Source organism: Streptomyces sp. NPDC004126, from assembly GCF_050275515.1.
In the GTDB taxonomy this organism is placed as follows: domain Bacteria; phylum Actinomycetota; class Actinomycetes; order Streptomycetales; family Streptomycetaceae; genus Streptomyces.
Genome location: NZ_JBNNPF010000006.1, coordinates 138875 through 230961 on the forward strand (window position 1 = coordinate 138875; position 92087 = coordinate 230961).

The 92087-nt window shown below is 72.3% G+C and carries 80 protein-coding genes and 1 pseudogene (1 of these 81 cut by a window edge); 47 read left to right on the forward strand and 34 right to left on the reverse strand.

Annotation, left to right across the window (positions count from 1 at the left end):
• From glmS to ACQKM2_RS08395, 3 genes are all read right to left on the reverse strand, one after another.
• A protein-coding gene (glmS, locus tag ACQKM2_RS08385; protein ID WP_427707615.1) for a glutamine--fructose-6-phosphate transaminase (isomerizing) crosses the window boundary here: on the reverse strand, positions 1–1071 show its 5' portion. 747 nt of this gene lie to the left of the window's left edge; only the first 1071 of its 1818 coding nucleotides appear in the window; its start codon is at positions 1069–1071; its stop codon lies beyond the left edge, outside the window.
• Positions 1072–1149: 78 nt separating this feature from the next.
• Positions 1150–1425: a hypothetical protein gene (locus ACQKM2_RS08390; RefSeq protein ID WP_427707617.1), complete on the reverse strand. Its 276-nt coding sequence runs from the start codon at positions 1423–1425 to the stop codon at positions 1150–1152.
• 106 nt (positions 1426–1531) lie between these two features.
• Positions 1532–2416 (reverse strand): DUF4429 domain-containing protein, encoded by an 885-nt coding sequence (locus tag ACQKM2_RS08395; protein ID WP_427707618.1) that lies wholly within the window; start codon positions 2414–2416, stop codon positions 1532–1534.
• A 63-nt stretch (positions 2417–2479) separates the two neighbouring features.
• On the opposite strand from ACQKM2_RS08395, the gene ACQKM2_RS08400 reads away from it, so the two are divergent.
• A complete protein-coding gene (locus tag ACQKM2_RS08400; protein WP_427707620.1) occupies positions 2480–4060 on the forward strand; it encodes a beta-N-acetylhexosaminidase in 1581 nt (526 codons plus the stop codon).
• A gap of 88 nt (positions 4061–4148) precedes the next feature.
• Positions 4149–5771 (forward strand): YrhB domain-containing protein, encoded by a 1623-nt coding sequence (locus ACQKM2_RS08405; RefSeq protein ID WP_427707623.1) that lies wholly within the window; start codon positions 4149–4151, stop codon positions 5769–5771.
• A gap of 127 nt (positions 5772–5898) precedes the next feature.
• Here ACQKM2_RS08405 and ACQKM2_RS08410 read toward each other — a convergent pair whose 3' ends face one another.
• The 10 genes from ACQKM2_RS08410 to ACQKM2_RS08455 form a co-directional block, all read right to left on the reverse strand.
• Complete coding sequence (locus tag ACQKM2_RS08410; RefSeq protein WP_427707625.1) at positions 5899–7680, reverse strand: IucA/IucC family protein; 1782 nt, start codon at positions 7678–7680, stop codon at positions 5899–5901.
• Entirely contained in the window at positions 7677–8267 is a 591-nt protein-coding gene (locus tag ACQKM2_RS08415) for a GNAT family N-acetyltransferase (protein WP_427707628.1), read from the reverse strand. Before ACQKM2_RS08415 ends, ACQKM2_RS08410 begins: the two co-directional genes overlap by 4 nt.
• Positions 8264–9565: a lysine N(6)-hydroxylase/L-ornithine N(5)-oxygenase family protein gene (locus tag ACQKM2_RS08420; protein WP_427707630.1), complete on the reverse strand. Its 1302-nt coding sequence runs from the start codon at positions 9563–9565 to the stop codon at positions 8264–8266. The genes ACQKM2_RS08415 and ACQKM2_RS08420 overlap by 4 nt, the downstream gene beginning before the upstream one ends.
• On the reverse strand, positions 9549–11039 hold the full coding sequence (locus tag ACQKM2_RS08425) for a pyridoxal phosphate-dependent decarboxylase family protein (protein ID WP_427707632.1): 1491 nt from the start codon (positions 11037–11039) through the stop codon (positions 9549–9551). Before ACQKM2_RS08425 ends, ACQKM2_RS08420 begins: the two co-directional genes overlap by 17 nt.
• 155 nt (positions 11040–11194) lie before the next feature.
• Entirely contained in the window at positions 11195–12103 is a 909-nt protein-coding gene (locus tag ACQKM2_RS08430) for a siderophore-interacting protein (protein WP_427707634.1), read from the reverse strand.
• 123 nt (positions 12104–12226) lie between these two features.
• On the reverse strand, positions 12227–13273 hold the full coding sequence (locus tag ACQKM2_RS08435; protein WP_427707636.1) for an ABC transporter substrate-binding protein: 1047 nt from the start codon (positions 13271–13273) through the stop codon (positions 12227–12229).
• A 151-nt stretch (positions 13274–13424) separates the two neighbouring features.
• Positions 13425–14585, reverse strand: coding sequence for an acyl-CoA dehydrogenase family protein (locus ACQKM2_RS08440; protein ID WP_385761566.1), 1161 nt, complete (start codon positions 14583–14585; stop codon positions 13425–13427).
• 7 nt (positions 14586–14592) lie between these two features.
• Complete coding sequence (locus tag ACQKM2_RS08445) at positions 14593–15513, reverse strand: hydroxymethylglutaryl-CoA lyase (RefSeq protein ID WP_427707783.1); 921 nt, start codon at positions 15511–15513, stop codon at positions 14593–14595.
• Between the two features lie 11 nt (positions 15514–15524).
• A complete protein-coding gene (locus ACQKM2_RS08450) occupies positions 15525–17654 on the reverse strand; it encodes an acetyl-CoA carboxylase biotin carboxylase subunit (protein ID WP_427707638.1) in 2130 nt (709 codons plus the stop codon).
• 25 nt (positions 17655–17679) lie between these two features.
• Positions 17680–19296, reverse strand: a complete 1617-nt coding sequence (locus ACQKM2_RS08455) for a carboxyl transferase domain-containing protein (RefSeq protein WP_427707640.1) — start codon at positions 19294–19296, stop codon at positions 17680–17682.
• A 100-nt stretch (positions 19297–19396) separates the two neighbouring features.
• On the opposite strand from ACQKM2_RS08455, the gene ACQKM2_RS08460 reads away from it, so the two are divergent.
• Together ACQKM2_RS08460 and ACQKM2_RS08465 are read left to right on the forward strand one after the other, a co-directional pair.
• Positions 19397–19975 (forward strand): SACE_7040 family transcriptional regulator, encoded by a 579-nt coding sequence (locus ACQKM2_RS08460; RefSeq protein ID WP_007264172.1) that lies wholly within the window; start codon positions 19397–19399, stop codon positions 19973–19975.
• Between the two features lie 56 nt (positions 19976–20031).
• On the forward strand, positions 20032–20838 hold the full coding sequence (locus tag ACQKM2_RS08465) for a phosphatase (protein WP_427707642.1): 807 nt from the start codon (positions 20032–20034) through the stop codon (positions 20836–20838).
• 372 nt (positions 20839–21210) lie between these two features.
• On the opposite strand, the gene ACQKM2_RS08470 is transcribed toward ACQKM2_RS08465, so the two are convergent.
• Positions 21211–22338, reverse strand: coding sequence for a pyridoxal-phosphate dependent enzyme (locus tag ACQKM2_RS08470; RefSeq protein WP_427707644.1), 1128 nt, complete (start codon positions 22336–22338; stop codon positions 21211–21213).
• 231 nt (positions 22339–22569) lie between these two features.
• Here ACQKM2_RS08470 and ACQKM2_RS08475 point away from each other — a divergent pair, with 231 nt between their 5' ends.
• The 7 genes from ACQKM2_RS08475 (at position 22570) to ACQKM2_RS08505 (ending at position 30741) form a co-directional block, all read left to right on the forward strand.
• Positions 22570–24144, forward strand: coding sequence for a S8 family peptidase (locus ACQKM2_RS08475; protein ID WP_427707646.1), 1575 nt, complete (start codon positions 22570–22572; stop codon positions 24142–24144).
• A 160-nt stretch (positions 24145–24304) separates the two neighbouring features.
• A complete protein-coding gene (locus ACQKM2_RS08480; RefSeq protein ID WP_427707648.1) occupies positions 24305–25462 on the forward strand; it encodes a DUF4190 domain-containing protein in 1158 nt (385 codons plus the stop codon).
• Between the two features lie 137 nt (positions 25463–25599).
• Positions 25600–26352 (forward strand): GntR family transcriptional regulator, encoded by a 753-nt coding sequence (locus tag ACQKM2_RS08485; protein WP_427707650.1) that lies wholly within the window; start codon positions 25600–25602, stop codon positions 26350–26352.
• Between the two features lie 298 nt (positions 26353–26650).
• Positions 26651–26845 (forward strand): SPOR domain-containing protein, encoded by a 195-nt coding sequence (locus tag ACQKM2_RS08490; RefSeq protein WP_125598320.1) that lies wholly within the window; start codon positions 26651–26653, stop codon positions 26843–26845.
• A gap of 32 nt (positions 26846–26877) precedes the next feature.
• A complete protein-coding gene (locus ACQKM2_RS08495; protein ID WP_427707652.1) occupies positions 26878–27306 on the forward strand; it encodes a (deoxy)nucleoside triphosphate pyrophosphohydrolase in 429 nt (142 codons plus the stop codon).
• Positions 27307–27511: 205 nt separating this feature from the next.
• The gene (locus ACQKM2_RS08500) at positions 27512–27940 is read left to right on the forward strand and encodes an ATP-binding protein (protein ID WP_362468526.1); all 429 of its coding nucleotides are present in this window, start codon (positions 27512–27514) and stop codon (positions 27938–27940) included.
• Positions 27941–28122: 182 nt separating this feature from the next.
• A complete protein-coding gene (locus ACQKM2_RS08505) occupies positions 28123–30741 on the forward strand; it encodes a SpoIIE family protein phosphatase (protein ID WP_427707785.1) in 2619 nt (872 codons plus the stop codon).
• A 21-nt stretch (positions 30742–30762) separates the two neighbouring features.
• On the opposite strand, the gene ACQKM2_RS08510 is transcribed toward ACQKM2_RS08505, so the two are convergent.
• From ACQKM2_RS08510 to ACQKM2_RS08540, 7 genes are all read right to left on the reverse strand, one after another.
• Positions 30763–31479 (reverse strand): PspA/IM30 family protein, encoded by a 717-nt coding sequence (locus tag ACQKM2_RS08510; protein WP_427707654.1) that lies wholly within the window; start codon positions 31477–31479, stop codon positions 30763–30765.
• A 40-nt stretch (positions 31480–31519) separates the two neighbouring features.
• Positions 31520–33607, reverse strand: a complete 2088-nt coding sequence (locus ACQKM2_RS08515; protein WP_427707656.1) for a TPM domain-containing protein — start codon at positions 33605–33607, stop codon at positions 31520–31522.
• 333 nt (positions 33608–33940) lie between these two features.
• On the reverse strand, positions 33941–36973 hold the full coding sequence (locus ACQKM2_RS08520) for a protein kinase domain-containing protein (protein WP_427707658.1): 3033 nt from the start codon (positions 36971–36973) through the stop codon (positions 33941–33943).
• 45 nt (positions 36974–37018) lie between these two features.
• Complete coding sequence (locus ACQKM2_RS08525; RefSeq protein WP_427707661.1) at positions 37019–37801, reverse strand: succinate dehydrogenase/fumarate reductase iron-sulfur subunit; 783 nt, start codon at positions 37799–37801, stop codon at positions 37019–37021.
• Entirely contained in the window at positions 37798–39729 is a 1932-nt protein-coding gene (locus ACQKM2_RS08530) for a fumarate reductase/succinate dehydrogenase flavoprotein subunit (protein ID WP_427707663.1), read from the reverse strand. Before ACQKM2_RS08530 ends, ACQKM2_RS08525 begins: the two co-directional genes overlap by 4 nt.
• Before the next feature lies 1 nt (position 39730).
• Complete coding sequence (locus ACQKM2_RS08535; RefSeq protein WP_427707665.1) at positions 39731–40555, reverse strand: hypothetical protein; 825 nt, start codon at positions 40553–40555, stop codon at positions 39731–39733.
• 100 nt (positions 40556–40655) lie between these two features.
• Positions 40656–40880, reverse strand: coding sequence for a hypothetical protein (locus tag ACQKM2_RS08540; protein ID WP_362469696.1), 225 nt, complete (start codon positions 40878–40880; stop codon positions 40656–40658).
• A 400-nt stretch (positions 40881–41280) separates the two neighbouring features.
• Between ACQKM2_RS08540 and ACQKM2_RS08545 the strand changes: the two genes are divergently transcribed.
• The 8 genes from ACQKM2_RS08545 to ACQKM2_RS08580 all read left to right on the forward strand — a co-directional run bounded on the left by ACQKM2_RS08545 (position 41281) and on the right by ACQKM2_RS08580 (position 53221).
• Positions 41281–43755: an ABC transporter family substrate-binding protein gene (locus ACQKM2_RS08545; RefSeq protein ID WP_427707667.1), complete on the forward strand. Its 2475-nt coding sequence runs from the start codon at positions 41281–41283 to the stop codon at positions 43753–43755.
• A 331-nt stretch (positions 43756–44086) separates the two neighbouring features.
• On the forward strand, positions 44087–45991 hold the full coding sequence (gene typA / locus ACQKM2_RS08550; RefSeq protein ID WP_427707669.1) for a translational GTPase TypA: 1905 nt from the start codon (positions 44087–44089) through the stop codon (positions 45989–45991).
• A gap of 427 nt (positions 45992–46418) precedes the next feature.
• Positions 46419–48041, forward strand: coding sequence for a peptide ABC transporter substrate-binding protein (locus ACQKM2_RS08555; RefSeq protein ID WP_427707671.1), 1623 nt, complete (start codon positions 46419–46421; stop codon positions 48039–48041).
• A gap of 95 nt (positions 48042–48136) precedes the next feature.
• The gene (locus tag ACQKM2_RS08560) at positions 48137–49084 is read left to right on the forward strand and encodes an ABC transporter permease (RefSeq protein ID WP_125814605.1); all 948 of its coding nucleotides are present in this window, start codon (positions 48137–48139) and stop codon (positions 49082–49084) included.
• A complete protein-coding gene (locus ACQKM2_RS08565) occupies positions 49077–50036 on the forward strand; it encodes an ABC transporter permease (RefSeq protein ID WP_427707675.1) in 960 nt (319 codons plus the stop codon). The genes ACQKM2_RS08560 and ACQKM2_RS08565 overlap by 8 nt, the downstream gene beginning before the upstream one ends.
• A 13-nt stretch (positions 50037–50049) precedes the next feature.
• A complete protein-coding gene (locus ACQKM2_RS08570) occupies positions 50050–51105 on the forward strand; it encodes an ABC transporter ATP-binding protein (RefSeq protein WP_427707677.1) in 1056 nt (351 codons plus the stop codon).
• Positions 51098–52144, forward strand: coding sequence for an ABC transporter ATP-binding protein (locus ACQKM2_RS08575; RefSeq protein WP_427707679.1), 1047 nt, complete (start codon positions 51098–51100; stop codon positions 52142–52144). Before ACQKM2_RS08570 ends, ACQKM2_RS08575 begins: the two co-directional genes overlap by 8 nt.
• A 135-nt stretch (positions 52145–52279) precedes the next feature.
• Complete coding sequence (locus ACQKM2_RS08580; protein ID WP_427707681.1) at positions 52280–53221, forward strand: GNAT family N-acetyltransferase; 942 nt, start codon at positions 52280–52282, stop codon at positions 53219–53221.
• Here the strand turns inward: ACQKM2_RS08580 and ACQKM2_RS08585 are convergent.
• Entirely contained in the window at positions 53179–54426 is a 1248-nt protein-coding gene (locus ACQKM2_RS08585; protein WP_427707787.1) for a transposase, read from the reverse strand. The genes ACQKM2_RS08580 and ACQKM2_RS08585 overlap by 43 nt on opposite strands.
• A gap of 291 nt (positions 54427–54717) precedes the next feature.
• Here ACQKM2_RS08585 and ACQKM2_RS08590 point away from each other — a divergent pair, with 291 nt between their 5' ends.
• The 13 genes from ACQKM2_RS08590 (at position 54718) to ACQKM2_RS08650 (ending at position 68160) form a co-directional block, all read left to right on the forward strand.
• Positions 54718–56349 (forward strand): peptide ABC transporter substrate-binding protein, encoded by a 1632-nt coding sequence (locus ACQKM2_RS08590; protein ID WP_427707683.1) that lies wholly within the window; start codon positions 54718–54720, stop codon positions 56347–56349.
• A 31-nt stretch (positions 56350–56380) separates the two neighbouring features.
• Complete coding sequence (locus ACQKM2_RS08595; RefSeq protein ID WP_427707685.1) at positions 56381–57304, forward strand: ABC transporter permease; 924 nt, start codon at positions 56381–56383, stop codon at positions 57302–57304.
• Positions 57297–58364, forward strand: coding sequence for an ABC transporter permease (locus tag ACQKM2_RS08600; protein WP_427707688.1), 1068 nt, complete (start codon positions 57297–57299; stop codon positions 58362–58364). Before ACQKM2_RS08595 ends, ACQKM2_RS08600 begins: the two co-directional genes overlap by 8 nt.
• A 17-nt stretch (positions 58365–58381) precedes the next feature.
• Complete coding sequence (locus tag ACQKM2_RS08605) at positions 58382–59356, forward strand: ABC transporter ATP-binding protein (protein ID WP_427707790.1); 975 nt, start codon at positions 58382–58384, stop codon at positions 59354–59356.
• Positions 59349–60410: an ABC transporter ATP-binding protein gene (locus tag ACQKM2_RS08610; RefSeq protein ID WP_427707691.1), complete on the forward strand. Its 1062-nt coding sequence runs from the start codon at positions 59349–59351 to the stop codon at positions 60408–60410. The genes ACQKM2_RS08605 and ACQKM2_RS08610 overlap by 8 nt, the downstream gene beginning before the upstream one ends.
• A gap of 367 nt (positions 60411–60777) precedes the next feature.
• A complete protein-coding gene (locus tag ACQKM2_RS08615) occupies positions 60778–60972 on the forward strand; it encodes a hypothetical protein (RefSeq protein WP_045952243.1) in 195 nt (64 codons plus the stop codon).
• Positions 60973–60994: 22 nt separating this feature from the next.
• Positions 60995–61894: an N-acetyl-1-D-myo-inositol-2-amino-2-deoxy-alpha-D-glucopyranoside deacetylase gene (mshB, locus tag ACQKM2_RS08620; RefSeq protein WP_427707694.1), complete on the forward strand. Its 900-nt coding sequence runs from the start codon at positions 60995–60997 to the stop codon at positions 61892–61894.
• A complete protein-coding gene (locus ACQKM2_RS08625; protein ID WP_427707697.1) occupies positions 61891–62274 on the forward strand; it encodes a DUF6113 family protein in 384 nt (127 codons plus the stop codon). Before mshB ends, ACQKM2_RS08625 begins: the two co-directional genes overlap by 4 nt.
• 205 nt (positions 62275–62479) lie before the next feature.
• The gene (locus tag ACQKM2_RS08630; RefSeq protein WP_427707699.1) at positions 62480–64477 is read left to right on the forward strand and encodes a hypothetical protein; all 1998 of its coding nucleotides are present in this window, start codon (positions 62480–62482) and stop codon (positions 64475–64477) included.
• A 171-nt stretch (positions 64478–64648) separates the two neighbouring features.
• Positions 64649–65608 carry an ABC transporter ATP-binding protein gene (locus ACQKM2_RS08635; RefSeq protein WP_427707701.1) on the forward strand — a complete coding sequence of 320 codons (960 nt, stop codon included), beginning with the start codon at positions 64649–64651 and terminating at the stop codon, positions 65606–65608.
• On the forward strand, positions 65605–66369 hold the full coding sequence (locus ACQKM2_RS08640) for an ABC transporter permease (RefSeq protein ID WP_427707703.1): 765 nt from the start codon (positions 65605–65607) through the stop codon (positions 66367–66369). The genes ACQKM2_RS08635 and ACQKM2_RS08640 overlap by 4 nt, the downstream gene beginning before the upstream one ends.
• Before the next feature lie 4 nt (positions 66370–66373).
• Positions 66374–67537 (forward strand): sensor histidine kinase, encoded by a 1164-nt coding sequence (locus tag ACQKM2_RS08645; RefSeq protein WP_427707705.1) that lies wholly within the window; start codon positions 66374–66376, stop codon positions 67535–67537.
• Positions 67534–68160: a response regulator gene (locus tag ACQKM2_RS08650; RefSeq protein ID WP_427707707.1), complete on the forward strand. Its 627-nt coding sequence runs from the start codon at positions 67534–67536 to the stop codon at positions 68158–68160. Before ACQKM2_RS08645 ends, ACQKM2_RS08650 begins: the two co-directional genes overlap by 4 nt.
• A gap of 64 nt (positions 68161–68224) precedes the next feature.
• Here ACQKM2_RS08650 and ACQKM2_RS08655 read toward each other — a convergent pair whose 3' ends face one another.
• Both ACQKM2_RS08655 and ACQKM2_RS08660 read right to left on the reverse strand, forming a co-directional pair.
• A complete protein-coding gene (locus ACQKM2_RS08655; protein WP_427707709.1) occupies positions 68225–69010 on the reverse strand; it encodes a transglutaminase-like domain-containing protein in 786 nt (261 codons plus the stop codon).
• On the reverse strand, positions 69007–69990 hold the full coding sequence (locus ACQKM2_RS08660) for a GNAT family N-acetyltransferase (RefSeq protein WP_427707711.1): 984 nt from the start codon (positions 69988–69990) through the stop codon (positions 69007–69009). Before ACQKM2_RS08660 ends, ACQKM2_RS08655 begins: the two co-directional genes overlap by 4 nt.
• A 116-nt stretch (positions 69991–70106) precedes the next feature.
• Between ACQKM2_RS08660 and fdxA the strand changes: the two genes are divergently transcribed.
• Together fdxA and dapC are read left to right on the forward strand one after the other, a co-directional pair.
• Complete coding sequence (gene fdxA, locus ACQKM2_RS08665) at positions 70107–70439, forward strand: ferredoxin (protein WP_007266339.1); 333 nt, start codon at positions 70107–70109, stop codon at positions 70437–70439.
• A 107-nt stretch (positions 70440–70546) separates the two neighbouring features.
• Positions 70547–71641 (forward strand): succinyldiaminopimelate transaminase, encoded by a 1095-nt coding sequence (gene dapC / locus ACQKM2_RS08670; protein ID WP_427707713.1) that lies wholly within the window; start codon positions 70547–70549, stop codon positions 71639–71641.
• 85 nt (positions 71642–71726) lie between these two features.
• On the opposite strand, the gene ACQKM2_RS08675 is transcribed toward dapC, so the two are convergent.
• Positions 71727–72074 carry an ATP-binding protein gene (locus ACQKM2_RS08675; RefSeq protein WP_427707715.1) on the reverse strand — a complete coding sequence of 116 codons (348 nt, stop codon included), beginning with the start codon at positions 72072–72074 and terminating at the stop codon, positions 71727–71729.
• A 343-nt stretch (positions 72075–72417) separates the two neighbouring features.
• Positions 72418–73425: a hypothetical protein gene (locus ACQKM2_RS08680; RefSeq protein WP_427707717.1), complete on the reverse strand. Its 1008-nt coding sequence runs from the start codon at positions 73423–73425 to the stop codon at positions 72418–72420.
• An 87-nt stretch (positions 73426–73512) separates the two neighbouring features.
• Between ACQKM2_RS08680 and dapE the strand changes: the two genes are divergently transcribed.
• Both dapE and ACQKM2_RS08690 read left to right on the forward strand, forming a co-directional pair.
• A complete protein-coding gene (gene dapE / locus ACQKM2_RS08685) occupies positions 73513–74592 on the forward strand; it encodes a succinyl-diaminopimelate desuccinylase (protein ID WP_427707720.1) in 1080 nt (359 codons plus the stop codon).
• A gap of 64 nt (positions 74593–74656) precedes the next feature.
• Positions 74657–75421 carry a TIGR00730 family Rossman fold protein gene (locus ACQKM2_RS08690; protein ID WP_125599835.1) on the forward strand — a complete coding sequence of 255 codons (765 nt, stop codon included), beginning with the start codon at positions 74657–74659 and terminating at the stop codon, positions 75419–75421.
• 43 nt (positions 75422–75464) lie between these two features.
• Here ACQKM2_RS08690 and folP read toward each other — a convergent pair whose 3' ends face one another.
• Complete coding sequence (gene folP / locus ACQKM2_RS08695; protein ID WP_427707723.1) at positions 75465–76325, reverse strand: dihydropteroate synthase; 861 nt, start codon at positions 76323–76325, stop codon at positions 75465–75467.
• An 83-nt stretch (positions 76326–76408) separates the two neighbouring features.
• Between folP and ACQKM2_RS08700 the strand changes: the two are divergent.
• Positions 76409–76729 (forward strand): annotated as a pseudogene (locus ACQKM2_RS08700) (DivIVA domain-containing protein); the annotation flags it as partial.
• A 5-nt stretch (positions 76730–76734) separates the two neighbouring features.
• Entirely contained in the window at positions 76735–77316 is a 582-nt protein-coding gene (locus ACQKM2_RS08705; protein WP_427707725.1) for a DNA-3-methyladenine glycosylase I, read from the forward strand.
• Positions 77317–77320: 4 nt separating this feature from the next.
• On the opposite strand, the gene ACQKM2_RS08710 is transcribed toward ACQKM2_RS08705, so the two are convergent.
• Positions 77321–78124: an enoyl-CoA hydratase/isomerase family protein gene (locus ACQKM2_RS08710; protein ID WP_427707727.1), complete on the reverse strand. Its 804-nt coding sequence runs from the start codon at positions 78122–78124 to the stop codon at positions 77321–77323.
• 331 nt (positions 78125–78455) lie between these two features.
• Here ACQKM2_RS08710 and ACQKM2_RS08715 point away from each other — a divergent pair, with 331 nt between their 5' ends.
• A complete protein-coding gene (locus ACQKM2_RS08715) occupies positions 78456–78623 on the forward strand; it encodes a DUF3117 domain-containing protein (RefSeq protein ID WP_003966491.1) in 168 nt (55 codons plus the stop codon).
• 212 nt (positions 78624–78835) lie between these two features.
• Here the strand turns inward: ACQKM2_RS08715 and ACQKM2_RS08720 are convergent, their stop codons facing one another.
• Complete coding sequence (locus ACQKM2_RS08720) at positions 78836–79498, reverse strand: O-methyltransferase (RefSeq protein WP_125605621.1); 663 nt, start codon at positions 79496–79498, stop codon at positions 78836–78838.
• 167 nt (positions 79499–79665) lie between these two features.
• Between ACQKM2_RS08720 and sigE the strand changes: the two genes are divergently transcribed.
• The 5 genes from sigE (at position 79666) to ACQKM2_RS08745 (ending at position 83979) form a co-directional block, all read left to right on the forward strand.
• The gene (sigE, locus tag ACQKM2_RS08725; RefSeq protein WP_427707732.1) at positions 79666–80445 is read left to right on the forward strand and encodes an RNA polymerase sigma factor SigE; all 780 of its coding nucleotides are present in this window, start codon (positions 79666–79668) and stop codon (positions 80443–80445) included.
• Positions 80442–81104, forward strand: coding sequence for a zf-HC2 domain-containing protein (locus tag ACQKM2_RS08730; protein WP_427707734.1), 663 nt, complete (start codon positions 80442–80444; stop codon positions 81102–81104). The genes sigE and ACQKM2_RS08730 overlap by 4 nt, the downstream gene beginning before the upstream one ends.
• A gap of 87 nt (positions 81105–81191) precedes the next feature.
• Entirely contained in the window at positions 81192–82508 is a 1317-nt protein-coding gene (locus ACQKM2_RS08735) for a trypsin-like peptidase domain-containing protein (RefSeq protein ID WP_427707736.1), read from the forward strand.
• A 147-nt stretch (positions 82509–82655) separates the two neighbouring features.
• Complete coding sequence (locus tag ACQKM2_RS08740) at positions 82656–83105, forward strand: sec-independent translocase (RefSeq protein WP_427707739.1); 450 nt, start codon at positions 82656–82658, stop codon at positions 83103–83105.
• Between the two features lie 136 nt (positions 83106–83241).
• Positions 83242–83979: a hypothetical protein gene (locus tag ACQKM2_RS08745; protein ID WP_427707741.1), complete on the forward strand. Its 738-nt coding sequence runs from the start codon at positions 83242–83244 to the stop codon at positions 83977–83979.
• Between the two features lie 148 nt (positions 83980–84127).
• On the opposite strand, the gene ACQKM2_RS08750 is transcribed toward ACQKM2_RS08745, so the two are convergent.
• From ACQKM2_RS08750 to ACQKM2_RS08760, 3 genes are all read right to left on the reverse strand, one after another.
• Complete coding sequence (locus ACQKM2_RS08750; RefSeq protein ID WP_385769420.1) at positions 84128–85243, reverse strand: Mrp/NBP35 family ATP-binding protein; 1116 nt, start codon at positions 85241–85243, stop codon at positions 84128–84130.
• Between the two features lie 88 nt (positions 85244–85331).
• The gene (locus ACQKM2_RS08755) at positions 85332–85838 is read right to left on the reverse strand and encodes a DUF1003 domain-containing protein (RefSeq protein ID WP_362467405.1); all 507 of its coding nucleotides are present in this window, start codon (positions 85836–85838) and stop codon (positions 85332–85334) included.
• A gap of 166 nt (positions 85839–86004) precedes the next feature.
• A complete protein-coding gene (locus tag ACQKM2_RS08760; protein ID WP_405978736.1) occupies positions 86005–87276 on the reverse strand; it encodes a magnesium transporter MgtE N-terminal domain-containing protein in 1272 nt (423 codons plus the stop codon).
• Between the two features lie 177 nt (positions 87277–87453).
• Between ACQKM2_RS08760 and ACQKM2_RS08765 the strand changes: the two genes are divergently transcribed.
• Entirely contained in the window at positions 87454–88311 is an 858-nt protein-coding gene (locus tag ACQKM2_RS08765) for a hypothetical protein (protein ID WP_427707743.1), read from the forward strand.
• A 13-nt stretch (positions 88312–88324) separates the two neighbouring features.
• On the opposite strand, the gene ACQKM2_RS08770 is transcribed toward ACQKM2_RS08765, so the two are convergent.
• On the reverse strand, positions 88325–88837 hold the full coding sequence (locus tag ACQKM2_RS08770) for a hypothetical protein (protein ID WP_427707746.1): 513 nt from the start codon (positions 88835–88837) through the stop codon (positions 88325–88327).
• Between the two features lie 31 nt (positions 88838–88868).
• Positions 88869–89981 (reverse strand): magnesium and cobalt transport protein CorA, encoded by a 1113-nt coding sequence (locus tag ACQKM2_RS08775; protein WP_125818126.1) that lies wholly within the window; start codon positions 89979–89981, stop codon positions 88869–88871.
• A gap of 379 nt (positions 89982–90360) precedes the next feature.
• On the opposite strand from ACQKM2_RS08775, the gene ACQKM2_RS08780 reads away from it, so the two are divergent.
• Both ACQKM2_RS08780 and ACQKM2_RS08785 read left to right on the forward strand, forming a co-directional pair.
• On the forward strand, positions 90361–90945 hold the full coding sequence (locus ACQKM2_RS08780; RefSeq protein ID WP_427707749.1) for a suppressor of fused domain protein: 585 nt from the start codon (positions 90361–90363) through the stop codon (positions 90943–90945).
• 68 nt (positions 90946–91013) lie between these two features.
• The gene (locus ACQKM2_RS08785; RefSeq protein WP_427707751.1) at positions 91014–91652 is read left to right on the forward strand and encodes a DUF6758 family protein; all 639 of its coding nucleotides are present in this window, start codon (positions 91014–91016) and stop codon (positions 91650–91652) included.
• Positions 91653–92087 lie beyond the last annotated feature (435 nt).

Below are 92087 nucleotides of genomic sequence, written 5' to 3' on the forward strand. Positions count from 1 at the left end.
CACGTCGTACGTCTCGCCCGACTGGGAGACGGCGATGTACAGGGTGTCGGGGTCCACGACCGGGTTGCGGTAGCGGAACTCGGAGGCCGGCTCGGCGTCGGCGGGGATGCGGGCCATGCTCTCGATGAGGCCGGCGCCGATCAGACCGGCGTGGTACGAGGTGCCGCAGCCCAGGATCTTGACCCGGCGGATGCCGCGCGCCTCGCGCGGGTCCAGGTTCAGGCCGCCCAGGTGGACGGTGTTGAAGCGGTCGTCGATCCGGCCGCGCAGCACGCGGTCGACCGCGTCGGGCTGCTCGGAGATCTCCTTGTGCATGTAGGTGTCGTGGCCGCCCATGTCGTAGGAGGCGGCCTCCCACTCCACGGTCTCCGGGGTGGCGGTGGTCGTCGTACCGCTGGTGGTGTAGGTGCGGAAGTCGTCGGCCTTGAGGGTGGCCATCTCGCCGTCGTTGAGGGTCACGACCTGGCGGGTGTGCGCGATCAGGGCGGCCACGTCGGAGGCGACGAGCATCTCCTTCTCGCCGATGCCGAGGATGACCGGGGAGCCGTTGCGGGCGACGACGATGCGGTCGGCGAAGTCGGCGTGCATGACGGCGATGCCGTAGGTGCCCTCGATGACCTTGAGCGCCTCGCGGACCTTCTCCTCCAGGCTGTCGGCCTGGGAGCGGGCGATCAGGTGGGTGATCACCTCGGTGTCGGTCTCGGACGCGAAGACGACGCCCTCGGCCTCCAGCTTGGTGCGCAGCTCGGCGGCGTTGTCGACGATGCCGTTGTGGACGACGGCGACCTTGTTCTCGGGGTCCAGGTGCGGGTGCGAGTTGGTGTCGCTCGGGGCGCCGTGGGTGGCCCAGCGGGTGTGGGCGATGCCGGTGGTGCCGGCGAAGCGCTTGGGGACGCGGGCCTCCAGGTCGCGGACGCGGCCCTTCGCCTTGACCATCTTCAGCGCGGCGGCCTTCGGGCTGTTGACGACGATGCCGGCGGAGTCGTATCCGCGGTACTCCAGTCGTGCCAGGCCTTCGAGCAGCAGCGGCGCCACGTCGCGCTTGCCGATGTAACCGACGATTCCGCACATACGGTGTTGCCCCTCCTGAGGTTCGGTGGTCGTGCTCTTCCCCGCGCGGCCCGTCCGGGCGCGCCGTCCCGGCCCCTGTCAGCCGTAGACGATGCGGCGCAGCTGCCGGAGCGAGAGCTCCGGTGGCGCCACGGCGCGGTGCGGCAGTTCGGCCGCGATCCGCTCGAAGATCTCGGCGTTGACCGCGCCTCCCGACTGCAGCTCGCGGTGGCGGCGGCGGACGAACTCCTCCGTCGTCTCGTTGAAGTAGGCGAGCACGTCCAGTACCACCCGGGCGGCTTCTCCGCGCTGCAGCGCGGTGCTGCGCACCAGGTGGTCGACGAGGTCGTCATGCGACGAGCGGCGATCGAGCACCAGTAGATATTGACTGTCCAAGGAGTGAAACGCAAAGATCCTGCCCGATATCGGGCAGGATCTAGCTGGTCTGGACCAGGGAAGGGGATATTCCGGTACTCCGTGGTCAGAAACGACCCAAAATCGCCGCCTTCGCCGCCGAGAACTCGTCGGCGGTGAGGATCCCCGACTGGTGCAGCTCGCCCACCTCGCGCAGCCGCCGCAGCAGGGTGTCGTGGTCCGCGGGCTCGCCCGCCAGCGCCGGGGCCGCGTCCGCGAGAGGCAGCGGCCGCGCCGGCTCGGGAGCGGGAGCCGCCGGATGGGGCATCCGTACCGCCACGGCCGCCGCGACCAGCGCCATCAGCGGGTCCTTCTTGAAGCCGAAGAGCTCCACCGTGCAGCGGTCGTACTTGGGCGCGGACGCGGGAGGGGCGCCCTCCAGGGTGAACCGCAGCCACCCGTTGTCCAGGCCCTTCGAGGGGGACCAGTCCACCGTGCGCACGTCCGCGACCCGGAACTCGCACGGGCCGCCCGAGCGCTTGGCCTCCTCCGTGGTCCAGTTCCAGTCCAGCACCACCCGGTCGCCGTCGAAGGAGGCCGTGGCGTCACCCGCGCCGAACGACAGCGGCACCGGCGGCCCCGGCATCAGGTACGCGTCGCACGGCCCCGGATCCACCTGGTCCAGCAGCAGGGCGTTGCGGACCTCGTCCACGAAGTACTCCGCGACGCCGCTGCGGTCCGACTCCACCGACAGCCGGTACGGGTCCGAGGCCTCCGGCAGCCGCCCGCCCGTCACCTGTACCAGCGGGTCCGCCCCGTCCCGCAGCCGCAGCCGCAGCCGGCCCGCCTTGCGCCCCGGCTCGTAGCTGATCCCCCCGATCGCGCGCAGCGGCACGACCACCTCGCCCAGGTGCTGCCGGAGCAGCCCCACCCCCTTGTCGCGGCCCGGCACGATGCGCACCGTGTCCCCGTCGAAGGTCCAAGTACCGTCCTTCTGGATGATTTCCGCCATCCGGTGATTCTCCCACCGCCATGTGCGGCCCGAGTGGGGGCCGTTTGGCCTATACCTGGGCGGATGAGAGCCCTGCGCCGCACGCTCGCCGCCCTCCTCGTCCTGGGTACCGCCGTCTCCTGCACGCCGGCCCGCGGCGACGACGCCAAGCCCCCGCACGCTTCCGCCGTCCTCACCCCCTACGAACGGCTCCTGCCGGCGCCGGTCTCCGCGCGGGCCTCGGGCGGTGCCGGGTACGCCTTCGGGCCGGGCACGGTCATCCGTACCGGGCCGGGCTCCCCGGAGGAGGTGCGGCAGGTCGGCGAGCTCCTCGCGGAGCAGCTGCGCGCGGCAGGCGGGCTGCCGCTGCCGGTGGTCGACGGGGAGGAGGGGGACGGGATCCGGCTGCGGCTGGACACCCGGGCCCGGGAGCTGGGCGCGGAGGGCTACCGGCTGCGGACCACCCCCTCCGGGGTCACCCTGACCGCGTACGCCCCGGCGGGCCTCTTCCGCGGCGGGCAGACGCTGCGGCAGCTGCTGCCGGTGCGGGGCGCGGGCGAGGTCCCGGGGGGCGACGTCACGGACGCGCCGCGCTTCGCGTACCGGGGCGCGATGGTCGACATCGCCCGCCACCACTTCCCCCTCGAACAGGTCAAGCGGTACGTCGACCAGCTCGCCCAGTACAAGATCAACACCCTGCACGTGCACCTCACCGACGACCAGGGCTGGCGCATCGCCGTCGACTCCTGGCCGCGCCTGGCGGCGTACGGCGGCGGCAGCGAGGTCGGCGGCGGCCCGGGCGGCCACTGGACCAAGGACGAGTACCGGGACCTCGTCGCCTACGCGGCCCGCCGCTACGTCGACGTGGTCCCGGAGATCGACATGCCCGGCCACGTCAACGCCGCCCTGGCCTCCTACGCGGAGCTGAACTGCGACGGCAGGGCCCCCGAGCGCTACACCGGGATCAAGGTCGGCTTCAGCTCGCTGTGCGTCGGCAAGGAGCGCACGTACGAGTTCATCGACGACGTCCTCGGCGAACTGGCCGCCCTCACCCCCGGCCGCTACCTCCACATCGGCGGCGACGAGGCCCACTCCACCCCGGCGGCGGACTACACGGCCTTCATGGACCGCGCCCAGGCGGTGGTGGCCAGGCACGGCAAGACGGTGGTGGCCTGGCACCAGCTCGCGAACGCCCGCCCGGCACCGGGCGCGGTCCTCCAGTACTGGGGGACCGACAAGACGGCGGCGGCGGAGAAGTCGGCGGTCGCGGCGGCCGCCCGCGCGGGCCACCCGCTGATCCTCTCCCCGGCGGACCGCGCCTACCTGGACATGAAGTACGACAAGGAGACGAAGCCGGGCCTGGCCTGGGCCGGCTACGTCCCGGTGCAGCGCTCCTACTCCTGGAACCCGGGCACCCACCTCCCGGACGTCCCCGAGTCCGCGGTCCTGGGTGTGGAGGCCCCCCTGTGGACGGAGACCATCGCCACCCGAGCCGACTGGGAACTGATGGCCTTCCCCCGCCTCCTCGGCATCGCGGAACTCGGCTGGTCCCCGGCCGCGTCCCTGGACTGGCCCGCGTACCGCTCCCGCCTGGCAGCCCAGTCCCCCCGCCTGGCCGCCCAGGACACGGCGTACTACCGGGCACCGGAGGTGCCCTGGGAGTAGCCGCCGCCGACGGGGCTGTCGCCGGCCCGTGCAACGATCTGCGGAAGCGGTCGAGGCCGGCCGGCGGGAGCCAAGGGGGTAGTTGCGGGTGGGATCTGACGAGGAGTGGGCTCAACTGCGGGCGGCGCCGGCCGCGCGGCCGCTCACGTTGAACGAGGCCGTCGAGGCGGCCAGGCCCCTTGCCGAGCACGCGTTCTCCGACGGGCCGTGGACGCTCGTCATGCAGCCGGAGCTCAGCGAAGAGCATGAGCTGGCCTGGATCATCAGGGTCGATTCACAGGAGAGCATCGACACGGGGGACCCGTGGGCGGGGCCCATGACGAAGGTGGTGCTCGTACCCAAGGACGGGGCGCCGGTCCACTTCCCGCCGAGCCACATGCCGATCGACGATTACCTCGCCTTCGCGCGCCACGGAGGCTGGGAGACCGCGGGCAAGGGGAGGACCGTCAGGGCCGAGCCGTGGCAGCAGGCGCTCGAGTGGCTTCTGGACACCTATCGCGGGCTCGTCGAGCTGGTGGGGATCGAGCCGGTGGCCGAGGACGCGGGCACCTGGCTGTTCGCCTGCAGGACGATCGAGCAGCCGGGCTACCCGCGGACACCCATGCTGACCGCCTCCGTCGTGGTGCCCAAGGATGACGGAGAGCCCTTCCACCCGGCCTCGGACGACCCGTGGGGGGACGCGGCGGCCTACACCCGGACCGGAGTCGAGCCGGACCGCGAGACCCAGGCCCGGCGGCTGAACTCGCGGGGCTGTGTCGTCGCCGTGGCCGCCGCCATCGCCGGGGCGCCGTCGAGTCCGCTGCCCTGGAGTCCCTCGCACGAGGCGCCCGGGTGGTGGGAGCTGCTGCTCAAGCGGTACTTCCCGACCGCCGAGCAGCTGCGGTGCGGGAGCTGGGACGAGGTGATCCGGCGGGCCCAGGAGACCGGGTCGGACACCCAGGGCGTGGTGTGGGTGCGCCGGGCGATCGGCGGCACCGAGGTCAGCGGGCACCTGCTGTACGTGCACAACAACGACGGCAGTGTGGTGTTTCTCGACGGCATGACCGGCGGGCTCGCCCGGCTCGACACCGCGAGCGTGCTGGAGCTGGTGTTCGCGCGGTTCCGGCCCGGGGCGCCGCAGTCCGCCGAGGACTTCGGGGCGGCGCGGGCGAAGGCCGAGGCGTGGTTGGGGCAGGTGTACGAGGTGCCCGTCGAGCTGGTGGCGCCTGATCCGGCGGACGAGACGGTCCGGGGCTGGCTGTTCGCCTGCCAGACCACCGCCGCGCTGCGGACGGGGGACTGGCGGCACTCGATGCTCGACGCCGCGCTGGTGGTGCCGAAGGGGCCGGGGGCGCCGTTCCTGCTGCCCAACTCCGACCCGTGGGGGTTCTTCGCCCGCTGGGACCGGGGCGAGGCGGCCGGGCCCACGCCCGAGCCGGGGAAGGCCGACTGGTTCGCCTCGACGATGGGGCAGCTGGGGCCGGTCATGCAGGTGTCCGAGTTCCCGACGGTCGCCGCCTCCGTCCAGGCGCTCGCGGCCCTGCCTGCCGGGGGCCGCGCCCTGGTGTGGGTGCGCCGGCTGGACGGGCGGGGGCGGGAGTCCACCGGTCTGCTGCTCACCGGTCTGCGTTCCGAGGCCGGCTTCGTGGGGCTCGTGGACGGTTCGGCGGAGGAGTTCAGGAGCCTCGACGGGCTCCGGGAGTCCGGGGTCCGGGTCGTCCGCTACCGCTGAAGGAGGCCCGGGACGGCCTGACGCCGGGGCCGCGAAGAGGGCCTTGGGCTTCGCGGCCCCGGCGTCGGGGCTGGGGGGCGGGTGCGGCTTCGAGGGACCGTATCGAAGCCGCACCCGCCTCCTTTGATCACCGCCGCGCGAAGGGCGCGACGGGGTTCTTGAGGGTGCCGATCAGCTGGAGGGCCGCCGCCGGGTCGGCGAGGTCGACCATCTGCTTGTTGTTGCGCAGCTGGAGGCGGTTCAGGCAGGACAGCTGGAACTCCTCCGCGAACAGGTCGTACTGCGCGAAGCGGTCCGCCAGGGCGGGCGCCGAGTCCTGGTAGTCGTGGGCGCAGTCCGCCACCGCCTTCCAGAACACCTCCTCCGTGCAGATGCCCTCGGACACGAGGATCGAGCCGAGGAAGCGGAAGAAGCAGTCGAAGACGTCCGTGAAGACCGACAGCAGCTTCATGTCCTCCGGGATGTCCGCGCGGACGCGCTCCACCGCCGGCGGGAGGACCGCGTCCGGGTCCATGACCACGATCTCCTCGGCGATGTCCTTGAAGATCGCCCGCTGGACGACGCCGTCCTTGATCACCAGGATCGTGTTCTCGCCGTGCGGCATGTACGCGAGGTCGTACTGGTAGAAGCAGTGCAGCAGGGGGAGCAGGTAGGCGCGGAGGTAGGGCTTCAGCCATTCCGCCGGGGTGAGGCCCGATTCGGCGATCAGGGCGCCGACGAAGGACTTGCCGTCCGCGTCGACGTGGAGGAGCGAGGCCATCGTGGCCAGGCGCTCGCCGTCGCGCAGGGAGTTCACCGGGGACTCGCGCCACAGGGCGGCCAGCATCTTGCGGTACGGCGAGTAGCGGTTCGTCGCGCGCTCGTACTGGCGGTGGTGGTAGCCGATAGCCGCGCGCTCGCGGATGATCGAGAAGTCGACCGACTGCAGGACCTCGTCCGACTCGATCAGCTGGTGCAGCCAGTCGTTGATGGCCGGCGTGGCCTCCATGTAGGCGGCGGACAGGCCGCGCATGAAGCCCATGTTGAGGACGGAGATGGCCGTCTTGACGTAGTGCTTCGTCGGGGTGGTGGTGTTGAAGAAGGTGCGGATCGACTGCTGCGCGAGGTAGGCGTCGGAGCCTTCGCCCAGCAGGACCAGGCGGCGGTTGGCGATCTCGGCCGCGAAGGTGACCGTGGTCTTGTTCCACCACTGCCAGGGGTGGACGGGCAGGAGGTGGTAGTCCGCCAGGTCCAGGCCCAGGGAGGCCATCTTCGCCGCGAAGAGGGTGAGGGCGTCCTCGCCCAGCTCCTCGCGCATGAAGGCGTCGTGGTCCAGGCCGGCGCCCGCCGTGAAGGTGGAGACGTCCTTGCGGGCGGCGACCCACACCAGGTGGACCGGGCTCGCCGTCTCCGGGGCGTACGCGAGGTACTCGTGCACGCCGAAGCCCAGCCGGCCGTTGTTGGCGACGAAGCAGGGGTGGCCCTCCGTCATGCCCGTCTCGATGTCCTGGAAGGTGGACTTCGCGAGGGTGGCGGAGGAGAGCTGGGGCTTGGTGTATTTGAAGCCCGTGCCGGCCAGGGTGGAGGAGATCTCCTCCAGGTAGACCGGCAGGACCTCCGCGCTCAGGCCCAGGGTCTGCTGGAGTTCGATGTGGAAGTCCAGGGCGTCGAGCGGGAGCTCGGTGCCGTTGCCGTGGCGGGTGACGGACTCCTCGTCCACCGCCCAGTGGTCCAGGGCGTGCAGGGCCGAGCGGAAGCGGTACTCGACCGTGCCGTCGTCGCTGCGGACGCGGTAGAGGTCCCCGCCCAGCGGCTCGGGCGTCAGCAGGCGCTCGTGGGAGAACTCGGCGAGGGCCTTGCGGACCAGGGCGCGGTTGGCGCGGGCCCACAGCTCGGGGGAGAGGTGGGAGACGGCGTCGGCGAGGCTCATGCCGGGACTCCCGTCGTGAGGGCGGTGGCCGCCTCGAACTGGGCGCGGGTGCAGAAGCTGAGCAGGGCTTCCTTCTCCGGCTTCTGGACCGGGCCTTCGGGGACGAAGCCGACGGCCTCGTTGAGGGCGTGGACGGCCTTGTTGCGGACGTCCGGCTCGACGACGACGCGCTCCGTCGCCGGGTCGGCGAAGAGGGAGGCCATGACGGTGGTGATCACCGCGCGGGTGAAGCCGGATATGGGGGTGTCCGAGGGGGCCACCAGGAAGTGCATGCCGACGTCGCCGGGCTGCGCGTCGTACAGGCCGACCAGCTCCAGCTTCGAGGGGTCGTAGCTCTCCATCAGGAAGGCCGGGCGGCCCTCGTGGAGGCCGATGAAGGCGTGGTGGTCCTCGTGCGCGGTGATGCGCACGTACTCGCGCTCGACCTCGGTGAGGGAGGCTTCCTGCATCATCCAGAACGAGGCTTTCGGGTGGGTCACCCAGCCGTGCAGGAGTTCCGCGTCCCCGAAGGGGTCCAGGGGACGGATGGAGAAGGTCCCGAGGGCCGCGTCGGTGCGGGCGAAGAGGAGTTCAGGGGTGGTGCTCATGCGTGCATGCCTTCCGGGGCCGCGAACTGCTGGAACGCGATGGACTTCTCGACCTTGTAGTACTCGCGGCCGAGGAGCTCACCGACGATGTACGCGTTGCGGTACGCGGCCATGCCCAGGTCGGGCGAGGTGAGGGAGTGGTTGTGGGTGGTGCCGTTCTGGAGGTACACCCCGCGGCCGGTGACGTCGACGGCGTAGTTCCGGCCGGCGTCGAGGCGCCCGTGGCCGTCGAAGTTCAGCCGGTCGTGGACGGGGGCGAGGAACTCCGGCGCCACGTACTTGTAGCCCGTGGCCAGGACCAGGCCTTCGGTGGTGAGGGCGAAGTCCCGCTCCTGCTCCTCCTGGCGCAGGCCCAGCGTGTACGTGCCCGTGGTGGTGTCGTACGCCGTGCTGTTCAGGGAGGTGTTGGTGAGCAGGGTCGTGGGGACCGTGCCCGGCATGGTGACCTTCTTCTGGTAGAGCAGGTCGAAGATGGCGTTGATGAGGTCGCCGTCGATGCCCTTGAAGAGGTTCTTCTGCTGGCTCTCCAGCCGGTAGCGGGTCTCCTCGGGGAGGGCGTGGAAGTAGTCCACGTACTCCGGGGAGGTCATCTCCAGCGTGAGCTTGGTGTACTCCAGCGGGAAGAAGCGCGGGGAGCGGGTGACCCAGTTGAGCTGGTAGCCGTGTACGTCGATCTCGGCGAGGAGGTCGTAGTAGATCTCGGCGGCGCTCTGGCCCGAGCCGATCAGGGTGATCGACTTCTTCTTCTGGAGGGACTCCTTGTGCTGCATGTACGAGGAGTTGTGCAGGAAGTCCCCGCCGAGGTTCTCGCAGGACGCCGGGACGTGCGGCGGGGTGCCGGTGCCCAGGACCAGGCGGCGGGCCCGGTGGGTCTCGCCGCGGTCCGTGCGGACCTCGTACACGCCGGCGGCCTCGTCGTAGGTCACCTCGGTGACGGAGGTGGAGTACAGGACGTTGTCGAGCCGGTCGGCGGCCCAGCGGCAGTAGTCGTTGTACTCGGCGCGCAGCGGGTAGAAGTTCTCCCGGATGTAGAAGGAGTACAGCCGGTCCTTGTCCTTCAGGTAGTTCAGGAAGGAGAAGGGCGAGGTCGGGTCGGCGAGGGTGACCAGGTCCGACATGAACGGCGTCTGCAGGTGTGCGCCGTCCAGGAACATCCCGGCGTGCCACTCGAAGTGCGGCTTCGACTCGATGAACAGCCCGTCGAGCTCGTCGATCGGCGCGGTCAGGCAGGCGAGTCCCAGGTTGAAGGGACCCAGGCCGATGCCGATGAAGTCGTGGGGCTTAGCGGTGGACGGCAAGGGATTCTCCCAGGAACTGCTCGGCGTGTGCGGCGAGGAGGTCGAGGACGGCCGCGATGTCGGCCGTCGTGGTCTGCGGGTTGAGGAGGGTGAACTTCAGGTACTGCTTCCCGTCCACCTTGGTGCCGGCGACGACGGCCTCACCGGAGGCGAACAGGGCCTTGCGGGCGTGCAGCTGGGCCTCGTCGACGAGGTCGGCGCGCGTCTCGCCGGCGGGCAGGTAGCGGAAGACGAGCGTGGAGATCTGGGGCTCGACGACGACCTCGAAGCGCGGGTCGGCCGCGATGACGTCGTAGCCGGCGGCGGCGAGGTCGACGACCTGGTCGAAGAGGGAGCCGACACCGTCGGCGCCCATGATCCGCAGGGTCATCCAGAGCTTGAGGGCGTCGAACCGGCGCGTGGTCTGGATGGACTTGTCGACCTGGTTCGGGATCCGCTCCTCGGCCATCCGGCGCGGGTTGAGGTAGTCCGCGTGGTACGTGGCGTGCTTGAGGGTGTCGCGGTCGCGGACCAGCATCGCGCTGGAGCTCACGGGCTGGAAGAACGACTTGTGGTAGTCGACGGTGACCGAGTCGGCCTTCTCGATGCCGTCGAGGAGGTGCCGGCGGGTGGGGGAGACCAGCAGTCCGCAGCCGTAGGCGGCGTCCACGTGCATCCACGCGGAGTGCTCGTCGGCCAGGCGGGCGATCTCGGGGAGCGGGTCGATGGACCCGAAGTCGGTGGTGCCGGCGGTGGCGACGACGGCCATCGGGAAGAGGCCCTCGGCGGCGCAGCTCTCCAGCTCCAGGGCCAGGACCGAGGTGTCCATGCGGCGGTTGCGGTCGACGGGCACGGAGATGACGGCCTCGTAGCCGAGGCCCAGCATGGCGGCGGACTTCTGGACGCTGAAGTGGCTGGCCTCGGAGGTGAGGATGCGCAGCTTCGGCAGCAGTTCGGCCTTGGTGAGCTCGGTGCCGGCGTCGAGGGCGCGCTTCATCACGGTCCGGCAGGCCTCGTCGCGGGCCAGGAGCAGGGCGTGGAAGTTCGACTGGCTGCCGCCGGAGGTGAAGATGCCGTCCGCGCCCTCGCCGAGGCCGATGCGGCGGGCGGTCCACTCGATCAGGCGGCGCTCGATGAGCGTGCCGCCGATGGACTGGTCCCAGGTGTCGAGGGAGGAGTTGACGGCCGACAGGACCGCTTCGCCGACCACCGCGGGGATGACCACCGGGCAGTTGAGGTGGCCCAGGTAGCGCGGGTGGTGGAAGTAGACGGCGTCGCGGAGGTAGACGTCCTCCAGCTCGTCCAGGGCGGCGGTGGCGTCGCCGAGCGGCTTGTCGAGGTCGATCCCGTTGATGACCGGGGCGAGTTCGTCGACGGATATGCCGGTGTGGGGCCGCTCGGTCGTGGCGAGTTTGGCGGCGACGCGGTCGACGCCCTCGGTGACGGAGCGCCGGTAGAGGTCCGCGGTCGTCTCGTTGAGCAGATGCGAGCGCATCAACTTTCCTCCGGGCAGGGGAAGCGGGGGGACGGGTGAGGCTTGGGGTGCGAGAGTTAGGTTAGCCTAACCTTAATTCGATCACAAATGCGGGAGGCCCCGGCGAATGCCGGGGCCTCCCGTGTGAAATTCCGTGCACGGCACGGGCGTTGTGCCTAGAGCTCGGACGCCGGGTCCTCGCTCGGGGCCTTGCCCGCGTACGCCTCGGCGAGCAGCTGCTCCTCGCTCGCGCCGAGTCGCCAGTAACCGGTGAAGCGCACCGCGCGCCGGTCGAGGGAACGTTCCTGCACCAGGTGGCGGCGTACGACTCGGATCGTGCCGGCCTCGCCCGCCAGCCAGGCGTACGGGGCCTCGGCCGCGGGCAGTCCGGCCTCCCGCATCTCCTCCACCACGCGGCCCGCCCGGCCGGGGCCGGACGCGCCCTTCTCGCGCACGATCCAGGTGATGTCCGCGTCGGCGGCGGTGCGCAGGGCCAGCCGGTCGTCCGCGTGCGGGACCTCGAACCAGGCCCTGACCTTCGCGCCGGCCGGGAGCCGGTCCAGGATCGAGGCGGCGGCGGGCAGGGCCGTCTCGTCCGCGTACATCAGGAAGGCGTCGGTGGCGGCCGGGGGCTGGAAGCGCACGGACTTGTTCTCCGCGACGGCCGGCCCGATCGCCATGATCCGGCGGCCGGTGACGGCCCTGCCCGCCCAGCGGGAGGCGGGCGAGGCGTCCCCGTGCAGGACGAAGTCGATGTCGACCTCGTCCACGCCCTCGTCCGTACGCCGCTGCTCGCGCACGGTGTACGAGCGCATCACCGGGCGGTCCTCGTCCGGCATCGCGCGCCAGGCCCCGAACCAGGTGTCCTCGTCGGTGGACGGCAGTTCGGTGTGCTCGGCGTTCCCGACCGGCAGGAAGAGCGAGAGGCTCTGGTCGTACCCGCCGGATCTGAAGTCCGCCAGGGATTCACCGCCGAAGGTGACGCGCAGGAACGAGTGGCCGAGGCGGCGCGTGCGCAGCACTTCCATCGTGAAGAAGCGGAAGTGCGCCACGGCCTGTTCGGCCTCGGATGCGGTGGCGGTCATGCGCGAGTCCCCCCTGGGATTCGAATGGGCGCCGGCGGCGGGTGTGGTGCCGGGCGGTCAGTGCCGGAGGCCGGGCCGCGGGCGGTGGCCCGCGGCCCGGCCTTCAGGACCGGCGGAAGAGGGTCAGGAGACCTTCTTGGCGTTCTGGATGGTCTTGGCGAGGTCCTCGAGGAGCTGCGCGCACTTCTCGTACGAGTAGATCGGCTCGGTCACGCGCGGGGCGACCTGGCCGGCCTTGACGGCGGGCAGCTCGTTCCAGGTCGGCTTGGCCTTCAGGGCCTCGGGCTGCAGGGCCTGGGTGCGGTTGTCGAGGAGGACGACGTCGGCCTTGTACTTGCCGGCGTTCTCCCAGCTCAGGCTCTCGTAGAAGCCCTGCGGGTCCAGCTTGTCCTGCTCGGGGGAGACGAACTCGACGCCCAGGGACTCGAAGTACTTCAGGTCGGCCGAGGTCTTCGGGGTGGAGACGTAGAAGAGCTGGTCGGCGCCGGAGCCGACGAGCACCTTGATGCCCGGGTTGGCCTTGACGGCCTCGCGGACCTTGGCGGAGGCGGCGTCGAAGCGGGCCTTGGCGTCGGCGGCCTTCTTCGAGTTCAGGTCGGCGCCGAGGGACTTGGCGAGGTCCGCGGTGCGCTCCAGGGCCTTGTCCATGGAGGCCTTGTCGCCCACGCCGATCGCGGCGGCCGGGGCCAGCTTCAGGATCTTGTCCTTGGAGGCCTCGGGGACGTACCAGTACGTGCCGTCCCAGGTGTTGGTGGCGAGCAGCTCGGGCTTGAGGGCCGCGTACTTCTCGACGTTGAACTCGTCGTAGACGTTGCCGAGGATCTCGACCTTGGAGATGTCCATCGAGCCGGCCATCGGGTCGGGCTTGCCGTCGGCCAGCTTGGTCGGGCCGAAGACGCCCTTGACCTGCACGCCGTAGTCGTACAGCGCGGCGGCGGTGCCGGTGTAGGCCACGATGTTCTTCGGCGTGGACTTGGCGGAGGCGGTCTTGTCCAGGTCGTCCTTGAAGCTCCATGCGCCCGAGGCGGCGGCCGTGCCGCCCTTGCCGCCCTCAGCGTCCTTCGCCTTGTCGTTGCCGCCGCACGCGGTGAGTGCCGCGACGAGGCCGAGGGCGCCGCCGGCGGCGACGAGACCGCGGCGGGAGAGGAACGTGGAGCTGGGCTTGGGCATGGGGAAGTCCGCTTTCGTACGTGCAGGGGCGGCCGGGGGACCCGAGGCCGTTCGGTGGGAAGGTTAGCCTAACCTTGGCCGAAAACGGTAAGGGGACCCTAATTTTTTTCGGGTCCCCTCGTCGTTCCCCGCACGCGGGGCGGGTGTTGCGTCAGCCGGCGAAGCCCAGTTCGCGGGCGATCAGCATGCGCTGCACCTCGCTCGTGCCCTCGCCGATCTCCAGGATCTTGGAGTCGCGCCACATGCGGGCCACCGGGTACTCGTTCATGAAGCCGTAGCCGCCGTGGATCTGCGTGGCGTCCCGGGCGTTGTCGACGGCGACCGTCGAGGAGTACAGCTTGGCGATCGCCGCCTCCTTCTTGAACGGCTCCCCGTGCACCAGTCGGGAGGCCGCGTCGCGCCAGCCGATACGGGCCATGTGGGCGCGCGTCTCCATGTCGGCCAGCTTGAACTGGATGGCCTGGTTGTCGCCGATCGGCCTGCCGAAGGCCTGCCGCTCCTTGGCGTACTTCACCGACTCGTCGACGCAGCCCTGCGCGAGGCCCGTGGCCAGGGCCGCGATGGCGATCCGGCCCTCGTCGAGGATCCGCAGGAACTGGGCGTAGCCGCGGCCCTCCTGGCCCACCAGGTTGGCGAGCGGCACCCGTACGTCGTCGAAGGACAGCTCGCGGGTGTCGGAGGAGTTCCAGCCGACCTTGGAGTAGGGCGCGGCCACCGTGAAGCCCGGGGTGCCGGACGGGACGATGATCGAGGAGATCTCCGGGCGGCCGTCCGCCTTGCGGCCCGTCACGGCCGTGACGGTGACCAGGCCGGTGATGTCCGTGCCGGAGTTGGTGATGAAGCACTTCGAGCCGTTGATCACCCACTCGTCGCCGTCGCGCACGGCCGTGGTGCGGGTGCCGCCCGCGTCACTGCCCGCGCCGGGCTCGGTCAGGCCGAACGCGCCGAGCACCTCGCCCGAGCAGAGCTTCGGCAGCCACTGCTGCTTCTGCTCCTCCGTGCCGAACAGGTACAGGGGCATGGCGCCCAGGGAGACGCCCGCCTCCAGGGTGATCGCGACCGAGGAGTCGACGCGGGCCAGCTCCTCCAGGGCGATGCCGAGGGCGAGGTAGTCGCCGCCCATGCCGCCGTACTCCTCCGGGAACGGCAGGCCGAACAGGCCCATGCGGCCCATCTCGCGGACGATCTCGTAGGGGAACTCGTGCCGCTCGTACAGGTCGCCGATCTTCGGCGCGACCACGTCGTGCGCGAACGCCTCGACGGTGCGGCGGAGTTCCTCGTGCTCGGGGGTGAGCCGGTGGTCGAGGGACATGGTGTGACTACTCCTTGTGGGAGAGGGCGCGGACGGTGCGGGAGGGGCTGGGACGACCCAGCTGTTCGGCCATCCACACGCTCGTGGCGGTGAGGGCGGCCAGGTCGACCCCGGTCTCGATGCCGAGGCCGTCGAGCATCCACACCAGGTCCTCGGTGGCGAGGTTGCCGGTGGCGCTCTTGGCGTACGGGCAGCCGCCGAGGCCGCCGGCGGACGCGTCGACCGTGGTCACGCCGTGCTGGAGCGCGGCGAGGGTGTTGGAGAGCGCCTGGCCGTAGGTGTCGTGGAAGTGCACGCCGATCCGGTCGGTCCCCACGCCCGCGGCGTTCAGCTCGGACAGCAGGGCCTGCACGTGGCCGGGCGTGGCGACGCCGATGGTGTCGCCGAGGCTCAGCTCGTCACAGCCGAGGTCGAGCAGGGCCTTCGCGACGCGGACCACCTGGTGGACCGGGACGGCCCCCTCCCACGGGTCCCCGAAGCACATCGAGAGGTAGCCCCGCACGTGCGCCTTCCCGGCCTTGGCGCGGGCCACCACGGGCTCGAACATGGCGAGGGACTCGGCGACCGTCCGGTTCAGGTTGCGGGCGGCGAAGGTCTCCGTGGCCGAACCGAACACGGCGATGCGGGTCGCCCCCAGGGCGAGCGCCCGGTCCAGGCCGCGTTCGTTGGGGACCAGGACCGGGAGTGCCGCGTCCACGTCGGAGAGGAGGGGGAAGAGCTGCTCGGCGTCGGCGAGTTGGGGGACCCACTTGGGGTGGACGAAGCTGGTGGCCTCGATGGTGGTCAGGCCGGCGGCGGCGAGCCGGTGGACGAACTCGGCCTTCACCCCGGTCGGCACGGCCGTCTTCTCGTTCTGCAGCCCGTCGCGCGCGCCGACCTCGTGGATGCGGACGCGGGGCGGGAGCCCGGCGGGGGCCGGGACGGTCATGGGCAGCCCGTTCACGAGGCCTCCTCCTCTTCGTCGGCGGTCACCACGGCCAGGACCTGGTCCATGGCGACGGTGGTGCCCGGGGTGACGTCGAGTTCGGTGACGGTGCCGGCGTGCGGGGCGGAGATGACGTGCTCCATCTTCATCGCCTCGACGACCAGCAGGCTCTGCCCGGCCGTGACCTTGTCGCCGACGGCCACCTTGACGACGGTGACGGTGCCGGGCATGGGGGCGGCCAATGTGTCCGCGCCGGAGTGTCCACTCCCGCTCAGGGCGGCTGCCACCGGGTCGTGGTGCTGGACGTGCCAGCTGTCGCCGTCGCGTCCGAGCCAGGTCCCCTCCGGGGAGGTGGCGTGGGCGAACCGGTGGGTGATGCCGTCCAGTTCGATGGTGAGGGTGTCGGGGGTCAGGGCCACGATCCGGCCCAGGGCCGGGCCGCTGGGGCTCTGCCCCAGACCCCGCGCCTCAAGCGCCGGCGGGGCTTGATCTGCTGCGGCGCCGCCGTCGGGTGCGGGCAGCAGGAGCTCCTGCGCCCTGCCCCGCTGCCGGGTGCGGATCGCGACCGGGTCCTGCCCGGGCAGGCGGAAGTGGTGCACTGCCCAGGCGGGGGTGCCGCCCAGGCGCCAGCCGTTGCCGGAGGAGAAGGGGTCGACCCAACCGCCGCCATCCAGCCCCGCGGGCGTTTGAGGCGCGGGTCCGGGCAGAGCCCGGTTTCGGGAAGGGGCGGGGTGGGGGGAAGAAGCCAGCAGGGCGGCCGCCGCGTACACCTCGGCCGGCACCCCTTCGGGCAGGAGCCCGCCGAGGTCCCGCTCCACCAGGCCGGTGTCCATGTCGCCCGACACCACGTCGGGGTGCGCGAGCAGGCGCCGAAGGAACCCGGCGTTGGTCTGGACGCCCAGGATCACGGTGTCGGCCAAGGCACCCCGCAGCACCCGCAGGGCACTGGCCCGGTCCGGCCCGTACGCGATGACCTTCGACAGCATCGGGTCGTACGTGGAGCCGACCGGCACCCCAGCCGTCAGGCCTGAGTCCGTCCGCACCGCCCCGCCGTCCGGCTCCGACAGCGCCAGCACCGTGCCGCCGGACGGCAGGAACCCGCGTGCCGGGTCCTCCGCGCAGACGCGGGCCTCGATCGCGTGCCCGGTCAGCCGGATCCCGTCCTGGGTGACGGGCAGCGGCTCGCCGGAGGCGACCCGCAGCTGCTGCTCCACCAGGTCCAGGCCGGTGACCAGCTCGGTCACCGGGTGCTCCACCTGGAGGCGGGTGTTCATCTCCATGAAGTAGTACGAGGACGGGTCCCCGCCCGGGACGATGAACTCCACCGTGCCCGCGCCGACGTACCCGCAGGAGCGCGCCGCCTCCACGGCCGCCGCGCCCATCGCCGCGCGCGTCTTCTCGTCCAGCAGGACCGAGGGGGCCTCCTCGATGACCTTCTGGTGGCGCCGCTGCAGGGAGCACTCGCGCTCGCCCAGGTGCACCACGTTCCCGTGCGCGTCGGCCAGCACCTGGATCTCGATGTGCCGGGGCCGGTCGATCCACCGCTCCACGAGCAGGGTGTCGTCGCCGAAGGAGGACTTCGCCTCGCGGCGGGCGGCCGCGATCTCCTCGGCGAGCACCGCCTCGTCGCGCACCAGGCGCATGCCCTTGCCGCCGCCGCCCGCGGAGGGCTTGAGCAGGACCGGCATGCCGATCTCCGCGGCGGCCGCGGCCAGTTCGGCGTCCGTCAGGCCGCTGCCGGAGGAGCCCGGGACCACCGGGACGCCGGCCGCGCGGACCGTCTCCTTGGCCGTGATCTTGTCTCCCATGAGGGAGATGGCGGAGGCGGGCGGCCCGATGAAGGCCAGCCCGGCCTCCGTGCAGGCCGCCGCGAAGGCCGCGTTCTCGGCGAGGAAGCCGTAGCCGGGGTGGACGGCCTCGGCGCCGGTGCGCTTCGCGGCGTCGAGGAGCCGCTCCACCGACAGGTAGCTCTCGGCGGCGGCCGCCGGGCCGATCCGGACGGCCGTGTCGGCCTCCCGTACGTGGCGGGCGTCGGCGTCGGCGTCGCTGAAGACGGCGACGGAGCGGATGCCGAGCTGCCGCAGGGTGCGGATGACGCGTACCGCGATCTCGCCGCGGTTGGCGACCAGAACAGTGCTGAACATCGAAGGGGTCCTCACGTCACTCACGTCACATACGGAAGATGCCGAAGCCGGAGTCGCCCAGGGGGGCGTTCGCGCACGCGGTCAGGGCCAGCCCCAGCACCTGCCGGGTCTCCAGCGGGTCGATGACCCCGTCGTCCCACAGCCGCGCCGTCGCGTAGTAGGCGTTGCCCTGCTCCTCGTACTGCGCGCGGACCGGGGCCTTGAAGGCCTCCTCGTCCTCGGCGGGCCACTCCTGGCCGGCGCCCTCGATCTGGTCCCGCTTGACGGTGGCCAGCACCGAGGCGGCCTGCTCGCCGCCCATCACCGAGATCTTGGCGTTGGGCCACATCCACAGGAAGCGCGGCGAGTACGCCCGGCCGCACATCGAGTAGTTGCCCGCGCCGTAGCTGCCGCCGACGACCACGGTCAGCTTCGGGACCCGGGCGCAGGCCACCGCGGTGACCATCTTCGCGCCGTGCTTGGCGATGCCGCCCGCCTCGTAGTCGCGGCCGACCATGAAGCCGGAGATGTTCTGGAGGAAGAGCAGCGGGATGCCGCGCTGGTCGCACAGCTCGATGAAGTGGGCGCCCTTCTGGGCGGACTCGGCGAACAGGATGCCGTTGTTCGCGATGATGCCGACCGGGTGGCCGTGGATCCGGGCGAAGCCGGTGACCAGGGTCTGCCCGAACTCCGACTTGAACTCCTGGAAGCGGGAGCCGTCCACGACGCGGGCGATGATCTCGCGGGCGTCGTAGGGGGTGCGGGAGTCGACGGGGACCGCGCCGTAGAGGCCGTTCGGGTCCACCTTGGGCTCCTCGGGAGCCTCGACCGACCAGGGCAGGGCCCCGCGCGCGGGCAGGGTCGCCACGATGTTCCGGACGATCCGCAGTGCGTGCGCGTCGTCCTCCGCGAGGTGGTCGGTGACGCCGGAGACCCGGGAGTGGACCTCGCCGCCGCCGAGCTCCTCGGCCGTGACCACCTCGCCGGTGGCGGCCTTCACCAGCGGCGGGCCGCCGAGGAAGATCGTGCCCTGGTTGCGGACGATGACGGCCTCGTCGCTCATCGCCGGCACGTACGCTCCGCCGGCCGTGCAGGAGCCGAGGACGGCGGCGATCTGCGGGATGCCGGCCCCGGACATGCGGGCCTGGTTGTAGAAGATCCGGCCGAAGTGCTCCCGGTCGGGGAAGACCTCGTCCTGCATGGGGAGGAAGGCGCCGCCGGAGTCGACCAGGTAGAGGCAGGGGAGACGGTTCTCCAGGGCCACTTCCTGGGCGCGCAGGTGCTTCTTGACGGTCATCGGGTAGTACGTGCCGCCCTTGACGGTGGCGTCGTTCGCGACGATCACGCACTCGCGCCCGCTGACCCGGCCGATGCCCGCGATCACCCCGGCGGCGGGGGCGGCGCCCCCGTACATGCCCTCGGCGGCCAGCGGGGCCAGCTCCAGGAAGGGGGAACCGGGGTCGAGGAGGGTGTCCACGCGGTCGCGGGGGAGCAGCTTCCCGCGCGCGGTGTGGCGGGCGCGGGCCTTCTCGCCGCCGCCGAGGCGGGCCGCGTCGAGCCGGGCGCGCAGGCCTTCGGCCAGTTCGCGGTGGGCGGCCTCATTGGTCCGCCAGGCCTCGGACGCCGGGTCCGCGGCGCTCGTCAGCACTGGTGCCTGCTGCATCGGTCGAGCTCCCTTGCTCGTGCACGCTTTGTTAATGACCGTTAACGCGTTTGGGTTTCAGGTTAACGAGCGCTAACCGCCCTGTCTAGAATGGATTTCCATGAGCACCAGAGCGGCCACCCCGACCCGTCGCGAGCAGATCCTCAGTGAGGCCGCTCGTCTCTTCGCGGAGCGCGGCTTCCACGGCGTCGGCGTGGACGAGATAGGGGCGGCGGTCGGCATCAGCGGCCCCGGCCTCTACCGGCACTTCGCCGGCAAGGACGCCATGCTCGCCGAGCTGCTCGTCGGGATCAGCGAGCGGCTGCTGACCGGCGGCCGGCGGCGCGTCGAGGAGGCCGCCGGGGACCCGGAGGCGATCCTCGCCTCCCTCGTCGAGGGGCACATCGACTTCGCCCTGGACGACCGGGCGCTGATCACCCTGCACGACCGCGAGCTCGACCGGCTGCGCGAGGCCGACCGCAAGCTCGTGCGCCAGCTCCAGCGGCAGTACGTCGAGCTGTGGGTGGAGGTCGTACGGGAACTGCACCCCGAGGTCGGCGAGGCGGAGGTGCGGGTGGCCGTGCACGCCGTCTTCGGCCTGCTGAACTCCACCCCCCACCTGGCCGCGCCGGGCCGCGAGGCCACCGAGTCCCTGCTGCGCAGGCTGGCCAACGGGGCCTTCGGGGCGCTGTCGGGGTGAGGCCCGGCTCAAGGGGTGCTTGGCGGAACGGACGCCTCCGGGTCGGCGGCGGCAGAATGGGCCGCATGCCGAAGCCGATAGAGACGCCCGTACCCAGCCGCGCCGAACTCATCGACCACCTGGTCCGCACGCGGATCGCGGGGCAGGTCGCCACCCCGCGCGAGAACAACCTCTCCCACTACCGCAAACTCGCCAACGGCGACCGGCACTACTGGCTCGGCCTGGAGCTCGGCGACCGCTGGGCCGACGAGCAGGACGTACTGGCCGTGATGGCCGAGCGCGTCGGCGTCGTCGACGACCCGGCCCACCGGGCCGGCCAGGACACCATCGACCCGGAACTGACCGTCGCCGGCCTGGACCGGATGGCGGCCCGGCTGCACAAGGCCGCCCTCGACCGGCACAGCGTGCTGCTGGCCACCGGCCACCCCGGCGGCCTGCTCGACGTCCACCGCGCCACCGCCGACGCGCTGCGCGCCGCGGGCTGCGAGATCGTCCGGATCCCGGCCGGCCTGGTCGCCGACGAGGGCTCGGTGTGGCAGTTCGCCGACGTGGCCGTGCTGGAGCGGGGCGCGACCCTGTGGCACACCCACTCCCCGGCCCCGATGGCCGCGATCCTGGACGGCCTCGCGGCGGAGGGCCGCCCGCAGCCGGACCTGGTCGTCGCCGACCACGGCTGGGCGGGCTGCGCGGCGCAGCGCGGGCTGGACGCGGTGGGGTACGCGGACTGCAACGACCCGGCGCTGTTCCTCGGCGAGGCGGAGGGCACCCTCCAGGTCGCGGTCCCCCTGGACGACCACGTCCGCGACCCGCGCTTCTACGACCCGATGGTGGCCTACCTCCTCTCGGCGGCGGGCCTGCGGTAGCCCTGGCCGGGCGGGGGCCTCGGCCCTGCGGGGCTGTCCCCTACCCGCCCTTCGCCCGTTCCCCGGAGGCTCCGCCCCCGGACCCCCGCGCCTCAAACGCCGGCGAGGCTATAAATAGCCCCGCCGGCGTTTGAGGCGACGGGCGCGGAGCGCCCGTAAGGGTCCGGGCAGCGCCCGGGGAACGGTGGAAGGGCGGGTAGGGGACCAGCCCCGCGCAGCGGGCAACCACCCGCACCCGACCCACCGGCATCAGCCACCCGAACCGGCCCCGCCCCGCACCCGACGGGCGGAGTCCGGCGCAGCGGCGCGAAGCCGGGGAGGCCGCCCGCGGCCGAGCCGCGCGAGCGGCGCGTCGAGAAGGAGTGCGGCCCGTCAGGAAGGGGCTCCCCCGGCCAGGCCGGTCTTGGCGCCCGCCCCGCACAGCGGGACGACCGCCCGGCGTCCGCGGAGCGGGTCGCCGGGGGCGCCGGGGGCGACCGCCGCCCAGCAGGCGGCCGCCGTGGGTTCCACGAAGAGGCCGCGCCGCGCCAGGTCCCGCTGCGCCTCGCGGAGCCGGTCGTCCGGGACCGTCACGAAGGTGCCGCCGGACTTGCGGACCGCCGCCAGGATCTGCCGGGCCCGCGGCGGGGCCGGGATCGCGATGCCTTCCGCCGCCGTCGGCAGCTGCGGCACCGGGGCGGCGTCCTCCGCGCCCGCCGCGAAGGCGGCCGCCAGCGGGGACACGGCCTCCGCCTGGACCCCGATCAGCGCGGGCGGCCGTACGCCGTGCCGGGCGGCCAGCTCCTCCACCGCCAGGGCCGCGCCGAGCAGCAGGGTGCCGTTGCCCACCGGCACGACCAGCGCCTCCGGGAGCCGGCCGCCGAGGGCCTCCCAGATCTCGTAGACGTACGTCTTGGTGCCGTGCAGGAAGTACGGGTTGAAGACGTGGCTGGCGTAGAACACCCCCGGCTCGTCCGCCTCCGCCCGCGCGGCCCGCGCCGTGGCCTCGCGGCCGCCCGCGACGACGCGTACGGCGGCCCCGTGGGCCCGCATCTGCTCCGTCTTCTTCTCCGAAGTGCCCTCCGGCACGAAAACTTCACAACTCAGCCCGGCCCGCGCGCAGTACGCCGCCACGGACGTGCCCGCGTTGCCGCTGCTGTCGGCGACGACCCGCTCGGGGGCCAGCCGGCGCGCCAGTTCGGCGAGCATGACGGCGCCCCGGTCCTTGAAGGACAGCGTCGGCATGAGGAAGTCGAGCTTGGCGTGAATCCGCTCCGACAGCGGCACCAGCGGGGTGTGCCCCTCCGACAGCGAGACCGAGAACGCCCCCGGCAGGGGCAGTGCGGGCGCGTACCGCCACAGCGAGTGGGGTCCGGCCGCCGGTTCGAGGGGGGTGGCCGGATCGGGTGTGAAGTCGAGGTCCCAGGGGCCGCCGCACAGGGGGCAGCACCACGGCGCGGTCCGCACGTCCGCGTGCGTGCCGTCCTCGGGGCAGACGTAACCAGGAAGTGCGTGCGTCATGTGCGGAGCACCTTTGCTCGTTCATGGCCGTTGTATGGCACGGATGTTACGCGTCCGTGGTGCGTCCGTTGTGCTCTTGTGGGATGGCGGCGGGGTGGGTCAACCTTTCGGGGACGACGGCCCGTTGGGGCGGATTCGTTGTCATGGACATGCCTGAAAAGAGTTCTTCCGCGTGTCCTCGCACCGCCGCCCGGCACCCGCAGACCACCCCCTACGAGGAGGACCCCCCACATGTCCGTGATGCGTCACACCCGCCGGAGGATCGCCGGCGTCAGCGCGACCGCCGTCGTGGCCCTCGCGCTCGGCGCGGCCGCCGCCTTACCCGCCGCCGCGGCCGACGGCGCCCCGCAGGGCGTCATCGAGAACGCAGGCGCCGCCGGGGCCGTCCCCGGCAGCTACATCGTGACCCTGAAGGACTCCGCCGCCCGCTCCACCGCGGACAGCGGCAAGGCCGTCGCGAAGCGGTACGGCGCGAAGATCGACCGGACCTACAGCGCGGCCCTCAACGGCTACTCCGTCGAGGTCTCCGAGGCGCAGGCCAGAAAGCTCGCGGCCGACCCGGCGGTGCAGTCGGTCGTGCAGAACCGCACCTTCACGGTCGACGCCACCCAGCCCAACCCGCCGTCCTGGGGCCTGGACCGCATCGACCAGCGGGCCCTCCCGCTCGACCAGAGCTACACCTACCCCGACAAGGCCGGCGAGGGCGTCACCGCGTACATCATCGACACCGGCGTCCGCATCACCCACCAGGACTTCGGCGGCCGCGCCTCCTACGGCTACGACGCCGTCGACAACGACAACACCGCCCAGGACGGCCACGGCCACGGCACGCACGTCGCCGGCACCGTCGCCGGAGGCGCGTACGGCGTGGCCAAGAAGGCGAAGATCGTCGGCGTCCGCGTCCTCGACAACAACGGCTCCGGCACGACGGCCCAGGTGGTCGCCGGCATCGACTGGGTCACCCGCAACGCCGTCAAGCCGGCCGTGGCGAACATGTCGCTCGGCGGCGGCGCGGACTCCGCGCTCGACACCGCCGTGCGCAACTCCATAGCCGCCGGCATCACCTACGGCGTCGCGGCCGGCAACGAGTCCACCGACGCCTCCACCAAGTCCCCGGCGCGCGTGGCCGAGGCCATCACCGTCGGTTCGACCACCAACACCGACGCGAAGTCCAGCTTCTCCAACTACGGCTCCATCCTGGACATCTTCGCGCCGGGCTCCTCCATCACCTCCGCCTGGGGCACCAGGGACACCGCGACGAACACCATCTCGGGCACCTCGATGGCCACCCCGCACGTCGTCGGCGCGGCGGCCCTCTACCTCTCGCAGAACCCGGCGAGCACCCCCGCCCAGGTCCGCGACGGCCTCGTCGCGGCGGCCACCCCGAACGTGGTGACCGGCCCCGGCACCGGGTCCCCCAACCGCCTGCTGAACGTGGGCGCGAGCACCACCCCGCCGAACCCGGGCACCAAGTTCGAGAACACCGCCGACTACGCGGTCAACGACAACGCCACCGTCGAGTCGCCGGTCACCGTCAGCGGCATCTCCGGCAACGCCCCGGCCGCGCTGAGCGTCTCGGTCGACATCAAGCACACCTACATCGGTGACCTGAAGGTCGACCTCGTCGCCCCCGACGGCTCGGTCTACAACCTGCACAACCGCAGCGGCGGCAGCGCCGACAACATCATCCGCTCCTACACGGTCAACGCCTCGTCCGAGGTGGCCAACGGGGTGTGGAAGCTGCGGGTGAACGACAACGCCAACGTCGACACCGGCAAGATCGACTCCTGGGCGCTGCAGTTCTGACCGGGGCACTGAACTCCTCCGCCCGGGCGACCGGGTGGCGAGGGGCGCGATAACAGGCTGGATCGCGCGATGAACGCGGGGGCGACCGAGTAGTCGGTCGCCCCCGCTGCGTACTATTTCGCGCATTCGTTCGCGCCGCCCCTGATGGAGCACTCGCCCGGTGACCACCCCGCCCCCGCAACATCCCCCCGCCGGCCCGGGCCACTCCTGGCCACCGCCGCCGCCGGTGTGGGGGCCGCCGCCCGCGTACGGGCACCCGCCCGCGCTCAACGGGTTCGCCCTGGCCTCCCTGCTGGTCGGGCTGCTGTGCTTCCCGCCGCTCGGGATCGTCTTCGCCGTCGTGGCGCTGGTGCAGATCGCGCGCAAGGGGGAGCGGGGCCGGGCCCTGGCCGTCGCGGGCCTGGTGGTCTCGCTGCTGATGACGGCCGTCCTGGTCACCGGCGTGACCCGGTACGCGGAGCACTTCGCCGGCGCGCTGGGCGGCGGGCGGTACGCGGAGCAGGTCGAGGGCCAGCTGACGGGGATGGACGAGCTGCGCGCGGGCGACTGCTTCAACGTCCCCGGTGGCGACCTCCTGGACGAGGCCCGCTTCACCTACCGGATCGGCTGCGACCGGGTGCACGACGCCGAGGTGACGGCCGCGACGGTGATCGGGCAGAGCTCCTACCCCAGCAAGGGGTGGCTGAAGGAGAACGCCACGGACGCCTGCTGGAAGGCGCAGGACGCGTACGCGATGGACTCGTGGGCGCTGCCCGGGTACGCGGAGATGTTCTACTTCACCCCCTCGCCGGACAGCTGGCAGAACGGCGACCGGCGGCTCCTGTGCCTCATCGGCACGTCGACGCAGGAGCACAAGGGCAGTCTGCGCAAGGATGCGGGCATGCTGACGCCGGACCAGGTGACCCTGCTGGGCGCGCTGAACACCGTGGACCAGGCGCTGGGACGCGTCCCCGACCGGGAGCTCGACGAGGCGCTGCCCGAGCACCAGAAGTGGGCGCGGGGCGTGGACGAGGCGCTGGCGGCACAGGAGCGGATGCTCCAGGGCGTCACCTCGCGCCAGGGCACGGGCCCGGCGGCGGGGGCGCGGCTCCGGGAGGTCGCCGCGGCGCGCAAGGAGTGGCAGCGGGCGGCGCGGGCGGCCCGGCCGGGCGACTTCCAGCGGGCCTGGGACGCGGCGCTCGCGGCGCTGTCCGTGGACACGGAGAAGGCGCTGCGAGGGTCGTACGGGCTCTCGACGCAGGTTCCGGAGTGGCTGCTGCCGGGTCCGGACAGTTCGGGGGCGGGGTCCGGGCGGGGGCCCTCGTCGGAATCCGTCTGAGGTCCTGTGGGTAACGCGCGGTAACGGGTTTGAGTGACCTGGGTTCATCACATCGGGTGAAACTCTGGCCCGTGCTTGCGCTGCTCAACCGTCGGTTGCCAGGGTGTAGCTGTCTGTCAACCTGATGGGAGTGGCTCGTGACTTTCGGTGAGCAGCCGGCCTATCTCCGCGTCGCCGGGGATCTGCGACGGAAGATCGTCGACGGCTCCCTGCCCCCGCACGCCCGGCTCCCTTCCCAGGCCCGGATCCGCGAGGAGTACGGGGTCTCCGACACCGTGGCGCTGGAGGCGCGCAAGGTCCTCATGGCCGAGGGGCTGGTGGAGGGCCGCTCCGGGTCCGGTACGTACGTGCGCGAGCAGCCCGTGCCCCGCAGGGTCGCCCGCTCCGGCTACCGCTCGGCCGGTGCGTCGACGCCGTTCCGCCAGGAGCAGGCCGAGGCGGGCGCGCGCGGCACGTGGGAGTCCAGCAGCGAGCAGACGGCCGCGCCGGACCGGATCGCGGAGCGCCTCGGCATCGAGCCGGGGGACCGGGTCATGCGCACCCGGTACGTCTTCCGCGACGCGGGGGAGGCCATGATGCTCTCCACCTCCTGGGAGCCCCTGGCGGTGACCGGCCGGACCCCGGTGATGCTGCCGGAGGAGGGGCCGCTGGGCGGCTCGGGGGTGGTGGACCGGATGGCCGCGATCGACGTGGTCGTGGACAACGTGGTCGAGGAGGTCGGGGCCCGGCCGGGCCTGGCCGAGGAGATCATGACGCTGGGCGGGGTCCCCGGGCACGTGGTGCTGGTGGTGAGCCGTACGTACTTCGCGTCGGGCCGCGCCGTGGAGACGGCGGACGTCGTCGTTCCGGCGGACCGCTACCGCCTCTCGTACCACCTGCCTGTCCGGTAACAGCGCCCGTGCGGGGTTTTCGGTCGTTTCACCAGGGTCCGGGGTGCGCCCCGGACCCTTGTTCGAGTTCGGCCCGCGCGCAGCGGCGGGCCCTCCCACGTCGCCCACCCGCCGGTGCGCTCCCTGCGCCGGGTCCGGACCGGCGCGCACGCCCCGCTCGTACCCCTGGCCGGATGCGTACGCCCCCTGGGTACCTCTTCGTGAAAAACCGTATCCGCTCAGTAAAGGTCGGGCGTAAGCTCGGGCATATGCGCAATGCGGTTTCCTGGGCAGGTACAGCGGCGGAGGGTGAAGCGCGATGACCGACAGCGGTGCCCTGCTTCCATGGCTGGTCATACGTCAGGACGACAACGGCAACCGCTACCGGGTGGGTCGCTATCCCACCCGGGCCGAGGCCCAGAAGGTCGTCGACAGCCTCGACGACCGGGGACACAAGCAGCTCTACTGGGTCGAGCGGATCGGACAGGAAAGCCAGACCGCCACCACCAACTGAATCGGCTGAAGGCGCTGGCATAGGCTCCGCCCATGACTGTACGAGTGGTCGTGGGCGGAGCCCTTTGTCATGACGGGCGCCTGCTGGCCGCCCGGCGCAGCGCGCCGCCCGAGCTGGCCGGCCGGTGGGAGCTCCCCGGCGGCAAGGCCGAGCCGGGCGAGACCGTGCCCGAGGCGCTGGTGCGCGAACTGCGCGAGGAGCTCGGCGTGGAGACCGAGGCGCTGGAGCGGATCCCGGGGGAGTGGCAGCTGCGGCCCGACCTGGTCCTGCACGTGTGGACCGCCCGGCTGGTCTCGGGCGAGCCCGAGCCCCTGGAGGACCACGACGAGCTGCGCTGGCTGTCCCCGCACGAGCTGGACTCGGTGGACTGGCTCGACCAGGACCGGCCCTTCGTCGAGGAGGCCGGCCGCCGGCTGCGCGCCGGAGCGGGCGCGGGCCGGGCGGCGGAGCGGGACCGGTGAGGGGGCGGGGCGGGCGCCGCGTCGCACGGCGGGGCGCACCGGGGCGCGTGACGCTCCCGTTCTAGGCCGTCTGCGCCACAGTGCGCCGGTGCGTGGGGGATCGGGTGGTACGGCGCCCCGAATATCGGGTATGTCGCTATTAGTCCCTATCTCGCCCCCCTTTCGTCACCGACGAACCGGACAGGGGTCGCTGGTGGCCCGGGAAGTGATCGGCGTGATCGACACAGACGGTGAGTGCGCCGAGTGGGCCTTCCCCGCCGAGCCCGGTGCCGTCCGCACCGCACGCCACGCCGTGCGCGGCACCCTCCGCTCCTGGGGCCTCGACTCCGTCGGCGACGTGACCGTCCTGCTGGTCAGCGAGCTGGTCACCAACTCCCTGCGGTACGCCTCCGGCCCCATCGGAGTCCGCCTGGTACGGCGCAATCCGGCCGCGCCGGACCTGGCCGGCGGCCCGGCCCTGCTCGTGGAGGTCTCCGATCCGCTTCCGGATCCGCCCCGCGAGCGGGTCGCCAAGCCGGACGACGAGGGCGGCCGCGGCCTGCACCTCGTCGCCGTCTCCGCGCGCCGCTGGGGGACCAGGCACGGGAAGACGGGGAAAACCGTGTGGTTCGAGTTGGCTCTTCCTGGTGAGTAACAAGGAGAAGGGCGGCAGTGGGTCTCCCGGACGGCGTCTGGGGAGACCACCGGACATGGCCGGAAAACAACGGGACCCTTTTGTGATCGTGAACGCCGTGCCGTACGGGGCCGTGGTGCTGAATACTTCGGTCATGGCCGGTCCGGTTGCGGTGAGCTGGAGGGGACGGTCGCGTGAGCGAGATACCTGCGCAGACACATCAGGCCCATGTGCCCGGGGAGCCTTTGCACGACTCCCTGTGGCACAGCAGTCCGCCTGGCTCGATATACGACTACATAAAGGTCGCCTCCTTCTCGATCGGCCCTGACGGGCTCATCGACCAGTGGAGCCTGCGCGCCGAGGAACTCTTCGGGCTCAGCGCGGCCCAGGCGGTCGGCCGCGACCCCGTCGAGGCCTTCATGCCCCCCGAGCTGCGCGAGGGCGGCCACCGCAAGGTCGGCGAGATCCTCGACGGCAAGGAGTGGACCGGCCTGATCCCCTTCCGGATCCCCGGCGGCAGGGGCGCCCACGGCGTGGCCGAGATCTATGTGATGCCCACCCGGACCGAGAGCGCCGAGCGGGCCGCACTCTGCGTCGTCGTCGACGTGCGCGCGCTGCGCCGCATCGAATCCGACCTCGCCGCATCACAGGCCATATTCGGCCAATCCCCCTTCGGTTTCCTGCTCTTCGGCACCGACCTCACCGTGCAGCGCGCCAACCGGCGCTTCGCGACCGTCTTCGGCGGCACCGCCGCGGAGCACCGCGGCCGCACCGTCCACGACTACCTGCCGCCCCACGAGGCCGACCGGATGGCCGAAGCCCTGCGCCGGGTCCTGGAGACCGGCGAATCCGTCACCGACCTGCGGATCACCGGCGCCACCCCCCGCAGCCGCGACGACCGCCACTGGTCGATCAACCTCTACCGGGTGCACGACGGCACCGGCCGCCCCATCGGCGTCGCCGGCCTCGGCACCGACGTCACCCGCCGCCACCTCGCCGCCCGCGAGGCCGCCGGAGTCCGGCGCAACCTCGCCCTCCTCAACGAGGCCGGACACCGCATCGGCAACTCCCTCGACCTGGAGACCACCGCCCGCGAACTCCTCGACGTCACCGTCCCCGGCTTCTGCGACCTGGCCGCCGTCGACCTCTACCAGGGCCTGCTCCTCGGCGACGACGACCGCCCCGCCCGCCCCCAGGGACCCGGCGTGCCCTCCCTGCCCGACCAGGGCGCCCGCCGCGCCCCCTCCGCGAAACTGCGCCGGGTCGCCTTCGCCTCCGCCGTATCCGACGCCCCCCTGTCGGGGCCCGGCGCACTGGTCGCCGTGGGCGAGACCCACCGCTACCCCGCCGCCTCCCCCGGAGCGCGGGTCCTGCGCACCGCACGCCCCCGGCTGGTCGACGCCGCGGGCCCCGACGACCTCGTCCAGTCCACGCTGATCGTCCCGATGGTCGCCCACGACACCGTGGTCGGCCTCGCCCAGTTCTCCCGTACGAAGGGCAGCGAACCCTTCGGCGAACGCGACCGGGCCGTCGCCGTGGAACTCGCCGCACGGGCCGCCGTCTGCATCGACAACGCCCGCCTCTACCGGCGCGAGCACGAACGCGCCCTGATCCTCCAGCGCAGCCTCCTCCCGCCCGGCGACCCCGAGGCCGCCGGCCTCGACATCGCCTGCCGCTACCTGCCGGGCAACGCCGCCACCGAGGTCGGCGGCGACTGGTTCGACGTCATCGAACTGCCCGGGCACCGCACCGCCCTCGTCGTCGGCGACGTCATGGGCCGCGGCCTGCGCGCCGCCGTCGCCATGGGCGAACTCCGCACCGCCGTACGCACCCTCGCCCTGCTGGACCTGGAACCGGCCGAGGTGCTCACCGCCCTCGACGAGGTCGCCCGCGGCCTCGGCGCCCCCGGCGGCGCCCAGCAGGCCTCGCGCGCCGCCCTGCACTCCCGCGACGCGGACCGCTCCGAGGTCTACCTCGCCACCTGCGTCTACGCCGTCTACGACCCCGTCACCCGGCGCTGCACCATCGCCAACGCCGGCCACATGCCGCCCGTACTCGTCGAACCCGCCGAGGACGGCGCCGAACCGCCCCCCGGGCTGCTGCTGGAGATCCCCACCGGAATGCCGCTCGGCGTGGGCGGCGAACCCTTCGAGGAGGTCGAGGTCGAACTCCCCGAGGGCGCCCTGCTCGCCCTCTACACCGACGGGCTGGTCGAATCCCGCGACCACCCCCTGGAGGAGGGCCTGCGCGGGCTGCGCGGGGCGGTCGCCGATCCGTCCCGCCCCCTGGAGGAGGTCTGCGACCACGTCCTGAACACCCTCCACACCCGGCACGGCGAGGACGACATCGCCCTGCTCATGGCGCGGGTCCAGGGACTGCCCGTCGGCGCCGTCGGCGACTGGCAGCTGCCCCGCGAGGCCCGCTCGGTGGGCCGGGCCCGGGAACTCGCCCGCGCCAAACTGCCCGCCTGGGGCCTGGAGGGGCTCCTCGACACCACGGAACTGCTCGTCAGCGAACTCGTCACCAACGCCCTGCGGTACGGGGAGGGCGAGATCCGGCTCCGGCTGCTGCTGGACCGGACCCTGGTGTGCGAGGTCTGGGACGGCAACCTCGTCCAGCCCAGGCGCCGCCGCGCCCGCGACACCGACGAGGGCGGCCGCGGCCTCCAGCTCGTCGGCCTGCTCTCGGCCGGCTGGGGCACCCGCCGCACCCACCGGGGCAAGACCGTCTGGTTCGAACTCCCGCTCCCGATGCCGGGCGGCGCACCGGGAGAGGCGGTCACCGAACTGTCGGCGGAACAGCTGCTGGACATGTACGGCTGAGGGGCCCGTGCCGTGCCGTCCTCAGGCCGCGCGGGCTTTGAGGGCGGCCAGCCGGGCCTCGACCTCCGAGGTCCTGCCGAGGTCGTCCAGAGCCTCGAACTGGGCGTCCAGGGAGGAGGCCGCCAGCTCCGACTTGCCCATGGCCATCGCCTCCTCCCGCCGCACCTTCTCCTCGAAGCGGTGCAGTTCGCTGGTCGGGTCCAGCACGTCGATGCTCTTCACCGCGTCCAGCATGGTGTTCTGCGCCCGCGCCGTCTTCGCCCGTGCCACCAGCTCGTCCCGCTTGGCCTCCAGCTCCGTCAGCTTGTCCTTCATCGAGTCCAGGCCCGCCCTGAGCTTGTCCACGACCTCCGTCTGAGCGGCGATCACCGGCTCAGCCGTCGCCGCCTCCTTCTCCGCCTGCAACTGCCGGCCCAGGGCCACCTTCGCCAGGTTGTCGAAGCGGTCCGCGTCCGCCGCCGCGCCGGACGCGCGCAGTTCGTCCGCCTTGCGACTGGCGGCGAGGGCCTTGCCGCCCCACTCCGCGGCCGCGTCCACGTCCTCCTTGTGGTCGGCCTCCAGCATCCGCAGGTTGCCGATGGTCGTGGCCACCGCCTGCTCGGCCTCCGAGATGTTGTTCGAGTAGTCGCGGATCAGCTGGTCGAGCATCTTCTGCGGGTCCTCGGCCTGGTCCAGCAACGCGTTGATGTTGGCCTTCGCGAGCTGGGTGACACGGCCGAGGATGGTCTGCTTGCTCATCGGGGTCCTTCCGGGGTGGGGTGTGGTGCCTGCGCGTCGTTCAGAAGCGGCCGCCGCCGCCCATGCGGCCGCGGGTGCCGCCGCCCCCGTAGGAGCCGGGCCCGCCCCCGAACCCGCCCCCGCCGCCGCCCCCGAAGCCTCCGCCGAAGCCCCCGCCCCCGCCGCCGCCTCCGCGGCCGCCGCCCCGGAGGATCTCGCCGAGGATGATCCCGCCCAGCACGGCACCGCCCCGGCCGCCGCCCCCGCGCCGGCCCGCGTACGGGTTCCGGTACGCCCGTACGTCCTCCTCCGCCAGCTGCTGCGCCTGCCGGGCCAGCGAGTCCGCCTGCTGAGCCTCCGCCAGCGCCCCCGCCGGGTCCTGGCCGGCCAGCGCCACCGACCGCTCCAGGTGCCGCTGCGCCTCCGCCAGCCGGGTACGGGCCTGGCTGCCGACCGCACCCCGGCTGGTGGTCACGTAGTCCGTCGCCGCGCCGATCGCGCTGCGGGCCGACAACTGGGCCTGGTCCAGCAGCGCGGCCGCCCGCCGCCGCCCCGACTCCTGCTCACGCGCCCCCGCCAGGGCCTCGTCCAGCACCGCGTCCGCCTCCTCGACCCGGCGCAGCGCGTCGATCGGGTCGTACCGGCCGGCCGCCTGCTCCCGCCGCACGTCGGCCAGGACGGACTCCGCCCGGCCGATCCGGCCCCGCAGGTCGCCCGTGCCGGAGCCCGCCTGGGTACCGGTGAGCAGGCCGCGCGCGTCGGCCAGGTCCGTCTCCGTCTCGGTGAGGGCGCCCGGCAGCTTCCCGGCCGCCTCCGCCAGCTCCTGCGCCCGCCGCTCCACCGCGTCCACCAGGGTCGCCGCCTGGTCCACCGCGCCCTCGGCGGCCCGTACGTGCACGGCGGCCCGGCCGTTGTCCCCGGCGCCGAGCGCGGCCCGCGCCTCACCGAGGCTGGTCGTCGCGAACAGCAGCCGGTCCTCGGCCTGCTCCGCGTTGGAGGCCACCGGCGCGGCCGCGGAGTCCGCGTAGCGGCCCGTCAGCGCGACCAGGGTCGCCCCGGCCGTCGTCGTACGGCCCGCCAGCGCCCGGAAGCGCGCCTCCACCGCGGCCAGGGCCTGCGGGGCGTTCTTCTCCAGGTCCCGCAGCCGGTCGAAGTCCGCCGACTCGGCGTCGAGCCTGCGGTTGGCCTCCGTGCAGCGGGCCACGATCTCCTCCAGCATCCGCCGGCGGGTCGCGTCGTCCTCCGGGTAGGCGTCGTCCAGCTGCTGGCGCAGCCGGAAGGCGTGCGTCAGCTCGTCCTTGGCGTACGCCACCGCCGCGGTGAACGTACCGACCGCTTCGTCGCCGAACTGCGCGGCGGCGAAGCCGAGCTCCTCGGTGCTGGTGCGGACGGCGTCGTCGGTCTCCACGAGCAGGGCCTTCGCCGTGGCGTCGAGCTCGGGCAGCGGCGCCGGCCCGGCCCGCGCCCCGTCCCAGCCGGCATGGGAGGTCGTGGCACCCCGGCCCGTCCCGCCCCGCTTCCGGCGGCGCCGGTACGCGTAGGCCGCCAGCGCCCCGGCCCCGCCCACGACCACCACCGGCAGCACGAAGTCCCCGGCCCCGCCCTCCCCTTCGGCCGCCCCACCGGGGTCGGCGACGCCGGGGGTGACGGCGGGCACGGGCACCGGCTTCCCGCCGAGCACGGCGTCGTAGCCGTTCGCCGCGCCGATGGCGGCGCCCGCCCAGTCGTTCTGGCGCAGGGCGGGCTCGATGGCGGTACGGGCGACGTCCGCGAGCTGCGCCTCGGTGAATCCGGAGTCGACGTCGGCCGAATAGGCGTACTGCCGGTCACCGGTCGCCACCGCGAGCAGGAGGTCGTCCCGGCCGAGGCCGTTCTTCTGCGCGGTGGCGTCCGCCCAGCTCTGCGGGGCCCGCCCGGAGAAGTCGCGCACGTACGCCACGAAGAGCTGGACCTTCCGGTCGGCGTACAGCCGCTCCAGCGCGGCGGCCACGGCGGGCCCCCGGTCCCCGAGGGCACCGACGCGGTCGGTGACCTGCCCCTGCCGCGACAGCGCGACGGGATCCTCGGCCCGGGCCGGCGCCGCCGGCAGGACGAGGAGCGCTGCGGCGATGAGGACCGCGTGGGCGGCGGCGCGTCTCAGCGAGTACACATCTGGGAGGCTATGGCCCGCTCCGTCCCCCCGCACCCGGAGGTTGTCGGCCGTGCGCGGGTGGCGTCCCGCTGCGCGGGCCCGGCCCCTCCCCGCCCATCAACCGTTCTCGCCTCGAAGGCCGGCGGGGCTATGAACAGCCCCGCCGGCGTTCGAGGCGCGGGGGTCCGGGGCGCAGCCCGGGGGAACGGGCGAAGTGGGGGTCCCCCCGGACGGAGTCTGGGGGAGGGTAGGGGACCTCGCCCCGCGCAGCGGGCAACGCACCCGCACCCGACCCACCGGCCCCCGCCACCCAAACCGGCCCCGCCCCGCATCGGAATCGGGCGCGGCGCGTCAGGAGGGCAGCGGGACGGCCGTCAGGGTCGGATGGGCCTGGATCAGGGTGGCGGCGGTGACGACGGGGGCGGGACCGTCCGCCGGGTGGTCCCAGTGCCCGCGGGGCTTGCCCGTGGTGACGTCCAGCCCCGTGACGAACGGGAGGGCCGTCCGGCCCAGCAGACCCCGGCGCCCGCCGTGGGAGGAGCGTACGTACAGCACCCCCCGCCGCACCCCCAGCAGCTCCAGCACGCACGCCGTGCCCTCGCGCCGCGTCACCGGCCGCTGCCAGCGCACCGCCCCGCTCTCCGCGTCGAGCGCGAACACCACGTCCCAGCCCTGCTCCGCGCGGTACGCGGCCGCGTACACCACCCCGTCCTCGACGAGCAGCCCCGCCGCCGGCACCCCCGGCTCGAAGCGCCACAGCTCGTAGCCCTTGCGCCGGTCCAGGGCGCGCAGGACCCCGCCGTCCAGCACGTGCACCGGCCCGCCCGCCAGCTGGTCGGGGGCCGCCGACGCGCCGGCGTCGTAGCCGCGCGGCCACGACCACAGCGGGGTCCCGGTCGGCAGGTGCAGCGCCCGCAGCCGGCCGCCGCCCCCGAGGACCAGGCACTCGCCGGCGACGGTCAGCGACGCCCCGCCCGGCAGCGGATGCCGCCACACCGGTTCCCCGGCGGCCTTGTCCAGGGCGGTCAGTTCACCCTCCGCCGCGTGCAGCACCAGCCCCGGCACCGGGACCAGAGACGCCGGCTCCGCCAGCTCCCGCCACCACCGCACCCGCCCGTCCGCCGGATCCCGGACCACCAGCCGCCCGCGCGCCCCGCCGCCCGACCCCACGACCACGCACACGGTGTCCGCGTCGGCCGCGCACCACACCCGCTCCGGCTCCGGCAGCGGCCGCGCCCGCACCCCCTCGTCGGCGTACGCCGTCCAGCGCCCGGCCCCCGTCGAGGCGGCCGCGCACCCCGCGTCGGCGCCGGCCGTCCACACCACCCGCTCCCCGGCGGCGTACAGCGCGTCCGGCCGGTCCCCGGCCCGCCACCCCGCCGCCGGCCGGGGCCCGGCCGGGTCGGGGCGCGGCGCCGTCCCGCGCGGGGGCGGCGTGCCCGGGTCGGCCGCGGCGGCCGCCAGCCAGGGCGCTCCCGCCGTGCAGTCCCGCGCGATCCAGGCCAGTTCCCGGCCCCGCTCGGCGGGTTCGGCCAGCCGCCGGGCGGCGGCGGCCCGCTCCTGCGCGACGGCCGGGTCCAGCACGGAGGGCCGGCCCCGCGCGCTCAGGTCCCGGGCGGCGTCCAGGGCCGCGCGGGCCGCGTCCAGTTCCCCGTCCGCCGTGTCGGTCAGCGACTGCTCCGCGAGGGCCAGGGCCTCCGCCGCGCCCGCCCGGTCCCCGACGGCGGAGCGTTCGCCCGCCACCCGGCACAGCGCCCGCACCCGGGCCCCGCCGCCCGGGATCCGCGCGGCCAGCCGGAGCGCGGCGGGCAGGTCCCGCCGGGCGACGGCGGTGATGGCCCTGGACTCGGTGGCCGCCCGGACCACCGGGCTCTGGATCAGGGACAGGTACCCCTCGGCCCGGGGCAGGTCGGCCGGGGCACTCGCCAGCGCGGCCCGCGCCAGCACGGCCTCCTCCGCCGGGTCGCCGGCGAAGTACCGCCGGGCCAGCCGGAGCCCGCGTTCGGGGGCGACCGCCGCGAGCTCCTCGGCGACCTTGCGCAGCCGGGCCGTCCGCTTCGGGTCGGGCACCGTGAACAGGGCCTGCTGCGCGTCGGTCAGCACCCGTTCGGTGCGGGCGGGGGCGTCCCGTGAGATCCGCCGGGCCAGCCCGGTCAGCAGCGCGGCCACCCGGGCGCCGTCGCCGTCCCCGTCGGTCCAGGCCCAGAGCTCGGCGTCCGCCAGCAGCCGGCCCGCGAGCCCCGCGTCGAAGCGCGCCGCCGCCTCGGCCGCGAGGGCGAGCCCCTCGGTGCGCGCCTCGCCGGCCCCGGGCGGCAGGGAGGTCAGCGTCGCCTCGGCCTCCAGCAGCAGCTCCCGTACGAACTCCCGTACCGGGGCGGGCACGAAGCCGTCCGGCCCCGGCCCGGAATCCGGCCCGGCTCCCGGCTCCGGCTCCGGCTCGGGCGACTGGTCTGCCTCAGGCTCCCGCCCCGCCCCCGGCCGGGGATCCGGCAGGGCCGCCGGCTCCTCCCCGGTCCCCCCGCCCGGGACGGAGCCACCGTCCACGATCCGCCCCAGCCCCCGCAGCGCCCCCGCCACCCACTCGGCGGACTCCGGCCGGTCCCGCGGGTCCTTCGCCAGCAGCGCCAGCACCAGCCGGCCCAGCTCCGCGGACACCCCCGGCACCTCCAGCGGCTCCGGCGCGTCCTCCACGTGGCGCCGCATCAGGACGTACATCGGCTCCGCCGACCCGAAGGGCGGCTCCCCGCTCAGCAGGGCGTACAGCACGCACCCCAGCGCGTACAGGTCGCAGCGGGCGTCCACGTGCTCGCCGCGCCACTGTTCGGGCGCCATGTAGGGCGGGGTGCCGAACATCCGCCCGGTCACCGTCCAGCCGGCCGTCGCGTCGGCGGAGTGGGCTATGCCGAAGTCGCAGATCTTGAGGCGGCCGCCGGGCAGCAGGAAGAGGTTCTGCGGCTTCAGGTCCCGGTGCACCACGGCCTGTTCGTGCGCGGCGGCCAGCGCCTCCGCCGTCTGCGCGGCCAGCTCCACCGCCTCGGCCGCCGGCAGTCCGCCGGGTGAGCGGGCCAGCCGCGCCCCCAGGTCCTCCCCGGAGAGCAGCTCCATCACGATGAACAGCCGCCCCTCGTGCTGCCCGACGTCGTGCACGACGGTGATGCCCGGGTGCTGCAGGCGCGCCCCGATGGTGGCCTCCCGCCGGAACCGGGCGATCAGCTCCTCGTTGGTCGCCGCGTCCAGCAGCACCTTGACCGCCACGGCCCGGTGCAGGGCCTGGTCGTGCCCCCGCCACACCTCGCCCATGCCTCCGGCGCCGAGCCGGCGGTCCAGCCGGTAACGGTCCGCCAGTACTTCCCCCACCCGCACCGCGAAGCCCCCTGAGATCACGTCGTCCGACGGTCATCCAGGGGGCATTGTCCACCGCCAAGTGAACTAACGGGGGTCGGAAGCCGAACGCCGCCGGATCTTGTTCCCCAGCCACACCAGGGGGTCGTACTTGCGGTCCACGGCCCGCTCCTTCAGCGGGATCAGGGCGTTGTCGGTGATCTTGATGCCCTCGGGGCAGACCTCCGTGCAGCACTTGGTGATGTTGCAGTAGCCCAGCCCGTGTTCCTCCTGGGCGGTGCGCTTGCGGTCCAGGCCGGCGTCCGCGGCCGCGTCCAGCGGGTGCATGTCCAGCTCCGCGACCCGCATCAGGAAGCGGGGGCCGGCGAAGGCGGCCTTGTTCTCCTCGTGGTCGCGCACCACGTGGCAGGTGTCCTGGCACAGGAAGCACTCGATGCACTTGCGGAACTCCTGCGAGCGTTCCACGTCCACCTGCTGCATCCGGTACTCGCCCGCCGCGACCCCCGGCGGGGGCACGAAGGCCGGGACCTCTCGGGCCTTGGCGTAGTTGAAGGACACGTCCGTGACCAGGTCCCGGATCACCGGGAAGGCGCGCAGCGGGGTGATCGTGACGGTCTCGTCCCGCGCGAAGACGGACATCCGCGTCATGCACATCAGCCGCGGCCGGCCGTTGATCTCCGCGCTGCACGAGCCGCACTTGCCCGCCTTGCAGTTCCAGCGGACCGCGAGGTCGGACGCCTGGGTCGCCTGGAGCCGGTGCACGATGTCCAGGACCACTTCGCCGTCGTGCACCTCGACGGTGAAGTCCCGCAGCCCGCCGCCCTCCGCGTCGCCCCGCCAGACCCGGAAGCGTGCGTCGTATGTCGTCACCCGTACAGCTCCTCTTCGGCGAGGTACTTGGCCAGTTCTTCCTTCTCGAAGAGCGCGAGCAGGTCGGGGCGGATCGGCTCGGTGCGGACCCGCTCCAGCGCGATCCGCGCCGCGGCGGGATCGGCGGGGGCCCGCTCTCCGTCGTCGGCCCTCACCGGGCGGCACAGCAGGTTCACCGGCCGCCACTGCCGTTCCATCGCCGGGCAGTCCTCGCGGGTGTGCCCGCCCCGGCTCTCGGTGCGCTCCAGGGCGGCGCGGGCCACGCACTCGCTGACCAGCAGCATGTTCCGCAGGTCCAGTGCCAGGTGCCAGCCCGGGTTGAACTGCCGGTGCCCCTCGACCCCGGCGCGGGCCGCCCGTACGCGCAGGGCCGCCAGCCGCTCCAGGGCCTCGGCCATCTCGCCCTCGCGGCGGATGATGCCGACCAGGTCGTTCATCGCCGTCTGGAGCTCCTGGTGGAGGGTGTACGGGTTCTCCGCGCCCTCGGCGGCGTGGAACGGGGCGAGGGCCTCGGCGGCCGCCGCGTCGATCTGCTCCTGGGAGACGGCGGGACGCGGGCCGGGGAGCGTCGCGTGCTCCGCCGCGTGCAGTCCTGCCCGCCGGCCGAAGACCAGCAGGTCGGAGAGGGAGTTGCCGCCGAGCCGGTTCGAGCCGTGCATGCCGCCGGCCACCTCGCCGGCGGCGAACAGGCCCGGTACGCCGACGGTGGCGGCGGTGTCGGAGTCGACCGCGATGCCGCCCATCACGTAGTGGCAGGTCGGGCCGACCTCCATGGGCTCGGCGGTGATGTCCACGTCCGCCAGCTCCTTGAACTGGTGGTACATGGACGGCAGCCGGCGTTTGATCCTCTCGGCCGGCATCCGGGTGGACACGTCGAGGAACACCCCGCCGTGCGGGGAGCCGCGGCCGGCCTTCACCTCGGAGTTGATGGCGCGGGCCACCTCGTCGCGGGGGAGCAGCTCGGGCGGGCGCCGGTTGTGGTCCGGGTCCTCGTACCAGCGGTCGCCCTCCTCCTCCGACTCGGCGTACTTCTCCTTGAAGACGTCAGGGACGTAGTCGAACATGAACCGCTTGCCCTCGGAGTTGCGCAGCACGCCGCCGTCGCCGCGCACGGATTCGGTGACGAGGATGCCCTTCACCGAGGGCGGCCAGACCATGCCCGTCGGGTGGAACTGGACGAACTCCATGTTCAGCAGCGGGGCGCCGGCGAGCAGGGCCAGCGCGTGTCCGTCGCCGGTGTACTCCCAGGAGTTGGAGGTGGTCTTGAAGGACTTGCCGATCCCGCCGGTGGCGAGCACCACCGCGGGGGCCTCCAGGACGAAGAAGCGGCCGGTCTCGCGCTCGTAGCAGAAGGTCCCCGAGACCCTCTCCTCCTCCCTGGGACCGCGATCCTTCAGGACCCGCGTGACGGTGCACTCCTGGAAGACCTTGAGCCGGGCCTCGTGGTCCCCGTACTCCTTGAAGTCCTCCTGCTGGAGCTGGACGATCTTCTGCTGGAGGGTGCGGATCAGCTCCAGGCCCGTCCGGTCGCCGACGTGCGCGAGGCGCGGGTACTCGTGCCCGCCGAAGTTGCGCTGGGAGATCCGCCCGTCGGGGGTGCGGTCGAAGAGGGCGCCCCAGGTCTCCAGCTCCCAGACCCGGTCGGGGGCCTCCTTGGCGTGCAGCTCGGCCATCCGCCACTGGTTGAGGAACTTGCCGCCGCGCATGGTGTCGCGGAAGTGGACCTGCCAGTTGTCGCCCTCGTTGACGTTGCCCATGGAGGCGGCGATCCCGCCCTCGGCCATCACCGTGTGGGCCTTGCCGAAGAGCGACTTGCAGATCACGGCCGTCCGGGCGCCCCGCTCCCGGGCCTCGATCGCGGCCCGCAGCCCGGCACCGCCCGCGCCGACCACGACCACGTCCCACTGCTGCCGTTCCACTTGAGCCATCTCAGAAGATCCTCGGGTCGGTGATGGTGCCGCTGGCCAGCAGGTACACGTAGAAGTCGCACAGGGCGACGCTGATCAGGGAGGCCCACGCGAGCTGCATGTGGCGGGCGTTGAGGCGGCTGACCCAGCCCCACAGGCGGTAGCGCACCGGGTGGCGGGAGAAGTGCTTGAGGCGGCCGCCCATGATGTGCCGGCAGGAGTGGCAGGACAGCGTGTAGGCCCAGATCAGCACGATGTTGGCCAGGAAGACGAGGGTGCCCAGCCCCATGTGGCCCCAGGCGTAGTGCTCGTCGCGGAAGGTCAGCACGGTGTCGTACGTGAGGATGCCGGCGACCGGCACCGCCGCGTAGAAGAAGTACCGGTGCAGGTTCTGCAGGATCAGCGGGAAGCGGGTCTCGCCCGTGTACGAGGCGTGCGGCTCGGCGACGGCGCAGGCGGGCGGCGAGGCCCAGAAGCCCCGGTAGTAGGCCTTGCGGTAGTAGTAGCAGGTCAGCCGGAAGCCGAGCGGGAAGACCAGGATCAGCAGGGCGGGGGACAGGCCCCACCAGCTGCCGAACAGGTCGAGGTTGGGGCCGCCCCGCATCTCCTGGCAGTTCTCCGCCAGGCAGGGGGAGTAGAACGGCGAGACGTACGGGGCCGCGTAGTAGTGGTCGTTGGCGAAGGCCCGCCAGGTCGAGTACGCGATGAAGGCGAGCAGCCCGGCCGCGGTGCCGGCGGGCGACAGCCACCACCGGTCGGTCCGCAGGTGCCGGGCCGTGATCGCGGCCCGGGAGGGGCCGTGGACCCCGCCGGGCCGCTGCTGGGGTGGTTCCGTGCCTGTGGCCAAAGGGAACTCCGGGTGGAGTGGTCGAGGGGTGGCCCAGGAGGCCCGGCCGCCGGAGCGGCCGGGCCAGATGGGGGTGCTGCGCGCGGACGGGCGGCGGGCTCTAGGGGGCGCGGCGGTCGCGGGCGCCGAGGCCCTCGTCGTCGGTGTCCGTCCACAGCGCGTTGTCGTACGGGGTGTCCGGGATGGTCACCATCCTGGATTTCTCCGGCGGCCTGGGGCCGGCGGCCGGCGCCTGCCGGGCGACGTCCTTCTCCAGCTGCTCCACCGAGCGGACCAGCTCGTCGAGACTGCGCCGTACGGCGGTCAGATCGTCTTGCAGGGACATGACTTGCCCTCACTTCCGCAGGGTGCGGTGGCAACGCTCACGGGCGCCTGCGAGTGTCGCGCCTCCCGTCCCCGGTTGTGAAGGGACGTGCAGCGATTCCGGGCGCGCAGGCGCAAACCGTGCGCCCCTCCCTGCCCCCATTTTCATCCCTCGAACGAGGGAACGCGCGCCTGGGCGCCCGGTCCGGCGGCGGCCCGGGGCGGGGGGCGCGTCCGGGGGCGCAAGCGGGATTGGTCCGCACGGGTGGGGTTCGCGGCGTGGCGCGGGGCCGCTGCGGAGGACGCGGGCGGTGGTCGATTTCAGTGGGTTTCCACACCGGTGTGATCAGCTCCATATACCGCCGAACGTGATCAAGACCCTGTTTTCACGGCCCTCGTGCCCCGCCCCGGAGGTACCACCCATGACCCAGAGAAGGCGCAGGTCCTTGGCGCTCCTCACCTCGGGAGTCCTCGCACTGCCGCTCCTCGCGGGCTGCGGCGCGGGCGAGGACGAGGGCGGCCCGGCCGCAGCGGGACCGGACATCGCGACGACCGTCCGCGAGCAGGTCGCCGACGGCGGCGTGCTGCGCTGGGCCGTGGACTCCCTGCCGGAGACCCTGAACGCCTTCCAGGCCGACGCGGACGCCACCACCGGCCGGATCGCCGGCGCGGTCCTGCCCCAGCTGTTCACCCTGGACGCCAAGGGCCGGCCGGTGGCCAATCCGGACTACCTGGAGAAGGCCGAGGTCGTCGAGCGCGAGCCCAAGCAGGTCGTCCTGTACAAGCTGAACCAGCAGGCGGTGTGGAGCGACGGGCGCGAGATCGGCGCCGCCGACTTCGTCGCCCAGTGGCGGGCCCTGAACGGCAAGGACTCGGCGTACTGGACCGCCCGCAACGCCGGCTACGAGCGGATCGAGAAGATCGAGCGCGGCAAGACGGACCTGGAGGTCAAGGTCACCTTCGTCCGCCCGTACGCCGACTGGCGCTCCCTGTTCAGCCCGCTCTACCCCAAGCAGGTCATGGGCACCCCCGAGGCCTTCAACGAGGGCGCCCGCGGCGCCCTCAAGGTCACCGCCGGGCCCTTCGGACTCGGGGCCATCGACAAGAAGACCGGCACCGCGGCGCTGACCCGCAACCCGCGCTGGTGGGGCCGGCCCGCGAAGCTGGACACCCTCGTGCTGACGGCGGTGCCCCGGGCGGGCCGCCCGGCGGCGCTGGCCGAGGGGAAGGTCGACCTGGCCGAGATCGACCGCTCGGGCGCCGACCGGATCGCCCTCGCCCACCGGGACGCCGGCCAGGTCGACGGTACGCACGGTCCGGGCGCCTCGCTCACCCCGGCGCAGGCCACCCTCTCCTGGGCGCTGGCCCACGGCGCCGACGAGGCGAAGGCGAAGGAGGAGCAGGAGACCCGCCAGAAGAACGCCGACGCCGTCAAGAAGTACGCGGAGGAGCAGTCGGCGCTGCGCGGCTTCACGGTCCGCAAGTCGCTGGAGCCGGCCTACACCCAGCTGGCGATGAACGGGGCCTCCGGCCCGCTGTCGGACGAGCGCGTGCGCCGGGCCGTCGCCCGCGCCCTGGACCGCAAGACGCTGGCCGAGATCGTCCTCAAGCCGCTCGGGCTGCCCGCGAAGCCGGTCGGCAGCCACCTGGCGCTGGCCGGGCAGCAGGCGTACGCCGACAACAGCGACGCCCTCGGCGGCCAGGACACGCAGGCGGCGCAGGCCCTGCTCGCGGACGCGGGCTGGCGCAAGGGCGGCAAGCTGAACGAGCCGGCGAAGGCGGGGGCCGAGAGCGCCGAGAGCTCGCAGGACGACTCCAAGACCCCGGCGGGCGCCAAGCCCGGCCCGGGCGACGGCACCGGCGACGACGGCCTGTACATCGTGGGCGACGACGACGGGCGCAACGGCGACCTGCGCTCGGCCACGGCCGACCTGGGCCTGCGCCGGACCCGCCCGGGCCTGCCCGGCGCCCCCGCCGCCGGGCTGCGCGTCCTCCCGCAGACGCCGGTGCGCGGCTTCGGGGCGGACCCGGCCGACGCCGTCGCCTCCTTCGGCCGCACCGACGGGCCCTCGGCGGCGCTGGCCCCGGCCTCGCTCGCCGCGCAGCAGGAGCACGTCCTGCTGGCCCAGGCGGAGACCCTCGCGAAGGGGGCGGCCGCGGCCGCCGGCGACGCCAAGGCCCCGGCGGAGGGCGAGGAGGCCAAGGAGGAGGGTGACGCCAAGGAGCCCGCGGCCGCCAGCCCGGCCCCCGTCCCCGCTCCCGCCAAGCAGGCCCGCACGTCCGGCGCGATGCTCGCCAAGGACGGCAAGCCGCTCAGCCTGCGCTTCGTCCTCCCGGCCGGGCCCGGCTCGGAGGCCCTGCGCTCGGTCGGCGAGCGGATCTCCCAGATGCTCCAGAAGATCGGCATCAGCACGGAGATCAAGAAGGTGGCCGACGAGAGCTTCTTCAAGGACCACGTCGCCTCGGGGCAGTACGACCTGGCCCTGTACTCGTGGCCGGCGACGGCCTTCCCGGCCACCGACGCCCGCCCGATCTTCGCCAAGCCGGAGCCGGCCGCCGACGGCTCGCTCCTCGTCGAACAGAACTACACCCGGGTCGGCACCGACCACATCGACCAGCTCTTCGACCAGGCGGCCGGCGAGCTGGACGAGGCGCAGGCCCGCGAGCTGATGCGCAAGGCGGACGCCCGGATCTGGGCGGCGGCCGGTTCCATCCCGCTCTACCAGCGCCCCGAGCTGGTCGCGGTGAAGCCGGGCCTGGCCAACGCCGGGGCCTTCGGCCTCGGGGCGCCCCGCTACCAGGACATCGGCTGGAAGAAGCCGCCGGCCGCCAAGGACACCAAGGACACCAAGGACACCAAGGACACCAAGGACACCAAGGACGCCGGGAAGAAGTAGCCGAGGACATCGGGTGAAATAACGGGGCCTGTCAGGTTGACCCCCGGGTAGCAAGCTCAGAAGTGACTCAAGTTCCTTGCCCGCCGGATCCCCGGCGGGCAAGGTCGTGCGTACCCATTGACCCGCATGAACACAGGCCGCGACCCGCGCCGGGACCCCCCACCCGATCCCCGGCGTTCCTCAGCCGTCCGGCCTCTTGACAGACCCCCCGGCAGGCGGTTCCCGCCACTCGACGTACGATGGGGTAAGGCCGTGGCAGGTTTCCGCCCGGCAGAGGCTCGCGTGCCAGGCCGTACGCGACGCCATCCACGATCCCGGGAGAAGCGCCGAAGTGCCCACGCGCCACGACATCCGTAACGTCGCCATCGTCGCCCACGTCGACCATGGCAAGACGACCATCGTCGATGCCATGCTCAAGCAGGCCGGTGCCTTCGCCGCCCACCAGCAGCTCGACGACCGCATGATGGACTCGAACGACCTGGAGCGTGAGAAGGGCATCACGATCCTCGCCAAGAACACGGCGGTGAAGTACCACCCCAAGGACGGCGGGGCCCCGATCACGATCAACATCATCGACACCCCCGGCCACGCCGACTTCGGTGGCGAGGTCGAGCGCGGTCTGTCGATGGTGGACGCCGTCGTCCTCCTGGTGGACGCCTCCGAGGGTCCGCTGCCGCAGACCCGCTTCGTGCTGCGCAAGGCCCTCCAGCAGCGCAAGCCCGTCATCCTCTGCATCAACAAGACGGACCGCCCGGACTCCCGGATCGACGAGGTCGTCAACGAGACGTACGACCTCTTCCTCGACCTGGACGCCGACGAGGACCAGATCGAGTTCCCGATCGTCTACGCCTGCGGCCGTGACGGCGTCGCCTCGCTGACCAAGCCGGAGGACGGCACCGTCCCCGCGGACAGCGACAACCTGGAGCCGTTCTTCTCGGCCATCCTGGAGCACGTCCCGGCCCCGGTGTACGACGAGGAGGCCCCGCTCCAGGCCCACGTCACCAACCTGGACGCCGACAACTTCCTCGGCCGCATCGCGCTGCTCCGCGTCGAGCAGGGCGAGCTGCGCAAGGGCCAGACCGTGGCCTGGATCAAGCGCGACGGTTCGATCTCCAACGTCCGCATCACCGAGCTGATGATGACCGAGGCGCTCACCCGCAAGCCCGCCGAGGTCGCCGGCCCCGGTGACATCTGCGCCGTCGCCGGTATCCCCGAGATCATGATCGGCGAGACCCTGGCCGACCCGGAGAACCCGGTCGCGCTGCCGCTGATCTCGGTCGACGAGCCGGCGATCTCCATGACCATCGGTACGAACACCTCCCCGATGGTCGGCCGCGGCGGCACGGGCAAGGGCGCGGACGCCAAGGCCGCGGTCAAGGACCGCAAGGTCACCGCCCGCCAGGTCAAGGACCGTCTGGACCGCGAGCTGATCGGTAACGTCTCGCTGCGCGTCCTGGACACCGACCGTCCGGACGCCTGGGAGGTCCAGGGCCGTGGTGAGCTCGCGCTCGCCATCCTGGTCGAGCAGATGCGCCGCGAGGGCTTCGAGCTGACCATCGGCAAGCCGCAGGTCGTCACGCAGGAGATCGACGGCAAGACCCACGAGCCGGTCGAGCGCATGACCATCGACGTGCCCGAGGAGCACATGGGTGCGGTCACGCAGCTCATGGGCGTCCGCAAGGGCCGCATGGACAACATGTCGAACCACGGCTCCGGCTGGGTCCGCATGGAGTTCGTCGTCCCGTCCCGCGGCCTGATCGGCTTCCGCACGGAGTTCCTGACCAACACCCGCGGTACGGGCATCGCCCACTCGATCCACGAGGGCCACGAGCCGTGGTTCGGCCAGCTGGTCACCCGCAACAACGGCTCCCTGGTCGCCGACCGCGCGGGCGCGGTCACGCCGTTCGCGATGATCAACCTGCAGGAGCGCGGCGTCCTGTTCACCGAGCCCGGCACCGAGGTGTACGAGGGCATGATCGTCGGCGAGAACTCGCGCTCCGACGACATGGACGTGAACATCACCAAGGAGAAGAAGCTCACCAACATGCGTGCGGCTTCCGCGGACAACACGGAGAACGTGATTCCGCCCCGCAAGCTCTCCCTGGAGCAGTCCCTGGAGTTCTGCCGCGACGACGAGTGCGTCGAGGTGACCCCGGAGGCCGTCCGCATCCGCAAGGTCGTCCTGGACCAGAAGGAGCGTTCGCGCACCGCTTCGCGCGCCAAGTCCGCCAAGTAGTACGCGAGTCGGACTCTGGCCGAAAGCCGTACGGCTGACAACGGCCCCTCCTCGCACCTCTCCGGTGCGAAGGGGGGCCGTTCGCGTTTGTCAAACGGATTGTTGAGTTCTGGTGTCCGCATACCGACCGTGACGCTCCGGATGATGAGCTAACCGTCCGTTTCGCACGTGTCTGTCTCCTATCCGTTTGTCCGGATTTCGGGTTTTCGCCATGCGGTGATGTTGTGAAAACGAGACCACTTAAGTGTGGTTTACGGCCTGGCGGTCCCTGAGGATTGGCTCCATTGAGCTCGGGTCAATGGGTCACACGCTGTGGGGAGCGTCGACTCACGAGCACACACGATGGGACCGGATTTCGCTGTCAGGGGTGTCAGCGGGAACCGGGTCCTTCACGAATCGACAGTGACTCCTGAGGAGGCAAATACCCATGCGCGGAGCAACGAGCGCCAAGTGGGTCGCGGGTGCCGTGATCGTGGCCATGGCCGCGACGGCCTGCAGCACCGGTAGCAACGACGCCGGTGGCAAGGGCGGCAGCATCACCGTTGTGCTCGGCGAGCCGCAGCACCGCCTGATCGGTCAGGACACCGCGGAGTCCGAGGGCTCCGAGGTGATGAACGCGGTCTTCAGCGGTCTGGTCAAGTACGACACCAAGACCAACGAGCCGAAGCTCGACGTCGCCGAGTCCATCGAGAGCACGGACTCGAAGACCTGGACCATCAAGGTCAAGGACGGCTTCACCTTCCACAACGGCGAGAAGGTCGACGCGCAGTCGTTCGTCCGCGCCTGGAACTGGGGCGCCAACCAGGAGAACGTGGCCGAGGCCATGCCGTTCTTCGCCAAGATCGAGGGCTCCGACGAGCTCGCGCCGGGCAAGGACAAGAAGCCCACCGCCAAGGAGCTCAAGGGCCTCAAGGTCGTTGACGAGAAGACCTTCACCGTCACGCTGAAGGAGCCCTTCTCCCAGTTCAAGACCATGCTGGGCTACAACGCCTTCTTCCCGCTGCCCAAGGCCTTCGAGACCATGGACTCGAAGAAGTTCGGCGAGCACCCGATCGGCAACGGTCCCTTCCAGATGGACGGCGACTGGGAGCACAACAAGCAGATCAAGGTCAAGCGCTTCGACAAGTACCCGGCCGAGGGCCGTGCGAAGCTCGCGGGCGTCACCTTCAAGATCTACGACAACATGGACACGGCGTACAACGACCTGCGCGCCGACAACATCCAGATCGTCGACAAGCTCCCGATCTCGGCGATGGCCACCGTCTCCCAGGAGTTCGGCGACCGCTACATCTACAAGCCCGAGTCGGCCGTCGGCTACATCGGCCTCCCGCTGGAGACGAACCCCGAGGCGTTCGGCAAGCTGGAGATCCGACAGGCCATCTCCATGGCCATCGACCGGGACACGCTGACGAAGACCATCTTCAACGGCACCCGCAAGCCGGCCGACGACTTCATCAGCCCCATCATCCCGGGCTACCGCAAGGGCGCGCTCGGCGAGGTCGGCCAGTACAACCCGACCAAGGCCAAGGAGCTCTTCGAGAAGGCCGGCGGTGTCCCCGGCAACAAGATCGAGCTCGGCTACAACGCCGACGGCGGCCACAAGGAGTGGATCGAGGCCGTCGCCAACCAGCTGAAGGCGAACCTCGGCATCGAGGTCACCGCCAAGCCGTACGCCAAGTTCGGTGACATGCTGGACGACCTCGGTGCGGCGAAGTACAAGGGTGCCTTCCGCATGGCGTGGTCGATGGACTACCCGGCGGCGGAGAACTACCTGCGTCCGGTCTTCTCGAAGGTCGCGATCGAGCAGGGCTCCAACTACGGCCACTACCGCAACGACGAGTTCGAGAAGGTCATGGCGGAGGCCGACAAGGCCACCGACGCCGCCGAGGGCCTGAAGCTGTACCAGAAGGCCGATGACATCATCATCAAGGACCTTCCGTACATCCCGGTCTTCACGTACATGTCCTCCGCGGCCTACTCCAAGTCCGTGAAGAACGTCGAGGTCGACGCCCAGGGTCAGATGGACCTGGCCAACGTCGAGCGCAACTAACACCCCTCGTCACTAAGGGGAGTTAAGGGGGGCGGGCAGACGGAATCAGGTTTCCGTCTGCCCGCCCTTTCCCCCTGTTCTTTGCTGGAGGTCTGATGGGCCGCTACCTCATCCGCCGACTCATACAGGCGATCCCTGTGCTGATCGGCGCCACGTTCCTGATCTACCTGCTCACCTTCGCGATGCCCGGCGCTGACCCGATTCAGCTCCTCGCCGGCGAGAAGAAGGCAGACCCGCTCGTCGCCGCCATGCTGCGCGAGAAGTACCACCTGGACGACCCGTTCCTGCTGCAGTACTGGAACTACATCACCGGCGTGTTCCAGGGTGACCTCGGCGAGACCCTCACCGGGCGCAAGGTCACCGACCTGATCGGCGACGCGTTCCCGTACACGGTGAACCTCGCCATCTTCGCCTTCGTGATCGAGGCGATCGTGGGCGTCGCGGCCGGCATCATGGCCGCCCTGCGCCGCGGCAAGTTCCTCGACCAGCTGGTCCTCATCTCCACCCTGATGGTCATCTCGATCCCCGTCTTCGTGACCGGCTTCGTCCTCCAGCTGACCCTCGGCGTCCAGCTGAAGAACAGCTGGGGCATCGAGCTCTTCTCCGTCTCCTTCAACGAGAACGACGGACTCCAGGCCTACCTCCTCCCGGCCTGGGTGCTCGCCTCGACCTCGCTCGCGTACGTGGCCCGACTCACCCGCACCAGCCTGATGGAGACCATGCGCGCGGACTACGTCCGCACCGCGACCGCCAAGGGCCTGCCCCGCCGCCGCGTCGTCGTGAACCACGCGCTGCGCAACGCGCTGATCCCGATCGTCACCTTCCTCGGCGCCGACCTCGGCGCCCTCATGGGCGGTGCGGTCATCACCGAGCGCATCTTCAACATCCACGGCCTCGGCGGCCTGCTCGCCCAGTCCGTCTACCTCAAGCAGGGTGCCGTCGTCGTGGGTGGTGTGACCCTCCTGGTCCTCATCTACCTCGTCGCCAACCTCCTTGTGGACCTGCTGTACGCCGTGCTCGACCCGAGGATCCGCTATGCGTGACACGAATACGGTGGAGGACTCGATGACCGACACCCAGACGGCCGCCGCCACCTCCGGGGGCAAGCAGGCCGGCAAGGTCCAGGACAAGAAGAAGAAGGACCGCGAGGCCAGCCTCTGGTCCGACGCGATCGACGACCTGCGCCGCAACCCGATCTTCATCATCGGCGCAGTGCTCGTGGTGTTCCTGCTGATCGTCTCCGCCGTGCCGCAGCTGTTCACCGACGGCAGCCCGTTCGACGCCGGCGCCTGCAAGCTGGAGGACTCGCTCAAGACCCCGAGCGCCTCCCACTGGTTCGGCTACGACATCCAGGGCTGCGACGTCTACACGCGTACCGTGTGGGCCGCCCGCAACTCCGTGATCGTCGGCGTCGTCACCACCACGCTCGTCCTGATCGTCGGCGGCGCCCTCGGCCTGATCGCCGGCTGGGTCGGCGGCATCGTGGACAGCATCCTGTCCCGCTTCACCGAGATCTTCTTCGCCATCCCGCTGCTGCTCGGCGGCATGCTGATCATGTCCGCCATGCCCGGCAACGCCTGGACCGTCTCGCTGGTCCTCGCGGTCCTCGGCTGGCCGCAGATCTTCCGCATCATGCGGTCCTCGGTGCTGCAGAACAAGAACAACGACTACGTCGTGGCCGCCCGCGCCCTGGGCGCCGGCACGATGCGCATCACGATCCGCCACATCCTGCCGAACGCCGTCGCCCCGGTCATCGTGGTCGGCGCGATCAGCCTCGGTGTGTACATCTCCGCCGAGGCGGCCCTGTCGTACCTCGGCATCGGTGTCCAGCCCCCGGAGATCTCCTGGGGCCTGATGGTCAGCGACGCCTCGGCCCGCTGGCTCCAGGCACCGCACGTGCTCCTGTTCCCGTCCATCGCGCTGAGCGTCACCGTGCTCGCGTTCATCATGGTCGGCGACGCAGTGCGCGACGCCCTCGACCCGAAGCTGCGCTGAGGAAGGGCGTACGTTGACCACCATCGACAAGACCTCGAACGTCCCCGCGCCCCGCTCGGCGCCGGAGGGGACCCCCCTGCTCGATGTGCGCGACCTGCACGTCGAGTTCCACACCCGCGACGGTGTCGCCAAGGCCGTGAACGGCGTCTCGTACTCGGTGAACGCCGGCGAGACCCTCGCCGTCCTCGGCGAGTCCGGCTCCGGCAAGTCCGTGACGGCGCAGGCCATCATGGGCATCCTCGACATGCCGCCCGGCAAGATCCCCTCCGGTGAGATCCTCTTCCAGGGCCAGGACCTGCTGAAGCTCCCGGCCGAGGAGTACCGCAAGATCCGCGGTTCGAAGATCGCCATGATCTTCCAGGACGCCCTGTCCTCGCTGAACCCGGTGCACACCGTCGGCGCCCAGCTCGGCGAGATGTTCCGCGTCCACCGCGGCATGTCCAAGAAGGACTCGCTGGCCAAGGCCGTCGAGCTCATGGACCGGGTGAAGATCCCCGCCGCCAAGGCGCGCGTGGGCGACTACCCGCACCAGTTCTCCGGCGGTATGCGCCAGCGCATCATGATCGCCATGGCGATGGCCCTGGAGCCCGACCTGATCATCGCCGACGAGCCGACCACGGCCCTCGACGTGACGGTCCAGGCCCAGGTCATGGACCTGCTCGCGGAGCTCCAGCGCGAGATGAACATGGGCCTGATCCTGATCACCCACGACCTCGGCGTCGTCGCCGACGTCGCGGACAAGATCGCCGTCATGTACGGCGGCCGGATTGTCGAGACCGCCCCGGTCCACGAGATCTACAGCCGCCCGGCGCACCCGTACACCCGCGGCCTGCTCGACTCGATCCCGCGCCTGGACCAGAAGGGCCAGGAGCTCTACGCGATCAAGGGCCTGCCGCCCAACCTGCTCAACCTCCCCACGGGCTGCGCCTTCAACCCGCGCTGCCCCAAGGCCCAGGACATCTGCCGCACCGACGTGCCCGTCCTGCACCAGGTGACCGAGCAGGACGGCACCGAGCTGCCGGGCCGCGGCAGCGCGTGCCACTTCTGGAAGGAGCAGATCCATGGCTGATCTCACCAAGCCCAAGGGCGAGCCGATCCTTCAGGTGCGCAACCTGGTCAAGCACTTCCCGCTGACCCAGGGCATCCTGTTCAAGAAGCAGATCGGCGCGGTCAAGGCCGTCGACGGGGTCTCCTTCGACCTCTACCAGGGCGAGACCCTCGGCATCGTCGGTGAGTCCGGCTGTGGCAAGTCCACCGTCGCCAAGCTCCTCATGAGCCTGGAGAAGGCCACCGCCGGCGAGGTCTTCTACAAGGGCCAGGACATCACCAAGCTGTCCGGCGCGGCCCTCAAGGCCGTCCGCCGCAACATCCAGATGGTGTTCCAGGACCCGTACACCTCGCTGAACCCGCGCATGACGGTCGGCGACATCATCGGCGAGCCCTTCGAGATCCACCCCGAGGTGGCTCCCAAGGGCGACCGGCGCCGCAAGGTCCAGGAGCTCCTGGACGTCGTGGGTCTGAACCCGGAGTACATCAACCGGTACCCGCACCAGTTCTCCGGCGGCCAGCGCCAGCGCATCGGCATCGCCCGCGGCCTCGCGCTCCAGCCCGAGATCATCATCTGCGACGAGCCGGTCTCCGCGCTCGACGTGTCGGTGCAGGCACAGGTCATCAACCTGATGGAGAAGCTCCAGGACGAGTTCAACCTCTCCTACGTCTTCATCGCGCACGACCTGTCCATCGTCCGGCACATCTCGGACCGCGTGGGCGTCATGTACCTGGGCAAGATGGCCGAGATCGGCAGCGACGCCGAGATCTACGACCACCCCACCCACCCGTACACCCAGGCCCTGCTCTCCGCCGTGCCGGTCCCGGACCCGGAGGCCCGCGAGGGCCGCGAGCGGATCATCCTCACCGGTGACGTCCCCTCCCCGGCCAACCCGCCGTCGGGCTGCCGCTTCCGCACCCGCTGCTGGAAGGCCGAGGAGAAGTGCGCCACGGAGGAGCCGCTGCTGGCGATCCCGACGCGTTTCCAGGGCGTCGACACCCCGGCCGCGCACGAGTCGGCGTGCCACTTCGCGGAGGACCGCGCCGTCCTGGCCGGCTGACCTCCCGTACGGCGTACGCGTCCCAGGGCGCCCGAGCCCGGAGCACCAGCTCCGGGCCGGGCGCCCTCGGTGTTTCCCGCAGCAGGGGCACAAAGTCCGTTGCGGCCGCGCCCCGGCGCCGCAGACAGTGGACGGATGACCACCGAGACGCTGACCGTCCGCCCGGCCGGGCCCGGGGACGCCCGGGACATCTGCGCACTGCTCAACGCCGTCGACGTCATCGAGATCGGCAGACCCGAGACCGACCTGGGCACCGTCGAGGCCGACCTCAACCACCCCGACGTGGACCTCGCCACCGACTCCTGGCTCGCCTTCCAGGACGGCCGGCTCGTCGCCTACGCCCTCGTCTGGGCCGACTCCGGCCCCGGCCGGGTCGACGGCGACCACTACGTCCTGCCCGGACACGAACGGGCCGCGACGGCCCTGCTGCACCGGATGGAGGAGCGCGCCCGCCGGATGGCCTCCGGCACCGGCCGCGACGCCCGGCTGCGGATCCAGCTCAACGTCCGGCCCACCCTGAACCTCGCCCTCCTCACCGGCCGCGGCTACCGCAGCGTGCGCCGCTACCAGGTGATGACCCGCCGGCTCTCGCCCGCCGCCGACCTGCCGCCCGCCCCGCTCGGCGGCCTCGCCCTGCGCGACTGCGCCGCCGACGAGGCCGACCGCCGCCGCGCCCACGCCCTGGTGGAGGAGACCTTCGCCGCCCACTTCGGGCACGCGCACCGCCCGTACGAGGCTTGGCTCGACCACATCGACGGCCGCTCCCTCGACTGGTCGCTCGTGTGGATCGCGAGCCTGCCCGGCAAGGGCGACGTCGCGGTCCTCGTCACCCGCGACGACCGCACCAGCATGGCCTGGATCAGCCACCTCGGCGTACGCGAGGACCTGCGCGGGTACGGCTTCGGCTCCCACCTGCTGCGGCACGCCTTCGCCGCCTACGCGGCCCGCGGCCGCGACACGCTGGGCCTGGGCGTGGACACCCTCAACGAGAGCGGAGCCCTCGCCCTGTACGAGGCGCACGGCATGGCCCTGCACTACGCGGTCGACACCTGGGAGCTCGCATTGCACCGTTCTTGAAGACTGAGCGGGAGCGAGTCCTGTTGCCAGAACCCGTGCTCAGCCGTGTGCCCCGAACGGTGCTGGGCACACTGGTCTCCCGCTTTCACTCCGTGTCCGGGCCCGTCGCATCGTGTGCGCGGTCCGGGAACGCGGGGGCGGGTTTCCTCACGCCCAAGAGCCCCCGGTCGGGCCTGGACGGTCCGATGCCCCTGCTCATCACTCCGGCGAGCAGGGGGCGGTGCCGTCCGACGCCGGATTGGGTGCCCTTGGGCGCGGGCGCGCATGCGGCCGGTGGGCATGCCGGAGATCAGCTGCCGGAACCGGCGCTTGCCGCCGTGCTTTTCGCGGGTTTTCTCGGCCGTGAAGTCGAGGTCCTCGACCGCGATCGCCTTGACGCCGCATGTCTCGGCCCAGTTGAGGAGGCGGGTGAGGGCGTGGCGGACCTGGGCGTCGCGGTGGCCGGCGCTGCCGGTGAGCTGGTAGGCGAAGCGGCGGGGGTTGCCGATGGGGTTGCCGTGCCGGTCCAGGCGCCAGGCGGCGAGGTGGTCGGCGTTGGTGGCCACCCCGATCACACCGTGCGCAAGCGCCGTCTCCATCGGGATGGCCGGGGCGGGCGGGTACTGCCAGGAAGCGGTCAGATACCAGCGGCCACGCTCCACGTCCAGGTGGATGCGGTAAGCCACCGCCCGGTTCGCCTCGACCCGATCGGCCCACTCGGTCCCCCCGTGCGGGAACGTCACACGGCAGGAGAGGACGTACCGGCCATGCTTCCCGTTGGCCAGATGGGCGAGCGGGGCGGGCAGCTTGACCGACACCTCGCCGTCCGGGGCGACACGGATCGTCTCGTTCCCGAACCGCTTCCCCGACTCGCCATCAGCGGAAAGGAACCAGCGGGCGGCCTCCAGGTTCCGGAGGTGCGCCGTCTGTCCACGCCGGGCCGGCGCCCACTGATCGTGCGTGGCCTTGGTGATGCTGCCCGCCCACCGCGACGACGACCGCGCGGTCACCTCCCGCTTGCGGGCCGCCCAGGTGTCGGTGGAGTGGGCCAGGCCGTCACGGCAGCGCACGGCCAAGTCCCCCGAGGCGAGCGAGCCCAGATGCCCGCCGACCAGGGCAAGCACCTCCTCATCCCGCCCGGTCAGGCCCTTCAGCCGGGTCCGCACCGCGACACCCGTGGGCCCGGGCGCGACAAACGGCGCCGACAACACCCGCACCCCACCCACCACCCCGACATCGAATGAATCCGCCACCCGGTCAACGAGCACCACCCCCAAAGGTCACCCATTCGATGCAAGAACTCCCGTTCCCCCCAGCGCCGACCCCTCCATCACGAACCAGGCACTCACCCATGCATGCCACAACACACTCACACCCGGCCAACAGACAGCAGTTTCAACCCCAGGGGTGACAGGCGGGGGACGCGAGGGTGCAAAAGGGCCAACCAGGAGTGCGCAGGACCCGACATGAGGTGACATTGCCCCTAAGTGAGTCCTGGTACCTCTAGGAGGCAGTCCATGCGCGGAGCCACCCACGCCAAGTGGGCCGCATGTGCGGTGGCCGTCGCCCTCGCGGCGACGGCCTGCGGCGGCGGGAGCGACAGCGGCGGAGGCGGCGGTGCGGCAGGGATCGTCAGCTCCTCCTGGGGTGACCCGCAGAACCCGCTGGAGCCCGCCAACACCAACGAGGTGCAGGGCGGCAAGGTCCTCGACATGCTCTTCCGGGGCCTCAAGCGCTACGACGCCAAGACCGGCGAGGCCAGGAACATGGTCGCCGAGAAGATCGAGACCACCGACAGCCAGAACTTCACGGTCACCCTGAAGGACGGCTGGAAGTTCAGCAACGACGAGCCGGTCACCGCGCAGTCCTTCGTCGACGCCTGGAACTACGCGGCGGACGTGCGCAACAAGCAGAACAACGCGCCCTTCTTCGCCGACATCGTCGGCTACGCCGACCTGCACCCGGCCTCCGGGGACCCCAAGGCCAAGACCATGTCCGGCCTGGTCGTCAAGGACCCGAAGACCTTCACCGTCGCCCTCAAGTCCAAGTTCTCCACCTGGCCCGAGACCCTCGGCTACCAGGCCTTCTCCCCCCTGCCCAAGTCCTTCTTCACCGACCACTCCGCCTGGCTCGACAAGCCCGTCGGCAACGGCCCGTACACGGTGGACTCGTACACCAAGGGCACCGGCATGAAGCTGCGCAAGTGGGAGGGGTACCCCGGCGAGGACAAGGCGCAGAACGGCGGCGTCGACCTCAAGGTCTACACCGACAACAACACCGCCTACACCGACCTGATCGCCGGCAACCTCGACCTCGTCGACGACGTCCCCGCCCAGCAGCTGAAGAACGTCAAGAACGACCTCGGCGACCGCTACATCAACCAGCCGGCCCTCATCATCCAGACCCTCACCTTCCCCCTGTACGACCCCCAGTGGGGCAAGGAGGGCATGGAGAAGGTCCGCCGCGGCATCTCGATGGCCATCAACCGCGACGAGATCACCCAGCAGATCTTCCGCGAGACCCGCACCCCCGCCAAGGACTGGACCTCCCCGGCCCTCGGCGAAAAGGGCGGCTTCAAGTCCACCCTCTGCGGCGACGCCTGCAAGTACGACCCGCAGGCGGCCAAGGCCCTCATCCAGGAGGGCGGCGGCCTGCCCGGCGGCAAGATGACCCTCACCTCGAACGTGGACACCGGCTCGCACCGCGACTGGATGGACGCCGTCTGCAACAGCGTCAACAACGCCCTCGGCGAGGGCCCGGTCTGCACCGTCAACCCGGTCGGCACCTTCGCGGACTTCCGCAACCAGCAGAGCGCCTACAAGCTCACCGGCCCCTTCCGCTCCGGCTGGCAGGCCGACTACCCGCTGATCCAGAACTTCCTCCAGCCGCTGTACTACACCGGAGCCTCCTCCAACTACGGCAAGTTCAGCAGCCCGGACTTCGACAAGCTCGTCGACCAGGCCAACCAGGAGACCGACGCCGCCAAGGCCATCGCCTCCTTCCAGGACGCGGAGAAGGTCCTCGCCGAGCAGATGCCGTCCATCCCCCTCTGGTACCAGAACGGCAGCGCCGGCCACTCCGAGCGGATCTCCGACGTCGCCCTGAACCAGTTCAGCGTCCCGGTCTACAACGAGATCAAGGTCAGCTGACCCCTCCGACGGATCGATCCTGGAGCAGTCCATGGGACGTTATGTGATCCGGCGGCTGCTCCAGATGATCCCCGTGTTCATCGGCAGCACCTTCCTGATCTTCATCATGGTCTACGCGCTCGGCGACCCGGTCGCCGCCCTCTTCGGCGACAAGGCCCCCGACCCCGCCACGGCCGCCCGGATCCGCAAGGACCTCTACCTCGACCGGCCCTTGTGGGAGCAGTACGTCCACTACATGGGGCAGATCTTCAAGGGCGACTTCGGCACCGCCTTCAACGGCCAGCCGGTCACCGAGCTGATGGCCACGGCCTTCCCCGTCACCCTGCGCCTGACCCTCGTCGCGATCTTCTTCGAGGTCGTCATCGGCATCACCCTCGGCGTGGTCAGCGGGCTGCGCCGGGGCAAGGCCATCGACACCAGCCTGCTGGTCCTCACCCTCGTCGTCATCTCGGTGCCCACCTTCGTCACCGGATACGTGATCCAGTTCGTCCTCGGCGTCAAATGGGGCTGGGTACGCCCCACCGTCTCCTCGAACGCCTCCTTCGACGAGCTGATCCTGCCCGGCCTCGTCCTCGCCCTGGTCTCCCTCGCGTACGTCACCCGGCTCTGCCGGACCTCCATCGCCGAGAACGTCAAGGCCGACTACGTCCGCACCGCCGTCGCCAAGGGCCTGCCCCGGCGCAGGATCATCACCCGCCACCTGCTGCGCAACTCCCTGATCCCGGTGGTCACCTTCATCGGCACCGACATCGGCGCCCTGATGGGCGGCGCCATCATCACCGAGCGGATCTTCAACATCCACGGCGTCGGCTACCAGCTCTACCAGGGCATCCTGCGCAACAACTCGCCCACGGTGGTCGGCTTCGTCACCATCCTCGTCATCGTCTTCCTGGTGGCGAACCTGCTCGTCGACCTGCTCTACGCGGTCCTGGACCCGAGGATCCGTTATGCCTGAGCCCGAGCGCCCCGAGCGCCCCGAGCGCCCCGAGCGCCCCGAAGGCCCCGGCGGCTACGACCCGGTGGGCCCCCGCCCCGGCGAGGCGATGTCACCCACCGGCCAGGGCGGGATCATGGACCTGGCCCTCCAGGAGGCCGAGAGCGTGGAAGGCGTCGCCGTCGCCGAGGAGTCCGGCCCGGCCGGAGCGGCCGGAGCCGCGGCATCCCGGGAGAAGGCCCGGTCCCTGTGGTCCGACGCCTGGCACCAGCTGCGCCGCAACCCCGTCTTCATCGTCTCGGCGCTGATCATCCTCTTCCTCGTCGTCATCTCCATCTGGCCGCAGCTCATCGCGAGCGGCGACCCCCTCCGGTGCGACCTGTCCAAGTCGCAGCAGGGCTCCGCCCCCGGCCACCCCTTCGGCTACGACACCCAGGGCTGCGACGTCTACACCCGCACCGTCTACGGCGCCCGCGCCTCCATCACCGTCGGCATCTGCGCCACCGTCGGCGCCGCCCTGCTGGGCTCCGTACTCGGCGGACTCGCCGGCTTCTTCGGCGGCTGGGGCGACTCCCTGCTCTCCCGCGTCGCCGACATCTTCTTCGGCATCCCCGTCGTCCTCGGCGGGCTGGTCTTCCTGTCCGTGGTCACCAGCACCACCGTGTGGCCCGTCGTCGGCTTCATCGTGCTGCTCGGCTGGCCGCAGCTCGCCCGCATCGCCCGCGGCTCGGTGATCACCGCCAAGCAGAACGACTACGTCCAGGCCGCCCGCGCCCTCGGCGCCGGCAACGGGCGCATGCTGCTGCGCCACGTGGCCCCCAACGCCGTCGCACCCGTCATCGTCGTCGCCACCATCGCGCTGGGCACCTACATCTCCCTGGAAGCCACCCTGTCGTTCCTCGGCGTGGGCCTGCGCCCGCCCACGGTCTCCTGGGGCATCGACATCTCCAACGCCGCCACCCAGATCCGCAACGCCCCGCACATGCTGCTCTGGCCCGCGGGCGCCCTGAGCGTGACCGTGCTCGCGTTCATCATGCTCGGCGACGCGGTGCGCGACGCCCTCGACCCCAAGCTGCGCTGAGGAGTGTGAGCCGCGAGATGCTGCTCGAAGTCCGGGACCTGCACGTCGAGTTCGCCACCCGGGACGGGGTCGCCAAGGCCGTCAACGGGGTGAACTACTCGGTGGACGAGGGCGAGACCCTCGCCGTGCTCGGCGAGTCCGGCTCCGGCAAGTCGGTGACGGCCCAGGCCGTGATGGGGATCCTCGACGTCCCGCCCGGCCGGATCGCGGGCGGCGAGATCCTCTTCAAGGGCCGGGACCTGCTGAAGGCGAAGGAGGAGGAGCGCCGCAGGATCCGCGGCGCCGGAATGGCGATGATCTTCCAGGACGCGCTGTCCTCCCTCAACCCCGTGCTCAGCGTCGGCGCCCAGCTCGGCGAGATGTTCGAGGTCCACCGGGGGATGTCCCGCAAGGAATCCCGGGCCAGGGCCGTGGAGCTGATGGACCGGGTGAAGATCCCCGCCGCGAAGCAGCGGGTGGGGGACTACCCGCACCAGTTCTCCGGCGGCATGCGCCAGCGCATCATGATCGCCATGGCGCTGGCCCTGGAACCCTCCCTGATCATCGCCGACGAGCCCACCACCGCCCTCGACGTCACCGTCCAGGCCCAGGTCATGGACCTGCTCGCCGAGCTCCAGCGCGAACTCAACATGGGCCTGATCCTGATCACCCACGACCTCGGCGTCGTCGCCGACGTCGCCGACAAGATCGCCGTCATGTACGCGGGCCGGATCGTCGAGGCCGCCCCCGTGCGCGAGATCTACAAGTCGCCCGCCCACCCCTACACCCGGGGCCTGCTCGACTCGATCCCGCGCCTGGACCAGAAGGGCCAGGAGCTCTACGCCATCAAGGGCCTGCCGCCGAACCTGCTGGCCATCCCGCCCGGCTGCGCCTTCAACCCGCGCTGCCCGATGGCCCGGCCCGCCTGCCGGGCAGAGGTCCCGCCGCTGGCCGACGTCGCCCCGGACCGGGCCAGCGCCTGCTTCTTCTGGAAGGAGTGCCTCGGTGCCTGAGCCCATCCTGGAGGTCCGCGACCTCGTCAAGCACTACCCGCTGACCCGGGGCATCCTCTTCAAGAAGCAGGTCGGCGCGGTCAAGGCCGTCGACGGGGTCTCCTTCTCCCTCGCCGCGGGCGAGACCCTCGGCATCGTCGGCGAGTCCGGCTGCGGGAAGTCCACCGTCGCCCGGATGCTGGTCAACCTCGAACGCCCCACCGCCGGCGCGATCTCGTACAAGGGCGAGGACATCACCAAGCTCTCGGGCCGCGCCCTGAAGGCGGTGCGCCGCAACATCCAGATGGTGTTCCAGGACCCGTACACCTCGCTGAACCCGCGCATGACGGTCGGCGACATCATCGGCGAGCCGTACGAGATCCACCCCGAGGCGGCCCCGAAGGGCGACCGGCGCCGCAAGGTCCAGGAGCTCCTGGACGTGGTCGGCCTGAACCCGGAGTACATCAACCGGTACCCGCACCAGTTCTCCGGCGGCCAGCGCCAGCGCATCGGCATCGCCCGGGGCCTGGCCCTCCGGCCCGAGGTCATCGTCGCGGACGAGCCGGTCTCCGCGCTGGACGTCTCGGTCCAGGCCCAGGTGGTCAACCTGCTGGAGCGGCTCCAGGCCGAGCTCGGCCTCTCGTACGTGTTCATCGCGCACGACCTGTCCATCGTCCGGCACATCTCCGACCGGGTCGGGGTCATGTACCTGGGCCGCGTCGTGGAGATCGGGACGGACACCCAGATCTACGACCACCCCACCCACCCCTACACCCAGGCCCTGCTCTCCGCCGTGCCCGTGCCCGACCCGGGGGCCCGCGCCCACCGGGACCGGATCATCCTCACCGGCGACGTGCCCTCCCCGGCCAATCCGCCGTCGGGCTGCCGCTTCCGCACCCGCTGCTGGAAGGCCGAATCCCGCTGTGCGGCGGAGGTCCCCCTGCTGGCCGTCCCGCAGGCCCTCCCGCCGGGCCCGGCCGCCCACCCGTCGGCCTGCCACTTCGCGGCCGAGAAGCAGGTGGTCCCGCCCCCGGGCGAACTGCCGCCCCCGCCGGCCCCTCTGACGAAGGAGTAGCGAACGGTTTCGGACGCCCGGGTGAGCGATCATTTCCAGCCACCCCGCGTGCGTACGCCCGGTCGGGCCGGCTTTGACCCAACACGCTTAACACAGGGGCAACTTGACCGTTTCTGCCCCGAGATCTGGGGCATGCAGTCTGGGCCGTGTGCGGCCGTGCGGGTGCCGACAGCCGGCCGGGAGGGCGTGGAGCCCTCCCGGCCGGTCTTCGTGCGCCCCCGGCCGTGCGCGGCATGCGCCCCTCGTGCTGCCGGAATTCGATCGATGCGCTGGTACGGATAGTTATGATCCGTAGCGCACGGTGGGTATGAATTCGCCGAGCAAGAGTACGCATACCGATGTCCGCTCGACGTGGAGGTGAAACGCCGTGGCACTCTCGATCTCGGCCGTGGTGCTGCTGGCGATCGTCGTCTTCCTTCTGGTCCGGAGGTCGGGTCTGAAGGCGGGGCACGCGTTCGTCTGCGTACTGCTCGGGTTCTACCTGGCGAGTTCCACGGTCGCACCCACCCTCAGCCAGCTCACCTCCAACGTGGCGAGCATGATCAGTGGCCTCAAGCTGTAGGTACTGCTCGTAGGCTGGCCCCATGAACGGTCTTCCCGCCCGTCGTCTGCTCCTCGTGCACGCGCACCCGGACGACGAGTCGATCAACAACGGCGTCACCATGGCCAAGTACGCGGCCGAGGGCGCCCACGTCGCGCTGGTGACCTGCACCCTCGGCGAGGAGGGTGAGGTCATCCCCGCCGAGCTGGCCCACCTGGCGCCGGACCGCGACGACACCCTCGGCCCCTTCCGGGTCGGCGAGCTCGCCGCCGCCATGAAGGAGCTCGGGGTCGTCGACCACCGCTTCCTCGGCGGCGCCGGCCGCTTCCGGGACTCCGGGATGATGGGCGCCCCGCAGAACGCCCGCCCCGGCTCCTTCTGGTCGGCCGACCTGGACGAGGCCGCCGGGTACCTCGTGGAAGTGATCCGGGAGCTGCGCCCGCAGGTCCTGGTCACCTACGACCCCGACGGCGGCTACGGCCACCCCGACCACATCCAGGCCCACCGGGTCGCCACGCGCGGCGCGGAGCTGGCGGCCGACGCCGCGTTCCGCCCCGAACTCGGCGCCCCGCACGCCGTCGCGAAGCTCTACTGGAACCGCGTGCCCGCCTCGGTCGTCGAGGAGGGCTTCGAGCGGCTGCGCGCGGCCGGCGCCTCCTTCCCGGGCACCGCGGCCCCGGACGACGTGCCGGGCGTGGTGCCCGACGAGCGGATCACCGCCGAGATCGGCGACGAGGGCGACGCCACCGTGCTGGTCGCGGCGAAGGCGGCCGCCATGCGGGCGCACGTCACCCAGATCGCCGTGGACGGCCCCTTCTTCGCCCTCTCCAACGACCTGGGCCAGCCCCTCTTCGCCCGGGAGTACTACGAGTTGGCCGCGGGCCGCTCCGGAGCGCCGGCCGGCGAGCGCGAGCGGGACCTCTTCGCGGGGGTGGAGGCGTGACCACCGCGCTGACCCCCGGGCGGATCGCCGCCCTCCTCGGCCTGCTCGTCCTCGGCGCCCTGACCGGCGCGGCGGGCTGGCTCGTGGTCGACCTGTGGTTCCCGGCCGGGCTGCTGCTCGCGCTGTCGGCCCTCCTCGGGCTGTTCCTCGCGGGCCGGCTGACGGTCGGCGGGGGCCTCGGGGTGGGCGCCCCGGCGGCCGGCTGGTTCCTGTCCTACGTCCTCCTCGGCGTCCCCCGCCCCGAAGGGGACTTCCTGCTCGGTTCCTCCGGAATCGGCATGTACGCATACCTTTTGGGGGGAAGTGCGGCCGCTGTGATCTGCGCCACGATGCGCGGCCCCGCGCAAGGGCCCGTTTCGGCCTCCAAGTCCCGCGGATGACAGGCCGCTGAACTCCCGCATCCGCCGATCGGGGACGGGTTGCGGGGGTTTGACGGGCCCTCGCCCGGGGGCGTGCGGAAGCAGAAGAGGAACCTGGGATTCCTGGCCGACAGTTGTGCCCGGGCGGCGGCCAGTATGGTGGACGGGCCGCCGAGCTGCCCGCGCACGGAATGACGGGCGGCGGAGCCAACCGGGAGAACCTGCCTTGAGTCGTGAAACCGACAGTTCGTCCCCCGGGCCCCAAGGGCACGGTGGAGCCGCCTACCCCTCGGGTACGCCGCCGTATGGAACCGGCCAGTATCCGTCCGTGCCACCCGGTCCCGGCGCCGCGACCGTCCCGGAGGAGAACCCTGTGACCTCGAACCCGTCCACGCCCGACACCGACACCGACGGGCCGAAGACCGAGACCCACCTGACGACCCGGATCCGGATCAACATCCCCGGATCCCGGCCGATCCCGCCCGTGGTCGTGCGCAAGCCCGTCAAGGACGGCGCCCAGGACGCGTCCCCGGCCGCCGCCGGCCCGGCCTCGGGCGCGGCCCCGCGCACGCCCGAGCGGCGCCCGGCGCCCGCGCTCCCCGCGGCAGCGGCCCCGGCCCCCGCGCCCGCCGCACCCGCGCCCGAGCCGGCCCCGGCGCCCGCCGAGCCCCCGGCCGGCGGATGGTTCGCCCCGCGCAAGGCGGTGGCGACCCCGCCGACCGCGACGCCCCCGGCCGGCGTGCCCATCGGCGGCCCCGGCGGTCCCGGCGGTCCCGGCGGCCCGGGCAGCGCTCCCGGCGGTCCCGGCGCTCCCGCTCCCGGCGCGAGCTACGGCTCCGGCGTGCCCGGCACCGGCGCGGGCTTCGCGCCCCCGGCCGAGCCCGGCCGCCCGCAGCCCCCCGCCGCACACGGCACCGGAGCCGGCTTCGCACCGGCCCCCGCCGTCGGCGGACCCGGAGTCGGCGCGCCCCAGGGGTACGCCGGGTACGACAACGGGCCCGGCACCGAGGCCTTCCCCGCCTTCCCGGAGTCCGGCTTCCCGGAGCCCGCCGGGCCGACGGGCGGACCCGCGCTGGGCACCGTACCCGTCGGCGCCGAGGTGCCCCCGAGCTGGCCCGGCCCCGAGGCCTTCGACACCCCGGCCCCCGGGCCCGTGCCCGCCCCCGGCCCGGCCGCCCCGCCGCCGGGCCCGAAGCCGCCGCGCCAGATGACGCCGCCGCCCGCCCCCGCCGGCAAGGCCGCCAAGTCCGCCAAGGCCGGCAAGCCCGGCAAGCCCGCCAAGAAGAAGGGCCGCTCCAAGCTGGTCCTGCTCGGCGGCGGCGTCGTCGTCCTCGCCGGCGTGGCCTACGGCGCCGGCCTGCTCATGAACCACTCCGACGTCCCCAAGGGCACCACCGTCCTCGGCGTCGACATCAGCGGCAGCCGCGACGACGCCGTCGCCAAGCTCCAGACCGCCTTCGGCAAGCGCGCCGCCGCCCCGCTCCAGCTCAGCGTCGGCGGCAAGCAGGTCGAGCTGAAGCCCGAGAAGGCCGGCCTGACCCTCGACAGCCAGACCACCGTCCGCAACGCCACGGGCAGCGACTACAACCCCGTCACCGTCATCGGCTCCCTCTTCGGAGTCGAGCGCACGGCCACCGCCGTCATGCCGGTCGACGAGGAGAAGCTGCGGGTCTCCCTCCAGGAACTGGCCGGCGCCGCCGGCTCGGCCTCCGAGAGCACCATCAAGTTCGACACCGGCAAGGCCGTCGCCGTGCCCGGCAGGGCCGGTGAGGGCCTCGACGTCGACGCCTCCGTCGACAAGGTCACCAAGGCCTTCCGGGAGCTCGTCGCCAACGGCAAGGCGCCGACCGTCCAACTCCCCGTCGCCAAGAAGGAGCCCACGGTCAACCAGGCCGAACTGGACCGCGCCATGAAGGAGTTCGCGGAGCCCGCGATGTCCGGCGTGGCGACCGTCAAGGCGGGCGCCAAGTCCATCCCCTTCGGCCCCAAGTCCCTGCCGAAGATCCTCAGCATGACGGCCGTGGACGGACGCCTCGTCGAGAAGTACGACCTGGAAGCCCTCAAGGCCACCTACGGGAACGCCTTCGACGGGGTCCTGATCACCCGGGGCACCGGCGCCAAGACCCCCGTCACCCCGCAGGACGTCGCGGGCGCCCTCGGCAAGGCCCTCATCGGCAAGACCCCCGCCGAACGGACCGTCACGATCGACACCAACGCGAACTGACCGGCCCACGACCGCGCGGCGATGCCCCTCCCCGGCCCCCGGGAAGGGGCATCGCCGCATCCGGAACCCCGCCCCACCAGGCATGTCACCCCGAGCGCATGACATCCGTCATGCGGGAGTCACGACCCGCGACACTGCCGCACCCACCCCCGTACGGGCGAACCTTGGGGCATGACGACGACGACCGCGGCACACCCCGCCGCCCCGGGCCCCGCAGACGGACGCGGTGACACCGCAGCCGTGGTGTCCTTCCAGAACGTGACCAAGAGCTACGGCAAGGTCCGGGCCGTCGACGGCCTCTCCCTCGCACTCCACCCCGGCGAGACCGTCGCGCTCCTCGGCCCCAACGGCGCCGGCAAGTCCTCCACCCTCGACCTCCTCCTCGGCCTGCGCCCCGCCGACTCCGGCACCGTCAGCCTCTTCGGCACCACCCCCCGCGAGGCCATCGCCGCCGGCCGGGTCGGCGCCATGCTGCAGAGCGGCGGCCTCATGGAGGAGGTGACCGTGCGCGAGCTCGTCAGCCTCGGCTGCGCCCTGCACCCGCGCCCGTACCCCGTCGACGAGGTGCTCAGCCGGGCCGGGATCGAGGAGATCGCCGGCCGGGTCGTCAACAAGCTCTCCGGCGGCCAGGAGCAGCGCGTGCGCTTCGCCCTCGCCACCGCCGGGCACAACGACCTGATCGTCCTGGACGAGCCCACCACCGGCATGGACGTCACCTCCCGCCAGGCCTTCTGGGCCACCATGCGGGAGCAGGCCGCCCAGGGCCGCACGGTCCTGTTCGCCACCCACTACCTGGAGGAGGCGGACGCGATCGCCGACCGCGTCCTCGTCCTCAACAAGGGCCGGCTGCTCGCCGACGGCACCGCCGCCGAGATCAAGGCCAAGGCCGGCGCCCGCAAGGTCGCCTTCGACCTCGACGGGCCGGTCGACGAGCAGGCGCTGCGCGCCCTGCCGGGCTTGACCGCCTTCGACCTCACCGGCCGCTCCGTACGGCTCCAGTCGCGCGACGCCGACGCCACCGTGCACGCCGTGTACGCGCTCGGCCTGCGCCCCCGCAACCTCGAGGTCGCCGGCCTCGGCCTGGAACAGGCCTTCATCGCCCTCACCGAGGCCGAGGAGGCCACCCGATGACGAACACCGCCGGCGCCGGAACCCTGCGGCTGGTCAAGCTGGAGATCACCCGCGCCCTGCGCAACAAGAAGTACCTGTTCTTCACCGTCCTCTACCCGGCGGCCCTCTTCCTGATGCTCGGCGGCACCCTGGACGGCACGACCAAGGTCATGGGCACCGAACTGACCATGCCCGCCTTCTACATGGTCGCCATGGCCTCCTTCGGCGCCCTGACGGCCGTACTCGTCGGCAACAGCGAACGCATAGCCAAGGAGCGGGAGAAGGGCTGGGTGCGCCAGCTGCGGCTGACGGCCCTGCCCGGACACGGCTACGTCCTCGCCAAGACCGCCAGCGCCGGCGTCCTGTCCCTGCCGTCCATCCTGGTCGTCTTCGCCGTCGCCGCCGGGGCCAAGGGCGTACGGTTCGAGGCATGGCAGTGGCTCGCCCTCACCGGCTCGATCTGGGCCGGCAGCCTCGTCTTCGCCGCGCTGGGCGTCGCCATCGGCTACCTGGCCAGCGCGGACAACGTCCGCCCCATCACGATGCTGATCTACTTCGCCCTGGCGATCCTCGGCGGCCTGTGGATGCCCACCGCCAACTTCCCGCAGTGGCTCAGGAACATCTGCGAGTGGCTGCCGACCCGCGCCTACACCGGTCTCGGCCAGGCCATCGAGCTCGGGGGCGCGCCGCACGCCAAGGACGTGGCGATCCTCGCCGTGTACTTCGTACTGTTCACCGGTGCGGCCGCCTGGCTGTACCGCAAGGACTCACTGAAGGCCTGAGGACGTGGCGCTGACGCAGGAAACCGACGGTCTGCACCGCATCGGCCAGGCACCGGAGACCACCACCCACAAGGTGGTGAAGGGCCTGTGGATCGGGATCTGGCTCTTCTACCTCAGCGCCCCCGTCACCGACCTGGTCAGCGGCGGACACAGCACCGGGGCCCGGCTGCTCGGCGGCCTGGGCCTGCTGGCCTTCACCTGCTGGTACCTGGTGCTGGTCTTCCGCACCGTCCGGCAGATGCCTGTGCCCAGGGTGCTGGTCTCCCTGGCCGTGCTCGCGGCGCAGGCCACCGTGCTGTCGCTGACCCTGGGCCGCGAGTGGCTCGTGCTCTTCGTGTACGTGTCCATCTCCTCCGGCGCCGCCCTGCCGGGGGAGGTGTCCCGCTGGACCGTCCCCGGCGCGACGGCGCTGCTGACGGCGGTCGCCTTCGCGGTCCCGGGCGGCACCCAGTACCTGGCCGGGCTGGTGATCCCGGCGCTGATGGGCGGGTTCGCGATGATCGGCGTCCGGGCGATGATCCGGACCACGATAGAGCTGCGCCAGGCCCGGGCCACGGTCGCCGAGCTCGCCGCCAACGAGGAGCGCCTGCGGATGGCCCGCGACCTGCACGACCTGCTGGGCCACTCGCTGTCGCTGATCACGCTCAAGAGCGAACTGGCGGGCCGGATGCTGCCCGAGCACCCCGAGCGGGCCGCCCAGCAGGTCGCGGACATCGAGCGGGTCAGCCGGCAGGCGCTGGTCGACGTACGGGAGGCCGTCAGTGGCTACCGGCGGCCGACGCTTCCCGGCGAACTCGCGGGCGCGCGCACGGCGCTGGCGGCGGCGGGCGTGGCGGCGGACCTGCCGGCCGGCTGCGACGACGCCGAGCTGCCGGAGGAGACGGAGTCCGCGCTGGCGTGGTCCCTGCGCGAGGCCGTGACGAACGTGGTCCGGCACAGCGGGGCCCGGCGCTGCACCGTCACCCTCACCACCCGCCAGACCCTCGCGGGCCCGGTCGTCGAACTGACCGTCACCGACGACGGCACGGGCGGCCCCGCCGTCCCCGGCAACGGCCTGACCGGCCTGACGGAACGCCTGGAGGCGGTCGGTGGCACCCTGTCGGCCGGTCCGGTGGGCAAGACCGGCTTCCGCCTGCAGGCGCGCGTCCCCCTAGGATCCGGGTCATGAGCGAAACCGGCGCCGTGCCCATCCGGATCCTCCTGGCCGAGGACCAGTCGATGGTCCGGGAGGCACTCGCGGCCCTCCTCGGGCTGGAACCGGACATCGAAGTCCTGGCCCAGGTCGCCCGCGGCGACGAGGTGGTCGCGGCCGCCCGCTCCCACGACGTGAACGTGGCCCTCCTCGACATCGAGATGCCGGGCATGACGGGCATCGAGGCGGCCGCGCAGCTGCGGGCCGCCCTCCCCGCGCTCAAGATCGTCGTGCTGACCACCTTCGGCCGCCCCGGCTACCTCCGCCGGGCGATGGAGGCGGGCGCCTCGGCCTTCCTGGTCAAGGACGCCCCGGCCGCGCAGCTCGCCGACGCGGTGCGCAAGGTCCTGGCGGGGGAGCGGGTCATCGACCCCACCCTCGCGGCGGCGGCCCTCGCGGAGGGCGCGAACCCCCTGACGGACCGCGAGCGGGAGGTCCTGCGGGCGGCGGAGTTCGGCGCGACCAACGCCGAACTGGCGTCCCGCCTCGGCCTCTCCCAGGGCACGGTCCGCAACTACCTCTCGACGGCCATCCAGAAACTCGCGGCCCGCAACCGCGCCGAAGCGGTACGCGTGGCCCGCGAGAAGGGCTGGCTGTAGCCGGTGCCGGTGCCGGTGCCGGTGCCGGTGCCGGTGGCAGCGGCCCTCCGCGGAGGCGGCGCGGCTAGTTCAGGAGGGCGCGAGCCGCGACGGCCTCGCCGCGGATGCGGGCCGCCTCGTCCTTGTCCACCGCGTCCATGATCTCCGCGTACCCGTCCAGTTCGGCCGCACCCTCCTGGAAGGAACCCCGCTCCACCAGGAGCCGTGCCCGCTCGTACCGCAGGGCCGCCGGATGGGACGGCAGCAGCAGCGACAGGTCCAGCGCCCACAGGGCGACCGCCGAGTGCTCCGGCCGGGCCGAGGCCCAGACCCGGATGTTGTTCAGGATCCGCAGCACGATGTCCAGCGTCCGCGCCGGCGTCTTCGGCGCGGCCGCCTGCTCCGCCGGCCCCGCGCCCAACGAGGCACCGCCGGCGAAGGGGTCGACCACCACCGAGTCCTCCGGGTCCCCGAAGCCCACCACGAAGTGCCCCGGCAGCCCCAGCCCGTACACCGGCGCGCCCGCCCGCCGGGCCACCTCCAGCCACACCACCGAGAGGAGGATCGGCAGGCCCCGCCGGCGCAGCAGCACCTCGTGCAGGAGCGAGGACGACAGCCGGTCGTAGTCCTTCGGGGTGCCGTGGAAGCCCAGCCGGCCGCCCAGCAGTTCCGTCACCGCCGCCGCCCACGACCGGGCGTCCCGCAGCCCGTACGGCAGCATCCCCGCGAGCCGGTCCAGCTCGATCTCGGCCCGGTCCATGGCCCGTTCGTCCAGCGCCGGATCCGCCTCCGCGGCCAGCAGCAGGCACAGCCGGGCCAGGTCGGGCCGCTCCGCGCGGGCCTCCGCCGCGAACAGCTCCCGGGTGTTCACCGCGCCGCCCGGAAGTGGTGGTAGGAGTGGTGCGTGGCGAAGCCCATCCCGTCGTACAGGGCCCGCGCCGCCGGATTGTCCGTCTCCACCTGGAGCCACGCCGCCGACGCGCCCTCCTCCAGCGCCCGCCGGGCCAGCGCCGTCATCACCGCCGTCGCGAGCCCCCGCCGCCGGTCCTCCGGGGCGACGGTGACGGCCGCGAACCCGGCCCAGCGGCCGTCGACCACGCAGCGCCCGATCGCCCGGCCGCCGTCCAGGGAGGCGAACCACACCGACGGGCCCTCCACCAGCATCCGTCGGGCGAGCTCCGGGTCCCGCACCCTGCCGTAGCGGGCGAGCCACTCCTCGCCGGGCTCGCGGGTCAGCCGCACCGCGGCCACGTCCGCGTCCAGGTCGCCCACCGGGGCCAGGCCCCCGGCGCGGACCTCCGCCGAGACCTCGTTCACCCAGCCCCGCCGCTCCAGTTCCGCGCAGAGCAGCTCCTGCGTCCCGGCGGCACCCGTCGCGGCCTGCACGTATGCCGGAAGGTCGCGCTCCGCGTACCAGGAGGTCACCCGCGCGAGTGCTTCGTCCAGGGGTATGCCGGGGTCGCCGAGCGGGAGCGCGGAATTGGCCCGCCGCGTGAACCCGGCGGCGGCCCGCAGCGTCCACTCGCCGAGCGGCTCGCTCTCCAGCGGCAGCCAGGCCCGCGCCGTGACCCGCGCCAGCTCCTCGAAGGAGGCCGCGGGACCCCTGCGCCGGGCCGGGGCGGGCGGCACGATCTTGCCCGCGACCAGCGACGATTCCGGGATGTGGACGGACACGCCGTCCTTGCGTGTGATCGTCAGCACACCCCCGGTCCAGGATGTGAGAACCCCTACCGCGTCCGCGAACACAGGGGTGCCGCTCCCGCCGTCCTCCACCCGTCGTACAGAGACTCGTTTACCCACGTCAGCCGGGGTAATACGGATCTCCAGCAGCCCACCGGCAGTGATTTCCACAGCTCTGTCCGCCCCTCCTGTTCGGATCGTGCCCGGGAACGGAGATACTAGGTGCGGGCATCGACGACGCCGCGCTCCCGCGCGAATGGACAGCCCTACCGAGGAGGAACGAGAGCGTGACCTACGTCATCGCGGAGCCTTGTGTCGACGTCAAGGACAAGGCCTGTATCGAAGAGTGCCCCGTCGACTGCATCTACGAGGGCCAGCGGTCCTTGTACATCCACCCGGACGAGTGCGTCGACTGCGGCGCCTGTGAGCCGGTCTGCCCCGTCGAGGCCATCTTCTACGAGGACGACACTCCGGAGGAGTGGAAGGACTACTACAAGGCGAACGTCGAGTTCTTCGACGAGCTCGGTTCGCCCGGTGGTGCCTCCAAGCTCGGCCTGATCGAGCGCGACCACCCCTTCGTCGCCGCGCTGCCCGCCGACATCAACGCCGGCGAGCACTGACCGTTTCACGGCAGACGCGCTTCTCGGTCCCGTACGGCACCCCTGCCGGGCGGGACCGAGCCGTTTTCCCCCGCACCGTTCCAGCCCCTGAGAGAGAGCAGAGCACCGTGGCCGCAGTTTCCGACCGTCTTCCCACGTTCCCCTGGGACAAGCTGGAGCCGTACAAGGCCACGGCGGCGGCCCACGCTGACGGCATCGTCGACCTGTCCGTCGGCACGCCCGTGGACCCGGTGCCGGACCTCATCCAGCGCGCCCTCGTCGCCGCCGCCGACTCCCCGGGCTACCCCACCGTGTGGGGCACGCCCGCCCTGCGCGACGCGATCACCGGCTGGCTGCGCGGCCGCCTCGGCGCGAGCGCCGCCGGACACCGCAACGTGCTGCCCGTGGTCGGCTCCAAGGAGCTGGTGGCCTGGCTGCCGACCCAGCTGGGCCTGGGCGCCGGCGACAAGGTCGCCTACCCGCGCCTCGCGTACCCGACGTACGAGGTCGGCGCGCGGCTGTGCGGCGCCGAGGCCGTCGTCTACGACGACCCGACCCAGCTCGACCCGGCGGGCGTGAAGCTCCTGTGGCTCAACTCCCCGTCCAACCCCACCGGGAAGGTCATCCCCAAGGAAGAGCTGATCCGGATCGTCGCCTGGGCGCGCGAGCACGGCATCCTCGTCTTCAGCGACGAGTGCTACCTGGAGCTGGGCTGGGAGGCCGAGCCCGTCTCCGTCCTCCACGACGACGTGTGCGGCGGCTCCTACGAGGGCCTCGTCGCGGTCCACTCGCTCTCCAAGCGCTCCAACCTGGCCGGCTACCGGGCCGCGTTCATCGCCGGTGACGCGGCCGTCCTCGGCGAGCTGCTGGAGATCCGCAAGCACGGCGGCATGATGACCCCCGCCCCGGTCCAGGCGGCCACGGTGGCGGCCCTCGGGGACGACGCCCACGTCGAGGAGCAGCGCGGCCGCTACGCCGCCCGCCGCGAGGCGCTGCGCACGGCCCTGGAGGCGCACGGCTTCCGCATCGAGCACAGCGAGGCCAGCCTCTACCTGTGGGCGACCCGCGACGAGCCCTGCTGGGACACCGTCGCGCACCTCGCGGAGCTCGGCATCCTGGTCGCGCCGGGCGACTTCTACGGCGAGGCCGGCGCGAACTTCGTCCGCGTGGCCTTCACGGCCACCGACGAGCGGGTCGCCGCCGCGGTCAAGCGCCTCGGCTGACCGCCGCCGCCCGCCGGGAACGCGCCGAGGGGGCCGGGAGCAGCAGCTCCCGGCCCCCTCGGGCGTTCGCGCGTCCAGGCGCGGGTCAGCCCAGCAGGCCGCCCGGAAGACCGCCGCCCGGAAGACCGCCGCCCAGGGCCTGCCCGGCGACCGGCAGGCCGCCCAGCGTCTGGGTGGCTCCGCCGGCGCCGCCCACGGCATCGGTGGCGGGGGCGGCGACGGGAGCGGCGGCCGGGAGGGCCTCGGTGGCGGTGTGCGCGGCGTCGGTGGCCGCCCCGGCGTCGGGGGCGGTGAGCGTGTTCAGCTTCGGCAGGGACTCCAGGCCCACGGCGTCGGCCGCGCTGGCGGCGCCTGCCGCACCGACCACGGGAGCGGTACCGGCTGCGAGGAGAAGCGCGGCGCGGGCGATCCGACGGGTCAGGGGGAGGGTCATGATGCTCCTAAGCGGTAGCGGCTGAGTACGCCGTGTACAACCGCTCCCGGGGTGGGGGGAGTTGCGGACCCGTCGGGTAAAGGATCAGTAACGCATCGTTTAATCGGCTTCCGTGACAAGAGCACCGGACCCGCCCCGACCTGCGGTTCTGTCCTCCTCCCGGGTGTACGGCCCGAACGCGTGGACACCCCTCCCGGGTGACGGGGCGTACGGATGACCGTGCCGCCGGGGGGTCACCGCCGGGCCGTGCGCGCGCCGGGGGCGTGCGCGGGTGAACGCGGCCCGGGCGACGGGTGGTGGCGCCGGTCGCCTGGCGGTGGCGCGGGCCGGCCGGCGGCGCCGGTTACTTGGCGCCGGCGCGGGCCATGAAGATCCGGACCTCGCCCGGAGCCGCGTCGTGCGGGTCCCCGGCACCGCCCTTGCGGCCGCCGCCCTTGCCCTTGCCCTGCCACGCGCCGCCGTCCCGCCCGGCCACCCACGAGGAACCGTCGTACGACACCCGCGCGATGCCCAGCTCCTTCGACCGGGCCACCGCCCAGTGGGCCATCGCCCGCCCGCGCCGCGCCTCGGCCGGACCGCCGCCCTCCTTGAGCCGCAGCCCGACCTCCGCCTCGGGCACCGTCCCGCCCGGCGACGCCGGCCGCCCGGCCGGAGCACCCGCCCGGCCCGTGCCCAGCGCCTCCCGCGCCGGCGCCCCGAACGCCCGCACCAGCTCCGCCCGCACCTTCTCCGGGTCGCCCGCCGAGGGCGCAGGGCCCGAGCAGACCAAGGAGGCCGGCGTGCCGTTCTCACCGAAGGCCGCCGTCAGCACTGTCGCGTCCGGCTCGTGCTTCGCGTACGCCTGCGGGAAACCGCTGAGCTGCACCTTCTGCGCCGCGACCGTCAGCGGCAGCCTGGTGTAGCCCTTGATCTCCGCGAGCCGGTCGTAGAAGATCCCCGCCGAGTACACCGGGTCCATGATCTGCTCCGGGGTGCCCCAGCCCTGCGAGGGCCGCTGCTGGAACAGCCCCAGCGAATCCCGGTCCCCGTGGTCGAGGTTGCGCAGCCCCGACTCCTGCATCGCCGTCGCCAGCGCGATGGTCACCGCCCGGTCCGGCAGCCCCTTGGAGATCCCGACGGCGGCTATCGTCGCCGCGTTCGCCGCCTGCTCCGGGGTCATCTCGTACGTCTGGACGTCCCCCGCACCCGCGGAGCCCGCCGCTCCGGTCGCCGAAGCCGTGCAGTAGGAGGCGCCGTTGTCGGATTCCCGCTGGACGACGAAGTACCCGATCACCCCGAGCAGGACGACCAGGCCGACGGCCTTGCGGAACGGCCGGCGGCGGCGGGGGCGGGAGCGATCGGTCTCGGACACGCGGCCCACCGTACTTGAGGCCGATAAACCGTCCACCGGCCGGACGCTCCCGCTTACCCCCCATCCCGGGGCGTTAGGGTCAGTTCCATGTCCGAATCCGAGCTGGACCTCACCCTGGACGCTGCCGAGCTGACCGCCCGGCTCGTCGACATCCCTTCCGTGAGCGGCGACGAGAAGGTCCTCGCCGACCTGGTGGAAGCGGCGCTGCGCGCCCTCCCGCACCTCACCGTCGACCGCCTCGGCAACAACGTCGTCGCCCGTACGCACCTCGGACGCGCCGAGCGCGTCGTGCTGGCCGGCCACCTCGACACCGTGCCGATCGCCGACAACGTCCCGTCCCGCCTGGACGAGAACGACGTCCTGTGGGGCTGCGGCACGACGGACATGAAGTCCGGGGTCGCCGTACAGCTGAGGATCGCGGCGACCGTCCCCGAACCCAACCGCGACCTCACCTTCGTCTTCTACGACCAGGAGGAGGTGGCCGCCGACCTCAACGGCCTCGGCAAGGTCGCCGACGCCCACCCCGACTGGCTGGCCGGTGACTTCGCCGTCCTGCTGGAGCCCTCCAACGCCGAGGTCGAGGGCGGCTGCCAGGGCACCCTGCGCGTGCTGCTGCGCACCGAGGGCGAGCGCGCCCACTCCGCGCGCAGCTGGATGGGCTCCAACGCCATCCACGCCGCCGCCCCGATCCTGGCGAAGCTCTCCGCGTACGAGCCCCGCAAGCCGGTCATCGACGGCCTGGAGTACCACGAGGGCCTCAACGCGGTCCGCATCGAGGGCGGCGTCGCCAACAACGTCATCCCCGACGCCTGCACGGTCACCGTGAACTTCCGCTACGCCCCCGACCGCAGCGAGGCCGAGGCGCTGGCCCACGTCCGGGAGGTCTTCGCGGACTGCGACATCGCCGAGTTCGTCGTCGACGACTCCTCCGGCGGCGCCCTGCCCGGCCTGGCCCACCCGGCCGCGGCGGCCTTCATGGAGGCGGTCGGCGGCCGTCCGATGCCCAAGTTCGGCTGGACGGACGTCTCCCGCTTCAGCGCGCTCGGCGTCCCGGCGGTCAACTACGGGCCGGGCGACGCGCTGCTGGCCCACAAGGTCGACGAGCGTGTCGAGACGAAGGCCATCCTGCACTGCGAGGAACGACTCCGCGCCTGGCTGACCTCGTAAATTCCCCTTCCGGCCACCTTCGTGCGCCTAACCTGATCCAACGATCAGCTGGAGGGAGCACATCATGGGCAACCACGGCAATGCCGAAGGGTCCCGCCGTCGGCCCGAGGAGCAGCAGCTCGGGCCGGTGCTGCGCAGGCGGGGCCAGGTGCAGGCGGGCAGTACGACGGACCAGCGGCTGCTGGACTCGGCCGGGCCCTCCGAGTGGGTGCACACCGATCCCTGGCGGGTCCTGCGCATCCAGTCGGAGTTCATCGAGGGCTTCGGCACCCTGGCCGAGCTGCCGCCCGCGATCAGCGTGTTCGGCTCGGCCCGCACTCCGGTGGACTCGCCGGAGTACGAGGCCGGCGTACGGATCGGCAGTGCGCTCGTCGAGGCCGGCTTCGCCGTGATCACCGGCGGCGGCCCGGGCGCGATGGAGGCGGCCAACAAGGGCGCCCGCGAGGCGAACGGCATCTCCGTCGGCCTGGGCATCGAGCTCCCCTTCGAGCAGGGGCTCAACCAGCACGTCGACCTCGGGCTGAACTTCCGGTACTTCTTCGTCCGCAAGACGATGTTCGTGAAGTACAGCCAGGGCTTCGTGGTCCTGCCGGGCGGGCTCGGCACCCTGGACGAGATGTTCGAGGCGCTGACCCTGGTCCAGACGCAGAAGATCACCAGGTTCCCCATCGTGCTCTTCGGCACGGAGTACTGGGGCGGCCTGATCGACTGGCTGCGCAACACGGTCATCGCCCAGGGCAAGGCCTCGGAGAAGGACCTCTACCTCTTCCACGTCACGGACGACGTGGACGAGGCGATCGCGCTGGTCACGAAGGAAGTCGGCAAGTAGGGACCACGGCCGCGCCGCCGCGGGCGGCGCGGCTCCGGGGGCCTCAGGCCAGGCCGCGGCGGGCGACGGCCGGCGGACGGTGCCCCTGGATCGAGCGGACCATGTCGAGGACCTGCTTCGTCTCCGCGACCTCGTGGACGCGGTAGACCTGCGCGCCGAGCCAGGCCGAGACGGCCGTGGTCGCCAGGGTGCCCAGCAGGCGCTCCTTGACCGGCTTGTCGAGGGTCTCGCCGACGAAGTCCTTGTTGGACAGGGAGACCAGCACCGGCCAACCGGTTTCGGTCATCTCCGCGAGCCGGCGGGTGGCCTCCAGCGAATGCCTGGTGTTCTTCCCGAAGTCGTGACCCGGATCGATCATGATCGACTCGCGGGGCACCCCGAGGGCAGCGGCCCGCTCCGCGAGGCCGAGCGTGACGCGCAGGATGTCGTCCACCACGTCCTCGTACGAGGTCCGGTGCGGCCGCGTGCGGGGCTCGACCCCGCCCGCGTGGGTGCAGACGATGCCCGCGCCGTGGCGCGCGGCGACCTCCGCCAGCTTCGGGTCCACCCCGCCCCACGCGTCGTTCAGCACGTCCGCCCCGGCCTCGCAGACCGCCTCGCCGACCTCGTGCCGCCAGGTGTCCACGCTGATCACCACGTCCGGGTGGCGGCGGCGCACCTCCGCCACGAAGCCGACCGTGCGCCGGGCCTCCTCCGCCGCGTCCACGTGCTCGCCGGGACCCGCCTTCACCCCGCCGATGTCGATGATCGCCGCGCCCTCGGCCACGGCCTGCTCCACCCGGTCGAGGGCCGGCTCGTCGCGGAAGGTGGCGCCCTGGTCGTAGAAGGAGTCCGGGGTGCGGTTCACGATGGCCATGATCACCGGCTCGTGGGTGTCGAACTCGCGCCTGCCCAGTCGCAGCATCCTGCTCTTTCCTCCTTCGGCGACCCTCGCGCCTCGTCTGCGACCTTAACCTGAGGGGCAGGAGTCTCTCAGGGGAGTTGATCGTGTTCTGGTTCTTGCTGATCGCGCTGGTCGTGGTCGTGGCCGCGGTCACCCTCGCGGTGGTCGGCGGCGGCTCCGAAGCCGTGCTGCCCGAGGCCGAGCCGGACCGGGTGGCCGACGCGCTCCCGGAGAGCCGGCCGGTGGTGCGGGCGGACATCGACGCGCTCCGGCTGCCGGTCGCGCCGCGCGGCTACCGGATGGCCGAGGTGGACGACGTACTGGACCGGCTCGCCGCCGAGCTGGCCGAGCGGGACGCGCGGATCGCGGAGCTGACGGCCGCGCGCGCCCACGCCCCGGCGGACCGGGTCGACCTCACGAAGGACGAGCGGTGAGCGGCACGGGACTGGTGGCGGGCCCGGACGGCGGGCTGCGCTGCCCGTGGGGGCTGTCCACGGAGGACTACGTCGTCTACCACGACACCGAATGGGGCAAGCCCGTCCACGGGGACGACGCCCTGTACGAACGGCTGTGCCTGGAGGCCTTCCAGTCCGGGCTGTCCTGGATCACGATCCTGCGGCGCCGCGAGGGCTTCCGGAAGGCCTTCGCGGACTTCGAGATCGCGGCGGTCGCGGAGTTCGGGCCGGCCGACGCCGAACGGCTGATGGGCGACGAGGGGATCATCCGCAACCGGGCCAAGATCGAGGCCACCCTCGCCAACGCGAAGGTGCTGGCCGGCTGGGGCGCGGGGGAGCTGGACGGGCTGATCTGGTCCCACGCCCCCGAGAAGCCGGGCCGGGCCCCGAGGAGCACCGCCGACGTGCCGGCGGTGACCCCGGAGTCCACGGCCCTGGCCAAGGCCCTGAAGAAGGCGGGCATCCGCTTCGTCGGGCCGACCACGGCCTACGCCCTGATGCAGGCGTGCGGCCTGGTCAACGACCACCTCGCGGGCTGCGTCTCCCGCGAGGGGTGAGGCGTCAGCGGCCCAGGTACCGCGGCGGCTGCTTCGCGAGGAAGGCCTGCACGGCGATGGAGTGGTCCTCGGAGGCTCCCGCGCGGGTCTGCAGGACGTCCTCGCGCTCCAGGGCCTCGGAGAGGGTGTGCGAGGCCCCGTACGCCAGGGACTCCTTCAGGGCCGCGTAGGCCACCGTCGGGCCGGAGGCGAGGGTGCGGGCCACCTTCTCGGCCTCCTCGCGCAGCGACTCCGCGGGCACCAGCCGGTTCACGATGCCCAGCTCGAAGGCCTCCTGCGCCTTGATGGAGCGGGGGAACAGCAGCAGGTCGGACGCCCGGGAGGCGCCGATCAGCCGGGGCAGCGTCCAGGACACCCCGGAGTCGGCGGTCAGCGCGACCCCGGCGAAGGACGTGTTGAAGGACGCGGTCTCGGAGACGACGCGGAAGTCCGTCGCGAGCGCGAACCCGAAGCCGGCCCCGGCGGCCACGCCGTTGACCGCGGCCACGACGGGCTTCGGCATCTCCGTCAGGGCCCGCACGATCGGGTTGTAGTGCTCGGAGACCGTGCTCATCGTGAGCGTCGAGCCGTTCTCGCGGTCCGCGGCGAGGTTGCCGATGTGCTCCTTGAGGTCCTGGCCCACGCAGAAGGCCCGGTCCCCGGCGGCGGTGAGCAGGACCGCCCGTACGGCGGTGTCGGCGGCCGCTGCCCGGACGGCGTCGCGCAGGGCGACCTTGGCCTCCGTGTTCATGGCGTTCATCGCGTCGGGCCGGTTGATCGTGACGGTCGCGAGTCCGTCGGTCACTTCGTAGAGCACGCTGTCTGCCATGGCGGGGGTCCCCCTTCGTCGCGGGCTGGCTACCGGCCGGTACCGGCCGGTGCAAGGGCCAGCATGGCGGACGGGACCGGGGGCGGGCATGTGATGTGCGTCAAACAAAGCGGAGCCCCACCCCCGGGTGCGACGGCGAAGTATCGCAGGCGGATCCCCGAAATGAGTGGTTTTGGTCGAGCGCGTTGCGCAAGCGTTCCCTTCCGATGTTGGTCATCGGGTCCTGACATGCGGGATAATGGCTGGGAAGCAATGTGTTCGATGCCGGGTACTAGGCGCCTGAACGGGGCCGTCGGCTGACGATGAGCTGGTTTCAGGAAGGGGAACGAGCATGGCGGCCATGAAGCCGCGGACGGGCGACGGCCCGCTCGAGGTCACCAAGGAGGGGCGAGGCATCGTCATGCGCGTACCGCTCGAGGGCGGCGGTCGGCTTGTCGTCGAGCTGACGCCGGACGAGGCGGACGCCCTGGGTGACGCCCTGAAGAAGGTCGTCGGCTGAGCCTCGGCCCTTTGATCTTGCCCCGCCCCTACCGCTTGCGGTGGGGGCGGGGTTTTTTCTGCGCCGGCCCGGCGAGGCTGTTCACAGCCTCGCCGGCGTTTGAGGCGCGGTGGTCTGGGGGCGGAGCCCCCAGGGGGTCCGGGGCGCAGCCCTGGGGAACGGGCGAAGGGCGGGGCGGGGAGCAGCCCGCGCAGCGGCACCCTTCGGCGGCGTCAGCGGCGTACGGCGCAGAGCAGCCCGTCCCCCACCGGAAGCAGCGCAGCTTCCAGCGCCGGACTCTCCCGCACGCTGCGCAGCAGCTCCCGCACCCGGATCACCTCCACCGGCTGGGCCGCGGAGTCCACCGTGCGCCCGTCCGCGAAGACCCCCTCGAAGCACACCAGCCCGCCGGGCCTCAGCAGCCGCAACGATTCCGCGAGGTAGTCGAGGGACTCGGCCGGGTCGCCGTCGCAGAAGACCAGGTCGTACCCGCCGTCGGCGAGCCGCGGCAGCACGTCCAGCGCCCGCCCCGGAATGAACCGCGCGCGGTTCCCCGCGAAGCCGGCCGCACGGAAGGCCTGGCGGGCGAAGGCCTGCCGGTCGGGTTCGGGGTCCACCGTGGTCAGGACCCCGTCCGGCCGCATCCCGTGCAGCAGGTGGATCCCCGAGACGCCGGTCCCCGTGCCGATCTCGGCGACGGCCTTGGCGTCCGCGGTGGCGGCGAGCAGACGCAGCGCGGCCCCGGTGCCGGGGGACACGGACCGCAGGCCCGCTTCCCTGGACCGGTCTCGGGCCCATCGCAGAGCGTCGTCCTCGGCGACAAACGCGTCGGCGAACGCCCAGCTCGTCTGCCGGTTGCCGCTAATGACCCTCTCCTGTCCCCATAGTTGGCGCAACGGTGACTGTATCCGCTGACGTCGGGAACCCGCAGATGGGACCGGGCGTTGGGAGGGTGAGAGGCGGGATAGAGGGGACGGCTGCGGGCAGATCGGCGGTCCGGACCCCGAGGTCCGTGCAAAGTTACTGCAAAAATGCTTATCCAGAGCTGACGGGAGGGGTGGCTATGGTAGGGGCTCCACTGGACACCACCAGAGCCGACAGGGGAGGTGCGGCTGCGCCTGTGGATCGTGGAGGCGTCCTCAGACGTCTCTTCTGGTCGGCGGGTGAGCCGAAATCCGTGACCTACACTGCTGACCGCTTCCACACCGCCCACACCGCGACCACCGCGACCTTTGCCGCTGACGCGGGCTCCCAGGCGTGGACCCCTCCCTCATGGGAGGAGATCGTCAGCACGCACAGCGCGCGGGTCTACCGCCTCGCCTACCGCCTGACGGGCAACCAGCACGACGCCGAGGACCTGACGCAGGAGGTCTTCGTCCGCGTCTTCCGCTCGCTGTCCACCTACACGCCCGGCACCTTCGAGGGCTGGCTGCACCGCATCACCACGAACCTCTTCCTGGACATGGTGCGCCGCAAGCAGCGGATCCGCTTCGACGCGCTCGGCGACGACGCCGCCGAGCGGCTGCCGAGCCGTGAGCCGTCCCCCCAGCAGGTCCTGCACGACACGCACTTCGACGCCGACGTGCAGCAGGCGCTGGACACCCTCGCGCCCGAGTTCCGCGCCGCCGTGGTGCTCTGCGACATCGAGGGCCTGTCCTACGAGGAGATCGCCGCCACCCTCGGCGTGAAGCTCGGCACCGTCCGCAGCCGCATCCACCGGGGCCGCTCGCACCTGCGCAAGGCGCTCAAGCACCGCTCTCCCGAGTTCCGCGCCGAGCAGCGCGCGCTGGCGGGCGTGGCGGTGGGCGTGCCGGGCGCCGGGGGAGAGGGCGGAGCCGAGTGAGCGGAGCGAGTCCCTCCCCCGCCGAACAGCACCTGGGCGACCGGCTCGCCGCCCTGGTGGACGGGGAGTTGAAGCACGACGCGCGCGAGCGGGTGCTGGCGCACCTGGCGACCTGCGCCAAGTGCAAGGCCGAGGCCGATGCGCAGCGCCGGCTGAAGACCCTGTTCGTGGAGAGCGCCCCGCCGCCGCTGTCGGCCGGCCTGCTGGCCCGGCTCCAGGGGCTGCCGGGAGCGGGCCCGGACGGGCCTGCCGGGCCCGCCGGTCCGGGCGGCGGACCGGGGGCTCCGCTCGCGCCCCCGGCTCCGGGCGTCGACCCGTTCTCCTCGTTCGGGTACTCCGCCCCGGCCGCACCGCGCGAGGGTTTCCGCATCCACGAGGTGGGCCGTCCCAGACGCCGCTTCGCCTTCGTGGCGGCGGGGGCCGTGTCGCTGGCCGCGATCGCGCTCGGCGGCTCGCTGCCGCTGGACGGGATCGAGCCGAACGCCCGGGGCGAGGCGCCCGCGACCAGGCCCGGCCCCGCGGTGCCGCTGACCGACGCCTTCGTGCGCGACCGGGTCCCGACCCCCGGCGTAACGACCGGCCCCATCCCGGTGGGACAGCTGCCGACGGCGGCCCCCTCGGCCCCGACGACGGCCCAGCCGGTTTCCCTCTCCCGCTGACCCGGGCCCCCGAGGGGCCCGGGTACCTGGTTGAATCTGCGGCACACGCGCCGCCCCGCGGTGCGCCAGGCCCGCGGGGGAGCGCCCATGTCCGACAGTCAGCAGAACGGTCCGGCTCCGACGTGGTGGAGCCGGCCCGCCGCTGCGCCGGAGTCCGGCCCCGACGCGGACACCGACCGGACCCCGCCCGCTGCCGCCACGGACCAGGACCCGGCCCCCGGCTCCGATGCCGGACCCCGCTACGACCCCTGGGCCGCCGGCCCGCTCCAGGTCGTCGACCAGGGCAAGGCGCCGCGCGGCGCGCCCGCGCTGTGGCAGCTGGCGGTCGTCGGCGCGATCATCGCCCTCCTCGCGGGCTGTGCCGGCGGCTACCTCGGCATCCTCGCCGAGCGGCGCACCAGCACCCGGCTGGAGCTCCCGCAGGCCGCCGCCGACGCCAAGGACCGGGCCCCCGACAGCGTGGCCGGCATCGCGGCCACCGCACTGCCCGGCGTGGTCACCCTGCACGTCAGCGGGGGCGGCGGCAGCGGTACCGGAACCGGCTTCGTCCTGGACGACCAGGGCCACATCCTGACCAACAACCACGTCGTCGCCGACGCCCGCGACATAACGGTCACCTTCAGCACCGGCGAGAGCGTGCGCGCCGAGCTGGTCGGCCGCGACGGCGGCTACGACCTGGCCGTGGTGAAGGTCAGCGGGGTCCGCGGGCTGCGCCCGCTGGCGCTCGGGAACTCCGAGAACGTCCGCGTCGGAGACCCGGTCGTGGCCATCGGAGCCCCCTTCGACCTCTCCAACACGGTCACCTCGGGCATCATCAGCGCCACCGGCCGCCCCATCACCGCGGGCGGCGGCAAGCGCGACGGCAGCGACATCAGCTACGTCGACGCCCTCCAGACCGACGCCCCCATCAACCCCGGCAACTCCGGCGGCCCCCTCCTCGACTCCCGTGCCCACGTGATCGGCATCAACAGCGCCATCCGCGGCGCGGACAAGGGCGAGGACGGCGACGACCCCACCCGCCAGAGCGGCAGCATCGGCCTCGGCTTCGCCATCCCCGTCAACCAGGGCAAGCGGGTCGCCGAGGAACTCATCCGCACCGGCCGCGCCACCCACCCCGTCATCGGCGTCACCCTGGACATGGAGTACAAGGGCGACGGAGCCCGGGTCGACGCCAAGGGCGAGGACGGCAAGCCCTCCGTCGTGGCCGACGGCCCCGGCGCCCGCGCCGGGATCCGGCCCGGAGACGTGATCACCAAGGTGGACGGCGTACGCGTGCACGGCGGCGACGAGCTGATCATCAAGATCAGGGCCCACCGGCCCGGCGACCGCCTCGGCCTGACCGTCCTGCGCGACGGCAGGGAACGCACCCTGGACGTGGTCCTCGGCTCGGCGAGCGGCTCCTGAGCGGCCTCCGGGCAGCCGGTCCGCGACACGAATACCGGATGACGCCCGGGTGAATCCGGGATCGGTGGCGTACCGGCGTAGGGGAGTGCAAGGAAGGGCGGGTACCGTTGACCGGGCCGGACGTGGAGAGAGCCGAGGAGCGGCAAGGTGTTCAACGACATAGGCGCACTCGAGCTGGTCACCATCGTGGTGCTCGCCATCCTCGTCTTCGGCCCCGACAAGCTGCCGAAGGTGATCCAGGACGTCTCCGGGTTCATCCGGAAGATCCGGGCGTTCTCGGACAGCGCCAAGCAGGACATCCGCTCCGAACTGGGCCCCGAGTTCAAGGACTTCGAGTTCGAGGACCTGAACCCGAAGACCTTCATCCGCAAGCAGCTCACCGAGAACGAGGACCTTCAGGAGCTGCGCAGCAGCTTCGACCTCCGCAAGGAGCTGAACGACGTCACCGACGCGGTGAACAGCCGTGAGGCGGACGCGGACCCGACCGCGGCGGCGCCGTCCGCCACGCCCGCCGCGGGCGGCGGTCCGGACCTGCTGAAGAAGCCCGCCGCACCGGCCCAGGAGTCCCGCACCCCCTTCGACGCCGACGCCACCTGATCCGCAGCCTGCCCGTCGATCCGGGACCGGATGGCTATCCTCCATCTGTCCGGACCCAGGCCGCCCGCGGAGGGGGGTCCCCCCAGCCAGGCGAGGGGGAGGGCCGTTCCGGACCCCACGGAACGAGAGGCCGCCCATGGAGACGACGAGCAGCAGCCGGGTGGGCGCACAGCCCGCCGAGGCCCCCGAAGACGCACCACCCGCACCGACCGAGCCCCCGGAACATACCGGCGGCCAGGCCGCGCCCGGCCAGCCACCGGAAGCCGCCGCGCCGTTCCCGAAGGCCCGCCGGGGGGCGGCGGGCTACCTGAGCGCCGAATTCCCCTGGTACGGCCTGGACGGGGCCTTCACCGGCCCCCGCTGGCTCATGCAGGTCGGCACCGGCGCCGACGGCAGCGTGGAGCACGGATCGACCGGCCACGGCGACGAGCCGTCCGCCCGGGGTGAGATCGCCACCGGTGAGAAGGACCGCTTCGCGGTGGTGATCACCGTCGCCGGCAACCCGCAGCGCCGCAGCGGCGACGGCACCGGCGTCCTGGAGGCCACCTCGGTCTCCTCGGCGGCCTGGCTGGCCGGCTCGGGGCTGCTGTCCTACAGCTGGCCGCCGCAGATGGACCACACCCGGCGCGCCGACTGGCTCGACCAGCAGACGGAGGCGGCCTGGGAGCTCGCCGACGACCTCGCGGGGCCGGACTGGTCGACGCTGTCGCTGCCGGTGGACGGGGAGCCCACGCCGTTCCACTACCGGGAGTCGGAGTTCGGCTGGGTGCTGGCCGGCTCCACCGGGAGCGGGGTGCACCTGGGGGCGTACGGGCGGGGGATGAGCGCGTACGGCCTGGGCTTCTCGGCGATCGACCTCGCGCTGTACGAGTAGGTACGCGAAAGGGCACCGCCCGGCGGGGCGGTGCCCTTTACGCTGCGCGGTCCCTGCGGACCGCCGTTCCGGTGTGCCCACCCGTTCCATCCCCCTAGGACTTCGTCCAGGGGGGACCCCCAGGCGGAACGAATGCCCACACCTCTCCCTAGAACTTGTTCCGCGGCGTGATGCCCAGGCTCATGCCCGACAGGCCGCGCGCACGGCCGCCGAGCTTGCCGGCGATGGCGCGCAGGGCCGCGCCCGCCGGGGAGTCCGGGTCGGACAGTACGACCGGCTTGCCGTCGTCGCCGCCCTCGCGCAGCCGGACGTCGATCGGGATCGTGCCGAGCACCGGAACCGTCGCGCCGACCGTCTTGGTGAGGCCGTCGGCGACCTTCTGGCCGCCGCCCGAGCCGAACACGTCCACCATCTCGTCGCAGTGCGGGCACGGCAGGCCCGACATGTTCTCGACGACGCCCACGATCTTCTGGTGCGTCTGCACCGCGATCGAGCCGGCCCGCTCCGCGACCTCGGCCGCGGCCTGCTGCGGGGTGGTCACCACCAGGATCTCGGCGTTCGGCACCAGCTGCGCCACCGAGATCGCGATGTCGCCGGTGCCCGGGGGCAGGTCCAGCAGCAGCACGTCCAGGTCGCCCCAGAACACGTCCGCCAGGAACTGCTGGAGCGCCCGGTGGAGCATCGGGCCGCGCCACACCACCGGGGCGTTGCCCGGGGTGAACATGCCGATGGAGATGACCTTCACGCCGTTCGCGGACGGCGGCATGATCATGTTCTCGACCTGGGTGGGCTTGCCGTCCACACCGAGCATCCGCGGCACGCTGTGCCCGTAGATGTCCGCGTCGACGACGCCGACCTTCAGGCCGTCGGCCGCCATCGCCGCGGCCAGGTTGACCGTCACGGAGGACTTGCCCACGCCGCCCTTGCCGGACGCGACCGCGTAGACGCGGGTCAGCGAACCGGGCTTGGCGAACGGCACCTCGCGCTCGGCGGTGCCGCCGCGCAGGGTCGCCGCCAGCTCCTTGCGCTGCTCGTCGCTCATCACGTCCAGGGTGACGGCGACGGAGGTGACGCCCGCGACCTTCTCGACGGCCTCGGTGACGTTCTTCGTGATGGTCTCGCGCATGGGGCAGCCCGACACCGTGAGGTAGACCGTGACGGCGACGGCGCCGCCCTCGCCGATCTCCACCGATTTGACCATGCCGAGCTCGGTGATCGGCCGGTGGATCTCGGGGTCGTTGACCGTCGCCAGCGCGTCCAGGATCGCGTCCTGCTCCGGCACGGCGGCGGAGGGTGTCTCGGTAGCCATGTCCCCGATGGTACGGCTCGGTAGCAGCCCTCAGGTAAGCCGATCAGCGGTCGCCTTCGTCACTTTCACCCGGGAACAGCCGCCGCTCGTCCATCTCCTTGATCAGGTCCTGGAACTCCGAGCGGATCCAGTCGCGGGTGGCGACCTCGCCCAGGCCCATCCGCAGCGCCGCGATCTCCCGGGTCAGGTACTCGGTGTCCGCGATGGAGCGCTCGTTCTGCTTGCGGTCCTGCTCGTGGGTGACCCGGTCCCGGTCGTCCTGCCGGTTCTGCGCGAGCAGGATCAGCGGGGCCGCGTACGAGGCCTGCAGCGACAGCATCAGCGTCAGGAAGATGAACGGGTACTGGTCGAAGCGCAGCGAGTCCGGCGCGAAGATGTTCCACAGCACCCACACCACGATGACCAGGGTCATCCAGACGATGAACCGGCCCGTGCCCAGGAACCGCGCCACCCGCTCCGACAGCCGCCCGAACGCCTCCGGGTCGTACTCGGGCAGCAGCTTGCGGCGGTCCGGACGCGGCTGGTCCAGCCGTACGCGCGACCGCGTCAGCGCGCTCGCCCCCGCCGGGGCGGCGCTCCTGGCCCGTTCGGAGGAACGTTCCGTCCGCTCGTTGCGGAGCCGCTCGGCGGCCTCCTCCAGGCGCTCCGAGAGCCCCTCCCGGGCCTGCTCGCGCCGCTCCCGGCGCCGCTCGCGCGCCGCATCGCCGCGCCCGCGCTCAGTGCCCACGCAGGGCCTCCTCGGAGTGGAAGTCCGTCTCCCGCCAGTCGTCGGGCAGCAGGTGGTCCAGGACGTCGTCCACGGTGACCGCGCCCAGCAGCGAGCCGCTCTCGTCGACGACGGGCGCCGCGACCATGTTGTACGCGGCCAGGTAGCTCGTCACCGCCGGCAGCGAGGCGTCCGGGCGCAGCGGCGGCAGGTCCGCGTCCACCAGGGAGCTGACCAGGGTGAACGGGGGGTCCCGCAGCAGCCGCTGGAAGTGCACCGTCCCCAGGTACTTGCCCGTCGGCGTCTCGTCCGGCGGCCGGCACACGTACACCTGCGCGGCCAGCGCCGGCGACAGGTCCGACTTGCGCACGCGGGCCAGCGCGTCCGCGACGGTGGCGTCCGGGCGCAGCACGATCGGCTCGGTGGTCATCAGACCGCCCGCGGTGTTCTCCTCGTACGACAGCAGGCGCCGCACGTCCGCCGCGTCGTCCGGCTGCATCAGCGTCAGCAGCCGCTCCTTCTCCTCCTCCGGCAGCTCGGAGAGCAGGTCGGCCGCGTCGTCGGGGTCCATGGCCTCCAGGACGTCGGCGGCCCGCTCCTCCTTCAGCTTCCCGAGGATCTCCACCTGGTCGTCCTCGGGCAGCTCCTCCAGGACGTCCGCGAGCCGGTCGTCGTCCAGGGCGTTGGCCACCTCGGCGCGCCGCTTCGGCGTCAGGTGGTGCAGGACGTTCGCCAGGTCCGCCGGACGCATCTGCTCGAAGGTCGCCACCAGGTTCTCGGCGCCCTGGCCCTCCTCCTCCAGGGAGAAGCCGGTGACCGCCGACCACTCCACGGTCAGCGTCTCGCCGCGCCGGCGCAGCGCGCCGCCCTTGCCTTTGCGCACGAAGATCCGGTCGATCTCCCAGTCCCGGCGGGCCGGCAGCTGCTGGATGGCCACGTCCAGGACGGTGACCTCCTCGCCGCCGTCCACCAGGCGCACCCGCCGGTCCAGCAGCTCGCCGAGGACCAGCCGCTCGGTGGGGCGCTGCTCGAAGCGCCGCATGTTGACCACACCGGTGGTGATGACCTGGCCCGACTCCACGCCCGTCACCCGGGTCATCGGGAGGAAGATCCGCCGCCGGCTGACCACCTCGACCACCAGGCCCAGCAGCCGGGGCGGGCGGCCGCCGACCCGCAGCATCGCGACGAGGTCTCGGACGCGGCCGACCTGGTCGCCGTTGGGGTCGAAGACGGGCACACCCGACAGATGCGAGACGAAGATCCGCGGGGCGCCTGCAGCCATCCGTGCGCCTCCTAGAGCGTCCATCAACAGTCGTGCCGTGCCTCAGGCTAGCCCGTGGCGGGCGAAGGCGTCCTGGTGGGGCCGTCCGGCGAGGTCTGTCCGGGGGTCCGCCGGGGCAGCGCCCCCGGACGGGTACGCTGCCTGCTGCCGCAGACCCCCGACGGAAGGCACACGCCCGTGACCGCCCACACCCCCGCCGTACGGCTGCGCCGGGCCGCCTTCATCGGTGCCCTCTGCGCGGGACTCGCCGTCGTCGGCACGGGCTGCGGGGAGAAGAAGGACCCCGACAAGGGCACGAACGGCGTCGGCAAGCTCGCCGCCGACAAGATCGAGGGCCAGGCCAAGGCAGCCGCGACCGCCGCGAACTCCGTCCACCTCGCCGGCACCCTCGTCACCGGCGGCAAGACCTTCACCCTCAACATGCGGCTGAAGGCCGACGGCGGCTCCGGCGAGGTGAAGTCCGCCGAGGACACCTTCCAGCTGCTGCGGGTCGGCGAACAGCTCTACCTGAAGGCCAGCGCCGCCTTCTGGGGCAAGTCGGACTCGGCGGGCAAGCTCGGCGACAAGTACGTGAAGGTGCCCGAGGGCGACCCCTCCTACAAGCAGTTCCGCGGGTTCACCGACATGCACGTCCTGCTGGACGGGCTGCTCGGCCTCCAGGGCAAGCTCAGCAAGGGCGCCTACACCACCGTCGGGCACACCCGCGCGGTCCCCCTCTCGGCGGACGCGGGCAAGGGCGGCAAGCTGTCGGTGTCCCTGGAGGGCACCCCGTACCCGCTGCTGATGGAGCGCGCGGGCGGCGCCGGCCGGGTGGAGCTGTCCGAGTGGGGCAAGCCCTTCCCGCTGGAGGCTCCCGCACAGGACCAGACCGTGGACTACGGCAGCCAGCTGCCGACCACCAAGGACGGCAAGGGCACCACCCCCGGCGCCTCCCCGGCGCCCTCGAAGTCCTCCGGGTCCTCCGGGTCCTCCGGTTCTTCCGGTTCCACCGGGTCCTCCGGGCAGAGCGGCCAGGGCGCCGACCTCAAGGGCTGAGCGGCGGCGCCCGCTAGCGCTTCGCCTTCTTCCGCTTCAGCAGCAGCTTCGGCAGGCCCGCCGGGATGGGCTTGCGGGTGACCGCCGGGGAGCCCACCGGCCGCGCCGCCAGCGAACCCGTCGGCAGCCCGTCGGCCACCGACACCGGCTCCAGGCGCAGCAGCCGGCACTCCCGCGCCCAGCGCTCCGTCATCCGCTCCGAGTCGGGCGCGTTCAGCCGCTTGCCCTTCAGCTCGGCGACCGCCGCCTCCCAGGAGTCACTGCCGGGCACGAGTTCCCGTACGGCCGCGGTCCAGGCCACGAGCCGGCCGCCCTTGTCCTTGCTGCGTACGGTCACCTCCGCCGAGGCGCCGTCCGTGAGCCCGGGGAACGGCTGCTCGCCGGGGCCGTCGCCGAGCACGTGCGCGGCGCCGTCCACCCAGGCGTGCCAAAGGGCCCGGTCGGCACCGGTGCCGCGGACCCAGATCAGGCCGGACTTCTTGGAGGCCTCCTCGACGAGGGCCAGATCGAGCGCGCTGAGAGTCATGCGCACAGCGTAGGCGGTGCGCTCCCGGCCGCTACAGCCAGCCGTTGCGCCGCAGCGTCCGGTGGATGGCGAAGCAGCTGCCCACGATGGCGGCCATCACCAGGGGATAGCCGTACTTCCAGTGCAGCTCCGGCATGTGGTCGAAGTTCATCCCGTACACGCCGCAGATCATCGTCGGCACGGCGATGATCGCCGCCCAGGAGGTGATCTTGCGCATGTCCTCGTTCTGGGCGACCGAGGCCTGCGCCAGGTTCGCCTGGAGGATGGAGTTCAGCAGCTCGTCGAAGCCGATGACCTGCTCGTGCACCCGCGCCAGGTGGTCGGCCACGTCCCGGAAGTACTTCTGGATGTCCGGGTCCACCAGCCGCATCGGCCGCTCGCTCAGCAGCTCCATCGGCCGCAGCAGCGGCGACACCGCCCGCTTGAACTCCAGCACCTCCCGCTTCAGCTGGTAGATCCGGCCCGCGTCACCGCCCCGGGCGACCCCCTTGGCCGGGGCCGCGAAGACCGCGCTCTCCACTTCGTCGATGTCGTCCTGCACCGCCGCCGCGACCGCGATGTACCCGTCGACCACGTGGTCGGCGATCGAGTGCAGCACCGCCGACGGGCCCCGCGACAGCAGCTCCGGGTCGTCCTGGAGGCGGTGGCGCAGACTCCGCAGGGACCCCTGGCCGCCGTGCCGGACGGTGATGACGAAGTCGGGGCCCGTGAAGCACATCACCTCGCCCGTCTCCACCACCTCGCTGGTCGCGGTCAGTTCGGCGTGCTCCACGTAGTGGATCGTCTTGAAGACGGTGAAGAGGGTCTCGTCGTACCGCTCCAGCTTCGGCCGCTGGTGCGCGTGCACCGCGTCCTCCACCGCCAGCGGGTGCAGCCCGAACGTGGCGGCGATCCCGGCGAACTCGTCGTGGGTGGGCTCGTGCAGCCCGATCCAGGCGAAGCCGCCGTCCTCGCGCACCCGGCGCAGGGCCTCACGCGGCGTCAGACAGTCCCCCTGCGCGCGCCGCCCGTCGCGGTACACGGCGCAGTCGACCACCGCACTGCTGGCGGAGGGGTCGCGGGTGGTGTCGTAGCCGGGCTGTACGGGGGTGGACTTGCGCAGTGCCGGACGGACGGCGGCACGGAGGTAGGGCAGCATCGACATGGCAGGCTCCTTCTCACGCACGGCTGCGGACCGTACGGGTGGGAGGCCCCCTGTGGCGGCCGGGGGCGGACAGCCCGGGGCCCACGGAGGGAAACAGGACGGGAGGACAAAGTTCTGCCGTCGCTCTTCTGCTGATCAGAAGATCAAAGAGGGCTGGAGGAGCCCTGGAAGGACGCCGAAGAGCGGCTGGTACTGCACGATCGACTTCGATCCATCGCAGCCCCACCTCCTCCGGCCGGTCCCCCGTGGGGGACGTCCTGTCGCCGGAGCCCTGAAACAACTCTTCTGAGTGCGGCCCCGACCAGCTGTCAACACTATCAGCCGACGGATGGTCAAGACCCGCCCTTTACCCGGCGGATACGAGTTCTATGCTCGCTCCATGGCAGAAATTCTGGCCCTCGTCGAAGCCCGGCTGCGCAGCACGCTCGGCGAACCCGACGCCCGCGCCTCCGTCACCTTCCTCGGCACCGACCGCATCGAGGTCCTCCGCTTCACCGGCGGCGACCTCGTCCGCTACGCGACCCTCGGCATGTCCGCCCACCCCATGACCGACCCCACCGCCGTCGTCGCCGACCCGGTGCGCGGCCCGCGCGCCGAACTGGTGCTGACCGTACGGGCCGGCCTCGCCCCCACCGACAAACTGCTCCGGCCGCTGGCCGTGCTCGCGGCCTCCCCGATGGTCGAGGGGCTCGTCGTCGCCCCCGGCGCCTCGCTGGACGTCGGCGAACCGCTGTGGGACGGAGCCCCGTTCACCTCCGTACTCGTCGCCGAGCCCGGCGGACTCGTCGAGGACCTGGAGCTGGACGAGCCCATGGACCCCGTCCGCTTCCTCCCGCTGCTCCCCATGACGGCGAACGAGGCCGCCTGGAAGCGGGTGCACGGAGCCGCCGCGCTCCAGGAGCGCTGGCTCGCGCGCGGCACGGATCTGCGGGACCCTCTGCGTACGGCCGTCGCACTGGACTGAGCCCGGAGTGAGCCCGGACGGGTGATCGCGTCTTGACGACGCCCCGGGCGGGGAGGAGCGTGCTTCTTATGAGGGGCGAACCGAGTTGCCCGAAGTGCGGTGGCCGGGTCCGCGCGCCCGGCCTCTTCTCCGACTCCTGGCAGTGCGCGGTGCACGGCGCCGTCCACCCGCTACAGCCTGTGATCCCGCCCAGCGTCGAAGGGCTGGAGGTCGTCGTCAACCGGGCGAACGTGCCCGTGTGGATGCCGTGGCCACTGCCGGTCGGCTGGCTGTTCACCGGCGTCGCGAGCGCCGGTGACGACCGCAGCGGCGGCCGCGCCACCGCCGTGGCCTGCACCGGCCCGGGACCGCTCGGCGGCCTCGGGGAGCTCCTGCTCATCGCCGAGGAACTCGGCGTCGGCCTCGGCTCCCGCTTCGCCGGCATCGACGCCCCCGACCCGGGCCCCTACATCAACGTCTCCTCCCCGCCGCACGCCAAGGTCGTCGCGGCGGGCCGCCCCACCCCCCTGTGGCACGTCAAGGGCGCCCCGGACGACCGCGCCGTCTTCGCGGGCGAGGCCCGCGGCCTGTGGCTGTGGGCCATCGTCTGGCCCGAACAGACGGGCCTCCTCATGTACGACGAACTCGTCCTCACGGACCTCCGCGACGCCGGCTCGGAGGTGGAACTCCTCCCGTGCGGGGCCCTGAGCCCGCGGATCCTGGGGTAGGCCTCGCGGTTCGGGCCCGCTGTCTCCCCCGCGAGGGGTTGGGGGCCGGCTGGTGTTTGCCCACCCGCCCCCTCGTCTGCGGGCCGGTGGGCTGGGGCGGCATTCCCCTGGGCGGTGGTCGGGGAGGGTTTGGGGGTTTCCCGTCAGTCCCATCGTCCTTCCGGTTCGGGCCGCCCTGTCAAGGGCGCTCCCTGCGGTCGCGTCGCTTCGCGATGGCCTTCGGCCACCCTTGACAGGCCGTCCCGCCCCGGAATGCCGAAAGACTGCCGGGAAACCCCCAAAAGGAACGGTCACAGGGGGAGACAGGCGAGAAGCGGCCCCGTCAGTGACGAGACGAGGGGCCGGGGGTGCGGCTGCCTGCACGAGAGGTCGACCAGAGTGACCTGCGGAGCCCCCAGGCGCGACAGATCGCTACGCGCTCCTCATTTCTCAGCG

Coding starts and splice junctions, on each gene's coding strand:
- ACQKM2_RS08395 (WP_427707618.1), bottom strand. CDS start 2,416: ATGGCGGAAATCATCCAGAAGGACGGTACTTGGACCTTCGACGGGGAC.
- ACQKM2_RS08400 (WP_427707620.1), top strand. CDS start 2,480: ATGAGAGCCCTGCGCCGCACGCTCGCCGCCCTCCTCGTCCTGGGTACC.
- ACQKM2_RS08410 (WP_427707625.1), bottom strand. CDS start 7,680: ATGAGCCTCGCCGACGCCGTCTCCCACCTCTCCCCCGAGCTGTGGGCC.
- ACQKM2_RS08415 (WP_427707628.1), bottom strand. CDS start 8,267: ATGAGCACCACCCCTGAACTCCTCTTCGCCCGCACCGACGCGGCCCTC.
- ACQKM2_RS08425 (WP_427707632.1), bottom strand. CDS start 11,039: ATGCGCTCGCATCTGCTCAACGAGACGACCGCGGACCTCTACCGGCGC.
- ACQKM2_RS08430 (WP_427707634.1), bottom strand. CDS start 12,103: ATGACCGCCACCGCATCCGAGGCCGAACAGGCCGTGGCGCACTTCCGC.
- ACQKM2_RS08435 (WP_427707636.1), bottom strand. CDS start 13,273: ATGCCCAAGCCCAGCTCCACGTTCCTCTCCCGCCGCGGTCTCGTCGCC.
- ACQKM2_RS08440 (WP_385761566.1), bottom strand. CDS start 14,585: ATGTCCCTCGACCACCGGCTCACCCCCGAGCACGAGGAACTCCGCCGC.
- ACQKM2_RS08445 (WP_427707783.1), bottom strand. CDS start 15,513: ATGACCGTCCCGGCCCCCGCCGGGCTCCCGCCCCGCGTCCGCATCCAC.
- ACQKM2_RS08450 (WP_427707638.1), bottom strand. CDS start 17,654: ATGTTCAGCACTGTTCTGGTCGCCAACCGCGGCGAGATCGCGGTACGC.
- ACQKM2_RS08455 (WP_427707640.1), bottom strand. CDS start 19,296: ATGCAGCAGGCACCAGTGCTGACGAGCGCCGCGGACCCGGCGTCCGAG.
- ACQKM2_RS08460 (WP_007264172.1), top strand. CDS start 19,397: ATGAGCACCAGAGCGGCCACCCCGACCCGTCGCGAGCAGATCCTCAGT.
- ACQKM2_RS08465 (WP_427707642.1), top strand. CDS start 20,032: ATGGGCCGCATGCCGAAGCCGATAGAGACGCCCGTACCCAGCCGCGCC.
- ACQKM2_RS08470 (WP_427707644.1), bottom strand. CDS start 22,338: ATGACGCACGCACTTCCTGGTTACGTCTGCCCCGAGGACGGCACGCAC.
- ACQKM2_RS08475 (WP_427707646.1), top strand. CDS start 22,570: ATGTCCGTGATGCGTCACACCCGCCGGAGGATCGCCGGCGTCAGCGCG.
- ACQKM2_RS08490 (WP_125598320.1), top strand. CDS start 26,651: ATGACCGACAGCGGTGCCCTGCTTCCATGGCTGGTCATACGTCAGGAC.
- ACQKM2_RS08495 (WP_427707652.1), top strand. CDS start 26,878: ATGACTGTACGAGTGGTCGTGGGCGGAGCCCTTTGTCATGACGGGCGC.
- ACQKM2_RS08510 (WP_427707654.1), bottom strand. CDS start 31,479: ATGAGCAAGCAGACCATCCTCGGCCGTGTCACCCAGCTCGCGAAGGCC.
- ACQKM2_RS08530 (WP_427707663.1), bottom strand. CDS start 39,729: ATGGCTCAAGTGGAACGGCAGCAGTGGGACGTGGTCGTGGTCGGCGCG.
- ACQKM2_RS08540 (WP_362469696.1), bottom strand. CDS start 40,880: ATGTCCCTGCAAGACGATCTGACCGCCGTACGGCGCAGTCTCGACGAG.
- ACQKM2_RS08545 (WP_427707667.1), top strand. CDS start 41,281: ATGACCCAGAGAAGGCGCAGGTCCTTGGCGCTCCTCACCTCGGGAGTC.
- ACQKM2_RS08555 (WP_427707671.1), top strand. CDS start 46,419: ATGCGCGGAGCAACGAGCGCCAAGTGGGTCGCGGGTGCCGTGATCGTG.
- ACQKM2_RS08560 (WP_125814605.1), top strand. CDS start 48,137: ATGGGCCGCTACCTCATCCGCCGACTCATACAGGCGATCCCTGTGCTG.
- ACQKM2_RS08565 (WP_427707675.1), top strand. CDS start 49,077: ATGCGTGACACGAATACGGTGGAGGACTCGATGACCGACACCCAGACG.
- ACQKM2_RS08575 (WP_427707679.1), top strand. CDS start 51,098: ATGGCTGATCTCACCAAGCCCAAGGGCGAGCCGATCCTTCAGGTGCGC.
- ACQKM2_RS08580 (WP_427707681.1), top strand. CDS start 52,280: ATGACCACCGAGACGCTGACCGTCCGCCCGGCCGGGCCCGGGGACGCC.
- ACQKM2_RS08590 (WP_427707683.1), top strand. CDS start 54,718: ATGCGCGGAGCCACCCACGCCAAGTGGGCCGCATGTGCGGTGGCCGTC.
- ACQKM2_RS08595 (WP_427707685.1), top strand. CDS start 56,381: ATGGGACGTTATGTGATCCGGCGGCTGCTCCAGATGATCCCCGTGTTC.
- ACQKM2_RS08600 (WP_427707688.1), top strand. CDS start 57,297: ATGCCTGAGCCCGAGCGCCCCGAGCGCCCCGAGCGCCCCGAGCGCCCC.
- ACQKM2_RS08605 (WP_427707790.1), top strand. CDS start 58,382: ATGCTGCTCGAAGTCCGGGACCTGCACGTCGAGTTCGCCACCCGGGAC.
- mshB (WP_427707694.1), top strand. CDS start 60,995: ATGAACGGTCTTCCCGCCCGTCGTCTGCTCCTCGTGCACGCGCACCCG.
- ACQKM2_RS08635 (WP_427707701.1), top strand. CDS start 64,649: ATGACGACGACGACCGCGGCACACCCCGCCGCCCCGGGCCCCGCAGAC.
- ACQKM2_RS08640 (WP_427707703.1), top strand. CDS start 65,605: ATGACGAACACCGCCGGCGCCGGAACCCTGCGGCTGGTCAAGCTGGAG.
- ACQKM2_RS08650 (WP_427707707.1), top strand. CDS start 67,534: ATGAGCGAAACCGGCGCCGTGCCCATCCGGATCCTCCTGGCCGAGGAC.
- ACQKM2_RS08675 (WP_427707715.1), bottom strand. CDS start 72,074: ATGACCCTCCCCCTGACCCGTCGGATCGCCCGCGCCGCGCTTCTCCTC.
- dapE (WP_427707720.1), top strand. CDS start 73,513: ATGTCCGAATCCGAGCTGGACCTCACCCTGGACGCTGCCGAGCTGACC.
- ACQKM2_RS08690 (WP_125599835.1), top strand. CDS start 74,657: ATGGGCAACCACGGCAATGCCGAAGGGTCCCGCCGTCGGCCCGAGGAG.
- folP (WP_427707723.1), bottom strand. CDS start 76,325: ATGCTGCGACTGGGCAGGCGCGAGTTCGACACCCACGAGCCGGTGATC.
- ACQKM2_RS08710 (WP_427707727.1), bottom strand. CDS start 78,124: ATGGCAGACAGCGTGCTCTACGAAGTGACCGACGGACTCGCGACCGTC.
- ACQKM2_RS08715 (WP_003966491.1), top strand. CDS start 78,456: ATGGCGGCCATGAAGCCGCGGACGGGCGACGGCCCGCTCGAGGTCACC.
- sigE (WP_427707732.1), top strand. CDS start 79,666: ATGGTAGGGGCTCCACTGGACACCACCAGAGCCGACAGGGGAGGTGCG.
- ACQKM2_RS08735 (WP_427707736.1), top strand. CDS start 81,192: ATGTCCGACAGTCAGCAGAACGGTCCGGCTCCGACGTGGTGGAGCCGG.
- ACQKM2_RS08745 (WP_427707741.1), top strand. CDS start 83,242: ATGGAGACGACGAGCAGCAGCCGGGTGGGCGCACAGCCCGCCGAGGCC.
- ACQKM2_RS08760 (WP_405978736.1), bottom strand. CDS start 87,276: ATGGCTGCAGGCGCCCCGCGGATCTTCGTCTCGCATCTGTCGGGTGTG.
- ACQKM2_RS08770 (WP_427707746.1), bottom strand. CDS start 88,837: ATGACTCTCAGCGCGCTCGATCTGGCCCTCGTCGAGGAGGCCTCCAAG.
- ACQKM2_RS08775 (WP_125818126.1), bottom strand. CDS start 89,981: ATGTCGATGCTGCCCTACCTCCGTGCCGCCGTCCGTCCGGCACTGCGC.
- ACQKM2_RS08780 (WP_427707749.1), top strand. CDS start 90,361: ATGGCAGAAATTCTGGCCCTCGTCGAAGCCCGGCTGCGCAGCACGCTC.
- ACQKM2_RS08785 (WP_427707751.1), top strand. CDS start 91,014: ATGAGGGGCGAACCGAGTTGCCCGAAGTGCGGTGGCCGGGTCCGCGCG.